71 protein-coding genes, 2 tRNA genes, 5 pseudogenes and 1 CRISPR repeat array are annotated in these 82,939 nt (G+C 41.7%); of the genes and pseudogenes, 44 read left to right on the top strand and 34 right to left on the bottom strand.

Going from position 1 to position 82,939, the window contains the following annotated elements:
* Together ACM0OW_RS19995 and ACM0OW_RS19990 are read left to right on the top strand one after the other, a co-directional pair.
* Positions 1–724 (top strand): WD40 repeat domain-containing protein (locus ACM0OW_RS19995; RefSeq protein WP_414551894.1); only part of this gene is annotated, 724 nt, incomplete at its 5' end.
* A gap of 38 nt (positions 725–762) precedes the next feature.
* Positions 763–1,506, top strand: coding sequence for a hypothetical protein (locus tag ACM0OW_RS19990; protein ID WP_414551893.1), 744 nt, complete (start codon positions 763–765; stop codon positions 1,504–1,506).
* A 282-nt stretch (positions 1,507–1,788) separates the two neighbouring features.
* Here the strand turns inward: ACM0OW_RS19990 and ACM0OW_RS19985 are convergent, their stop codons facing one another.
* Positions 1,789–2,346: a DUF4231 domain-containing protein gene (locus tag ACM0OW_RS19985; protein ID WP_414551892.1), complete on the bottom strand. Its 558-nt coding sequence runs from the start codon at positions 2,344–2,346 to the stop codon at positions 1,789–1,791.
* Positions 2,347–2,693: 347 nt separating this feature from the next.
* Between ACM0OW_RS19985 and ACM0OW_RS19980 the strand changes: the two genes are divergently transcribed.
* The gene (locus ACM0OW_RS19980; RefSeq protein WP_414551891.1) at positions 2,694–3,716 is read left to right on the top strand and encodes a YihY/virulence factor BrkB family protein; all 1,023 of its coding nucleotides are present in this window, start codon (positions 2,694–2,696) and stop codon (positions 3,714–3,716) included.
* A gap of 74 nt (positions 3,717–3,790) precedes the next feature.
* Positions 3,791–5,086, top strand: a complete 1,296-nt coding sequence (gene purB / locus ACM0OW_RS19975; RefSeq protein ID WP_006196290.1) for an adenylosuccinate lyase — start codon at positions 3,791–3,793, stop codon at positions 5,084–5,086.
* A 286-nt stretch (positions 5,087–5,372) separates the two neighbouring features.
* Here purB and ACM0OW_RS19970 read toward each other — a convergent pair whose 3' ends face one another.
* The 4 genes from ACM0OW_RS19970 to ACM0OW_RS19955 all read right to left on the bottom strand — a co-directional run bounded on the left by ACM0OW_RS19970 (position 5,373) and on the right by ACM0OW_RS19955 (position 8,933).
* Entirely contained in the window at positions 5,373–5,840 is a 468-nt protein-coding gene (locus ACM0OW_RS19970) for a DUF2808 domain-containing protein (protein WP_414551890.1), read from the bottom strand.
* 246 nt (positions 5,841–6,086) lie between these two features.
* Positions 6,087–7,253 (bottom strand): ferrochelatase, encoded by a 1,167-nt coding sequence (hemH, locus tag ACM0OW_RS19965; RefSeq protein WP_414551889.1) that lies wholly within the window; start codon positions 7,251–7,253, stop codon positions 6,087–6,089.
* Positions 7,254–7,538: 285 nt separating this feature from the next.
* Positions 7,539–8,438, bottom strand: a complete 900-nt coding sequence (locus ACM0OW_RS19960) for an alpha/beta fold hydrolase (RefSeq protein ID WP_414551888.1) — start codon at positions 8,436–8,438, stop codon at positions 7,539–7,541.
* A 3-nt stretch (positions 8,439–8,441) separates the two neighbouring features.
* Complete coding sequence (locus ACM0OW_RS19955) at positions 8,442–8,933, bottom strand: HugZ family protein (protein ID WP_414551887.1); 492 nt, start codon at positions 8,931–8,933, stop codon at positions 8,442–8,444.
* A 501-nt stretch (positions 8,934–9,434) separates the two neighbouring features.
* Between ACM0OW_RS19955 and ACM0OW_RS19950 the strand changes: the two genes are divergently transcribed.
* Together ACM0OW_RS19950 and ACM0OW_RS19945 are read left to right on the top strand one after the other, a co-directional pair.
* Entirely contained in the window at positions 9,435–10,934 is a 1,500-nt protein-coding gene (locus ACM0OW_RS19950) for a CIA30 family protein (RefSeq protein ID WP_414551886.1), read from the top strand.
* A 273-nt stretch (positions 10,935–11,207) separates the two neighbouring features.
* Complete coding sequence (locus tag ACM0OW_RS19945; protein ID WP_414551885.1) at positions 11,208–11,549, top strand: hypothetical protein; 342 nt, start codon at positions 11,208–11,210, stop codon at positions 11,547–11,549.
* 203 nt (positions 11,550–11,752) lie between these two features.
* Here the strand turns inward: ACM0OW_RS19945 and petE are convergent, their stop codons facing one another.
* Both petE and psbV read right to left on the bottom strand, forming a co-directional pair.
* Positions 11,753–12,172, bottom strand: coding sequence for a plastocyanin (gene petE, locus ACM0OW_RS19940; protein WP_414551884.1), 420 nt, complete (start codon positions 12,170–12,172; stop codon positions 11,753–11,755).
* A gap of 502 nt (positions 12,173–12,674) precedes the next feature.
* A complete protein-coding gene (gene psbV / locus ACM0OW_RS19935) occupies positions 12,675–13,166 on the bottom strand; it encodes a photosystem II cytochrome c-550 (protein WP_414551883.1) in 492 nt (163 codons plus the stop codon).
* 200 nt (positions 13,167–13,366) lie between these two features.
* Between psbV and ACM0OW_RS19930 the strand changes: the two genes are divergently transcribed.
* Complete coding sequence (locus ACM0OW_RS19930; protein ID WP_414551882.1) at positions 13,367–13,534, top strand: hypothetical protein; 168 nt, start codon at positions 13,367–13,369, stop codon at positions 13,532–13,534.
* Between the two features lie 200 nt (positions 13,535–13,734).
* Here the strand turns inward: ACM0OW_RS19930 and ACM0OW_RS19925 are convergent, their stop codons facing one another.
* The gene (locus ACM0OW_RS19925) at positions 13,735–14,571 is read right to left on the bottom strand and encodes a carbohydrate ABC transporter permease (protein WP_414551881.1); all 837 of its coding nucleotides are present in this window, start codon (positions 14,569–14,571) and stop codon (positions 13,735–13,737) included.
* Entirely contained in the window at positions 14,568–15,479 is a 912-nt protein-coding gene (locus ACM0OW_RS19920) for a carbohydrate ABC transporter permease (protein ID WP_414551880.1), read from the bottom strand. Before ACM0OW_RS19920 ends, ACM0OW_RS19925 begins: the two co-directional genes overlap by 4 nt.
* Positions 15,480–15,969: 490 nt before the next feature.
* Positions 15,970–22,266: a CRISPR direct-repeat array (repeat unit 37 nt; unit sequence GTTAAAATCACAAATAATCCCTATCAGGGATTGAAAC).
* A 131-nt stretch (positions 22,267–22,397) separates the two neighbouring features.
* On the opposite strand from ACM0OW_RS19920, the gene ACM0OW_RS19915 reads away from it, so the two are divergent.
* Positions 22,398–23,036 carry a Uma2 family endonuclease gene (locus ACM0OW_RS19915; RefSeq protein WP_414551879.1) on the top strand — a complete coding sequence of 213 codons (639 nt, stop codon included), beginning with the start codon at positions 22,398–22,400 and terminating at the stop codon, positions 23,034–23,036.
* Positions 23,037–23,349: 313 nt separating this feature from the next.
* On the opposite strand, the gene ACM0OW_RS19910 is transcribed toward ACM0OW_RS19915, so the two are convergent.
* Complete coding sequence (locus tag ACM0OW_RS19910) at positions 23,350–24,603, bottom strand: ABC transporter substrate-binding protein (protein WP_414551878.1); 1,254 nt, start codon at positions 24,601–24,603, stop codon at positions 23,350–23,352.
* 198 nt (positions 24,604–24,801) lie between these two features.
* Between ACM0OW_RS19910 and ACM0OW_RS19905 the strand changes: the two genes are divergently transcribed.
* Positions 24,802–26,211 (top strand): MFS transporter, encoded by a 1,410-nt coding sequence (locus ACM0OW_RS19905; protein ID WP_414551877.1) that lies wholly within the window; start codon positions 24,802–24,804, stop codon positions 26,209–26,211.
* Positions 26,212–26,357: 146 nt separating this feature from the next.
* On the opposite strand, the gene accD is transcribed toward ACM0OW_RS19905, so the two are convergent.
* From accD to ACM0OW_RS19880, 5 genes are all read right to left on the bottom strand, one after another.
* On the bottom strand, positions 26,358–27,308 hold the full coding sequence (accD, locus tag ACM0OW_RS19900; protein WP_414551876.1) for an acetyl-CoA carboxylase, carboxyltransferase subunit beta: 951 nt from the start codon (positions 27,306–27,308) through the stop codon (positions 26,358–26,360).
* A 484-nt stretch (positions 27,309–27,792) separates the two neighbouring features.
* Positions 27,793–28,617 (bottom strand): prepilin peptidase, encoded by an 825-nt coding sequence (locus ACM0OW_RS19895; protein WP_414551896.1) that lies wholly within the window; start codon positions 28,615–28,617, stop codon positions 27,793–27,795.
* A gap of 219 nt (positions 28,618–28,836) precedes the next feature.
* A complete protein-coding gene (locus tag ACM0OW_RS19890; RefSeq protein WP_414551875.1) occupies positions 28,837–29,097 on the bottom strand; it encodes a hypothetical protein in 261 nt (86 codons plus the stop codon).
* 104 nt (positions 29,098–29,201) lie between these two features.
* The gene (gene leuB / locus ACM0OW_RS19885) at positions 29,202–30,287 is read right to left on the bottom strand and encodes a 3-isopropylmalate dehydrogenase (RefSeq protein WP_414551874.1); all 1,086 of its coding nucleotides are present in this window, start codon (positions 30,285–30,287) and stop codon (positions 29,202–29,204) included.
* Between the two features lie 267 nt (positions 30,288–30,554).
* Entirely contained in the window at positions 30,555–31,535 is a 981-nt protein-coding gene (locus ACM0OW_RS19880) for an aldo/keto reductase (RefSeq protein ID WP_414551895.1), read from the bottom strand.
* A 616-nt stretch (positions 31,536–32,151) separates the two neighbouring features.
* Between ACM0OW_RS19880 and ACM0OW_RS19875 the strand changes: the two genes are divergently transcribed.
* On the top strand, positions 32,152–32,409 hold the full coding sequence (locus ACM0OW_RS19875; RefSeq protein WP_414551873.1) for a hypothetical protein: 258 nt from the start codon (positions 32,152–32,154) through the stop codon (positions 32,407–32,409).
* 97 nt (positions 32,410–32,506) lie between these two features.
* Here the strand turns inward: ACM0OW_RS19875 and ggt are convergent, their stop codons facing one another.
* Positions 32,507–34,327, bottom strand: coding sequence for a gamma-glutamyltransferase (gene ggt, locus ACM0OW_RS19870; RefSeq protein ID WP_414551872.1), 1,821 nt, complete (start codon positions 34,325–34,327; stop codon positions 32,507–32,509).
* A gap of 239 nt (positions 34,328–34,566) precedes the next feature.
* On the opposite strand from ggt, the pseudogene ACM0OW_RS19865 reads away from it, so the two are divergent.
* The 3 genes and pseudogenes from ACM0OW_RS19865 to ACM0OW_RS19855 all read left to right on the top strand — a co-directional run.
* Positions 34,567–34,956 (top strand): annotated as a pseudogene (locus ACM0OW_RS19865) (DUF4351 domain-containing protein); the annotation flags it as partial.
* 220 nt (positions 34,957–35,176) lie between these two features.
* The gene (locus ACM0OW_RS19860) at positions 35,177–35,668 is read left to right on the top strand and encodes a hypothetical protein (RefSeq protein ID WP_414551871.1); all 492 of its coding nucleotides are present in this window, start codon (positions 35,177–35,179) and stop codon (positions 35,666–35,668) included.
* 3 nt (positions 35,669–35,671) lie between these two features.
* Positions 35,672–36,772 carry a GUN4 domain-containing protein gene (locus ACM0OW_RS19855; protein WP_414551870.1) on the top strand — a complete coding sequence of 367 codons (1,101 nt, stop codon included), beginning with the start codon at positions 35,672–35,674 and terminating at the stop codon, positions 36,770–36,772.
* A gap of 66 nt (positions 36,773–36,838) precedes the next feature.
* Here the strand turns inward: ACM0OW_RS19855 and ACM0OW_RS19850 are convergent, their stop codons facing one another.
* The 4 genes from ACM0OW_RS19850 to ACM0OW_RS19835 all read right to left on the bottom strand — a co-directional run bounded on the left by ACM0OW_RS19850 (position 36,839) and on the right by ACM0OW_RS19835 (position 40,890).
* A complete protein-coding gene (locus tag ACM0OW_RS19850) occupies positions 36,839–37,069 on the bottom strand; it encodes a hypothetical protein (protein WP_414551869.1) in 231 nt (76 codons plus the stop codon).
* Positions 37,070–37,211: 142 nt separating this feature from the next.
* On the bottom strand, positions 37,212–39,011 hold the full coding sequence (gene glf, locus ACM0OW_RS19845; protein WP_414551868.1) for a UDP-galactopyranose mutase: 1,800 nt from the start codon (positions 39,009–39,011) through the stop codon (positions 37,212–37,214).
* Positions 39,012–39,342: 331 nt separating this feature from the next.
* On the bottom strand, positions 39,343–40,170 hold the full coding sequence (locus ACM0OW_RS19840; RefSeq protein ID WP_414551867.1) for a glycosyltransferase family 2 protein: 828 nt from the start codon (positions 40,168–40,170) through the stop codon (positions 39,343–39,345).
* Positions 40,171–40,674: 504 nt separating this feature from the next.
* Positions 40,675–40,890, bottom strand: coding sequence for a hypothetical protein (locus tag ACM0OW_RS19835; protein WP_414551866.1), 216 nt, complete (start codon positions 40,888–40,890; stop codon positions 40,675–40,677).
* Between the two features lie 254 nt (positions 40,891–41,144).
* Here ACM0OW_RS19835 and ACM0OW_RS19830 point away from each other — a divergent pair, with 254 nt between their 5' ends.
* From ACM0OW_RS19830 to ACM0OW_RS19810, 5 genes are all read left to right on the top strand, one after another.
* The gene (locus tag ACM0OW_RS19830; protein WP_414551865.1) at positions 41,145–41,681 is read left to right on the top strand and encodes a hypothetical protein; all 537 of its coding nucleotides are present in this window, start codon (positions 41,145–41,147) and stop codon (positions 41,679–41,681) included.
* 26 nt (positions 41,682–41,707) lie between these two features.
* Entirely contained in the window at positions 41,708–42,673 is a 966-nt protein-coding gene (locus ACM0OW_RS19825) for a GUN4 domain-containing protein (RefSeq protein WP_414551864.1), read from the top strand.
* Positions 42,674–43,194: 521 nt separating this feature from the next.
* On the top strand, positions 43,195–43,920 hold the full coding sequence (locus tag ACM0OW_RS19820) for a Uma2 family endonuclease (protein ID WP_414551863.1): 726 nt from the start codon (positions 43,195–43,197) through the stop codon (positions 43,918–43,920).
* 142 nt (positions 43,921–44,062) lie between these two features.
* The gene (gene uvsE, locus ACM0OW_RS19815) at positions 44,063–45,010 is read left to right on the top strand and encodes a UV DNA damage repair endonuclease UvsE (RefSeq protein ID WP_414551862.1); all 948 of its coding nucleotides are present in this window, start codon (positions 44,063–44,065) and stop codon (positions 45,008–45,010) included.
* A gap of 79 nt (positions 45,011–45,089) precedes the next feature.
* On the top strand, positions 45,090–46,685 hold the full coding sequence (locus tag ACM0OW_RS19810; protein WP_414551861.1) for an Hsp70 family protein: 1,596 nt from the start codon (positions 45,090–45,092) through the stop codon (positions 46,683–46,685).
* A gap of 75 nt (positions 46,686–46,760) precedes the next feature.
* Here the strand turns inward: ACM0OW_RS19810 and ACM0OW_RS19805 are convergent, their stop codons facing one another.
* Positions 46,761–47,690, bottom strand: a complete 930-nt coding sequence (locus tag ACM0OW_RS19805) for a S66 peptidase family protein (RefSeq protein WP_414551860.1) — start codon at positions 47,688–47,690, stop codon at positions 46,761–46,763.
* A 422-nt stretch (positions 47,691–48,112) separates the two neighbouring features.
* Here ACM0OW_RS19805 and ACM0OW_RS19800 point away from each other — a divergent pair, with 422 nt between their 5' ends.
* Both ACM0OW_RS19800 and ACM0OW_RS19795 read left to right on the top strand, forming a co-directional pair.
* The gene (locus ACM0OW_RS19800) at positions 48,113–49,474 is read left to right on the top strand and encodes a sensor histidine kinase (protein WP_414551859.1); all 1,362 of its coding nucleotides are present in this window, start codon (positions 48,113–48,115) and stop codon (positions 49,472–49,474) included.
* A 166-nt stretch (positions 49,475–49,640) separates the two neighbouring features.
* A complete protein-coding gene (locus ACM0OW_RS19795; protein ID WP_414551858.1) occupies positions 49,641–50,096 on the top strand; it encodes a DUF2141 domain-containing protein in 456 nt (151 codons plus the stop codon).
* Between the two features lie 8 nt (positions 50,097–50,104).
* Here the strand turns inward: ACM0OW_RS19795 and ACM0OW_RS19790 are convergent, their stop codons facing one another.
* Positions 50,105–51,265, bottom strand: a complete 1,161-nt coding sequence (locus ACM0OW_RS19790; RefSeq protein WP_414551857.1) for a peptidoglycan-binding protein — start codon at positions 51,263–51,265, stop codon at positions 50,105–50,107.
* A gap of 71 nt (positions 51,266–51,336) precedes the next feature.
* Complete coding sequence (locus tag ACM0OW_RS19785; protein WP_414551856.1) at positions 51,337–52,353, bottom strand: DMT family transporter; 1,017 nt, start codon at positions 52,351–52,353, stop codon at positions 51,337–51,339.
* 369 nt (positions 52,354–52,722) lie between these two features.
* Here ACM0OW_RS19785 and ACM0OW_RS19780 point away from each other — a divergent pair, with 369 nt between their 5' ends.
* From ACM0OW_RS19780 to ACM0OW_RS19765, 4 genes are all read left to right on the top strand, one after another.
* The gene (locus ACM0OW_RS19780; RefSeq protein WP_414551855.1) at positions 52,723–53,100 is read left to right on the top strand and encodes a hypothetical protein; all 378 of its coding nucleotides are present in this window, start codon (positions 52,723–52,725) and stop codon (positions 53,098–53,100) included.
* 486 nt (positions 53,101–53,586) lie between these two features.
* Positions 53,587–53,961 (top strand): hypothetical protein, encoded by a 375-nt coding sequence (locus ACM0OW_RS19775; RefSeq protein WP_414551854.1) that lies wholly within the window; start codon positions 53,587–53,589, stop codon positions 53,959–53,961.
* 381 nt (positions 53,962–54,342) lie between these two features.
* Positions 54,343–54,780, top strand: a complete 438-nt coding sequence (locus ACM0OW_RS19770; protein ID WP_414551853.1) for a hypothetical protein — start codon at positions 54,343–54,345, stop codon at positions 54,778–54,780.
* A gap of 221 nt (positions 54,781–55,001) precedes the next feature.
* A complete protein-coding gene (locus ACM0OW_RS19765) occupies positions 55,002–55,484 on the top strand; it encodes a hypothetical protein (protein WP_414551852.1) in 483 nt (160 codons plus the stop codon).
* 255 nt (positions 55,485–55,739) lie between these two features.
* Here ACM0OW_RS19765 and ACM0OW_RS19760 read toward each other — a convergent pair whose 3' ends face one another.
* Positions 55,740–57,389 carry a Ppx/GppA phosphatase family protein gene (locus ACM0OW_RS19760; protein ID WP_414551851.1) on the bottom strand — a complete coding sequence of 550 codons (1,650 nt, stop codon included), beginning with the start codon at positions 57,387–57,389 and terminating at the stop codon, positions 55,740–55,742.
* 323 nt (positions 57,390–57,712) lie between these two features.
* On the opposite strand from ACM0OW_RS19760, the gene ACM0OW_RS19755 reads away from it, so the two are divergent.
* Positions 57,713–58,600: a 4-hydroxybenzoate solanesyltransferase gene (locus tag ACM0OW_RS19755; RefSeq protein ID WP_414551850.1), complete on the top strand. Its 888-nt coding sequence runs from the start codon at positions 57,713–57,715 to the stop codon at positions 58,598–58,600.
* 355 nt (positions 58,601–58,955) lie between these two features.
* The gene (locus ACM0OW_RS19750; RefSeq protein WP_414551849.1) at positions 58,956–59,534 is read left to right on the top strand and encodes a hypothetical protein; all 579 of its coding nucleotides are present in this window, start codon (positions 58,956–58,958) and stop codon (positions 59,532–59,534) included.
* A gap of 144 nt (positions 59,535–59,678) precedes the next feature.
* Here ACM0OW_RS19750 and ACM0OW_RS19745 read toward each other — a convergent pair whose 3' ends face one another.
* Positions 59,679–61,067, bottom strand: coding sequence for a cytochrome P450 (locus ACM0OW_RS19745; RefSeq protein WP_414551848.1), 1,389 nt, complete (start codon positions 61,065–61,067; stop codon positions 59,679–59,681).
* Positions 61,068–61,098: 31 nt separating this feature from the next.
* Positions 61,099–61,743 (bottom strand): Coq4 family protein, encoded by a 645-nt coding sequence (locus ACM0OW_RS19740; RefSeq protein ID WP_414551847.1) that lies wholly within the window; start codon positions 61,741–61,743, stop codon positions 61,099–61,101.
* A 144-nt stretch (positions 61,744–61,887) separates the two neighbouring features.
* On the opposite strand from ACM0OW_RS19740, the gene ACM0OW_RS19735 reads away from it, so the two are divergent.
* The 9 genes from ACM0OW_RS19735 (at position 61,888) to ACM0OW_RS19695 (ending at position 68,780) form a co-directional block, all read left to right on the top strand.
* Positions 61,888–62,022, top strand: coding sequence for a hypothetical protein (locus ACM0OW_RS19735; RefSeq protein ID WP_414551846.1), 135 nt, complete (start codon positions 61,888–61,890; stop codon positions 62,020–62,022).
* Between the two features lie 122 nt (positions 62,023–62,144).
* Positions 62,145–62,351: a hypothetical protein gene (locus ACM0OW_RS19730; RefSeq protein WP_414551845.1), complete on the top strand. Its 207-nt coding sequence runs from the start codon at positions 62,145–62,147 to the stop codon at positions 62,349–62,351.
* Positions 62,352–62,575: 224 nt separating this feature from the next.
* On the top strand, positions 62,576–63,832 hold the full coding sequence (locus ACM0OW_RS19725) for an N-acetyltransferase family protein (RefSeq protein WP_414551844.1): 1,257 nt from the start codon (positions 62,576–62,578) through the stop codon (positions 63,830–63,832).
* Between the two features lies 1 nt (position 63,833).
* A complete protein-coding gene (gene ruvX / locus ACM0OW_RS19720) occupies positions 63,834–64,310 on the top strand; it encodes a Holliday junction resolvase RuvX (RefSeq protein WP_414551843.1) in 477 nt (158 codons plus the stop codon).
* 147 nt (positions 64,311–64,457) lie between these two features.
* Positions 64,458–65,030 (top strand): DUF3727 domain-containing protein, encoded by a 573-nt coding sequence (locus ACM0OW_RS19715; RefSeq protein WP_414551842.1) that lies wholly within the window; start codon positions 64,458–64,460, stop codon positions 65,028–65,030.
* Between the two features lie 13 nt (positions 65,031–65,043).
* A complete protein-coding gene (locus ACM0OW_RS19710; RefSeq protein ID WP_414551841.1) occupies positions 65,044–65,583 on the top strand; it encodes a YqeG family HAD IIIA-type phosphatase in 540 nt (179 codons plus the stop codon).
* Between the two features lie 516 nt (positions 65,584–66,099).
* Positions 66,100–67,209 carry a glutamate 5-kinase gene (proB, locus tag ACM0OW_RS19705; RefSeq protein ID WP_414551840.1) on the top strand — a complete coding sequence of 370 codons (1,110 nt, stop codon included), beginning with the start codon at positions 66,100–66,102 and terminating at the stop codon, positions 67,207–67,209.
* A 134-nt stretch (positions 67,210–67,343) separates the two neighbouring features.
* Positions 67,344–67,428: transfer RNA gene (locus ACM0OW_RS19700), tRNA-Ser, on the top strand.
* 170 nt (positions 67,429–67,598) lie between these two features.
* Complete coding sequence (locus tag ACM0OW_RS19695) at positions 67,599–68,780, top strand: CapA family protein (protein ID WP_414551839.1); 1,182 nt, start codon at positions 67,599–67,601, stop codon at positions 68,778–68,780.
* Between the two features lie 16 nt (positions 68,781–68,796).
* Here ACM0OW_RS19695 and ACM0OW_RS19690 read toward each other — a convergent pair whose 3' ends face one another.
* A complete protein-coding gene (locus tag ACM0OW_RS19690) occupies positions 68,797–69,345 on the bottom strand; it encodes a PadR family transcriptional regulator (RefSeq protein ID WP_414551838.1) in 549 nt (182 codons plus the stop codon).
* Positions 69,346–69,458: 113 nt separating this feature from the next.
* On the opposite strand from ACM0OW_RS19690, the gene ACM0OW_RS19685 reads away from it, so the two are divergent.
* Complete coding sequence (locus tag ACM0OW_RS19685; RefSeq protein ID WP_414551837.1) at positions 69,459–70,796, top strand: efflux RND transporter periplasmic adaptor subunit; 1,338 nt, start codon at positions 69,459–69,461, stop codon at positions 70,794–70,796.
* Between the two features lie 167 nt (positions 70,797–70,963).
* Positions 70,964–74,095 (top strand): efflux RND transporter permease subunit, encoded by a 3,132-nt coding sequence (locus ACM0OW_RS19680; protein WP_414551836.1) that lies wholly within the window; start codon positions 70,964–70,966, stop codon positions 74,093–74,095.
* Between the two features lie 54 nt (positions 74,096–74,149).
* Here ACM0OW_RS19680 and leuD read toward each other — a convergent pair whose 3' ends face one another.
* The 3 genes from leuD to ACM0OW_RS19665 all read right to left on the bottom strand — a co-directional run bounded on the left by leuD (position 74,150) and on the right by ACM0OW_RS19665 (position 76,905).
* Positions 74,150–74,761, bottom strand: coding sequence for a 3-isopropylmalate dehydratase small subunit (gene leuD / locus ACM0OW_RS19675; protein WP_414551835.1), 612 nt, complete (start codon positions 74,759–74,761; stop codon positions 74,150–74,152).
* Between the two features lie 132 nt (positions 74,762–74,893).
* On the bottom strand, positions 74,894–76,297 hold the full coding sequence (gene leuC / locus ACM0OW_RS19670) for a 3-isopropylmalate dehydratase large subunit (protein WP_414551834.1): 1,404 nt from the start codon (positions 76,295–76,297) through the stop codon (positions 74,894–74,896).
* A gap of 350 nt (positions 76,298–76,647) precedes the next feature.
* Positions 76,648–76,905 (bottom strand): hypothetical protein, encoded by a 258-nt coding sequence (locus tag ACM0OW_RS19665; protein ID WP_414551833.1) that lies wholly within the window; start codon positions 76,903–76,905, stop codon positions 76,648–76,650.
* A gap of 102 nt (positions 76,906–77,007) precedes the next feature.
* Here ACM0OW_RS19665 and ACM0OW_RS19660 point away from each other — a divergent pair, with 102 nt between their 5' ends.
* Positions 77,008–77,232, top strand: coding sequence for a CopG family transcriptional regulator (locus tag ACM0OW_RS19660; protein WP_414551832.1), 225 nt, complete (start codon positions 77,008–77,010; stop codon positions 77,230–77,232).
* Positions 77,233–77,235: 3 nt separating this feature from the next.
* Here ACM0OW_RS19660 and ACM0OW_RS19655 read toward each other — a convergent pair whose 3' ends face one another.
* Both ACM0OW_RS19655 and ACM0OW_RS19650 read right to left on the bottom strand, forming a co-directional pair.
* Positions 77,236–77,697 (bottom strand): DUF29 domain-containing protein, encoded by a 462-nt coding sequence (locus ACM0OW_RS19655; protein WP_414551831.1) that lies wholly within the window; start codon positions 77,695–77,697, stop codon positions 77,236–77,238.
* A gap of 93 nt (positions 77,698–77,790) precedes the next feature.
* Positions 77,791–77,863, bottom strand: a tRNA-Val gene (locus ACM0OW_RS19650).
* A 124-nt stretch (positions 77,864–77,987) separates the two neighbouring features.
* On the opposite strand from ACM0OW_RS19650, the gene ACM0OW_RS19645 reads away from it, so the two are divergent.
* Positions 77,988–78,569, top strand: a complete 582-nt coding sequence (locus ACM0OW_RS19645; RefSeq protein ID WP_414551830.1) for a metal-binding protein — start codon at positions 77,988–77,990, stop codon at positions 78,567–78,569.
* 26 nt (positions 78,570–78,595) lie between these two features.
* Positions 78,596–79,402, top strand: a complete 807-nt coding sequence (mazG, locus tag ACM0OW_RS19640; RefSeq protein WP_414551829.1) for a nucleoside triphosphate pyrophosphohydrolase — start codon at positions 78,596–78,598, stop codon at positions 79,400–79,402.
* A gap of 1 nt (position 79,403) precedes the next feature.
* Here the strand turns inward: mazG and ACM0OW_RS19635 are convergent, their stop codons facing one another.
* Positions 79,404–79,754 carry an aldehyde dehydrogenase family protein gene (locus ACM0OW_RS19635; protein WP_414551828.1) on the bottom strand — a complete coding sequence of 117 codons (351 nt, stop codon included), beginning with the start codon at positions 79,752–79,754 and terminating at the stop codon, positions 79,404–79,406.
* On the bottom strand, positions 79,726–80,034 hold the full coding sequence (locus ACM0OW_RS19630) for an aldehyde dehydrogenase family protein (protein WP_414551827.1): 309 nt from the start codon (positions 80,032–80,034) through the stop codon (positions 79,726–79,728). The genes ACM0OW_RS19635 and ACM0OW_RS19630 overlap by 29 nt, the downstream gene beginning before the upstream one ends.
* Positions 80,035–80,038: 4 nt before the next feature.
* On the opposite strand from ACM0OW_RS19630, the pseudogene ACM0OW_RS19625 reads away from it, so the two are divergent.
* The 4 pseudogenes from ACM0OW_RS19625 to ACM0OW_RS19610 form a co-directional block, all read left to right on the top strand.
* Positions 80,039–80,725 (top strand): annotated as a pseudogene (locus tag ACM0OW_RS19625) (BMP family protein); the annotation flags it as partial.
* A gap of 242 nt (positions 80,726–80,967) precedes the next feature.
* Positions 80,968–81,981: pseudogene (locus ACM0OW_RS19620) on the top strand (transposase).
* An 86-nt stretch (positions 81,982–82,067) separates the two neighbouring features.
* Positions 82,068–82,484, top strand: a pseudogene (locus ACM0OW_RS19615) (ABC transporter permease subunit); the annotation flags it as partial.
* A 54-nt stretch (positions 82,485–82,538) separates the two neighbouring features.
* Positions 82,539–82,898, top strand: a pseudogene (locus ACM0OW_RS19610) (ABC transporter permease subunit); the annotation flags it as partial.
* Between the last annotated feature and the right edge of the window lie 41 nt (positions 82,899–82,939).

Below are 82,939 nucleotides of genomic sequence, written 5' to 3'. Positions count from 1 at the left end.
CGAGGTCAATAGCGTCAGTTTTAGCCCCGACGGCAAGACTTTGGCTTCTGGTAGTGAGGACAACACTATTAAATGGTGGAATCTAGTAGACACAGGTAAAGAAATTCGCACCTTCTACGGGCATACTAACACTGTCTTCAGCGTCAGTTTTAGCCCCGACGGCAAGACTTTAGTTTCTGGTAGTGCCGACAACACTATTAAACTGTGGAATCTAGACACAGGCAAGAAAATTCGCACCCTCTCCGGGCATACGAACTCTGTCATCAGCGTCAGTTTTAGCCCCGACAGCAAGACTTTAGTTTCTGGTAGTGCCGACAACACTATTAAACTGTGGAATCTAGACACAGGCAAGGAAATTCGCACCCTCTCCGGGCATACTAACGAGGTCAATAGCGTCAGTTTTAGCCCCGACAGCAGGACTTTGGCTTCTGGTAGTGCCGACAACACTATTAAACTGTGGAATCTAGAGACAGGCAAAGAAATTCGCACCCTCTCCGGGCATACTAAATGGGTCACTAGCGTCAGTTTTAGCGCCGACGGCAAGACTTTGGCTTCTGGTAGTGATGACAACACAATCAAACTGTGGAATCGAGATTTCTGGAATCTAAACTTAGACTCTTTAATGGGTCGTAATTGCGATTGGATACGAAACTATCTACAAAATAATCCCACTGTCAGCCCAAGCGATAGACATTTATGCGGCGGCATTGATACTCAAAAGTAAAGAGGTAAAGTAAAGTAGTGGTTTTTATAATTCAATCTATGAAAAAGCCTTTCAATTTTTCCTTCCCAAACGGACAAACAGCAGATGCTGTTCAAGTTGATGACTTTGTAAATTTGTCCGCAGCTCTCCATGATCTCGGCTTTCAAGGTTCGCGGCCTCTGCTAGTGTTAGTAGGTGGTGCAAGTAAGGTGAGTGAAGCTGACCTAGCCCGTCTCCGCCTGTTGTTTGTAGAAGTCATAGCCCCCCTAGTGGAAGAGTTGAATGCAGATGTGGTTGACGGCGGTACTGATGCTGGCGTAATGAAGATGATGGGTCAGGCTCGGAGCGAAATCAATGCTACATTTTCTTTAATTGGTGTCGCCCCAGTGGGGACAATTACATTACCTCATGCAGTCCTCACATCATCTAATACAGAAGCCTTAGAACCTCACCATACTCATTTTGTCTTAGTTCCTGGTTCTAAATGGGGTGATGAATCGCCTTGGCAGGCCAGAGTAGCAAGTTTACTCGCTAACGAAGCACCATCAGTAACTCTACTAATCAATGGTGGCGAGATTGCTTTAGTAGATGTGACGGAAAATTTAAAAGTTGGTCGGACAATAGTTGTAGTTGCTGGTAGCGGTAGGCTTGCAGATGAAATTGCTTTTGCCAGAAACCATCCAGGGTCTGAAGTGCGGGAACAGGTAGCAGAGGTTGTGGGGCAAAGTAATCTGTTATTATTTGACCTATCAGAGCCAATGTCAGAGTTAGCCAAGTTATTGAGACAGCAGTTAACAGGGTGATTAAGACATTAATCAATGATGAAACTCATACCAATTCTGTGTAAAGTGCGCCAAATAAATACCTTAGAGAAATTGCATTTAACATCTCTACTCATATCTTGCACCATTTAAAATCAGCTACAAAACCCGCTCGAAAATCAATTTCCGAGCTAATAGCTAAAGTCCATTCAAATGGACTGAAATCTTTCCCCAGTCGTCTTTAGACGACTTTCTCTATCAGACAGGGGTTTGAACCCCCGGCGGGTTATAACGACAGCTGCAAGATGTGAGTCTACATCCTGACTACTGCGGTACTTTCGAGGTTTTATCCTGTTCTGGCTTTTTACTTTCCTGAGTGACATTAGTGACATAGACTTCCACATCACTCTGAATTATGGTTTCCACATTTCCTGCAAAATTGCTAAAAGCTTCCTCATGGGTTTTATAACCTGCATAGGAACCACTTAATTCAAACAATTCCCAACCTTGTACTTTCAGAATTTCCGTTGTCCGCCGATAGTGCCGCCAACGTTCTCCATAATGAAAAAATTCTTCAATAGAGGAACTGATAGCTACCATTCCTGATAAGGCGATGGTAAAGCCCTTAAGATATGAATCCACGGCTTTATTATTAATATTTAAACTTATTAAAATGGGAACAATCACACCCCCAATAATTGTTGCTAATCGCAGTTGATAATAGCGTTGACGGGCATGATTAGCTCGTCCTTCCATCCACAAAATCTGGTCTAGCCATCGAGATTTTAGATAATGCTTTTGTCTATCGTTAAGTTCTAGAATTTCAAATAAGGTAATAAAATCTTTTTTTAATGATTCGGAATAGGAATCTTTTTGTGCCACAACTTACTCCTGAAAGGATGGTTGAAAAATTGGATAGGGTGCAGAAAAAAAGCTCAGTGTATAACCTGTAAATACAGTAGATATTGCACCAGAGAGCCATGACTAAAGTATACTATATTACCATGAATTTCAAACAGTTGGAACTGATTGCAACTTGAATTCCCGCAAATGTTGGGTTTCACTTCGTTCTACCCAACCTACAATTTTATTACCTAAACCGTATTGGGATATAAATTCCGCCTCAAGAATATTACACAAACACCTTTAGGAAGATGTAGCCAACTGATAAACCAGTATCAAATATAGCAGGAGGGTAGCAACTTCCTAGTATAAGGAGAACTGATTTCATGAAGTTACAGGCGATTTGGACGCTATTTCCAGAAACTTTTAAACAATGGAGTGAAGATAAAGCCTCACGGTTAGCCGCAGCATTAGCTTATTACACGATATTTTCTATTGCACCATTACTAATTATTGTAATTGCGATCGCGGGAGCAGTATTTGGAGAAGAAGCCGCCAGGGGTGAAATTGTTCGTCAAATTGGGGATTTGGTGGGCAGAGATGGCGCAAAATTCCTGGAAATAGCCATTAAAAATGCTAGCAGACCCCAAGCCGGTGCGATCGCCTCTATTCTGAGTATTGTAGTTTTGCTCGTAGGTGCTACTGGTGTATTTGCGGAGTTACAAGATTCCCTTAACACCATTTGGGATGTCAAAGCTAAACCTGGACGTGGCATCATGACCATCATTCGCCAACGCTTCTTATCATTCGCCATGATTTTAGGCATTGGCTTTTTACTTCTCGTTTCCCTAGTCATTAGTGCCGGATTATCAGCACTGACAACTTACTTTAGCAACGCCTTACCAGAGATTGATTCCATCTGGCAGATGCTCAATTTTCTGCTTTCTTTCGCCATTACTACAGTTATTTTTGCACTAATTTTTAAAGTTTTACCAGATGTCAGAATTACTTGGAGTGATGTTTTAATTGGTGCATTGCTGACCTCGCTCTTATTTTCCATTGGTAAGTTTTTATTAGGACAGTATATCGGTAGAAGCACTTTGGGTTCAGCTTATGGCGCTGCTGGTTCACTGGTGGTAATCATCGCTTGGGTTTACTATGCTGCTCAGATTCTGTTTTTTGGTGCGGAATTTACCCAAGTTTATGCGAGGCGATACGGTACTGACATCACCCCAACTAAAAACGCTATCCCACGCACTGCTAAAACTGCTGTCGAGGGAAGGGTAATAAATAATCATCCGCAAAATACTCAGAAAAAAAAGCAATCCTCTCGCTTAATTAATCGTGTTCTCCGCTATTTTAGGCATCCCAAGCGCTTAAAACGCCGCCGCAGAAATCGCCGCTATTGAATTTATGCCTAACTGATAGTTATGGATGGGTTAATTAAACTGTAGAATATGACAGTTGTATTCTGCCGCGAACGTTGATTGAGCGTTATACTCTGCCCGAAATGGGCAACCTGTGGACTGAGACTTACAAATTAAAAACCTGGCTTCAGGTGGAAATTGCAGTTTGTGAAGCCCAAGCTGAACTGGGTTATATTCCTTCTCAGGCAGTTGAAGAAATTAAAGCTAAGGCGAATTTTGACCCGAAGCGAGTCTTAGAAATTGAAGCTGAAGTCCGTCATGATGTCATTGCCTTTTTAACCAATGTCAATGAATATGTGGGTGATGCTGGGCGTTATATTCATCTGGGTTTAACTAGCTCGGATGTACTAGATACGGCTTTAGGACTACAATTAGTTGCTAGTCTGGATCTCATATCCCAACACCTGGAAGAGTTGATTCAGGTAATTCGCCTCAAAGCGCGAGAACATCGTTATACAGTGATGACTGGCCGTTCACACGGTATTCACGCTGAACCGATGACTTTTGGATTTAAGTTAGCTGGATGGTTAGCTGAGGTATTGCGCCATCAAGAAAGGCTGAAAGTTCTCCGGGAAACCATCGCTGTGGGGAAAATTTCCGGTGCTGTGGGAACCTATGCCAATATTGAACCACGAGTGGAAGCGATCGCTTGTGAAAAATTGGGACTCAAACCTGATACGGCCTCGACTCAAGTTATTTCGCGCGATCGCCATGCCGACTACGTGCAACAATTAGCCTTAGTCGCCGCATCCATTGAACGCTTTGCTGTAGAAATTCGGAATCTCCAAAGAACAGACGTTTTAGAAGTAGAGGAATTTTTCGCCAAAGGTCAAAAAGGCTCTTCAGCCATGCCCCACAAGCGCAACCCCATCCGTTCGGAACGATTAACGGGAATGGCTAGGTTGGTGAGAAGTCATGCCGGTGCAGCCCTGGAAAACGTGGCTTTGTGGCATGAACGGGATATTTCCCACAGTTCTGTAGAACGGGTAATTTTGCCAGATGCTTGCATTTTAACTCATTTTATGCTGGTAGAAATTACCGGATTGGTGAAAAACTTGCTGGTGTACCCCGAAAACATGGCGCGGAACCTGAACTGTTATGGCGGTGTAGTGTTTAGCCAAAAAGTTCTCCTGGCTTTAATAGACAAGGGAATGAACCGAGAAGAAGCTTATGCCATTGTCCAAGAAAGCGCTCATACTGCTTGGAACAAGCCAGAAGGAGACTTCCACGCGTTAATTACTCAAAACCCGCGTGTAACTCAAAATCTGTCCCCAGCAGAAATTGAAGCCTGTTTTGACCCACAGCAACATCTGCGTCATTTAGATCAAGTTTACCAACGACTAGGTATTTAGGCAGGGAGAAGAGGCAGGGGAGCAGGCTTGCCCTGAGCGCAGTCGTTTGCGTAGCATCCCGAAGGGTAGGGGAGCAGGGAGCAGGGGAGAAGACGTTGGGCTTGTACCAAAATTTTTCTTCCTCATCTCCCCTTTGGACTAATATCAAGTCCAGTTGAATACTTACGAAACGCGAAAACCAGCCAAACCTTGGCTTTATCTCCCCTCCTCGCCTGCGGGGAGGGGTTGGGGGTGGGGTGACATGATTGTGGTAATCGTAACTAAATTAAACGGACATGATATAAAATCAAAATACCTGAACTCGTGCTAAACCATAGGGAATTTCTCGCATCAAGCCTACATGATTACCATAGACTTGATAGTGAAAAACTTGACCAGCCGGCATTGGAGGCGCAAATTCTACATCCATCATGGCAATTTCTAGGGTAGTTCCAGAAGCGACTGGTTGAGCAAAACTGATTTTAACTCTGTCCTCTTCTTGAGAAACCTCTGCTTCAATGGTTTCACCTGCTTCATCGGTGACTCGAATGTTTTCACCAAGCTCCATAAAGTCTGAGGGACGAATTGTAATGCTAGATAAAGGCTGTTCCCCAGTATACAGTCTGATGTAATGCCGATTAGGTAAACCAGTTGTGCTGCTAATGCGAGGGGCGCTTTTATCATACTGGATTTGTTGACCCTGAGCTATAGCAGGAAGACCCATTGTGGCGATCGCTAAACTTAAAGTTGATAAGCAAATCAATTTTTTCATCATAAATGGATTTGGGTAATAAGTAATCTGAAAACCTCTTGAATTTCACGTTACAAAGGTTAAAAATAGATTACGTCTTACTAATGGGATATTTAATATAAATCTTGTAGTGAGGGCATCCTGCCCGCCCTTGTGTACCTAATTCAGATGAAATATGCCATATCATCTCAAAGGATGATTTTATTAATAAAATAGGGGCGCAAAGTCTCGCGTCCCCACCAATTTGATAATTACTATTGAATTGTGAATTTACTGCAAAAGACCAATCATGTGCAGAAAACCATGACCAGTAACTATCTCAATCACTAAAGCAATAAAGCCCAGCATCGCAATGCGACCGTTCCAAACTTCAGCGCTAGTCGTCATCCCCCATTCCCAGTTCTCTTGGGGGTACATTTTCACCCTTTTTTTCATTTGAGCAGCTTGGGAAAGCTTGAAACTGGGTTTATTTAGGGCATCAATTACTAGGTCTGCCAATGCTTTAATAAATACTGGATGAGTATTGGGAGCAGCAGCGCGACGGAAGTTATGAATTCCTGACTCTTCGGCTATTTCTCGATATTCAATATCAATTTCTTGTAAAGTCTCGATGTGTTCGGAGACAAAACTGATAGGTACAACAACTAAATCTTTTACACCTTGTGCGCCGAGTTGTTGCAGCGCATCTTCAGTATAAGGCTGTAGCCATTCTACGGGTCCGACACGACTTTGATAAGCTAGGGTGTAAAGATTGGGTCGGTTGAGAGTCTGCATAATTAATGCAGTACATTCTTCAATTTCTTGCTCATAGGGGTCTCCGGCTTCTTCAACGTAGCTTTTAGGAACGCCGTGAGCGCTGAAAAATATATGAGCTTCATCAGGGTTGGGACATTGGTCGAGTTCTTGGGCTATGAGTTCCGCCATAGCTTGCAGATAGCTTGGTTCTTTGTACCAAGAAGGAATCACAGTATAGTCAATGGGCTGAAGTTCTGGCTTTTCTCGCCAAAGTTTGTCTAACAGCCGAAAGCTAGAACCACTAGTACTAATGGAAAACTGTGGGTACAGTGGTAAAATTACCAGGTGTTCAATATTATCAGCAGCAATTTGTGCGATCGCCTCTTCTGTGTAAGGATGCCAATAACGCATTCCTACGTAGATATCCACTTCTTGACCCAAATCACCCAAATGTTGTTTCAGGGCTTGTCCTTGTTCCTCAGTGATTCGCCGTAGTGGAGAACCGCCGCCAATTTGCTTATAATTCGCTTGAGATGTTGTAGTTCGCCGTGTAGCAATAAACCAAGCTAGAGGTTTTTGCAGCCAGCGAAACGGTAGGCGAATAATTTCTGGGTCGGAAAATAGGTTATACAAAAAAGGCCCGACATCCTCTAGCTTATCGGGGCCACCGAGATTGAGTAATAAAACGCCTACACGACTCATAGCACTTATTTTCCCCCAATCTTTTCAGGTTTTTTACTAATGTTAACAATATATTATCTTTATTAAATATAAAGCTTTATAGTCAGCAAACACGAAATGTCAACAATCTTAAGAGATTGGTGTTACCAGTTCCTAGTTGCGCTTTAGCGCTACCTAGTTCAGCAATTGCCGTTACAATGCTGATAATTTAATTAATCTTGCTCAATTTTAGACTATTTTTGTAGCAGTTATCAAGATATGTAATTTTCAACATTTCATTCACAAAATGTAATATATTGCTATGTTTTATGACAAACAAGCTGTGAAATAGGGTTGTAGTAGACCAATGATAACTTCTGGGGTTTCGAGATGGGGTAAAATTCCTGTATCTGCGATCGCATAAAAATCGCGAATTGCGCCTATATTCAGATTGGCTAAACGTCGCCCTAACTTGATGCTGGTAAATTGTGCCTTCTCGCCCCAAAACATCACCGTGGGAATTTTCAGTTGCTGAATGTACAAACTCAAATCACAATACAAGTCTCCCCGCAAAAATGCCAAAGCGGAAAACTTAGCATTGGGCTGTTGTGCAGAAATTAAATAAGCATCGACGATTTCTTGAGAAACCCGTTGTGCTTGAACAAACAGGAAGTTTTGCAGAAAATTTCTCACAGCAAATTCATTTTCAGCGCCTAGAGTGTAAATTAAATTATCCACTAGCGGCGAATTAATAATTGGCAATGGTATTCTGCGTCCAGCCCCTTGGCCAAAGTCATCAAACCCAGAGGGACAGACTAAAAACAAACTGTGAAATAAATCAGGATGGTTAATAGCCAGACGAATAGTAAAAGCTGCTGTTAAAGAAGAAGCTACTACCGTTACTGGTTGGCGGCAAGTTTGAGTGATAAACTCCTGAATAGTATTCAGATAATCCCTAATTTGATAGTCTCGCACTGGATGAGCAGATTCTCCCCAACCAATTAAATCTGGTGCTAAAATTCGGTGCGTAGCTGCAAAAGCTGGGTAAACCTTAGACCATTCAAACGCAGAAGCCCCACCGCCAAAGTTATGGAGAAATAATAGCGGAGGTAAATCTTCCGTCTCAGCATTTAACCAAGGCGCAGTGGTTTGGGTATAGTAAACCATCGTCCCTAGAGATGTATGAATAACTTTATGCCCAAAGCCGGGAGGTTGAAACTGAAGCATAAATTATTTTCCTGTAATATGAACCAGTTTATCGAGTTGTTCACCACTAATCTCATAAGCTGTCCCGAAACCAATCACAAAACGACCAGCGCTAGGAGTTAAGCGAAAAATCCGAAAGTCTGGTAAACCCCGAAAAACTTCAATCAGTTCGCCAAAACGCTCTTTAAATTGAGCAACAATTTGATTCCAAGTCTCAGTTTCTCGCTCTATCAAAGTGGCTGTACAATCAAAACTCAACCGACGACGGGCAAAAATTTGCTCACTTTTAGATTCATCCTCAATAAATAAAACACTCACACGAGGATTGACATGAAGATTCTGAGTATGGGTTGCCAAACCACTAACGTAGATATAGATATTTTTAGCATCATCCATCACGAAAGGAGTGTAACCAGTATTGGGTATGCCTGCTTGATTAACTGTGCTAATGATTACACTCTCAACTGCTTGGGGAAAAGTTTCATACTCAGCTTGAGCTTGTTCAATTTTGCTCATAATAGTTTTATTAGCAACTTTTTCTTGAGTATCCTAACGCGATTGAGCTGGGGGATGGAATATTCGGTTTTGTAATTGGGTAGGTTTTAGGAAATAACGTTCGCGTAGCGTGCGCGTAGCGCATACCACAGAGGCGCAGAGTACACGGAGTGAAGAGAGTTTGAGGGGTTTTTTGCGTAAGTCCTATAAATCCAGTCCCCCTCCTCGCTTGCCTACGGTGTACACACAAGTGATCTGATCCCCCTAAATCCCCCTTAAAAAGGGGGACTTTAAGAAAATTTCCCCCCTTCTCAAGGGGGGTTAGGGGGGATCGAAACGCTGTTAGGCAACTTGATAAGACTTGTGTGTACACGGTAGCCTCGCTTGCGGGGAGGGGCTAGAGGTGGGGTCTTATGACCAACGCGCACACAGTGGTTCCTTAGCAAGAAGAGGGGTTGGGGGTGAGGTTCTAAGGTTTCGTTATCATATATGTAACAGCAAAAAAATTGTGAGGACGCGATTGTGGCTGACAAAAATCGTTCTCAATGGGACTTAGGTAGGTTTATCGATACCTTAACCTATTTCGAGGTATTTCCTTTGCTTAACTGGGTACAGCAGTTAATTCAAGGTCGTCCCAACGATAATCAAAATCTACCCAATGGAGGCAGAAATGTGGGTGTAATATTGGTAGCAGGTGCGACGGGTGGCGTAGGGAAACGAGTTGTGCGGCGACTTGTGGAACGAGGTGAGAAAGTTCGCGCCCTTGTGCGAGATATTGATAAAGCCCGGTCAATTCTTGGTGATGATGTTGATTTAGTAGCTGGGGATATCACTAAACCAGAAACTTTAAATTCTATGGTGATGGCTAATATCCAAGCTGTTGTTTGTTGCACCTCAGTTCGTGTCCAACCAGTGGAAGGCGACACACCAGATAGGGCTAAATACAATCAAGGTGTAAAATTTTATCTGCCGGAAATTGTCGGTGATACTCCTGAAAATGTGGAATATCAAGGTGTGAAAAACTTGGTGGAAGCTGCGGCTAAATATCTCCCTCCAGCTAATGAAAAACTGATATTTGATTTTACTAATCCCTCGGCGGAATTAAGAAATGTTTGGGGTGCGGTGGATGATGTGGTGATGGGTGGTGTTAGTGCCAGTAATATGCAATTATTAGAAAATACTGCTGTGTTTGCTGGTAATGTTTCCACGGCTAACTCCGGTGGCTTTGCTTCGGTGAGAACGAAGAATTTTGAACCTCCCTTTAACTTATCCGGTTACGAAGGTGTAGAACTGCGGGTTAAAGGTGACGGTCAACGTTATAAACTATTTTTACGGACAGATCAGAAATGGGATGGCGTGGGTTACAGTTATTCTTTTGACACTGTAGATAATACTTGGATAACTGTTCGAGTTCCTTTTAAAGATTTGGTTCCCGTATTTCGTGCTAAAGTTTTGCAAGATTCTCCGCCGATTTATGCTGGTAAGGTGGCATCATTTCAACTGATGTTGAGTAAGTTTGAATATGATGGGGCTTTAAATCCTAAGTTTTCAGCCGGTAATTTTGCTCTACAGATGGAATCCATCAAGGCTTATGGTGGGGAGAGTTTTCCGCAGTTTGTCCTTATTAGTTCAGCCGGGGTAACTCGTCCGGGAAGACCGGAGATTAATTTAGATGAAGAACCGCCAGCAGTGAGATTAAATGACCAGTTGGGAGGAATCTTAACTTGGAAGTTGAAAGGTGAAGATAGCTTAAGAGCCAGTGGGATTCCTTATACAATTATTAGACCTTGTGCTTTAACTGAGGAACCCGGTGGGAAGGAATTAATCTTTGAGCAAGGTGATAATATTAGGGGCAAAATTAGCCGTGATGATGTAGCTGAACTGTGTGTGCGATCGCTCCAACAATCCAATGCTCATAATATCACCTTAGAAGTCAAATCAGGTGAAAATAACGCTAATTATATCAATTGGCAGCAGCTATTTTCTAACTTACAGCCAGATAAATCAGGGACTTTAAAATAAAAAAATCTCTATGTAGGGTGGGTTAGGACGTTAGTCCGTAACCCACCATAAATTTAAGGGGAATGGTGAGTTACGCTGTCGCTAATTCCATAGAGGGGAATGGTGAGTTACGCTGTCGCTAATTCCCTAGAGGGTAATGGTGAATAATGGTGGGTTACGCTGTCGCTAACCCACCCTACAATTTTTAGCAAAACTGGGGAAACGGAGACAGGGAAAATACCAAAAACAGAAAGTCGTTTCCCACCTCCCACCTCCACCGCAGGAGTTGATGAAATGTTTCGCAGATTAATTTTAGCTGGATTTGTGGTAATTATCGTTTGGTTGGGATTATTGTCTGGGCCAGTCTCATCACAGCAAATAGAGTCTCGGTTTAACAATTTACAAGCTGATTTTAATCGTGTAGAGTCACGCTTAAGGCGAGTAGAGTCTCAGTTGAATCAAATGGGTAAAACTCCATCACCCAGAACATCACTTACCCGACCGCAGTCAACTGATGCTGAACGTGATTTATCGCCGCAAGAGCAGAAGTTTGAGCGCTTGGCTACCTTAGTAGTGGAATTAAAGCAGCAAGTTAATGAATTAGAGAAGAGAGTTTCTAAATTAGAATCACCTTAAGCACTGAGGGTCAGATTTGAATCAAGGACTAAAGTCCTGACTATGAACAAAACAATTAGCGGTAACAAGTTTATTTCTCTATCACCAAAAACTTTCAACGTTCTCGCTGGGAATAAAACTCATTACCGCTATTCGTGCATCCCTTTTTATGGGTATGGCTTGCTAGTTGGTGCTAATTTGCAAAAAACTAGAAAAAGCTACTTCTAACCTGCAACAGTTAATTTACCAACCATACCAGCACCACGGTGAGGCTCACAATAGAAGGTGTATTCACCAGCAGGTGCGTCTGCGGGAATGGTTGTGGTTTGGGTTTGACCAGGACTCATCAGCAATTGCTTATGAGACAGACTTTTTGCCAAATCAGCGCTCTTAGCAGGGTTTAGGGCTGCATCAAACACAACGTTATGGGGAGGAACTTTGTTGTTAACCCACTCAATTGTGTCACCTGGTTTAACTGTCAATTTTGAAGGTTCAAAAGCCAGCAGTCCTTTGTCGCTACCCAGTTTTACCTGGAAGGTTTCAGCTGAAGCGCTGGGTGTGAAAACGACAAAGCTACTAACAACTAAAAGAACTGTCAATACCGATAGAGTCAAACGTCGCCAGCTTGCAGCAAACAATTTCATGGCTTTCTCCTAACTATAGTTTCTATTTCACCTTTACCATTTTAAATACAATCAACGCCAAAATATGACAATCTGTCGTAGATAAAATTTTTTTTTTATGATTTGGGCTAAATCATCAGTTTTTCTTGTGTAATGGACGATGATTACTAGGCTGTATTACACCCAAGAGTTTATGGGTAAAATGTCAAATTTTCAGAGGAGGCTATAAAAATTGTGAAATAGGGACAATTAATGAATTATCCCTACTATAAACCCCACGGTAAACCTTGTTCCTATAAACCGCTAGGGTATACACACCAGACCAAAAAGTTTTATTTGGGTAGGGTGCGTTATGGACGCTAGTCCTCACGCACCGACGAAAATCAAGGATGGTGCGTTGCGCTACGCGACAACACACCCTACAACAGTTGTGTGTACACGGTAGCTTTTGACTTGACGATGGTACTAGTTCCTAGCTACTTATTTACACTCATTACCCAGGAATGAGTTATCTGTCTAGAGTTTAGTAATAAATTTTACCGCCACCCCACTTGTCACCAACAATTTTTGGCTGGAGAAGAATATGACCAGCCACAGCTTCTAAGTCCTCGTCGGTGAAAATTCTCATTTCTGTGAAAATATCTGCACTCTTAATGCTGGGGTGTAACTCGGAAATTTCCACTTCACCGTCATAGGTAGTAGGATTTTTCATGTAGTCCACCAATCCTTCAATATTATTGCGGCTTGGTGTTGCCAGTGCCAGAGATTCTGGTTCTAGTCCCACGTTTTGGTTAGTTTTGGTAACACCGCCAGCATGACACTGGGCGCAAGCATATTGAAATAAGCGTTTACCTTCTTTTACTTGTTTAAGGCTGAGTACAACAGTATCACCCTGGTCATTTAATGGCACTGTTCTGATTGCTTCGTCCAGTTCTACTGCTGTCGCGCTACCGACAACCAACTGAAATGTCAGCAAAATGGTAGCAACAACAACGCCAATTAGTCTTCTAAACATGATTCCCCTTAAAATTTTTAACGCTCAACACAGCTAATAAAGCGATGCTCAATCTCCATGTTGCTAATGACATCTCTGGTTTTTGCCATTAGCTTAACTTAGGCCTCACTCTGCGAGTTCTTAGTACAGGTTGGCGGAAATAGGTATACTATTTCCAAAAGCTCAAAATTCTAAAATAAAAGCCTTTTGACTTTTGACTTTTGACTTTTGACGAACGCCGTACTGTACTAGTGACCTTTGGGGATATTTCCCACAATATGTGGGAAATAATTGCCTTTGCATCTTTACCAAATCGGTATTTTGGCGTTTTTTGGCAATTTTGCTGTTGGTTACACCGAGAAAGCCATCTTTCCACAGGAATACTGTAGTCTGCTGCTATCTCTGCGCTCAGTAGGTTTGCAAAACCCATAATAGTGATTAACTGACAGATAGAGATTGAGTCACTGTAATACCAATATCATGTTCAGAGTGCAATTTGTCGCCCAAAATATGGTGATAGTTGAAGTGGGGATCAATGGCTAATACGTCAATATAGACTTAATATGATGTAATATTTGGATGAAACAATTCAACCTTTACCTCCTGTAAATGTCGCCCCTTGAATAAAGTAGCGGTTAAAAAAGGCATAAATCCCTAAAGCTGGCAAGGTAAACATCATGGAAGCAGCCATAATATAATTCCAATAGCTGATATATTGACCTTTGAAGCTGTTCAGCCCCAAGGGTAGGGTAAACATTTCTGGGTCGAAGAGAATGACGATGGGGAGTAGAAAATTATTCCAACTACTCATGAAGACAAAAACCGCTTGTGCTGCTAGGGCGGGTTTGGCTAGAGGTAAGACAATATGCCGAAAAATTCCCAAGGTATCTAAACCATCTAATTGACCCGCTTCTTCTAATTCTTTAGGAAAATTTACAAAAAACTGCCGCATCATAAAGATGAAGGTGGCGTTAACCATAGCAGGAACAATCATGCCTTGGTAGGAATTTAGCCAGCCAATGGCTTTTAAAATCAAGAATGTGGGAATGAGGGTGATTTGTGTCGGGACTGCTAGCAATGCCAAAATTAAGAAGAACCAGAAGCCTTTACCAACGAAACTCAGCCTAGCTAAAGCATACCCGCCCATTGAATTAAATAGCAAATTTAAGAGGGTGACACTAACGGCGATGAAGACACTGTTAAAAAACCATCGCCAAAATAATGGTTCCTGCACAAATATCTGTCTGTAATTATCAAGGGTAAAATTCTGAGGGAAAAAATTTAATTCTCCACTGATAATTTCTGATAAGGGTTTAAAGGATGCGGACAGCGCCCACAGGAAAGGAATTAAGGTGATGACTGCATATAGGGTGAGGACAAGATATAACAGGACTTTTAGCCAAGGGAACCGGGAAATATTAGTCATGTTTTTTCGCCTCCAAAGATACGCTGCTGAATCAAGGTGACAGCAATGATGATGACTGCCAATAAAAAGGCGATCGCCGCCGCATATCCCATCTGTAAATTACGAAATACAGCCTGGTAAATTAGTAGTACCATAGTCAAAGTGGCGTTGTTCGGCCCACCTGTACCACCAGAAAAAATGTAAGACTGATCGAAAAGTTGAAATGTCCCAATAATTCCGATAGCCACGACAAAAAAAGTCACGGGTTTGAGCAGGGGAATGGTAATATAGATAAACTGTTGCCACCAATTTGCCCCATCAAGTTCCGCCGCTTCGTACAGTTTTTGGGGGATGTCTTGCAAAGCTGCCAAGTAAATCACCATATAAAATGGTGCAGTTGACCAAATATTCATAATCATAATGCCTTTGAGTGCCACGGCTGGATCACCTAACCAGTTATAGGTAGGCAAACCCAGAAAAGCCAGAACATGATTTAATAGTCCATCGGTGTTATAAATCCACATGAATATCAGCGTCAGTACGGCTGAGGATGTGACTGTGGGTAAAAAGAATAATATCCGCCAGGAGTTTTTTCCCCGAATGCCAGAATTGAGAGTTACTGCCAGCAATAAAGCTAAAATGGTTTGAGTTGGGACAACAATGGCGACATATTCGGCTGTATTTCTCAAAGCAATTCCCACGCGTTCATCTTCAACTAAGCGGGTAAAATTGCGAAAGCCGATGAAGTCGTAGTCAATACCGCCGAGAAGTTGGACTTTGTGCAGGGAGAGAAAAACGGCGTAGACTATGGGTAGAATTACAAAACATCCTAAAACCAAGATGGTGGGCATCATAAAGATATACCCAGCTAAGGTTTCGGTAATATTCCATCTGGGGTAAATTCGCCGTCTCCGGATTGGCAGCACCATTGAACCTCCCTGTAGTTTAGTCTCAAACTGGTGGTGGCGATCGCGCTTTACTAGATTTTGACAAATCCGCAGACTTACGTTAACTGTAGTTTAGTGTCAAACTGGTGGTGGCGATCGCGCCAGCGCTGACTTGTCATTTCACTTGTGGATAGTCTTCGATGGTAGCTTGAGTCAGAAGTACAGAAATATATCTAAATGCTGTTTTTGCTATGGTTGGAAGTAGGGATTTTTGGTTAATTCCGCGTCAACCAGTAGGTGTTTTTTTGAACATTGAAAATTTTACGCCTGAAATCCTTACCTCATCTGGTTTTGAACCCTCTCACACTTAAATTGAGGTTGACGCAAACTCCGAAACCCTTGCTATCAAAGCTTTTGAGCTATTTTTGAAATGTATCTCTTGACAACGCGATCGCTGAAAAGCTATATTCACTTTAGGTTGACGAAACAGAACCTTGAAAACCAAATATATCAATGCTTCCAGATGCGGGCGGTTAAAATCACAAATAATCCCTATCAGGGATTGAAACATTGTTTATTTATTAGGGCGAAAGCTTTAATCCAGGTTAAAATCACAAATAATCCCTATCAGGGATTGAAACATAACCAGCAACTCAACAGAGTGCTTTTCTCCGAGGTTAAAATCACAAATAATCCCTATCAGGGATTGAAACATAGTATTAGCGACATCCCACTGGTAAGCTACTCGCGTTAAAATCACAAATAATCCCTATCAGGGATTGAAACAGTACACCATTCACTTCTACTAATTGCCCATATTGGTTAAAATCACAAATAATCCCTATCAGGGATTGAAACCTATGCAGTGCATATATGGGAACTTTTTTACCTTGAAGTTAAAATCACAAATAATCCCTATCAGGGATTGAAACAGACCCTACCAGTCAAAGCCGGGGTGGGCAAGCTCGAGTTAAAATCACAAATAATCCCTATCAGGGATTGAAACGTGTACTTGTTTTTTGTTCCGCCGGGGGACTTGAGTTAAAATCACAAATAATCCCTATCAGGGATTGAAACAAATCTATTCTGAGATACAGCATCTAGTATTCTCGTTAAAATCACAAATAATCCCTATCAGGGATTGAAACAAATGAGCCGAGAAGAGGCTAGAGAGCTTTTACAGAAAGTTAAAATCACAAATAATCCCTATCAGGGATTGAAACCCATGTATCTGACTGAGGCTGATGATGAGTTTTGGTCGTTAAAATCACAAATAATCCCTATCAGGGATTGAAACCAAATCCGGCATCCTTAAACACTGCCATAGCTTGTTAAAATCACAAATAATCCCTATCAGGGATTGAAACTAGGAAAATTTAAATGCCATTTACAGAAGAACAGCGTGTTAAAATCACAAATAATCCCTATCAGGGATTGAAACGCCACTAACCACGAAGAACCCGCACAATCTGAAGAGTTAAAATCACAAATAATCCCTATCAGGGATTGAAACGCGACAATCACTTAGATCAATCTGGGCTGATAAGGTTAAAATCACAAATAATCCCTATCAGGGATTGAAACAAAGAACCAGATATGTTCGCGGCTTTGGGTGGTGAGTTAAAATCACAAATAATCCCTATCAGGGATTGAAACATAAGCTTTAAATCGTGCCTCTCTAGCATCATTAGGGTTAAAATCACAAATAATCCCTATCAGGGATTGAAACGAATTTCTAGCAAATCGCTTATATCATCAGAAGTAAGGTTAAAATCACAAATAATCCCTATCAGGGATTGAAACTTATCCTTGCCATGTTTGCGTACTAGTTCTTCCTGTTAAAATCACAAATAATCCCTATCAGGGATTGAAACAAGATTGGGCATTGTTCTTCAGTAAAATTACTCTAGTTAAAATCACAAATAATCCCTATCAGGGATTGAAACATCTGCGGATATATTTGCCTCCTGGCACGATTATGTTAAAATCACAAATAATCCCTATCAGGGATTGAAACTAGATTCTGGAACACCCTGTTTGAGAAAACAGAAGTTAAAATCACAAATAATCCCTATCAGGGATTGAAACAATTGCATACATTGCGGGATGCCTTTTTGGATGTGTTCCAATTACGTTAAAATCACAAATAATCCCTATCAGGGATTGAAACAGTGCTGATGATAACGGCAACTTGACTGGCTGGGGTTAAAATCACAAATAATCCCTATCAGGGATTGAAACGATTTTTTCGCCTTCCAGAAATTGAGTATTTAGGTTAAAATCACAAATAATCCCTATCAGGGATTGAAACAGACCCTCCCCCCCAGCAGGCATTGAAACACCAGTAAGTTAAAATCACAAATAATCCCTATCAGGGATTGAAACGGGGAAGACAATTCAGAATTCTTTGCTATCAATAAAGTTAAAATCACAAATAATCCCTATCAGGGATTGAAACTTATTTCTGGATGAGCTTGAAAAAGCTTTTGCCGGGGTAGGTTAAAATCACAAATAATCCCTATCAGGGATTGAAACTTCTCCTTCACTTAAAGTTCCATATCCGGGTTTATCAGTTAAAATCACAAATAATCCCTATCAGGGATTGAAACAACCCTTTCCACCTATGCTGTCCATCGTTGAACAATAGTTAAAATCACAAATAATCCCTATCAGGGATTGAAACTCAGGATTTGAGGCCTGAAAACATCATCAGGATCATGAATTACGTTAAAATCACAAATAATCCCTATCAGGGATTGAAACTTCTGGACTGTAAATATCTAATTCAGTGCTTGCAAGTTAAAATCACAAATAATCCCTATCAGGGATTGAAACCAGTTAGAGGTAAATTTAATGACGAAGAAACAGCGTTAAAATCACAAATAATCCCTATCAGGGATTGAAACTAGCATCTGTTACTTTCCCACATCAGGCTTTAAGTTAAAATCACAAATAATCCCTATCAGGGATTGAAACTTGATCCATCCCACGGAAGTTCTTCTTCCCCAATGTTAAAATCACAAATAATCCCTATCAGGGATTGAAACCTACTTCACAGGCAATATTCAACCAGTAGCTTAAGAGTTAAAATCACAAATAATCCCTATCAGGGATTGAAACGGCTCTCATTAATTACCAAGAGAGATTATCTTTAATGTTAAAATCACAAATAATCCCTATCAGGGATTGAAACAATGGTCCCGGAAGTGGGACTTCCGACAGAATTCCGTTAAAATCACAAATAATCCCTATCAGGGATTGAAACAGAAGAGGAATATTACAAGGATCGTGCTAGAGTTAAAATCACAAATAATCCCTATCAGGGATTGAAACGAATATGATTTTAATTGCACAAGTTGATCCAACGCCGTTAAAATCACAAATAATCCCTATCAGGGATTGAAACTGTAGAGCAATTTTGTAAGGAAAATTTAGCTTGTTAAAATCACAAATAATCCCTATCAGGGATTGAAACTGATTCTGCCTTCGGCAAAAAGGTGTCCGAGGGTTAAAATCACAAATAATCCCTATCAGGGATTGAAACATTAAAATCTTGTAAGCGATCGGCTATTTCTTGAGTTAAAATCACAAATAATCCCTATCAGGGATTGAAACTGCTATTTCTACAAGTTTCTGATTTAAATAACACTTGTTAAAATCACAAATAATCCCTATCAGGGATTGAAACCACGTATGTGAAATAAAATAAACAATTAGCGATCGCCTGTTAAAATCACAAATAATCCCTATCAGGGATTGAAACACTTTATTTTTAAACCCCGGAATCATTTACATTTGTGTTAAAATCACAAATAATCCCTATCAGGGATTGAAACGTTCAACAGCAGCTGCTTCCAAATCTGCGAACGTGGTTAAAATCACAAATAATCCCTATCAGGGATTGAAACCGCGCACCTGCTAATAAGCAAGAAGCTTTAATAGGTGTTAAAATCACAAATAATCCCTATCAGGGATTGAAACAGCGATCGCTTCCAACTTGGACTCTATGATTTTTGTTAAAATCACAAATAATCCCTATCAGGGATTGAAACACATTAGGTGAGCTTCTTCTATGGACAGACTATAAAGTTAAAATCACAAATAATCCCTATCAGGGATTGAAACATTCTACGACGTAGGCTAAGTAACAATAATGATCGTTAAAATCACAAATAATCCCTATCAGGGATTGAAACGCTGCTTTTCGTGGGGGCGATCGCCTTCGGTTTGTTAAAATCACAAATAATCCCTATCAGGGATTGAAACCAGCCAAACTAGTAACCGGTTCCGCCCAGTATTGCGAGTTAAAATCACAAATAATCCCTATCAGGGATTGAAACGCACTTTTCAATACATTTGCTCGGATTGCTGTTGAGGTTAAAATCACAAATAATCCCTATCAGGGATTGAAACTTACAAGAAGCATCATTGAAATGTGGAAAATCGCGGCAAGTTAAAATCACAAATAATCCCTATCAGGGATTGAAACCGAGCATGAGTACCAGTTTTGCTTTCGAGCTTAGAGTTAAAATCACAAATAATCCCTATCAGGGATTGAAACATGGAAGATGGCGGCTATGCAGCTAGAGTCTCTGCGTTAAAATCACAAATAATCCCTATCAGGGATTGAAACAGATTAATCATGAGATACCTATTTTACTTTACTTAATTTCAGTTAAAATCACAAATAATCCCTATCAGGGATTGAAACTTAACTGAGACTCGGAATATTGTTGTATCATGCTTTTAGTTAAAATCACAAATAATCCCTATCAGGGATTGAAACTGATACTTGTCTCCCCGACATCATCACCGGCTTCCGTTAAAATCACAAATAATCCCTATCAGGGATTGAAACAAATCTGCCATCAACGCTTTTGTAGTTGGCTGCAAGTTAAAATCACAAATAATCCCTATCAGGGATTGAAACGGTAGCTATGCTGAGATAGCGATCGCCTATTGGCTGATGTTAAAATCACAAATAATCCCTATCAGGGATTGAAACGGCGCGACCACCGTTGGAGCCAACCTCTAGCTTTGCGCCGAGTTAAAATCACAAATAATCCCTATCAGGGATTGAAACAACTTTAGTGCCAACGGCAAAAAAGTTTTACCCGAAGTTAAAATCACAAATAATCCCTATCAGGGATTGAAACTGAATTGGAGATGGTTGACTGGACAAGCTTGGAGTTGAGTTAAAATCACAAATAATCCCTATCAGGGATTGAAACCAATTCCCACTCCAGATATTGCAGAGCAGACATCGGTTAAAATCACAAATAATCCCTATCAGGGATTGAAACCGCAAGCGTAGCAAGTCACAGAGCGAGCGATCGCTAGTTAAAATCACAAATAATCCCTATCAGGGATTGAAACCATCTATCCATAGAGATATGGAATGTACAGTAGTTTTCGTTAAAATCACAAATAATCCCTATCAGGGATTGAAACCTGTATTCCAATCAATGCTATCAGCTTGTTCTTCTAGTTAAAATCACAAATAATCCCTATCAGGGATTGAAACGGGGTATATGATGGTTTCACAGGCATACACACATCTGTTAAAATCACAAATAATCCCTATCAGGGATTGAAACTTTCAACCTAAATGTGAAATATCTGGATGAGAGTAAATTAGTTAAAATCACAAATAATCCCTATCAGGGATTGAAACTAAGAGGTGTACCAGGAGTGAAAGGCGTACCAGGGTTAAAATCACAAATAATCCCTATCAGGGATTGAAACTTTTATGGATGAACAGACCGGAAATATAAATTATGTTAAAATCACAAATAATCCCTATCAGGGATTGAAACATCAGCTAGTACCATGATAGTCTCAAAATTACGTTAAAATCACAAATAATCCCTATCAGGGATTGAAACTAAATTCGCTGAGGTCTTGGATGAGCGCTGGCATATGTTAAAATCACAAATAATCCCTATCAGGGATTGAAACTAGGCGTGGGTGCTTGCTCCGGTTTATTGGTGTGTCCTGGTTAAAATCACAAATAATCCCTATCAGGGATTGAAACAGCGTCCCATTTTCCCGCAAGCTTGAACTGAGTACTTGTGTTAAAATCACAAATAATCCCTATCAGGGATTGAAACGTAGTTGCTGGTGATGTCGCAAAACCCCGGCTGGAGTTAAAATCACAAATAATCCCTATCAGGGATTGAAACCCCTTGGTTTGGTTGATGCGACCGGAGTAACTTTGTTAAAATCACAAATAATCCCTATCAGGGATTGAAACTATACAAAAATCATGCCAGTGACTAGAGCCTTTGGTTAAAATCACAAATAATCCCTATCAGGGATTGAAACTTTTTCTGCGGGGTGATCTTTTTTAAAATTTAGGGTTAAAATCACAAATAATCCCTATCAGGGATTGAAACAAAGTAGGTAGAGCCTTTTACCTAACATTCGATGTTAAAATCACAAATAATCCCTATCAGGGATTGAAACATTAATTCAAAATCTTCTACCCCTGCTACTCTGAGTTAAAATCACAAATAATCCCTATCAGGGATTGAAACTACTATCAAATAATTACGCGAGTATTAGTATTCGTTAAAATCACAAATAATCCCTATCAGGGATTGAAACGAAATGGGTTGAGGTCAAGCACGGGCGATTTTACCGTTAAAATCACAAATAATCCCTATCAGGGATTGAAACGAAGGAATAGCCGAGAATGCACAACCTCAGTAGCATTGTTAAAATCACAAATAATCCCTATCAGGGATTGAAACAATTTTAAATGCTTTGCGCAAATTAATAGCTTAGAAGAAGGTTAAAATCACACATAATCCCTATCAGGGATTGAAACGCGACGAATATAAAGGCTAAAAATAGATAATGGTGGGTTACGCTGCGCTAACCCACCCTACTGGCGTGGCATATTACTTCTCGCACAGCGTTTAAAGTAGAAACAGCAATGCAGCTAACACAGAGAAGAGAATGACAGTAACTATACCCATTCAAGCCATAGAATTAGCTCCCGGTAGCCACATCGCCATTCATAACCTCTCCTGGGACGACTTTGAGGGACTTCTCGCAGACTTAGGTGAAAAACGTCACACCCGCATTGCTTACTACCGAGGAACTTTAGAAATCATGTCCCCCCTAGCATTACATGAGCGTCCCCACCGAATTATTGCTTACATCATCACCACAATCTTAGAAATTCAAGGACGCAATTGGGAGGACTTCGGCTCTACAACCTTTAAACGTCCAGATATTGCGGGAATTGAACCAGATACCTGCTTTTACATCCAAAATGCTCACCAAGTCAAAGGATGTACCCAAATGGACTTAAGTATCTATCCTCCCCCTGACTTGTCCATTGAATCTGATGTCACCTCAAAAACTACCCTTGATGCTTACACGGCCCTGGGGGTTCCCGAAGTATGGATATACAGTAACTCTGGGTTAAAAATTTACATCCTTCAAACTGACAGATATTTAGAATCTTCTGTTAGTCCAACCTTTCCCAACTTACCCATCACAGAAATTATTCCCCATCTGGTGCAAAAAGCCATTGATGAGGGAACAAGTCAAATGTTGCGACAACTCAAAACCTTGGTATCAGTTCAGTGAGATCAATTCCGGGTGCAAGGGTTTCAAAGTTTATAGACTCTTTCAACTGTCATTACGAGCGAAGCGAAGTAATCGCATAATCTTATATCTTGCGATTGCTGAGTCGCAAGGCGACACGCTACGCGGTAAGCGTTCGCGTGCCGGAGGCTCTAGCTATGCCGAAGGCTTTACGTCGTTCCTCCTCGCAATGACCTACGCCAACGCAATGACACTAAGGTGTACACACAAGCGAAACAAATCCATATTTTCCTCACAGCAAAAAAACTCAAATTCCTCTGTGCGCCTCTGCGCCTCTGGGTGAGGACAAAAAAACTTATTCCCTAGCACGAATTTGCTGATTAGCGGCATTTTGCGCCCGTAGCATCGCAGACTTTAAAGATTGTTGCCCAAGCAAAGCACTAAGAAACTGATTATCAAAATTATTAGCGATCGCACCGGGATATTTACCCAACTGCCACATAGTAGCATAATCTACACCAGCCACAAGCGGCGATCGCAAAGCATCCCGATCATAACCCAACTTAGCCGCCACCGATTTCCGTGTAGGCAAAGCAAACCCTGTCCCCGTCCATTTTGCCATTCCTTCCTTATCCGTCAGAAAAGAAATTAACTCCCAAGCTGCGGTCTTGTGCTGTGACTGCTTATTCATCACATAGGCGACAGTAAAAACCATAGTACCTTTTTTATCATTAATAGTAGGTACTTCTGCCGTCGCAAACTCCAATTGCGGAAAAGTCGTTTCCAAATAAGGAATAGCCCAATTACCCTCAATCACCATTCCTACCCGACCTTGACCAAACATTTCCGTTCCTGAATTAGTACCAACATCAGTAGCTTGGGCAGAAGTCCTATCGTTTTGATACTGGTCTAGCACCAACTGCAAACCCTGCAAAGCTTCAGGAGTTGCAAAAGCAGCATAACCATTTTCATCAACCACCTTTCCTCCAAAAGCCGCAATTTTGTAAGCTTGATAACTCAACTTTGGGGTAATTCCAAAGCCGTATCTGTTAACCTTCCCCGTCAACTGCTGGGAGTAGCTGCGTAATTCATCCCAAGTCTCAGGAGGACGGCTTAAACCTGCGGCTGCAAAGGCTTTTTTGTTATAAAACAGTGCCAAAGTGGAATAATCTTTCGGCAGACCATAGATATAATTTTCGTTTTTAAAATTATCCAGCAAGCTATCCTCAAAGTCTTCTAGGTCAAATTCGGGGGTAATGTAAGAATTCAACGGTTCTAGGATATTATGACCCATAAACAAAGGAGCTTCTAAGGATTCCAGATAAAACACATCTGGCGCAGCTTCCCCAATCAAGCGAGTAGTGATGACATCCATGTATTGGTCAGAGATTACCTCATATCTCACCTTGATATCGGGATGCTGTGCTTCAAAGTCTTGTAGTAACTGTCTTAATAACTTTTGTTCTACCGGATTCCCAGCCCAACCGCTAAGTTTGATGGTTACAGCACTGGTTGGGTGGGTTGATACTTGAAAACTATGGTAACTGATTACAGCGATCGCGATCGCTATTACCAGGGCGAAAAATTTAATCCAGCTTTTTTTGTTCACAAACAAATACCAGCTCTTTCATTTAACTTATATCGTCTAACTCTGTAAATTTATATTTCAGTAATCTGTATTTTTATTGAGAAATAAGATGTAAAATAACGAATTATTATTACCAAAGAAAAAAGGATACAAGCCCCCGGATTTATCCGTGGGGTATTTAATTTTGAATTTTGAATTTTGAATTCGGAGCGCAGCGACGTGACTTCTGTTAATTTTGAAACAACCGCAACGGTAACTCTGGAAATTCCCCAGATTACCTCACCGCCATCAATACTTTCTCCCAGCCCTCGAATTACCAAAAACGAGATTCGCACCAGTTTAAAAGCCTCAACTCTGGATGCAGTCTTTGCAGCAGTTTTTTCCCTAACTACCGGCGGAATTTTGCTGAGTAATTTCCTGGTAGAGTTAGATGCCAGTCCTGTAGTATTTGGGATGCTATCCTCAATTCCAATGGTGGTAAATCTGATTCAACCCTTGGGCGCTTACATCTCAGAACGAACTACCAGCCGCTTTCAATATTCCCTACAGACTCACGGACTGGGGCGGGTACTGTGGCTAATTTTAGTGTTAGGGATTGCAGGGTGGAAGTGGGGAGGTGTGACTTCCCATCAGCTAGTAGTATTGACGCTATCAATTGTCCTCTTCAGCCATCTTTTGGGGGGACTAGGAAGTGCATCTTGGCTGAGTTGGTTAGCCATGATAGTTCCCCGAAAATTACGCGGTAGGTATTTTGGGATACGTAATAGTGCCGCTAGTCTGACTAATTTACTGTGTTTACCTTTAGCGGGTTTAGCTGTCTCCCATTGGCAAGGCGGGACTTTACAAGGTTATGGGGTTGTATTATTCTTATGTATTATATTTGGCATCGTGAGCTTGGGCTGTCAGTATTTTAAAGCTGATGTGAATCCACAATTACAAAATACTGTTTGCAATTACCCTGTACAAGATGAATTTAGTGGTGAACTAATTTGCTCATCAAACACCATTCCTTCCCAAAACCAGCTATTGAGCAGCATCTGGAAAAACACTAATTTTTTGATATTTTTACTATATTTCAGCTTTTGGATGTTTGCGGTTAATCTCAGCGCTCCTTTTTTCACTCTGTATATGTTAGATACACTGAATCTAGATATCAGTTGGGTATCACTTTATAGCAGTTTACAAGCTGGGGCGAATTTGTTGATGCTGATGCTGTGGGGGAAATTAGCAGATAAAATTGGTAATCGTCCGATTCTACTATTTGTAGGAATTCTGGTTGCAGTTACACCACTTTTGTGGTTTGGGATTAGTAATAATCATCTGGGACTGTGGCTATGGCTACCCCTGTTACATATTTTAACTGGAGGGACTTGGGCAGCTATTGATTTGTGTACGAACAATATGCAGTTAGGTATTGTACCAATTAAAAATCAGTCTATCTACTTTGCGATGCCTACGGCGAGCGCAGCTATCGCAGCTGCTATGGCTGGTGCTGGTGGTGCTTTAGGTACAACTCTCGGCAGTTTGCTCGTGCAGTTTACTAATTGTGGCGGTTTGTTAGGATTATTTGCCCTTTCTGGTTTGTTGCGCTTAGTTGCACTTGTACCCCTGATATTTTTGCAGGAGTGAGGAGATTGGGGCTTGTCGGGGCGGGTTTAGTAATATCTGTGGGGTGGGCATCTTGCCCGCCTTCTTCGTAGAATGATATCTGTGAACCCGCCCCTACAGGGGATTGGGATTGAGAAGTCTTTTTCTCTCCGGTTCCCAAACCGCTTCTATTCAGCGACTGTAGAAGTCAAACTCATGGTTTCCCACATCACCATCGGGTGTGTAGTTGGTAGGGGTTGGTGCAATGCAATTAGCTGGGTAAGGGTATTTTTTAATTGCGTGCGGGATACAATATCATCTACAAAACCATGCTTTAACAAATCTTCTGCGGTTTGGAAATCTTCTGGTAATTTTTCGCGCAGGGTTTGCTCAATCACTCGCCGACCTGCAAAACCAATGGTTGCTTTGGGTTCTGCAATAATAATATCTCCCAACATGGCAAAACTAGCGGTAACGCCGCCTGTGGTGGGATTTGCCAAAATGGGAATATAAAGTAGTTTAGCTTGACGATGGCGTTCTAAGGCTGCGGAGATTTTCGCCATCTGCATTAAAGAAAGCATTCCTTCTTGCATTCTCGCCCCACCAGAGGTACAGACGATGACTACGGGATAACGTCGTTGAGTTGCTTGTTCAATTAAGCGGGTAAGTTTTTCTCCGACGACTGAACCCATACTACCGCCCATGAAGCGGAAATCCATTACACCCAGGGCTATGGGTAAACCGTTGATTTGTCCCAAACCAGTTTTAACTGCGTCCACTAAACCCAGTTTATCTTCCATTTCCCGCAGGCGATCGCTATAGGGTTTGCGATCGCGAAATTGCAGGGGATCTGTGGGGCGCAGATGCTCGTCTATTGGTTGCCAAGTATTAATATCTATCAACTGGCGGATACGCTCATCGCTATCTACCCGATTATGATGTCCACATTCAACGCAGACCATCTGGTTAGCTTTTAGGTCTTTTGTATAGCTCAATACGCCACATTTAGGACACTTATGCCACAGCCCATCAGCAATTTCCCGTTCTTGGCGTTCTAAATTGGTAGCTCCTGATTTCCTACGATTTGCAAACCAATCTACCAGAGACTTTAAACCACGTGATTCTTCGTTGTTTGCCATTTTATCTTTTTTTTAAGTGGGTATGAGGTTGAAAACATATCAAGCCACTATGGGATGTCCAGGTGAAAAAGTTATAAGTCCAGAGCAACTTAGTCGTGACTCTTGACCTCCGCTTTCAAAGTCTCCAGATTTGCTCTTGTACAAATGCAAATAACACCCCATTTTAGCTTTTGACTCTTGACTACATCTCAAACTAAGCTTATAAGCAATTCAGACCTGATTTTTTATCTGTGCTTGCCAGCTTAACGAAAATGCTGATGCCAACACAAGCCTCTCGCTATGCTGAGTAGTTAGTACTGAGTCAAGAAAGTGCTGAGTGCTGAGTGAAGAAAGTGCTAAGAATAAAGTAGCCAATGGTTATTCTTTATAAGAATCGTGATACCGATTACAAGCTGATATTACCAAAAGGTAAAAGGGGTATGGGGTAATGACGGTTACAAACAGGGGGGAAGAGGCAGGGGGCAGGGTGCAGGGGGGAGAATGACTAATAACTAATGACAAAAAATAAGTCCAGGTAGGTGGACAGAATCAGTTCTCCACTAAATACGGTGATTACTGCTCCTAAAGCTAGAAAAGGGCCAAAAGGTATTTTTTGTCCAACCCTTTGCTGTGAAAGTAACATTGCGCCACCACCTATGATTACACCTACTAAACAGGCAATAAAGCTCGCTAGAAGCAAATACTTCCAGCCTAACCAAGCTCCCATCATGGCGGCTAATTTCGCGTCACCTGCACCCATTGCAGTTTTACCCAAGGCCATAGAACCTATGAAAGCGATCGCATCAAACAGCCATAATCCTAATACTGCTCCCACTATGGCTATCATCAGGTGATTGACTAAGCCTATCCAACCCCCTTGGGAAAAGAAGCCCACAGCCATTTGAAAGCAAATCCCTACAACTAAACCCGATTTAGTCAGGATATTAGGTAAGGTCATTGTATCCAAGTCAATGAGAGATAAAGCCAAGAGCCAGCTACAAAAAGCCCAGTAACTTATCGTCATCATTGAAACTTGAAATTCCCAAAATATAATCAAAAAAATTATCCCCGTTATCCCCTCTACCACAGGATAACGGATGGAAATCTTGGTTTTACAATAACGGCATCGCCCTCTTAACCATACCCATCCCAGCACCGGAACATTATCATGAGCTTTGAGCTGGTTTAAGCAACGAGGACAGCGAGAAGGCGGCCACAGAACAGATAACCTAGCAGGTAATCGATAAACTACAACATTAATAAAGCTGCCGATAGATGCACCCAGCGCGAAGACAATGATACTCGCCGGGACGACCATCAAAATGTCCATATAGTCCTTTGTCATTTTGCATACACTACTCTAGCCTGAGTTTCTGTTTTTCAGCACAGAAATGTTAAGACTTTTTCAGAGCGCATACGGATTTTGTCAAAAGTTAAGTAATAACCAATGACAAATGACCAATGATTTACCCTGCTTGCCCTGAGCGTAAGCCGAAGGGAGCGTAGCCGTTCGCGTAGCGTCTCGCAGAGAAGGGCTAATGACCAAGGACTAATACATATGTGATTCAATTTGACTTAAGGGGACAAAACATTCTTGCGGTAAAAGCACTGGTTGCTGAGTGAAAATCACTTTACCGCGATGAGTAACGTGATTAATTGCTACACCTGAAGGTTGTCCAGCTATTTCAGGATGTACTTCACAGTGGATGTAGTAAATCTGCCCTGCTGCTCTGATTAAGGCTGGATCAATCAAAGGAGTCTGGTTTTTAGGGGCAGTAAATTTTGCTTGTTCTTGTCGTAATGCGTACACTATCGACTGTTATATAAAGTGCTAGATTTGTCTTTATTTTATCTGATCCCTTCAGAGAAGGTTGCCAAAATGCCAAATTAAGGCCAAATTAAGGCGTAAATTTATTATTTTGCCATCACCCTAATTAATGATTCCCCCATAGCACGACAACCTAAGAGATTCATCCCAGGGGACATAATATCACCTGTGCGATCGCCTTGGGCTAAAACTTGCAATACAGCTTGTTCCATTTTATCTGCGGCTTGGGGTTGGTCTAAACCGTAGCGTAACATCATAGCTGCACTTAAAACCTGAGCCAGAGGATTGGCTTTATCCTGTCCGGCGATATCGGGGGCGGAACCGTGGACTGGTTCAAAGACACCAGGGCCAGAAGCACCCAAACTAGCAGATGGTAACATTCCAATACTACCTGTCAGCATAGCGGCTGCATCTGAGAGAATATCGCCAAATAAATTGCCTGTGACAATAGTATCAAACTGTTTAGGAGCGCGTACCAGTTGCATGGCGGCGTTATCGACGTAGAGGTGAGATAATTCCACATCGGGATATTCGGAAGCGAGTTTAGTTATGCGATCGCGCCACAACTGCGATACTTCTAATACATTGGCTTTATCTACAGAACAGAGTCTTCCGCCACGTTTGCGGGCTGCTTCAAAGGCGACGCGCCCAATGCGGTCAATTTCTGACTCAGTGTAAACCATTGTATTTACACCCCGTTTTTCTCCGGTGTCAGTAGCGAAAATTCCTTTGGGTTGACCAAAGTAAATCCCACCAGTGAGTTCGCGCACCACCATGATATCTACGCCTTCCACAACTTCCCGTTTTAAAGTGGAAGCGTCAATTAATTGGGGCAAAATCTGGGCTGGGCGAAGATTGGCAAATAGTCCTAATCCCGCACGTAGTCCTAACAAACCTGCTTCTGGGCGTGAGTTAGATGGTAGGGAGTCCCACTTATAACCACCAATAGCAGCGAGTAAAATAGCATCACTATTCCGACAAGTATCTAGGGTAGCGGCTGGTAGGGGTTCGCCTGTAGCGTCAATTGCTGCACCGCCAATCAGGGCTTCTGCAAATTCAAATTGCAGGTCAAATTGCTTACCAATAACTTTCAGCACGTCTACCGCTACGGCCATAATTTCGGGGCCAATGCCATCGCCAGGGAGTAGGGTAATGCGGTAGTTTTGGGACATAGTTAGTTTTTATGGGGTAAATGCTTGTAGATTCAATATCATACTAAATTAGGTTGCTCACAGGAACTAAGGAAACGGAACCTCACCCCCAACCCCTCTCCTTGGTAAGGAGAGGGGAGTTTTTGATTACCAATTCCACATCACAGCACCGAAGTTTAGAATGGTGCGTTGCGCTACGCGACAACACACCCTACAGAAAAAAGATTTGGGGTAATTCAGTCATTTGTGTGTACACAGTAGCCTTAGTAAGGAGAGGGGAGTTTTTGATTACCAATTCCACATCACAGGATTTTCATCGTGATGGTCGGTAACAATGCGCCCAATGGTATCGATTTCTGTGAGTTCGTCTTGAGAAAGTTGAATCTCAGCAGCTTTGGCGTTGTCTTGTGCTTGTTCGGGATAACGCGCCCCGGCGATAGCGAAGCGCTCCGTAGGAATCGCATTTGTTTGGGGTTGGGCTATTAACCAGGCTAATGCTAATTGAGCTAGGCTACAATGATGACGCGTTGCTATGGGACGCAGTTTTTCTAAAGCTTGTTGGGCGCGTTCAAAATTTTCGCCTTGAAACAGTTTATTTTTAGCACGGTTGTCTGTAGGGTCAAATTTATGACCTGGGGCAAATTTCCCAGTTAACAATCCTTGGGCTAGGGGTGAATAAGCCAAAGTAGAAATATTATTTTCTATACAAAAGGGCATAGCATCCTTTTCTACTTGCCGCCAAAATAAAGAATAAGGAGGTTGTAAACTATCAATGCGTCCATGCTGTGCGGCTTCTGCTAATTGGTCACGGTTAAAATTAGATACCCCTATTGACCGAATTTTTCCCTGTTCTTTGAGTTTATTCAATGCTCTCATAGTTTCTTCAATGGGAACTATTTCGGAATTGAAAGACCCGGAAGGCCAATGTATTTGGTAAAGGTCTATGTAGTCAGTTTTAAGATTTTTTAAGGAGCGATCGCAAGCTTCTATGACTAAATCATACTTGAGATGGTTAGCGAAAACTTTTGAGGCATACTCAACGCGATCGCGCACATCAGATAAAGCTGCGGCGATAATTTGCTCAGAATGTCCTTGACCATAGACTTCCGCAGTATCGATGGTGGTAATACCAGCGTCAAAGGCGGCGCGGATAGTTTTAATTGAGTCAGCATCCTCAATTCCTGTCCACATGGCTTTACCCGCTTGCCAAGTCCCCATCAGTATGGGTGTAATGTGGATATCTGATGTCCCTAATCTGCGCTTTTCCATCATGCTTACCTGGTGAATATCTGCGAGTATTTGCTAATTTAACGGTTTTTACGAGAAATTAAATCAGAGTAACGGTAGATTGTGAACAAGTCAAAAGTCAAAAGTAGGGGCGGGTTTATAGATATCATTCAATATCAATGAGGATATTAGTAAACCCGCCCCGACATCAAGGCTTTCAGGAATCAACAATGTCCTAACCTTCTTGGCGGTTGCTATATGTGGAATTAACAGGGGTAGCAAATTTTTTTTGCATCTGTGGAAATGCTGCAAACGCAGGTAATGTCAGCCATCCACCCTAGTGTAGCTATCAAAACAAAGCCTCTAATGTGGAAATATCTGCCTAAATCGTAGTTTTTGCTACATACAATCGCAAAAACCGCAGATAATATGATAAAAATCTTAACCTTATCGTCAGGTAAGAAAGAAATGTTGGTTTATCCTTATTTCCTACAGGAAGCCATTAATTACAACCCATAGCAGTTAAATAATTTTGCCATTCTAGTTAGTACACAAAATCACGAATACTGGGTGAATAAAAATTTATCCCACAAGGCTGAGGCAGGTATTGACAAAATTCTGCCAATATGCAATCAAGCAAAACTTAAAGGAGTTTGCCATGCAACGTCAAATGTGCTGGTTATCTAAGTCTGGTGGCGATGGAGAGAAAATTCTACATCTGCAAGCCTCACCCAATCAACCTTGGCGACCCTATACAGCTTTTCCTCACTTTGCAGTCCCTGACTATCAAATTCCTGGTGGTTCTAAAGGTTGGGCAACTTATCAAAAACTTCTCAAAGCTGGCTGGACTTTAGTACATAGCGCACGGGCAAATGAGTTTACTAGCAGCTATGCAGAATCAATTTTAAGGGAGTAGTACCGCAAGGCGGAAGTCAAAAGTCAAAAAGCTTTTACGTTGGGCTTTTGAACCTTTTGAAAGGGTATCCATATTTACGCCATGCTGTAGTAGGGAATTAGAAACCACTGGGAAAACCTTGACCACGAGGGTCAGCTGCTGCTTCTAAATCTCCATCTGCGGTGACTTCGATCGCGTTAGCATTACCCCAAGAGTTGCTTTCGTTAATTTTGTGTCCGCGACGGCGTAACTCTTGCAGGGTCAGTGTATCTAAACCCCAACGTTCCACAAGTAACTGATCGGGTAGCCACTGGTGATGTATGCGTGGGACAGACACTGCTGCACCTACATCCATTTGGTATTCTAACACGTTGAGGATAATTTGCAGTACCTGAGTAATGATGGTGCTACCACCAGGAGTCCCCACCGCCATTCTGAGACGGCCATTCTCGGTGATAATTGTGGGAGTCATGCTAGATAAGGGAGTTTTGCGAGGTGCGATCGCATTAGCTTCATTACCTACTAAGCCAAAAGCATTGGGTACTCCTGGGGCGGCGGCAAAATCGTCCATCTCGTTGTTAAGAACGATACCTGTTCCCGGTGTGACTACACCTGCGCCAAAGTCTAAGTTAATGGTGAAAGTCAGACTGACGGCGTTATGTTCGTTATCGACTACAGTTAAATGGCTGGTTTCAGTCGATTCTTTTCTCGCTAGGTGGGGAGTGGGTAGGGGCGGGTTTAAACAGTCAGTCTGTGGGGAAACGAAATTCTTCATAAACCCGCCCCTACAGGAAAGGGACGTGGGGAAAGAACGTAAATCAACTGGCTTGATTTGACTTGCAGGTTTAGCCGTTGACATATCAATTTCTAGACGGCGTTTTTTGGCGTATTCTGGGCTGATCAGTTGTTTTACGGGGACTTTGATAAAATCGGGATCACCTAAATATTCTGAGCGATCAGCATAAGCAATTTTGATCGCTTCTATCATTAAATGTAAAGCATCAGGGTGATGCCATCCTAAAGATTGCAAATCAGTTTCACCGATGATGTTTAACATCTGTAATAAATGCACTCCTCCTGATGAAGGTGGTGGCATTGAGCAAATTTTAGCTTGACGGAACTTGCCACAAACGGGATTTCGCCAAATTGGTTTATAAGCTTTGAGGTCTTCTAGAGTAATTAAACCACCATTTTTAGCCATATCAGAAGCGATCGCCCAGGCAATATTTCCGGTATAAAAACTGTGGGGACTGCGGGCAATATCTGTTAAAGTCCGCGCCAAATCGCGCTGTACCAGCCTTTCCCCCGGTTGATAGAAGTCCCCATCACGAGTAAAAATCTCCCGCATTCCGGGGTTATTTAGCATGGTCTGGAGACTTGTACTGTTGACTGTCAAATAACGAGGAGATAATACACGTCTGAGTATAAAACCATCTTGAGCCAGTGCGATCGCAGGTTTAACCACATCTGCCCAAGGTAACTTACCATAACGACGATGTACTTCATACATTCCTGCTACCGTTCCTGGTGTCGCCACAGCTAAATAGCCAGTTACACTTGCATTAGGACGCACCTTACCATCTGCATCCAAGTACATACCTTTTGTAGCTTTCAGGGGGGCGCGTTCCCGAAAATCTAAAGCTTTGATTTCGCCAGTTTTTCCAGAGTGCATTAATAGAAAGCCACCTCCACCAATTCCGGCTGAAAATGGTTCCACTACAGAAATTGCAAAAGTTGTGGCTACAGCCGCATCAACGGCGTTACCACCTTGGCGTAACATCGTAATTCCTGCGTCACTGGCTAGCGGATGGGCTGAAACCACCATTCCCTTTTGACTACGTAGGGGTGATGTAATAGTGGCTATAGCGGCTTGGCTGGAAATAATCAGGCTACTAGAAAAGATAGCAATGGCAATCCGTCGGTATACAGTAATACGCATTTTTTATCCTTGTTTTCCCTCTGCTTGCTCAGGCTAAGGGTTGCGAGTTAGGTTCTATATTAGAATAAACTCAAATAAACTCAAATAAATTAAATTTACTGACTATAAATAAATGTGTGCGATCGCGTTGTATTAGTCAAGCTTTATCAGACTATAAAAGGTTTAATTTTTAGCAGAATTTTTTGAACTTATGCGTTGTGACTCAATTTTTTACAAACTATTCCAACAATCTCCTACCCAGGTATTTGTTAACCAAAACCAGTGAAGATGTAACATCGCCATCAAGTCGCGCCATAATAGAGATGATTACGACGATTATGGTGTATAAATTTGAACAATTAAGCAGAAGGGAGGTTGAGTCTATGTTAGGAATAACCCTCAAGGAAACGAGAGTTTACCGAGAAATTAAAGCAGAAGGACGAGAAGAAGGACGAGAGGAAGGACGAAGGGAAGAGGCTGCTAACCTAATTGTTCGACAGTTGACTAAGCGATTTGGGGAATTATCGGAGGAAATGCGCGCTTCGATTTCTGGTTTATCTTTGCCTAGTCTCGAAGATTTGAGCGAAGCATTTTTAGATTTTACGAGTTTAACGGATTTACAATCCTGGTTAAAAGCACTGGGAAGTTAAATCAGTGAACAGTTAACAGTGAACAGTTATCAAGACAACCGCAAAAACGAAGCCGCGCAATATTTTTGGTTGACAAAACCAGCATCAAATTCCCCCCTCTCCTTGATAAGGAGAGGGGATGGGGGTGAGGTTCTTTACTTTATTAAAACAGCACGCCTAATAATTTACATAAAATACTATAATAAACACTTAATTAATTAAATTTACTGACTATTGAAATATGCGCGATCGCGTTGTATTGAAAACTGTATCTGTCAGTCTGCCTTTTGGCATTGGTTCCATGTCTTGGAATACTGACCCCACAGAACGGAAAGCCGCTTGGTCGCTGTATGTGGAATTGGTGACGCGCATTGCTGTACAGCCGTTGGAAGTTGACCAGGGTTTAGTACGGGAAGCTTTGAACTCTCTTTATAGTTTATTTGGCACGACTCGCGAAGTTCTCAAAGCCGCCGGGCCGGATGTGGGTGCTTCTCGTGATTCTGTGGGGGGAATTGCCATTGCTGTGTTGAATAATGGGTTAAGACCGTTTTTGGCTAAATGGCATCCGTTGTTGCAAGCGTGGGAAGCTAGGCGACCTGTGGGGGTGAGTCCCAAGGAACATGAGCAGAGTTGGTCGGAGGAATCCAAGTTGCGAAGTGAGTTGGAAGCTTTGCGCGGTGGGTTGGAAGATTACGCGAAGGCGCTGGCTAAAATTGCTGGTGTGGAGGAGTGATAAATGGAACAGCCTAAGTTTGATGTTTTTCTTGCTCACAATAGTTTAGACAAGCCAGAAGTTATAAAAATTGCTCAATATCTGAAAAAAAATGGTTTAAATCCGTGGTTAGATAAGGAACAAATTTTTGCGGGAGACAATATTCAGAAAGTTGTCTTCCAAGGGATTTCGGAGTCTAAAGTAGGTGCTTTTTTTATTAGTCAAAATGGATTAGGGACTTTTCAGGAGAATCTCGAACTTGGTGGAATAATCCAATTTTTTCTGAAAAAAAACAAAGCAAAAGGTTTTCGCGTGATTCCCATCTTGCTCCCTGGTATTAATGATATTCCAGAGGATTTCTATTATTTGAGTCAATGGGCTTGGATTAAATTCACTAGTTCAAATGATGAAGAAGCATTAGAAAATTTAATACGTGGCATTAGAGGTCGAAGTGCAGGAGTACAAGAGCAACCAGTGATTGCAATTCCGGAGACACCCCAGATAATTCCAACGCCGTCTCAATCTAATAAAAATGCTTTAGACCTTCTAAACTCACATCTCGACGTTCAGCCAAATATCTCAGCAGTTCAGGCTAGAGAGATTCTTAACTCCCATCCTGTTATTCAGCCACCAACTGCTACAGATAACCTGGACTCAGAAAAAGGGATAGACTACACCAGACTGCGCGACTTACTAGCAGCAGAAAACTGGAAAGAAGCCGACAAAGAAACCTATAGGGTGATGATTAAAGCAGTAGGTAAGAAAGGAGGCGACTATTTCAAGCCAGACGAACTCTTAAATTTTCCTTGCACTGATTTACGCACAATTGACCGCTTATGGGTAAAATATAGCAATGGACACTTTGGCTTCAGCGTCCAAAAGGAAATTTACTTGAGCGTAGGCGGTAAAGCTGACGGCAATTATGATGAAAAAGCCTGGGAAAAATTAGGCGATCGCATAGGATGGATAGTGAATAATAGTTGGATAAGATATTCAGATGTAACTTTTGACACCTCTTCCCCTAGAGGACACCTCCCTTTGTTTAGGGGGGGGGTTTTGGGTTTAGGTTATTGTATAGAGAGATTTAGAAGTATTACTTCTCTTCTCTCGCATCGAGACTTGTAAACTGTAACATCTAAGGCTTTCCGATATTTGTAAAGATTTATTACAAGCCCCAAAAGCACGGTAGAATCAACATTTCAGATTTCCGATACCTGGCACTGCGGGGTTATAACAGTTAGCCTGAATAAATTTTTCTGCTACCTCATGCACCTCAGTATCCTCAGTGACTCGTTGATTATCCCACGGTAAACTCATTTGTCCCGGTGACTTCTTCTTACCCTTATTCTTCAAAGAAGGTAAAAAATGACTACCCCAATGAGTCCTTCTTTCTGATTGTAAATTGCGTTTTGGGCGAGGCATTATACTCCTCTTAATCATCCTTTAAAAGTGAAATATATCACAACAGCGAGGTTTTCAGATCCCCGACTTCTTAAAGAAGTCGGGGATCTTTATCACATTTTTGAGACGCGATAAATTGCCGTCTCTACAAGGTGCTTTAAAACTAATTACTATTTACCACTTTCACAGACTTGATTTGCTGATACACATAGAGAGCCTGAGCCACACATTGATCCATATTGTAATATTTATAAGTCGCCAACCGTCCCACAAAATACACCCCTAGCATCGCATCTGCCAACGCCTTGTATTTTTTGTAAATTTCATGATTCTCAGGACGGGGTACAGGATAATAGGGTTCACCTTCCGCCTGGGGAAACTCATAAACGATGCTAGTTTTATGGTGTTTCTGTCCAGTTAAATACTTAAACTCTGTGACACGGGTATATAAATGTTCATTGGGATAGTTAATCACTGGCGCTGGTTGAAACACAGAAGTATTATGTGTCTCATGCTGGAAATGAATAGACCTATAAGGTAATTTGCCATAACGATAATCGAAAAATTCATCAATCGCCCCCGTATAAACCATCTCACGCCAAGGGATTACCTGCTGAATTTCTCGGTAATCGGTATTCAGCATCACCTTAATATTAGGATGGTCTAACATCTTCTCGAACATCCGAGTATAACCGTGCAGAGGTATTGCTTGATAGGTATCGGTAAAATATCGGTTGTCGCGGTTGGTACGGGTGAAAACTTTGGAAATAACTGATTTATCTAACTCTGAAGGGTCGAGTCCCCATTTTTTGCGGGTGTAGCCTTGGTAGAATTTTTTATACAGGTCTTTACCAACTTTGCTGACTATGACATCTTCTGAGGTGCGAAGATATTCTTTCGGTTCAGCAATACATTTGAAGAATTCATCCACCTCAAATGAATTTAGGTTCATTCCATAAAGTTGGTTAATGGTGTCTAAATTGATGGGGAGAGGTAGCATTTGACCATCGACGCTACTCAAAACCCGATGTTCATAAGGTCGCCACTGAGTAAACTGTGACAGGTATTCAAAGACTTCCTGGGAGTCGGTGTGAAAGATATGGGGGCCGTATTTGTGTACGAGAATGCCATCATGATTATAATAGTCGTAAGCATTACCACCAATGTGATTACGCTTGTCCACAACTAGCACCTTTTTACCACACTGACGCGCCAAACGTTCCGCCATGACGCTTCCAGAAAATCCTGCGCCGACAATTAAGTAATCAAATTGCCAATCTGTTTTTAAGGTTTCTGGTGCTTTGTAACCCTGTATTACTTGATGAGAATGGCTTTTGTCTTCATTCTGACGCGCCGCAATGGCAAAATCTATCAGCTTCATCATTGTATGCCAAGTGCGATCGCAATCCCCACTAATAGGAAACGCATAGATATTCGGGTGCTGATGTACCTGAATGGCTTGGCTACTTTGTTCACCGATAATAAACACCAAGTCTGTTATCGAGAACATTTCACTCTCGTATTCCTGGAGCGCTGGCGGTATGCTTTTAATGGTGGGTAACTCATCCATGCAATCGTATATCACTGCCTGGGGTTGCAGGTTCCGGGTAAAGGCGATCGCTTTAGATGTACAATACCAGAAAATGTAATTGTCAAGATGATTTTCCTGAAAAAAAGCATTAAGCAATTTCTGTAAATCTGCGTTTACCTCCTCCTCACTCAGTCGTTTTGGCAGAGATGGAATCACAATCACTAAACCACTTCTATCTTGTCTAACATCTAACCGCCCCATTAGTTGGTCAGTAAAAATCACCTCCTCGATAAAAAATACTCGCCTTTGTGAAGTACAGCGACTTAAAATGTGTTTTAACCTGGGGTGAACAGAATTCCACCGCAAATTAGACAAGCACACTATCTCAGGTGTCTCCGAGGTCAAGGTAGTAAAGCTACAATCAATTGCCATATTTTTCAGAAAATACTTGGTATGTTTGGAAACGTAGAATCAAGCCCAGTTAAAGGCAGATTTCATATCATGTTCAGACCATCACTTATAATTAAAGTAGGTTGGTTTGTAATAGAAGATTAATGTAGTTTGCCGAAGGCATAACCCAACCCCAAAAATTACCAGTTATGGTGAGTTTCACTTTGTTAAACCCAAGCTGAAGAAAGCTTTATTTACAAATAGTCATACGAACTTGATATTACTCTAAACTTGGATAAGTTATCCCTTATTGCTGATTTACAAATCCAAATTATGCAGTTATAGTTCATAGATTTGCTAGTTTTACAATCTATTACAAAAGGTCAGGTCTGTACTTGTGCCAATAATAAAGATTGCATTCATTGTAATAATCAATCCAACTAGATCCCAGATTCTCTGAATTGTGCCAAATAATTGAACTAGGATTAAGAGCAATAATCCAACCAGCTTTTTTTACGCGCAAGCACAAATCTACATCATCAAAGTGAAGACAGAAATTCTTAAATACTCCAATATGCTGCAATACCCGATGGCGCAATAAAAGCGATTTAGATGTACAATGTTCCACTCTAATATAAGGTTTACTTTGGAGTAGTTCCTCATTTAAAATATTCTCTTTTTTGCCACAGCTTATCTTTGATTGTACTTGCTTACCATTAATCAATCCACCAAACTCCTGAATAGTCTTAGGTTCTTTGCGGTAATAAACTTGAGAACCCACTAAGCCTACTTCATCATATTCTTGTAAGGTTGTAATTAGTGTACTGAGAGCCAGAGGGTCTAGATGCACATCATCATCAAGTAGCCAGATATAATCATATTTAAGCTTACTCACAAATTGCAACCCATAATAAAAATTGCTAGAGTCACCTGGCTTTTTGCTTGGTTGGAGAACCTTAATATGAGCAAAATTAAATTTTTGTAAATATCCTTGAATCTTGCTATTTAAATCATTGTCCACAATATAGACATCAATTTTCGTCTGATATAATTTCTGTTTGCCAATATCTTCTAGTACTGAGCATAAAGAATTGAACTTCTGATGAGTTTCAATAATAACTGCAACTTTCGTGATGTGTCTAAGAGAAGAGTGGGTTTGTACCTCTGGTTGAGTTAAAAATCCTGAAAAGTAAGATTTCACTTTTGCAAATCTCCAAAAGGCTTATTTTTATTTTCGATAATTTTCCATCTGCTCATGAGCTTAAAATCTGCATTTTTTCAATGCATAATAAAAGCACACATAGCTCAAAAATGTAACCTGTTGGTTTTTTAAACTCGTCTGCCTAAAGGGTGAACAGTTGCAAGCAATTAATGTATACTAAGTAAAATAAGCTACACAATCATAGTTTTTGGGGATAGTTTGAATAACAAATTTGCTGTCAAATTGCCTACAATACAAGCATTACAGCACTAATCCTGACTAATTTATTTTTAGAAAAATATTTCCACAGTTAGCGGCGCGTTTCAATTTTCCAACATCCGTCTGATAACTGTTCAGTGATTCCCTAACTCTGGAAACCACGCAAATTAAAAATTGGCGTAATTCGTAGTTTTTTTCATAATTACGCCGAATTTAGGCTGTGAGAAAGCATAGACGCACTTTTCGACTGCACTCCCAATTTCAAATTACGTTTTAATCAATTACTTAAACTCTTGCAGGTTTCAAAAATAACCATGCTGTAAAGAAGGTTGCAGCTGTAAATAGTTGCGTCAAATCCAAAGCCGATAGATAGCCATCCGCAAAGGAAGCGATACTACGGTCTGTGATACCAAATACCCAAGATGAAAGGCCGAATAGCCAAATTCCGTTTTTGAGATGACCTACAAATTGCTGAGAGTCTGATTGTTGCTTGTCTTTCATAATCTTTTGCTCCGTGGATACAGAATCTGGTGCTTGATTAGTCAAAACTTTTGGGACTCCTGATTTTGAAGTTACACTTATATATATTAATAAATATTTCAGGTACTTGACTTAACCACCCAAAGGTACATCTGCTTATCTTGACATTCCTCCTTTGGTTCTCTCACCTCCGTTGGAGCGTAGCCTATTGCTCCTCCTTACGTATCATTAATCGCTTATACTCCTATTAGCAGGTTTTACTACACAAGCGATCGATGGCAGAAGACCCAAAAGACCAGAACACACTCCTCAACCTTGAAGGCTTTTGGAAACTCCTAGATTCCAAGCTTGTCAGTTTAGGTATTCCTGGGGCTTTAATTGGTGTTGCACTGGATTTTGCGCGTAAAACCGATTGGAAAAATGCAGGACTTTGTATATTGGCTGCTGGTGGTATCTGGTTAGTCATCAAAGTTGGTAGCAAACTCAGTCCACAGATTGATAAGTTTCTGGATTGGTTACTTGCTACTCAAATTCCCAAATGGTGGACAACACTTACAGATAGATTTGGGGCGGAGTATCTTGCCGGACTAAATAATGGCAAGTGTCTGGTAATGTTAGATGGACTTGATGAAATTGGGGACGATGAGGAGCGACGGAAGGTAAGTAATTGGGTTTCTCAGCAACTCAGAGGGTATAAGCAGAAATTACCGTTCATTTTGACATCGCGCCCACAAGCTTACAATCAAGCTCCTCTGCCAGATACCCCAGCTTATTTTGTGCGTTCATTCACTACTGCACAAAACCAACTGTAGCAACCCTAACCCTCGCTTACGAGTGTTTGCAGAACAAGCTCAGAGTTAGTCGGGAGAAAGAGCAGAAACTACTGGACAAGGTAGAACAGGGTTTGAGGTCAGATGACGTGGAAGTTTTTAAATTAGCAGCATCAGTGCAACTGCAAAAACGGCTATATCACCTGAATGAAGATTGTTTTGTCGGGAGTTCAGAGAACGAAAACCAGCCTACAATTACCACGACAGACGCAGGTAAAAAAATCTGGGCAGTACAATTAGTAGATAACACTGAGATTACTGAGGCAGAATATCGGCTGTTCATCTTAGAGACAACCAACAGCGACTTAACTATTGAAGTCAAACCCAGTGAAATCGGCTTTGCACAAGGAAATGCGTTTTGTGCTTGGTTGAGTAAAAGAACTAGAGAGCGATTTAGCGACGCAGGAATCTGTTATCTATGGGAAACCTTAACAGATACATTCTGCCTAGTTAGGTTTCGCATACCCGAACAGTATCATCAACTCGCCTACTATCTAGCCGCAGGTATGTGGAAAGAGGCTGATGAGGAAACATTAAAAGTGATGCTGGAAGTGGCGGGACGTGAAAAACAAGGTTATCTGGAACTGAAAGACATTGAGCAATTTCCCTGTGAAGACTTGAGAATTATTGACAAACTTTGGGTTGATTATAGTAATGGACACTTTAGATTTAGTGTTCAGAAAGAAATATATCTTGAAGAGGGTGGAATCTTAGAAGGAAATCGAACAAGTTCGCCTTTTAAGAAGGCTCTTGCCCCATTCAGATGGATATATAAACGTTTTGGTGGTAGAGTGAGAGAAGGCGATATAGGACGCTTAGGCCATCGCGTGGGGTGGAGAGAGAAAGAAGAGTGGATAGAAGAGTCACAAGTCATATATGCTACCTTATCCCCGAAGGGACACTTACCGATTCCGATTTTCGTAAATCAGGGTTATATAGTTCTCTTCTCTCGTGTAGAGACTTGTAAAATTTAATATATAAAGCTTTCAGAAGTTTGTAAACATTTATAACAGTCTCCTTTCCCACGCAATAATCAACATTTCATAAATCCGATACCTGGCACGGGCGGCTCATAACAATTTGCGTGAATAAATTTTTCTGCTACCTCATGCACCTCCGTACTTTCAGTTACTTTTTGGTTATTCCAAGGTAAACTCATTTGCCCAGGCGAAGACTTTTTAGCCTTCCCTCTCTTAATCATCGAAGGTAAAAAGCGACTTCCACAGTGATTTCGCTTCTCTGGTTTTGCCTTTGGTTTATATTTGCGACAAAATCGGCGATACCTAGCCGCGCACTCTTCCAACTTCGCGAACAAAAAGATCCCCGACTTCTTGAAGAAGTCGGGGATCTAAACCTAGCGATTTTATACAAAAGACTACTTACATAAATAATCTTCTGTGGGTGGAGAATATTTAAAGTCAAATGCCAGCGTCAAGCCCCTCCTTTCACTGCTAGACTAAATACAACCCTCACTCTACTAAGCAAAGGTAGCTTTATGACCTCTGCAACCAATCCAGCCACTGAAGAACTCACCCCTTTCCCAGACCATACGCAGCTACCAGAGTCTGATGGCACATTTGTGAAGAATTTCCAAGAACATCCCCAAAGCATTCTACTAACTGACTCCATTAAACCAATACTGCAAAAACTCCACCCTGATGGACAGTACTGTATTGGTCAAGATAGCGGTATTTACTGGCGCATGACTGACCCCCCAGAAAAAGGCGCAGAAGCTCCCGACTGGTTTTATGTCCCGAATGTACCGCCCTTACTGGATGGACAAACACGACGCTCTTATGTGCTGTGGCGAGAATTTATTGCCCCGTTGATTGTTTTAGAATTTGTCTCTGGAGATGGTAGCGAGGAGCGAGACAAAACTCCTTGGAAGGGGAAATTTTGGATTTATGAGCAGGTAATTCGCCCTCCCTTCTATGGCATTTATGAAGTGAAAAAAGCCAGTGTAGAAGTTTATCACCTAATTGAAGGACAGTATCAGCCATTACCAGCAAATGAGCGTGGACATTATCCTATACCTCATTTGGGAGTTGAGTTAGGTATATGGCAAGACTCATATCAGAATATGGAATTACCCTGGTTGCGCTGCTGGGATTTGCAAGGTAATTTGTTGTTGACTGGTGAAGAAAGAGCCGAACAGGAACGCCAAAGGGCTGAACGCTTAACAGCACAATTACGTGCTTTGGGTATTGAACCAGAAGCGTGAGCAAGAGTCCAGAAAAAACGTAGGTTGGGTTAAGCGCAGCGCAACCCAACAAATAAATATTTTGGGAATATTAGCTATCTTGGAAATGTTGGGTTTCCTTACGTCAACCCAACCTACAGTAATTATTTATTAATTTCATTTAATGACTGCAATCCAATTTCAAAATAAACCGCATCTAGAACAAGCACAAAAACCATCTCCACCATATTTAGGGCTGGTTTGTATTACTGTATCTAAGCAGGTGCGCTTTCGGGCTATGACACGCACGCGTTACTTAAAACTCTCTCTCAAAGAACGCGAAACTGTTTTAAGAGAACTCTATCAAGATAATTTGCAGCGCTTAGATACAGCATTGTCTTTTTGTCATCAAAATAATATTCGGCTGTATCGCATGACTTCGGCTTTATTTCCCTTGAGTGATATGGAAGACGATATCGGCGCGAATATATTAGAGGAAATGAGCGCGGATTTAAGTAAAATTGGTCAAAAGGCGCAAGCATTAGATATTAGAATGGTGTTGCACCCAGACCAATATGTAGTGCTGAGTTCTGATTCTCCCGAAATCGTCAAAACAAGTATCAAAATTTTAGAACGACACGCCCGGACATTTGACTTGTTAGGCTTACCTCGTTCACCTTGGTCATTGATGAATATTCACGGTGGGAAATCTCAACGCCCAGCCGAACTGATTAAGGTAATCTCAGAATTACCAGACACAATTAAAAATCGTTTAACTCTAGAAAACGATGAATACGCTTATAGTTCTGAAGAAATTTTAGCAGTGTGTGAGCAGACAGGTATACCAATGGTATTCGATGCTCATCACCAAATTTGTCATGAAAAATTAGATAGTTACGATCATCCTAGTGTAGCCGCTATGTTTTACGCAGCACGAGAAACTTGGGATAACCCAGATTGGCAATTAGTTCACATTTCCAATGGTGAAACCGCTTTTAACGACAGAAAGCATAGTAACTTAATCACCGCTATGCCCCAAGTTTATTATGAAGCCCCCTGGATAGAAGTCGAAGCCAAACACAAAGAAGAAGCGATCGCACATTTGCGCTCTTGGTGGCTTATGGGACAATGATCTTAAAAAACACTTTGCGCCTTTGCGCCTAACGTACTTCGTACTTCGCTTCGCTAATGCGTGAGATAATTAGACGAATATGGGTATAGCTATCGATTTTGGTACAAGTAACACAGTCATTGCTCGTTGGAACCCCGTCACCCAGCAGCCCGAAACCCTGACTATACCGGGTTTATCAATTCAGCAAAGCCTCAACCCCCCACTAATTCCCAGCCTAGTGTATATAGAAGAGGCAACACAGGGTAAAGTTTTAGTAGGGCAAGAAGTACGCGATCGCGGTTTTGACCTCAAGAACGACACGCGATTTTTCCGCAGCTTCAAACGGGGAATTGGTGCCGATATTCAAGGTTTCTTACCAGAAATAGATGGCGAGAATATCACCTTTGAGCAAGTAGGGCAATTATTTCTGACTGAAGTAATTGCAAAACTAGCACCTATGCAAGGAGGTTTAGACTCTCTCATATTAACAGTACCCGTAGACAGCTTTGAAGCTTATCGCCACTGGTTAAGCAAAGTTTGCCAAGCTCTCCCGGTGGAAAGAGTACAGATGATAGATGAACCCACAGCCGCCGCTTTGGGTTATGGTTTAGCAGACCAAGAAATTCTCTTAGTGATTGACTTTGGCGGTGGTACTTTGGACTTATCTCTGGTACGCTTAGACCAAAGTGTGCAGAATAAAAATCCTGTGGGATTTCTCCTCAAATGGGGGAATAAATCTTTGGGTGAAAATTCTCGCCAAAAACCCAGAACAGCCCGTGTACTAGCCAAAGCAGGGCAGAATCTCGGCGGTACTGATATTGATGCTTGGTTAGTAGATTACTTTGCTAAAACTCAAGGACTAGCGGTGACACCCTTAACGACAAGATTAGCTGAACGGGTAAAAATTCAGCTATCAACCCAAAACCAAGCTAGTGAAGTTTATTTTGATGATGAGAATTTTGAAAGCTATGAATTGTCACTCAACCGCGAAGATTTAGACAATATCCTCAAAGAACAGGGATTTTTTACCCAATTAGATGAGTCGATGACGAGTCTATTACAGCAAGCACGACGACAGGGGATAGAAGTTGCAGATATTAACGCTGTGTTGTTAGTGGGTGGGACTGTGCAATTACCCGCAGTGCAGACATGGGTAAAACAGTATTTTCAGCCGGAAAAAATTCGCTGTGAACGTCCTTTTGAAGCGATCGCTCAAGGTGCGTTACAGTTAGCCCAAGGCATGGAAATCAAAGATTTTCTCTATCATAGCTACGGTATCCGCTATTGGGATCGCCGCAACCAGCGCCACAATTGGCATTCCATTATTAAAACTGGACAGGCTTACCCGATGAGTGAACCAGTGGAATTAGTTTTAGGCGCATCTTTAGTAAATCAACCCAGCATTGAATTAATTATTGGGGAGTTGGGAGATGAAACCGCTAGTACCGAAGTTTATTTTGATGGCGATCGCCTAATTACTCGTCGCCGAGAATCAGGCGTAACCACTGTGAAACCCCTGAATGATCAAGCCGGTGCGAGAACCATCGCCGAACTGTCACCGCCGGGATTTCCGGGAAGCGATCGCATTAAAATATTGTTTCAAGTGGACGAACAACGTTTTCTACGCATCACAGTTGAGGACTTGTTAACCAATGACACGCTTCTAGAAAATCAACTCGTCGCCCAGTTGAGTTAACGAGTAGGGGCGGGTTCTCAGATATCATTGACTATTAACGAGCATATTAGTAAACCCGCCCCTACAAATCAGATATCATTGACTATTAACGAGCATATTATTCAACCCGCCCCTACAACTCAAAATCCCCTGATCTGCGTCTAATGTTGCTAATACACCAACTGGTAAAGCTGCATTAGGATTGCCGTGACCAAATGGTAAATCTGATACAATGGGAATGCCTAAATCACCCAAGCGATCGCGTAGGACTTCTTCCACACTGAAGCTAGGCACATTTGGCGGTGGTTCGCATTGAGTAAAGCTACCCAAAGCAATACCACTAACTTTTGATAAAACACCACTTAAACGCCACTGCGTCAGCATTCGGTCAATGCGATAAGGGGCTTCTGTCACATCCTCCCATGCCAAAATAATATTATCCAAATGTGGTACTATTGATGTAGCTAAAAGATGAGTTGCCACCGTGAGATTACCTGGAAGTAAAAGACCCGTGGCAATTCCACCGCCCCAACCACAACCCACCAGAGGAGGAATAGGGCGACCTTCTAAAAAATTGAATAATCGCTCAATTGACCAATCTGTTTCATCTGCTAGAGTCGTTAAAACAGGAGCATGAACACTACAAATACCTGCTGTATAAAGACTCCATAACAAAGCTGTAATGTCAGAAAATCCAATCAGCCATTTCGGGGGTGCTGAATTTAGATCCCAAGTCCAGTTTTCTAAAATGCGGGTGCTACCAAATCCGCCCCTGGTGCAGAGAATACCGCGACAATCTGGATCTGACCAGGCTGTGGTTAACTGTTGGCGACGAAATTCATCTTTTTCGGCTAAATATCCCCATTTATCAGCTAACTTTGGCATAATCTCGACTTTATAACCGCGCGATCGCCAAATTTCCACACTCCGTTCAAATGCTTCAAATTCTCGCAACGCCCCACTAGGAGCAATTACTCTTAATAAGTCGCCAGGTTGCAGGGGTGGGGGTAATATCTTCGCTTGCATAAATAATTTACTAGGATTCAAAAGTACAAACAGACCAAGATAAAAATTAATCGTTAGGTGTGAGAAATACAAACCATAACTCATAACTAATATAAATTTTCTGTTAGTATAATATATACTTGACTTTTTTGATGATTTAGTATCTTATTAGCCGGAATAGATATAATTTATTGATGAATCAATTGGCATTTTAGACCAAATTAGGATAAGTTTGATTCGAGAACCTTTTCCCAGGACTTTTATATCCCAAATTGGTAAGATTGAGACGAGAAAATTACTAAATATATTAATTTGTAAACTTAGTTTGGGAATACTGGGTATGGCAATATTGCTAGAAGTAGTAATTTGCTGGACAACGATGAGAATGGTTGTTCTGCTTGAAGAGTCAAACAATGTTACCTAAAGGGCAAAGGATTTCGATTATGCTGGCTATGCGTAGCATGACAAATGCCAATGAGCTAAATCTGCGATTAGAGTCAACTTTACAAGAGTTACCCCTGTGGAAAATTCAGATTGAGCTAGAATGCCCAGTAAATGAACTGACTAAGATTTTTGAGCAAGAACCTCTGCTTCCCGGAATTATTTTGACTAAAAATAATTCCCATGTGGGGATGATTTCGCGACCGAGATTTTTTGAACACATGAGCCGCCCCTTTAGTTTTGGGCTTTTTTCTAAGAGACCTATTCAACATCTCTATAAATTTCTCAGTCCAGAGCTATTTATACTAATGGGGAATATACCAATTGTGGAAGCGATTCAAACAGCATTGAAGCGACAGCCAGACATGGTTTATGAGCCAATTATAGTGGTTGATGCATCTGGCAGTTATGGGTTACTTGATTTCCATCAGTTACTATTAGCTAACTCACAAATTCATGCCTTAACATTGGCTCAGTTACAGCGTGTAGAGGAACAATCAAAAGCAGCCAAGGCAGGATTTCATGATCTTCAGCACAATTATACTAGACTACTACAACATGATAAAATGGCTGCCTTAGGTCAATTAGTTGCTGGTGTTGCCCACGAAATCAACAACCCAGTTAGTTTTATTGATGGTAATCTGGTTCATGCTATCGATTACAGTCAGAAACTACTCAACCTAATCAGCCTGTACCGACAGCATTATCCTGATCCAAAGGCAGAAATTGAAACTGAAATTAATCAAATTGATCTGGAGTTTTTAACAGCAGACCTTCCTAATCTCCTTAATTCTATGGATATTGGGTGCGATCGCATCAAGCAGATCGTGCGCTCGTTAAAAAATTTTTCCCGCCTTGATGAAGCTGATAAAAAAACAGTTGATATCCATGAAGGTCTTGATAGTACACTGGTTATTTTACAAAGTCGCTTCAAAAATTATAAAACTAGCGAAGGCATTACTCTAATCAAAGAATACGGAGATATTCCTTTAGTGGAGTGCTATCCTGGGCTACTAAATCAGGTATTTATGAACATTTTGAATAATGCTATAGATGCTTTAGAAGAGTCAATAGCCAATAGTAAAAAAACTGAAAACCCAGTCATTAAAATTTGCACTCAAGTTATTGGCGGTAACTGCATAGAAATTCAGATTATTGACAATGGAACTGGTATACCAGAGAAAGTAAAAAATCGATTGTTTGATCCATTCTTTACGACTAAACCCGTCGGTAAAGGAACTGGCTTGGGGCTATCTATTAGTTATCAAATTGTGGTGGAAAAACATGGTGGGCAACTACACTGTGTATCTACCCTTGGACAAGGCACTGAGTTTATTATTAAAATACCAATAGCAAAGGACTAACAGCGCTGGCGCGGAAGTCAAAAGTTAAAAGTCTACCCTGAGCAAAGTCGAGGGGTCAAAAGTCAAAAATACGACTCTATCGGCTTTTCATTGATTTCTTATGGTTTTTCTATTTATACTGCGCTGTACGGAAGTCAAAAATTAAAAGTCAAAAGTCAAAAATCTTATGTTTAAAAAATTGGGACTGAGTGTGATCCTACTAGCAGTTATGGGAAATTTGGCTGGGACATTGAGTGCTAGGGCGAATTTTAAGGGAAATCTGAATGTGAAAATTGATGGATTGAGAAATACGGAAGGACAGGTTTGTGTGAGCATCTTTGGTAGTAGTCGAGGATTTCCCAGCAATAGCGATCGCGTCCTCAAAAGGCAGTGTACCCAGATTACAGACACTTCTTTAAACGTTACTTTTACTAACTTACAAGCTGGGAACTATGCTGTAGCCGTGATCCATGATCAAAATCAAGACCAAATCCTGAATCGTAATAACCTCGGTATGCCCATCGAAGGCTTTGGATTTTCTAGAAACCCAGAAGTTCGTACCAGTCCTCCTCCATTCCGGGATGCTGCTTTTCTGTTAGCAGGCCCAAATACAGTGATCCAAATTAAATTGAAATATTTATGAGTTCTTGATCAAGCTTCTTGGTGATGATCTCCAAGCAAACTTTGTTGATTAGTTAAAACCCGGATTTTATCGATCTGAGTGAGAGCATACTTTGCCGTGGTTTGTACATCTATATCCGGGTCTTCCAGTGCGTGGACTAACATTTGGGTCATTTGAATCATCATGTCATAAACGCGACTCAGGTCACGGATAGCATTTTGTCGTACTTGTGGACTTTCATCTTGTAATGAAATTGCCAAAGCCCGGTTCATTGGTGTGAGTGCGCGAGAGTTAATTTCTGCTAAAGCAGCCAAAATTAAACTACGTTGTTGAGAATCGACATGAATCATCAAGTCTACCAGGGGCTGAATTGCGCGAGAGTCGCCTTGCTGACCCAAACCCCAAATAGCCTTGCATCGCTTGGTGCGATCGCTTCCACGTAAGTCATGAATCAATTTTTCAGAAATACTGAGTTTATTCAGATGCGGAATCATTTCCAATGGTATTACTGTGGTGCTAATTGATGCTGTATCTGTTTGTGGACTGATGATAGATACATGATTCTCCTGCGGTTCTGATACTTGTTCTAATTCTGGTAACGCTTGGTTAACCAAATCTTCTTTACCAGGACTCAAAGCTTTGAATGCCGTAGTTGTAGATTCTGGCTGATCTTTAATCTGACGAAACCATTTCACCAGGAACAAAAGTGCGCCAATACTGCCGAGAATTCCCAAACCCAATAGTGACCACCAAATTAGTCCTCGTTGGCTTGATTGCGCTTGTTGTTCTGTTTCTGGGACAGTGGGTGAAGTACAAGGGGCGGTAACGGCCAATGGATTAATTTTTGTCCAAGCTGTTTGCAAACTACGTCTAGTTTCCAGATCAACAACACCATCTGTTTTGGCTAAATTTTGGCTTTTCTGAAACTCACGCACAGCATTTTGCGTATTTGGTCCATATATTCCATCGATCACACCATTGTATAAACCTAATTCCTTTAATTGAATTTGCATTACCTGAACATAAGTTCCTTGACCACCAGGTTCGATCACAGCCTGGACAGGGTTTGTAGAACTTGTTTGGGCAGTTTTTAATGTTATGTTATCAGCCGCAATACTTGCACGATGTGGTAAAAAACCCCAGCAAGTAAAACAGGTAAAAATCAGAATTGAGGAAAAACATCGCCTCATATTTTCAGTTTTAGTCGGAAATTGTGATTAAAGTTATTGAACTCAACAGAAAAAACATGAGACTTGCTCATTTATTTCTGAACTGATGCTTCTAATGCAGGTGTTTGCTGTGTAGTTTTTTCTTCCACACTCACTGTTTGATTCTTTTGCGCCAAGTTATCACGCTGGTTAATCAAATAGATGCTGATTAACGTCATACCTACTCCCACCCACTGCAAGGGACTGAGAACTTCAGAAAGAAAGATATAGCCAAATAATAGGGCAAAAACGGGAGTTAAAAAGGTCAGAGAACTAAGACTGGTGAGACTACCGCTAGAAGCAAAATAAAAGAATAATCCATAGGCGATCGCACTGCCAAAAATTGTGGCATAACCCAAAGCAATCCATTCGGATGTTACCAGATTCTGCCACTGTTGAGATTCTCTGACAGAGGAAATTCCCCACAATGGTAATCCACCCAAAATCATGTGCCATCCCGTAGCCGTTACCGGATCGGCATATCTACAGACAAACCGAATCATGACTGTTCCCACAGCCATTGAGAGGGCGGCTAACAGCATTAACCATTCACCACTAGCAAACAAATCTTGCCAATTACCCATAGTCGCATTGACGTTGGCATCAAAAAACTGAAAAATCCACTCATCAGGTAAGCCAATTAAACTAATGCCGATCACTCCCAGGCCTAATCCCAGCCAACCCCAGAAACCAATATGTTCTTGGAATAGCCACAACGACAACAAAGCCACCGCTAAAGGTTGAGAGTCAATCATCACAGATCCTAGCCCTGCACTAGTTCTGACTAAACCTTCTGCCAAAAAACCTTGAAATAAGGCCCCATCTATCAAGGCAAATAAAATAATCCACAGCCAGGCTGACCAACCCTTGGGCTGGGGTTTATCCATCAATACTGCTGCAATCAAAATTAACACCCCAGCTGGTAGCAATCGCATACCTGCCATAAATAGGGGTGTCGTGTGGGGTATGACTCCTTTCATCGCCACCATTGCCGTTCCCCACAGGAAAAACGGGGCGATTAACAGTAAAGGAGCGAAGGGAAATTTAGATGCACTGAGTTTCAGTTGCATGGGTTTGCTGATGCCTTTGTTTAACAAATGCAAAAATTAGTTTACCCAATTCTACCGAATTATGTACTTTTGTGTTTACTAAGGGTATTGGTGAAAAGGAAAGAAAATACGCTCATACTCTCAATAATAGTTAGTATTAAGCTAAATTCTTCCCTACGACAGATGACATTTTTAGATAAATTATCAAATTTAATCAAAATGTATATATTTGAACAAAAATCGGAGCAGGTTTTGTGCTTAGTAAGCAGATCAATGCTGACAATGCTCTTATGGTTATTGATAGCTGAGACACGAGGCTAGCGAACCCAACTGCTTAAAGCTCATCAGAGCTTGTGGGTAGATTAACCATTCAAAACTGTAGAGTTTTCCATGAATAAATTTATCATCGGTATACTGACTGTAAGTGCGATCGCTCTTGCTTCTACTCCTGCTAATGCTCGACCTCAACAGAGGCATCCTCAACAAGGGCAAGGCCATGTTGATAACGCTCAAATCATCAATCAGCGGAGTGTTACCACTGGCGAACACAACACCAGTGTCAATAATGCTCAACAAAATCATCTAAATATCCGCAAAAATGGCGGTCGTGGTAATAGTGCCAACGGTCAAGTCATTGGTCAAGAGTGTGATACCTTTGGCAATAATAATTTCTGTGGCAATAGCGCTTCTCAAAACAACCAACAAATTAATCAAGGGCGGGGAGCTTCACCACGCGGGGTTATAAGTCATCCTCAAAGAAGACACTAAGAGTTATTTAATGATGTCTAAAGAGTTAGTTTAATTGAAATTTGACTGCTAAAATTAATAGGGTAAAGCCGATACGTATAGCGTAACTTTACCCTAGACTTTTACGTTAACTTGATGGGGATTTCCCATGCATATTTACAAGTTTGCTGCACTTCTAATTTTTGTAAGTTTATTTCTACCTATTGGTACTCAAGCAAGTGAAATAGATATGCAAGCAGGGAGTGTGAGAATTAATCAAGATTCCCACGGAAATATTCACGTAGACACTGAAAATACAAAGCTAACTGTTCCTTCCAGAAGAAGCTACATAAATAGAACTCGCCCGCTTAATCATTCCAACATTTTCTGGAGAAATACCTGTAGAAAATCAGGTAGTGTTGTTAGACAAGAAACGACACAAGTTACTAGAAATAGTAGACACAGCACTCAAAGTAGTAAAGTTTCTGTGTCTTGTTATTAACGTCAGAATATGGGGGAGCAATTTAGATGAAACATAAAGATTTATATCTGAGTTTCTTATCTGTTGGGATTTGTTTAACAGTTACTGCTATTGCCACTAGACCTGTATTAGCACAATGCGTTATGTCCCATGTTGGTGTTCAGTTGAATATATCTAACACACCAGCAAGACAAACTTCTAATGTGGAAATGCATAGTCCAAAATCCTGTACAGGAAATACCAGTTCTTCTACAGCAGTACAAGTAAATACTAGTAATAATGGGCGGGTTAGACAGCATCAAGAGGTGCGTCACGAAATTAGGAATAATGGGCGTAATAGTACTGGTGTGAATGGAAGGACTATTAAAAGTAATATAGTTGTTCCCGTTAATGTCAAAACACCAAAAAATTTTCATCCCTAAAAATTAGTACATTAAATCTTTATTCAGTAAGGGTTTACTATTGCTAAACCCCTACGATTTTATTTTGTAAAACATATATAGGACTACTATAGGAATCCGATTTGATTATTGAAAAAATATAAGTATATGTAGGGTGTGTTATGGCTTTAGCCTAACGCACCGTCTTCCAAGTCTTGCTGCCGTACTCTCCTCTACAACACACCCTACGTGTATTTCATAAATATTGTAGGTTGGGTTGACGTAACCAAACCCAACATTATTGGTAGCGTTGGGTTGCGCTACGTTTAATGCACTATTTTAGGCTTGTCAATCCAATACTTGATTTTTTTCATAAATCAAACCGGATTCCTATAATATAAAAAAGAATAGGTGAAAATAAATATGAATTTTAAGCAAATATTAACGGCAATTTGCTATTCGGGTGTTCTAGCTATAAGTATGTATATCGGAGTACAAAATTGGGCTTTAGCTGATCCAACTCAACTAAATGTAACAACACAAACAACAATTATTAATTTAAGTAGTGATGAACTCAAGGAAAGCTATTTACTAAAAATTAGTATTTCTAGACACAATAGCCAGTTGACAGGAAATATTAAACTTAATGGGATGATAATTACCAATCTTACAGATAATAGCACTCAGATTAATCTTTCGCCTCTTTTGAATAAAGGTAAAAATACTATAGATATTAGCGGGAATTATACTCCAATTACATCTGCTTTTAAGGTGGAACTAATTGGAGTCAATACACAAGTTACCCAGGAAAATACAGGTAATGGTAATATCGAAAATACCTTAATTGTTTATGTTGAGTAAACGAATAATGTCTTAATTGATGAAAATGAATATTTTTTATTTTTATGTGTAATTATTAAATAGAATAAATTGGCAAATTAAGCAAAAAAGTCCACAAATGATCTAAAACTACGATATCAGTAATCTAATTTACAAAAAAAATAACCTACTTTCCTTAATATAGGTCGGTAGAAAAATTTGATTAGCTATCCTCTTGTCAGACTAGTAAATGTAAACAAATCATGTTACGAAAATTAACGATTTTATTGCCTACTGCCATTTTAAATTTCTTTATCGCTGAAACACTGGTAAATCAACCAGCTTTTTCACAACAAACTACTAACAGTGATTCTACAGTCGATGGAAATTTTAATAATGTTTTTCAAACTCCAAACCAAAATAATGCCGAGAATATTACTGAGTTGAATGTTCCCGCCATTCGTCCATTAGATCATCCCATTACTACTCCAGTGAATACAGAGAATGACTTTGGTTTAAATATGTCAGTGGGAATGAATACTCTTGATGCTAATAATCTCACTGTTTATATGGGGTTAGTTTTTCAACCAGGACGTACTAATTCACATAAAATTAGAATGAATCGTATTAATAAAGAAACTGAATTATTAGAAGTACAAAAGCAAATAGCCGAGGCGAGACTTTATCTGATCCAAAAGCAAATCAGTGAAGCAGAATTGAAATTACAGGGACTACACCAGCCATGATTAATAAGTGCTGAGTGCTGAGTGCTGAGTGAGGGGTATAAAGCGAGTTACTTTAAGACTTTGAGCTATCAACACTGTTCTGACTCTTATGAAAACCGCTATATAGCATTTCTTAGTCTAATCAAGTACACAATTATCTGCGTTTGTCTGCGTCCATCTGCGTTTAATTATTACTGCTTGTACCTCACTTGAATGGGAATTGCTATATAGTAGGTGCGTTATACTTGGTTAACGCACCAAAAAGTCTTGTTTAAGCTATATTCTGGCAAAAGGAGACTGTTTTAACTGAACCCCCAGTTTGGCTTTAAATTCATCTTCAAACACTGGTTTTTTATAATCTAAACTCCAAAGTTCTAACGCACAATCATCATCAGGTTTAGAGGGAAAAATTAACATTTTAAATTCCTGGCTATCAGGATTGTATTCACATTCTACGCGAGCGATCGCCCCAATTTGTCGTCTATCTAATGCCACTGCCAATCTTAACAGCGCACTCAACTGGCTGACTATTTGGCGGTGTTGTTTACTCAGCAAATTCCGGTAATTTTCATGTTTTTTCTTGGGCTGTGACTTGCGGTGATAACGGGCTAAATTAGCAATGATTTCAATCTCGGTTTCGGTGTAGCCAAGTAATTCACTATTACGAACTAGATAGTAGGAATGCTTGTGATGAGACGAATGGCTAATATAATGCCCACAATTATGTAATATCGCCGCCGCCCATAGCAGTTGTCGTTCGTTGACTCCCCAGTTATGTAATTTCCCTTGGGTTTGGTCAAATAAACTCAAAGCAAATAAGGCCACGCGATCGCTATGTTCTAAATTGAGATGATATTTATCAGCCTGTTTCAACACACTGCGTTCACGCACTGAACCTTGATAGCGCAGTCGATCTTCAATCAAACCGTGGGCTAACATCCAGTCCACAATTACACCTTCCCGCAGGGCGCGCCCGCACACTGTCACTGACTCCACACCTAACAAACTCATGGCTTCCTGTAAGACCACAGCCCCAGCCAAGATCACTTCTGAGCGCTTCTCTGGCATACCAGGTATATTAGAAATCTCCGAATTAGTCATTTTACGCAAGCGATAGACCCAATTCTCCAAGTCCTTCAAGCTAAACTCGTAACCATTCAGAGTTGAAGGAACAGTATCTAAGTTTTCCCGTGCATGAATCATCGCCAAGGTTTCAATTGTACCGGAGGTTCCCACTAAACGAGGAGATTCCCCCGGCTGGATATTTGCTAGCACATCCTCCACAGAACGTTCTAACATTCCCCGTGTGTAGGCTTGCAAATACTGAAACTCAGCATCGCTGATGGGGTCAGTGGTGATGAACTCGCTAGTAAGTCTAACTGCGCCAACTTTTGTACTAGTGAGACTGCGGGCTTCTTGACTATCGCCTAAAATTAACTCTGTGGAACCACCACCAATATCAACTACGATATGGGGTTGGTTGTCAAATTCCATTCCCGACAGTACACCTAAATAGATGCGTCGGGCTTCTTCTTGACCAGAAATTAAGTCAACGCTTAAACCTAACTCCTCTTCTACTCTATGCAGAAAATCTTTACCATTAGGGGCTTCTCGCACGGCGCTAGTTGCTACAGCGATGATGGTTTCAGCATTGGCCATTTTGGCAACTTCTTGAAAGCGTCTGAGGGCGGTAATCGCCTTGTCAATGATTTCTGGTTTCAGTTCTCCAGTGGCGATGTCACGATTACCCAGTCTGACTGTTTCTTTTTCTTTGGCAATAATCCGAAACGATGGTAAGGTCGGGTCAATCTTTACCACTACCATGTGTAGGGAATTAGTTCCCATGTCAATAGCAGCAATAATCCTGTTTTGCTTAACTGGTTGAGTGCTAACACTTTCCCAGCTAGCTGAAACTAAATTCAGCATCTAGTGTTCTCTCATAAAAAGGTGGTCTATCGGGATGTTTAGCACTTTTGTGGATGCTCAATAAATATATTCTTAGTCTGACTAGTGCAAAGATTAGTAATCTCAGAATAGTTACTTACTACCGATACATTCAGCGCATCACTGAAAAAATACTGACTTCTGAGTAATAATACTAACTTGTATCACAACTATCAGGACAACTTTTTAAGTTTTGTAACTGAGGATGCCAGTTAAAGGTGGCACTATTACAAATATCAAATAACGTTATTCTATAGATGTAAAGATGTGTGAATTCATCTATCTAAAGTTATTACTTGATTTCTATGCTGAATCCTCAAGAACTCAAACAGGAACCAGTCTGGCTGACTATTATCCGGCTTTTGCGGTGGCATAAACCAGAAGGACGGTTAATTTTAATGATTCCTGCCCTTTGGGCTGTATTTTTAGCAGCCTCTGGAAAACCACCTTTACCTTTAGTAGGCGTAATTGTTTTAGGGACTCTGGCTACAAGTGCGGCTGGTTGTGTAGTTAACGATTTGTGGGATCGGAACATTGACCCGGAAGTAGAGAGAACACGCGATCGCCCTCTAGCTTCTCGCGCCCTGTCTATCAAAGTCGGTATTGCGGTCGCTATTGTTTCCTTAGTATGTGCAGCAGCACTCGCTTTATATCTTAACTCCTTAAGTTTCTGGTTATCTGTGGCTGCTGTACCAGTGATTGTGCTTTATCCTGGTGCAAAGCGAGTATTTCCCGTACCGCAGCTAATACTTTCCATTGCTTGGGGTTTTGCTGTGTTGATTAGCTGGAGTGCAGTCACACAAAACCTTTCTCAACCCACTTGGCTATTGTGGGGTGCAACAATTCTCTGGACATTGGGATTTGATACCGTTTATGCTATGAGCGATCGCGAAGATGATCAACGCATTGGTGTGAATTCCAGTGCTTTATTTTTTGGCAATTACGCCCCTCTAGCTATTGGCATTTTCTTTGCTAGTACGGTTATTTTACTAGCTTGGTTAGGTATATTGATTAACTTAAACTTGACATTTTGGGTTAGCTTAGTAATTGCTACTATTGGCTGGATTTGCCAGTGTTTACAGTTAAGAAAGCAAGACTTACCCAATTCTGTCTATGGTGAAATGTTTCGCCAAAATGTCTGGATTGGTTTTATTTTACTGGCGGGAATGATTGCCGGATCTATTTTCAGTTAGTAGCCCCAACAAAACAATCAACCAGAAAAAAGCGACCTAGCCCACTCAGCCAGATCGTTCTCTCCATTTAAAAGTCGTTAATCTACTAAAAATAATACCTTGAAAACTACTAGATGGGTTTGATATTTATTACGTAATTATTATCTATTTTTTAGATATTTTCACGGAACTACACTTCCGCGATATGCAGTGAGCAGGGATTGGGCAACTTATTTGTCCAGTATTTCATATCTTTACAATAATTTGACAATTGCCTTGTAGTTTGCGCGGATTATGCAAAGTTTTGCTCAATAAATCGGTTAGCGGCGTTTAGTAGTTGGGTAGATGACTATGAAATTTAGATGTACCCAACTCAATGAAGCGATCGCATCTTGTCAAAATAGCCATGATAGCTTTACTTTCCCTAGGTAGTTTTGGCATTGTTGGGGGAAGTTTTTTTCTCAAAAAGACTGTTAGCAATAGTAGCAAAGTTCAAGTCATCACTGATACATCTCGCTATCAAGAAATTCGTCAACAACTCTGGACTAATAACGACTATATTCAACATTTTCCTCACGATCTACCTAGTGGGGCTGAAAACGTCCGTGTTGCCTATTCTGATGGACTAGCAACAAAAGAGAGTTTTTTTCAAGTCCGGCTAAAGCAGTCACCAGAAAAAATCCAAGAACTACTTTCACAATATAAAAACATCGCTAAGTATCAGTATAAAGGTGGTAATACCAACGACCACGTTAATTTACACAATGGTGTGCCGACAACGTTTTTTTACACCAGTGATATTTCTCAAGAATCATTTCCCCCCACTTATGAAATATTAGTATTAGATGTCAAGGACAAAGGTACACCCGGTTTCAAATGGAATCATGGACATAGTTACGGTGTAGCTATTGATAGTTCAACCTCAGAAATTGTCTATTGGGCAGAAAAATGGTAAGGAATAATTCGTAGTTCGTAATGCTCCCTTCGGGAGAGCTACGCTAACGTAATTCGTAATTCGGAAGGGAATAGGGCGTGTTTTCACAGTCTAAAAGTAGGTTGGGTTAAGCGCAGCGTAACCCAACGAAGCAAACTGGGGTTTCTATCTGGAAAATTTATCTTTTACCTTTAAATTTACGCCGCCATTGGGTGCAAATGCTATCCCCCGGCGCACAGGTTTAAGGGGAACTGTATCCAGCAATTCTAAGGAGTAATTTGAGAGGATTGTTGCCAAAACTAATTTCATTTCAAATAAAGCAAATGCCGAACCAATACAGCGACGATTTCCACCCCCAAAAGGTAAAAATTCATAAGGAGAAAATTGCCGTTCTAAAAAACGTTCTGGTCGAAAACGCTTAGATTCTGGGTAAATATCGGGACGATGGTGAGTCAAATAAGTACATACAGATAGCATCGTCCCTTTTGGTAAATCGTAACCCATGAATTGCATAGGTGCTTTGAGAATACGCGGCAAACTAAAGAAAACAACTGGGTAAATTCGCAGGGTTTCAGAACAGACAGCATTCAAATATGGTAGTTGAGTAATGACGCTGGGATCTGCATTCGCCACATCAATAGAATTGAGTTCTTGCAGCAATTTTTCTCGCACTTCTGGGATATAATGAATCCAATATAAAGCCCAAGCTAGAGCGATCGCTGTAGTTTCATGACCAGCAAATAACATAGTCATTAACTCATCGCGTAACTCCACATCAGTCATTTCTTCCCCATTCTCATCTCGTGCAGATAATAACAAACTGAGGATATCATCACCCTGAGATTCAGGATGATGACGACGTTCCCGAATTTCTTGGTAAATCAATTCATTTAACTGCTGTCTGCGCCGGATAAATTTTCCCCAAGGACTCCAAGCACCTAAGTCGCGCTGTAATGATTTGAAGAATAAAAAAACAGCACTCAAAGGAGAATTAAAAGTATCCAACATCTGTGTTAAGACTTCCTTGATTTGTTGGTAACGTTCTCCTTCTTTTAATCCAAAAACAGCACGTAAAATCACTTGCAAGGAAATATCTTGCATACTAGAACGAGCGACAAAATTCCCTCCTACAGTCCACTGATTAGTAACTTGCTGAGTAATATCACGGATTATTTGACCGTAAGCCCGCATCCGCTCACCGTGGAAGGGAGGCATTAAAAGTTTACGCTGTTGTAAGTGGCGATCGCCATCAAGTAATATTAAAGAATTAGGTCCTATAAGCGGTTCCACAATTGCGCTTCCTGAACCTGATTCCAGGATTTTAGCATCGGCTGTAAAAAGTGCCTCAATGGCTTGCACATTACTCAAAACTATCTGCGAGGGTAAGCTACTAAAATCCGCTAAATAAATATCTCCATATCGTTTTTGAGATTTTTCTAAAGAAGATACGGGGTTAAGGATTACGTTAATTGTTTGGAGAAATTTATTTCCCCCACTTTTTGGTGGTAGTTTGGCAATAGTTTTATCTGAAGAATTATCTGGTATTGTAATCATGTTTGACTCCGGTTTTTTTTGATAGATATACTCAACTACAAATTGCCGTAATTGTACAATTCTGCAAACTTTCGATTGGCGGTATGGATAAGCATTTTCTTATTTCAGCAATTGATTCTGTCCAATGCTCTTCAAACTGATATCCCAGGAGAAATTCAGCATTTTCACCCAAGTATCTACCTTTGTTCATATTAGTAAAAATTGCTTGAATTTGTTGAGGGGCAAGAATAGGATAGAGTAATTTAGCTATCCATAAACCAATTTTTAGTAATTTGCTATAGTTTTGCTCAACGGCAAAAGCCAAAACCCCGATTTCTCCAGCATAGCTGGTATCAAATCCAAGTAAAACATGAAAAATATCGTGAGTAACCGCATATCGCAAAGCAAATACATTAGATTTAGCAACATCCTCTAACTCAGGACTGACATTGAACGGTTGCAGATGATTTGCTTGCATATGGTCAGCATATTCTCGTCCAAAGGAACCTGGAGGATATTGGCTTAATTTATCCAAATTAATGGGGGGATGATATCCCTCTACTGCTTTTAATTTAGCAGCTACTTGTGGCGAGACTTTAGCACCCAATAACTCAGATTTGAGAATGGCAAAATCACCTAAAGGCTCAGAGTTTTTATAATTCAGAAGCATTTTAATTTGTGCCAATTTCTTGAACATAATCACCCTCCTAGATTTTAGGTGATGCGTAGATACTTGTCATAATTTCTATACCCACGGTTTTTAACTCAATTCTAGGTTAAATATTTGTGGTCGTGCTTCTAAGTGGTTCCGGATGAGTAGTTTGTGGTAAAGCTAAGGGTAATGGTAATTTTGTTGCTGAAGTTATTTCTTGGGGTGGAACTTCCCGTGTTGAGTTTCTCAGGTATGGACGCAGCACAGAAATCGGCATTAAAGAATCTGGGTGCAGTAGAGAGGGAGAAGAGCGATCGCAGCTAAAATTAGATCACAAATGCAACAAAACATTAAACTTCATTGCGAATCCACCAAGCAAAGCAAAACAATGTGATAAGTTCTGATGATGTGAAGACCGAGAACTAAGAAAGGAGAACCCAGTGGCAATGGAATCAAATATTTCAACGGGCGCATCTGTAACAAATGAAGACTTCAGCGAATATGTTGCCCACTTGCAACTTCACATGACTCTACAAGCCCGCAATCTGGTTCCCACCCTGAAACAGGCATTTTCAGTTGCAGATAGCCGAGAGCAACTGCTTCACCAAACTCAAGCCAACTTTGAAAAGCTAATTTCCCGCCAAGGGCTGTAAAAGATAAAAATTTTTATAAATTTCTCATAAAATAGAAGCAGATACTGTTGGCTCAACACCAAGGTTGTGATCATCAGGTCTGCTTTATTTTGGTTTGTTTAATTATCATATTTTAGTATCTAGTCACAAAAATCACCCTTTGGGAGCAAGAAAATAAGGGCGGAAAGCCGTTAAAATTGGTTGATTATTGCAACAGTTCCTCAGACCCAGTAAGTTAAGGCTAAATGGCAGCTCGAATTAAAATGACTTCATTACTTCCTCGAAACCTCAGCGTTGTCATCCGGCCAGCCCAATACCGGGATCTGGACGGAATTGAACAAATAACGCAAGACTCCTTCGCAAGTCTCACTCCCAAAGAGGCGCAACTAGCCATCAACCAGATGCAATGGTTACGCCGTTGGTATGGATTCCTCAAATTTTTAAGTTGGTTTCCTAACCCCCTCAAATATCGTTTCTGTGCCTACGTAGCAGAGCAAGGGCGATCGCTTTTAGGCCTGATTCAAGTGTCACCTTTCAACCGCACGCGTAGTACATGGCGGATTGATCGGGTCATGCTGGCTCCATCTGTGGAGAAGCAAGCAGTTGGCTCACAACTTTTGCGCCATTGCTTTGAGTCGATTTTGGAAGCTCGGACTTGGCTATTAGAAGTTAGTATTAACGATAAAGACGCACTGGCACTGTATCGCCAAAATGGGTTTCAGCGTCTAGCAGAAATGACCTATTGGGAAATTAAACCCGAATTACTGGCTGAATTGGCACAAGCAGAGCCAGACTTACCGAACCTTCTCCCTGTAAGTAATGCCGATGCTCAATTACTTTATCAGTTAGATACAGCATCAATGCCACCTTTGGTGCGCCAAGTTTTTGACCGCAACACGCGCGACTTTAAAACCAGTTTCTTTGGTGCTTTAACTGATGCTGTCAAGCAGTGGGTTACTAAAACCGAAGTAGTTAGTGGCTACGTATTTGAACCCCAACGTAAAGCCGCAATTGGCTATTTCCAAGTCCAACTAGACCGCAAAGGTAAAACTCCTCATGTCGCCACGCTAACAGTTCACCCCGCTTATACGTGGCTGTACCCAGAGTTGCTTTCCCAACTGGCGCGTATTGTCCAAGATTTCCCTCGCCAAGGCTTACAACTAGCATCCTCAGACTACCAAGCAGAGCGAGAAGAGTATTTAGAGCGCATTGGAGCAGAACGCATCGAACATACTCTAGTGATGTCTCGTTCAGTTTGGCATAAACTCCGGGAGTCTAAATTTGTCTCCTTAGAAGGAATTCAATGGACAGGGGTATTGCAAGGTTTACAACCAGCTCGTAAACCAATTCCAGGTGGAATGTCATGGATACAAAAAACGCAGCAACCAACTTCGGACAGACCAGCGCCAACCAAATCAGACCCTGTGACTTTCAAGTGTGAAAATTTGAGTCTAGAAGTATTGCCCATTTCTGAGACAACAGATACAACACAGGAGAACTAGTTTGACACCCCAAGAACAAACACGTCCGTTTATTTCGGCATTGGGTTTAGATTTCGGTCGCAAGCGGATGGGTGTAGCGGGGTGCGATGGTACTGGTTTAATTGCTACAGGACTGACCACTATTGAGCGGACATCTTTTGAACGAGATGTGCAGCAAATCCGCAGCTTAGTGAATGAGCGTCAGGTGCAAGTCCTGGTGATTGGTTTACCTTACTCAATGGATGGGACTCTCGGATTCCAGGCGCGTCAAGTGCAGAAGTTTGGCAAAAAGTTGGGAAAAGCACTCAATTTGCCTGTGGAATATGTAGATGAGCGATTAACTTCTTTTCAGGCAGAACAACTGTTAATAGCTGAAAATCGCTCCCCATCACGCCACAAGGGTTTAATTGACCGGAAGGCAGCAGCGATAATTTTGCAACAATGGCTGGACACCAGGCGAGCCAACTTCCCTAAATCGGTGTTAGCCTTAGAGTATTGATACCTTTTTACATGATATTCTGAAAGCTTAGTAAAGTGCTGATTACTGAGTGCAACCTCAGTTTATTTAAGGAAATTAAGCGATCAGCATTATCCTAATCGATACGGCTACGGCTATATTTATTTTATAAAATTTTACATTTCGGCTATGTTACCCTCTCCATTTCCTGAAGAAAATGATCATGCTCATGCAGGTTCCATCACTCTGACTGATGACACAGGGCGAACCCTGGAATGTTACGTAGAACATTCGCTGTCGGTAGATGGACAAGAATATGTTTTACTGCTTCCTGTAGATTCACCCATAGAAATTTTTGCTTGGCAAGGTGACGAGGAAGAAGAAGAGGCAGTTTTGGTAGATGATGATGATGTCATTAACCAAATTTTTGGCACGGCTCAAGCCGTCTTAGCTGAACAAAATTTGATTGTTAAAAATACTGCTTATGCTCTAACTGTGGCGGGTGATTTACCAGCCGTGGAAGAGTCAGAACTTTTCACCTTAGAAATCGAAGATGAAGAGGCCGATTTGGAGCCTGAACAGTTGCAGCTACTAGCTAGCTTCTATGATACAGATCAAGAATATGCAGTTTATACTCCACTCGATCCTCTGCTATTTTTTGCCCGAATTTCCACCACAGGTAAACCAGAATTACTTTCCCCAGAGGAATTTAAAAAAGTACAACCACTGCTAGAAGAACAACTTTTTAACGAAGTCGAATAAATTAAAAATTCACATGATCTGGAACAAGCTCTTACAGCCTGACTTGATTTTAGAAGGTTCTGTATTAAACCTGACACCTGAAATGATTCAACAATACGGGCTGAAGGGTCTAGTGTTGGATGTGGATGACACCCTAGTCCCGTTTACAGTGGGGCTAGCCTCACCAGAATTACAACAATGGGTAGAGCAAATTCGGATTTGTACAGATTTGTTTTTGGTAAGTAATAATCTCAGTGAATCCCGCATCGGTGGTATCGCGCGATCGCTCGATTTGCCCTACTATTTAGGTGCAGCCAAGCCATCCAGACGGAAAATTAGAGCCGCACTCACAGCGATGAATCTACCCGCAAACCAAGTGGGAATGGTAGGCGATCGCTTGTTTACTGATGTCATCGCGGGTAATCGTTTAGGAATGTTCACCGTTTTAGTAGATCCCATTATCCATCCCGATGCAGCCTTGCGATCGCATCCGATCCGCAATTTTGAAGTTTGGTTATCGGAAATATTGGGAGCGACTATCACTCCTAAAGAAACAAAAATTCACAAGACTTAAGAAATGGTTATTAAACTAAATCTAAAGAAATGGTTAAGAAATGTTTAGAGAATCCAAAAATCTGTGATTATATTTATTGATAATATGGGGTCAGCCAAATAAAGACCCTAGTTCATAATAGATAAAAATAAACTCGTAGAGCGTCGGCCTTCACCTATAGAAGGCTCGGCGCTTTACAAATTTTTACGTTCTGTAAGTCACAATCTAACACCCCACCCCCAGCCCCTCCCCGCAAGCGAGGCTACCGTGTACACACAAGTCTTATCAAGTTGCCTAACAGCGTTTCGATCCCCCCTAACCCCCCTTGAGAAGGGGGGAAAATTTCTTAAAGTCCCCCTTTTTCTACGCCGAAGGCGCATCCCCGAAGGGGTTTAGGGGGATTTAGGGGGATCAGATCACTTGTGTGTACACCGTAGGCAAGCGAGGAGGGGAGACAAGAGACAAAGTATCGAAGTTTCATAAGTCATCCAACGAACATGATATGACTAATGACTAATAACTAATGACTAATGACTAATGACCAAGACAATTGTTGTCAAAATCGGCACTTCTAGCCTTACTCAACCGGAAACCGGACAATTAGCACTTTCCACCATTGCCACTTTAGCAGAAACACTTTGCCATTTAAGGCAGCAAGGGCATCGAGTGATTTTAGTGTCCTCTGGTGCGGTGGGAGTGGGTTGTGCTAGGTTGGGCTTAACTGAACGCCCTAAAGCGATCGCTCTCAAACAAGCAGTAGCAGCAGTGGGGCAGGGTCGGTTAATGCGGATATATGATGATTTATTCACTACCTTAAATCAGCCCATCGCTCAGGTGTTACTGACTCGTAGCGACTTGGTGCAGCGTAGCCGCTATCTCAATGCTTATAACACTTTTCGGGAACTCCTGAGACTGGGTGTAATTCCTGTAGTCAATGAAAATGATACGGTAGCAATTGATGAACTGAAATTTGGCGATAATGACACCCTTTCGGCATTGGTGGCGAGTTTAGTCGAAGCAGATTGGTTATTTATCCTCACCGATGTAGACAAGCTATATTCTGCTGATCCCCGTTCTGTACCCGATGCACAGCCTATCTCTTTGGTAAGTAACCTCAAAGAATTGGCACAATTACAAGTGCAAACCACTTCTCCAGGTTCTCAATGGGGTACTGGTGGGATGTCAACTAAAATTTCCGCCGCCAGAATTGCTATTGCTGCGGGAGTGCGTACTGTAATTACTCAAGGACGATTTCCGCAGAATATTGAGAAAATTATCGCAGGGGAACTTCTGGGGACTCACTTTCAACCACAGCCGGAACCAACTTCGGCGCGGAAACGTTGGATAGCCTATGGTTTAGTCCCGGCGGGAAAATTATACTTGGATACAGGGGCGATCGCAGCGATCGCACAGGCTGGAAAATCTTTATTAGCTGCTGGAATTAAATCAGTTTCAGGAGAGTTTGACGCTCAAGAAGCAGTACAGTTATGCGACCATCACGGAACCGAAATTGCCAGAGGTCTGGTTAATTATAGCAGCGACGAACTGCAAAAGATTCGCGGCTGCCATTCTCAAGAAATTTTCACAATTTTGGGCTATGTAGGTGCTGAAACTGTGATTCATCGAGATAATTTAGTTTTAACTTAACTATGAAATCCTTGGGGATGCTATGATGGTTTATGGTGTTTGCTAAACTTACGGACAAAATATCGGCTATCAATAATGAAACGCTGATAAGTACGGCAAGTCTGATGGCATTTACTTAAATTCAATAAATAATTGGAGAGGTGTCCGAGTGGTTGATGGTGACGCACTCGAAATGCGTTTTGGGGAAACCCAACGGGGGTTCGAATCCCCCCCTCTCCGTTTTAACAGTTATCAGTTATCAGTTATCAGTCAAGAGATATATTTGGCTTTAAACCTGATGATTTAATTTTTTGGTTTTAGTTTCGTTAAATTTGTTCCCATAAATACTAGATATATACGTAAATACTGAGATGTAGGCTAGACTAATGCCATTGTGTGTGGAGTTAACAATGGTGAGTCAAAGAGTGTCGCAATTACTGACGTTTGGTTTTATTAGTGGCTGCTTTTGTCTAGGTATTGGGATGGGAGTTTTTATTCGCTTTGGACAATTCCCATTATCAGGTGCGACAGCCTCATTCACTGAACCTGAGTTATCTCTCGTTGCAGAACCAGAACCAACGCCAACGCCAGAGTCAGAAAAAATTGTTTTAAATACCGTTAGTATCAAAGCAGTTGGGGATATTATTCCGGGAACTAACTTTCCTGATTATAGATTGCCTAAGTCTCCAGATATTTTGTTACCAAAATCTGTGAGAGACTATTTACAAGGATCTAATATCTTGTTGGGTAACTTTGAAAGCACTTTCACTAACCATCCCTATACTTCTAAAGATATCAGTCGGGGACAAGTTTTTGCTTTTCGTTCTCCACCCAGTTACGCAAAATTATTTGCTGATGTGGGGTTTAATGTCTTCCATATAGCAAATAACCATGCACTCGACTTTGGACAGGTGGGTTTTCAAGATACAATGAACAACCTGAAAAATGTTGGTATTGCGACGTTAGGTCATAAAAATCAAATTCTTTATTTAGAAGCAAATAATATGGCGATCGCCATGATTGGCTTTGCTCCCTATAATATGTATAATTCTATTCAAAATCTGACAGCCGCCCAAGCATTGGTAACTGAAGCTAAAAAAAATGCTGATATTGTCATTGTATCTATGCACGCTGGAGCCGAAGGAACCGCAGCACTCCATGTCAGAAATAAAACCGAGTTTTTCTATGGAGAAAACCGAGGTAATTCTATCCAGTTTGCACGAACCGTTATAGATGCGGGAGCAGATTTAGTGCTAGGACATGGCCCTCATGTTCCCAGAGCAATGGAAATGTATAAAGGTAAATTGATAGCTTATTCTTTGGGTAATTTTATCGGATATCGGACTTTATCAACAAAGGCTCAAACTGCATACTCAATGATATTAGAAGTGAAACTAAATTCTCAAGGTGAATTAGTTGCGGGTCAGATTATCCCCATACATTTAAATAGACAGGGAATACCTGAAATTGACCAGTATTTTCGGACTGTGGGATTGCTGCGGAATTTAAATAAAAACGGTCATCTTGTGAGTCCGGTAACAATTAACCAGAAAGGGGAAATTGTTTTGCGCCAGAATAATCCAGATATCTAGTGTTTCCTAGCAAGGATTATTCTTGACTTTCTTGTGGGATTAACAAAGAAGCGATCGCTTCATCGCACCATTCAATCCACATAGTTTCGTAGCGAATCCCGCACCGCAGGGTGAGATAGATATGTCGTTCCGGGCGAGACAAATGATTCAAGTCGCCAAATTCTAGTTCGCGGGAGCGATAATACTCCAATTTTTGCTGATGGAATTGCTTGCGGCGCTCAATTTCACGGATGAGGATATCTTCAGGAACGATAAATCCACTGCGTACTTTTACTAGTAAATTTTCACGGATTGCGGTTGCTTCCGAGGGTTCAGCAATCCAAGAAATTAGTTCTTGTCTACCTACATCGGTAAGGGAATAGATTTTTTTGTCGGGACGAACTGATTGTGGCAATACTTCCACTTCTACCCAGTTTTTCTCCTGCATTCGTGCTAGTTCTCGATAAATCTGCTGGGAAGTGGCTTGCCAGTAGCAACTTACTTTTTCATTAAATTCTTTGCTCAGATCGTAACCTGTGCGAGGAGATTGAAGCAAAATGCTGGCGATCGCATGGGCTAGACTCATAATTCTCTCTTGACATAAACAACTAGTTGCATATACGCTTTAATTTATACAACTAGTTTTATAACAGTTGGTTGAGTATCACAACGCTTCTTTCTTGTCAACGTAGCACAAAAATGAGTGGCCAGACTATGGAAGCCGAAGTTCGGGAAATAGAGGTACAGGTGGGAGAGGAGGCTCTGAAACATCCCAGAAAGACTGGCATGAGGAATCTGCTAATTGCGAGTGGGATGTTTGTGGCGATCGCCTTCGGGGTATATGAACGGTTGTCTACTGGACAGGAAGTGGCTGTTTCTCCCCCATTGGCAGTACAAGTCATCAAGCTTGAGCCAGTACAGTCATACCAGGTGAAGCGATTTTATACAGGTGAAGTAGTGGCCACTCGTCGCAGCGAATTGGGCTTTGAACGAGGAGGCAAAGTCACACAAATCATCTTCAATCGCGGACAAACCGTAGAACAAGGCGCGGTGATTGCCCGGTTAGATACACAAAATCTCCAAGCACAATTGGCACAGTTAGCAGCGCAGCGATCGCGTGCAGTGGCAGAATTACGGGAATTGCAGAATGGTCCACGCAAAGAAACCATTGCCGTGGCTCGTTCTCAAGTGGCAGATTTAGAAAATCGGTTGCGGTTGGAAAATATTCGTCGCGATCGCCGCAGTTCTTTGTACGAAGAAGGGGCGATTTCCCGTGAACAGTTGGATGAGGTGGCATTTAATCGGGATGCCCTCGCCGACCGTCTCGCTGCGGCCCAGAGTGAATTAGAAGCGTTGCAGAACGGTACACGCCAAGAACAAATTGCTGCCCAAGCCGCTACTGTGGCGCAAATTGCAGCCAGTATGGGCGATGTAGAAATCAATATTGAAAAAAGCATTCTCCGCGCTCCTTTTCGTGGTGTAGTTGGGGAACGAAATTTAGATGAAGGCAGTGTGGTGCAAGCCGGACAGGCCATCGTGCGCCTAGTGGAAAATGTCACCCCTGAAGTAGAAATTGGCGTACCGCCCCAAGTCGTGCAGACCTTGAAAGTGGGGAGTCGTCAACAAGTGGAAGTGGGCGAACAAATTTATACTGCCCAAGTGCTGGCTCACAAACCAGAGATTAACCCCCAAACCCGGACTCGGACAGTGGTTTTGCAATTGGTTAGTACAGGTCAAACTATGCCAGTATCAGGAGAAATCGCCCGTCTGCAAGTGGAACAAATGGTATCTACCCAGGGCTTTTGGTTGCCAGTATCCGCCTTAATTAAAGGAGAGCGAGGATTATGGTCTTGTTTTGCTGTTGCGCCAGAGGGAGAAACCTATCGCATCGAACGGCGGGATGTGGAAGTGTTGTATACCGAAGGCGATCGCGTCTTGGTACGTGGCACAATCACCGCCGGAGAAGAGATTGTCAACAGTGGCACTCACCGCTTGGTTTCTGGGCAAATCGTAAAATCAGTGAACAGTGAACAGTGAACAGTTATCACGCCAATTATTTAAAGAAACGTTAGCGTAGCTTGCCAAAGGCTACCGCACCAGACACAGAGACCACAGAGTTAGGAGAGTTTGAGAAATTTTTTGCGTTAGGTGGTTGAGTGTTTTTTTATTTGGAAGTCTCTGATCTTTCTTAACTGATAACTGATATGGCACAGCTATTCTTTCGCAACTTGCGCTTGCTATTGTTGGCGATTTTTCTGATTGTGGCCTGGGGAACTGTCACCTTTCAATCCCTACCCCGACTGGAAGACCCTGAACTCACTTCTCGTTTTGCTCTAGTTACTACTTTTTTGCCAGGAGGAACCGCCGAACGCACTGAATCTCTGGTAACTGATCCCATTGAAGCCAAGATTGCCGAAATTCCGGAAGTCAAAACCTATGAGTCCACATCACGCGCCGGGGTTTCCACTATTTCCGTAGATTTACTCGATAATGTGGGTAAAAATCGTGTACCCTTGGTGTGGTCACGGGTGCGGGATAAATTGCGGGAGGTGCAAGGGGAATTGCCCAGGGAAGCCAGTGAACCAAAATTAGATGAGGGTGAAGTGCGTGCTTATGCTCTCCTCACAGCCCTGACTTGGGAACAGTCGGATGCACCAAATTACGCCATTTTGCAACGACGGGCAGAGGTGTTAAAAAATGCCTTGCGATCGCTCTCTGGCACAGATGAAGTGGAAATTTTTGGCGCACCCCAAGAAGAAATTACGGTGAATGTGAATACAGAAACTCTTGCTAGTTTGGGAATTACCGCCTCAGAATTAGCAGGGCAAATTCAACAGAGCGATGCGAAAACTTCCGCCGGACAGTTTCGCGGTGACAATACTCTGCTCTATGAAGTGCAGGGAGAATTGGATACCCTGAACCGTTTGCAGCAAATACCTGTAAGCTGTGCTAACTGTGCATCTAACCGCGAATTTCGGCTTTTGGCAGACATCGCCACCATTGAAAAAGGAATTGCCACACCGCCCACAGAATTAGCATTTACTGCCGGTAAAGCCGCGATCGCCGTTGGTGTTTATGTCCAGTCCCAATATCGTCTGGATCGCTGGGCTGTAGACGCACAGAAGGCGATTGATAGCTTTCGGGCTGATTTACCCAAAGGGATACAGTTAGAGATTGTCTTTGATCAGAGTCGTTATGTGACGGCGCGATTAAATAATCTCATTGGTAATTTGCTGTCTGGTACTTTGATGCTCTTCCTGATTTGCATTATCATGATGGGCTGGCAACAGGCATTGTCCGTACAAATAGCACTGCCGCTTTCAGTAGCGATCGCCCTGATTGTCATGGGTTTGTTGGGCATTCCCTTACATCAGATGTCGGTGACGGGGCTAATTGTAGCCTTGGGTATTCTGATTGATAATGCGATTATTCTCGTAGATGAGATGAATATCCGCCTCAAAGCGGGAATGACTTTAGAAACTGCCATTACAGAAACCGTGCAGTATCTGCGTGCGCCTTTGCTGGGGGGAACACTCACCACCGTATTCTCCTTTGCACCTATTGCCCTACTTCCCGGTGCAACTGGTGAATTTGTCGGTACGATTGGTTTAAATGTGATTGTGGCAGTGCTGGCTTCCCTGTTGGTAGCATTAACGATTTCGCCAGCGATTACCGCGAAAATTTATCAGTGGAATCATCGCCGCTCGTTCACCGATAAAGGTGTAGTTGGGAAAAGAAGATGGTGGCAAGCCGGATTTTCTCATCCTGGACTGACAGCCTGGTATCGCCGTTCTTTGCAGTGGTCTTTGCGGTATCCCAAACGCGCGATCGCCTTGACGTTGATTTTACCAGTAATGGGGTTTACCCTCATGACCACTTTAAGTTTACAATTCTTTCCTGCTGCTGACCGCGAACAGTTCATAGTGGAGTTAGAATTGCCTCCTGCCAGTTCTTTAGGGCAAATTCAGCAATTGACACAAGAGGTAGAAGCCACCTTACGCAGTCATTCCGAAGTTCAACAAGTGTATTGGTTTTTGGGCAAGAGTGCGCCGAAAGTCTATTACAACCAATTGACTGATCGGGAGAACGAGAGCAGTTTTGCTGGGGCGATTGTGCAGATGAATGGCATTGCTGGCGATCGCTTCATTCGCCAACTGCAAACAGAATTTAACAGCGCCTTCCCTAATGTCCGTGCTTTGGTGCGTCTATTTGAACAGGGACCACCTTTTGAAGCCCCAATTGAGTTAAGAATTTACGGCTCTGATGTTGATCGTCTGCAACAATTGAGTGAGCAACTCCGGGCTGTTTTGGCAGAAGTTCCCACCATTACGCACATTCGGACCCGCCTTAACGATGTGCTTCCCCAACTCTCCCTGGATATTGACGAACCAGAAGCGCGATCGCGAGGTTTAAGCCGTCGAGAAATTGCTCAACAATTGCAAATCATCACCGAAGGGGTAACTGGTGGCACAATTTTAGAAGATACCGAAGAAGTGCCTGTACGGGTGCGTCTGAGTAATAGCGATCGCGCTGACTTGAGCCAATTGCAATCGGTGAATCTGCTAACAAGCAATCGCAATGGCTACATTCCCTTAGAAACCATTGGCAAACTGAGTTTAATCCCCAAAAATGCCGCCATCACTCGCAAAAACGGTCGTAGAGTCAGCACAGTGCAGGGCTATCTCACCGCAGGAACCTTACCTGCTAACGCTCTGGCTGATTTTCGCCAACGTTTGCAAAACTCGTTCTCACTGCCTCAAGGCTATAGTTTGGAATTTGGTGGTGAAGAAGCAGAACGTAACAGTGCCACTGGTGGACTACTCGGCTATGGCATTGTGTTAGGAATTGCCCTGGTGGTAACTCTTGTACTTTCCATGAATTCTTTCGCTCTAGCAGGTTTAATTGGCATCGTGGCGATTCTTGCCATTGGTTTGGGCGGATTATCGGTTTGGCTATTCGGCTATCCCTTTGGTTTTAATCCCATTATTGGTACTGTGGGACTAATTGGGGTGGCGGTGAATGATGCGATTACTGTTCTCACTGCTGTCAAGAGTGATACCCTGGCACAGACAGGCGATCGCCCAGCCATAGTCGAAACCGTCATCCACACTACGCGCCATGTCCTGACAACCACATTCACCACAATGGCAGGTTTTATTCCCCTGATTCTCGGTGGTGGTGGATTTTGGCCTCCTTTAGCAGTGGTAATTGCCGGCGGTGTGGCTGGTGCAACCATTCTCGCTCTTTACTTTATTCCCTGTGCTTATTTATTATTGCCCTCGACGAAGCGATCGCCTCAAGACTCCCGGCTTTCCATAACTACGGTTCACTATTAATGGTGTCTAGAAGCGGAAAATTTGATTCATCAAGACAATTTCGAGTATTTAAACCTATTGACTTGCGGCTAATTTACCCCAACTCACATAAGGCAGTTTAGCCGCCGTTGCCCGAACTTGGTCAGCATTAGCCACTAACTGACCGCAAGCATCCCATGTCCCCGCAATAAAAGTGCTGCGAGTGCCTTCATTCATAGTCACTTTGGCTGTATAGTCACCAATTTGCGCTTCTAAAGTTTCCAAATTCACCGTCACAGCAGCTTGGGCATTAGTAGCTACGAGTTCTTGCAGTTTTTTGACTGTGGCTGCATCGGCTGTCAAGCAAGGTATACCCATTGCGACACAGTTACCAAAAAATATTTCCGCGAAACTTTCACCGATTAAAGCTTGAATTCCCCATTTAGCGATCGCCTGGGGTGCGTGTTCTCGTGATGAACCACAGCCAAAGTTCCGGTTAACGATTAAAACGTTTGCGCCTTGATATTGGGGTTGGTCAAAAGGATGTTCGCCTTTTAACGCTGTGCGGTCATCGATAAATACGCCTTCGCCCAATCCATCAAAGGTGATGGCTTTCAAATAACGGGCGGGAATAATCCTATCTGTATCTATATCATCCCCAATAAGGATTATACCGCGCCCTGAGATTTTTTTAACTTCACTAACCATAACTTTAAATTAATTTTGACTCGATTTTTGACAACAATCTGATTTGAGAAGATTTTGCACCACAGATATAGAAACGAGACAATGGCGGGCAAGATGCCCACCCCACAAGAAGATATATCTGTGGTTTTATTTTTATAGCAACTCGCGCACGTCTGAAACTTCCCCTTGGATAGCCGCAGTCGCCACCATCGCCGGACTCATAAGTAATGTGCGTCCAGAAGAAGAACCTTGTCTACCTTTAAAGTTGCGGTTAGAAGAAGAAGCACTGATTTGTCTGCCTTGGAGTTTGTCAGGGTTCATGGCTAAACACATAGAACATCCCGGTTCACGCCACTCAAAGCCGGCTGCTTCAAAGATTTTATCTAGTCCTTCGGCTTCGGCTTCTTGCTTCACCCGTTCCGAACCAGGAACAACAAAAGCTTTCACACCTTCAGCCACTTTGCGCCCTTGAGCAATTTTTGCTGCTTCTCGCAAGTCGCTGATTCTGCCGTTAGTGCAACTCCCAATAAAACAGACATCAATTTTAGTGCCTTTTATCGGTTGACCGGGAAACAAATCCATGTATTGATAAGCTTCTTCCGCAATAAATCGGTCTTCTTCTAGCAATTCTTCCGGCTTGGGTATAAATTGATTTACGCCGATACCTTGACCGGGTGTGATTCCCCAAGTGACCGTGGGAGAAATATCCGCCGCGTCGAAGACTACCACATCATCATATTCGGCATCAGCATCACTCTTAATGGATTCCCACCAAGTTACAGCTTTTTCCCATTCTGCACCTTTGGGGGCGAAATCTCTACCTTTTAAGTAATCATAAGTGACTTGATCTGGGTTGACATAACCACATCTCGCGCCGCCTTCAATAGCCATGTTGCAAACGGTCATCCGTTCTTCCATGTTCATTTGTTCAAAGGTGGTTCCAGCGTATTCATACGCATAACCTACGCCACCTTTTACACCTAATGTCCGAATGATGTGCAGAATTACATCTTTGGCGTAAACACCAGGGTTTAAAGTTCCGTTAACTTCTATTTTGCGGACTTTCAGTTTAGATAAAGCCAGAGTTTGAGAGGCGAGAACGTCCCGGACTTGACTAGTACCAATGCCAAATGCGATCGCACCGAATGCGCCGTGGCTAGATGTGTGACTATCACCACAAGCGATCGTCATTCCTGGCTGAGTTAATCCTTGTTCTGGGGCGATGACGTGGACTATCCCTTGATTACCAGAACCGATGTTATGAAAGGTAATATTATTTTCTTGACAGTTTTGTTCTAAAGCCTGGATCATATCTTCCGCCATGCGATCGACAAATGGCCGGGCTTGATTTTCAGTCGGGACGATGTGATCAACTGTGGCTATAGTTCGTTCTGGAAACAGCATCTTCAAACCCCTTTCCCGCAACATGGCAAAGGCTTGGGGACTGGTGACTTCGTGAATCAGGTGAAGCCCGATAAATAGTTGCGTCAGCCCTGAAGGAAGTGTTCCAACGGTGTGTAAGTTCCAAACTTTATCAAACAGGGTGCCTTTGCTCATACGAAAATCGTTATTTCACGAGTTAGAGCTACTATCGTATCAAAAAAGTGTCCAGCTTTTGCAGTTTTTCTTTGTCTCTTTGTGCTTTGGGGTTTCTCTCTCTGATGTATGGTGACTTTTCCAAGGTTTAATTATGGCGGTCAAGATGCGATACCCATAAACTAGCCCTGGCGACTAGAAGTCGCGGCTATACAAACCAAACCCGCCTGCGCGGGTTAAAAGGCTTTTTTACATTTATATCTAACTAGGACTTACGCATAATCTACGTTTTCTTGGCGTTCTTGGCGGCTTGGCGGTTCGATAAATCAAGATTTTTGGCAATTCTTGCGTAAGTCCTGCTAACAAATAAATCATTCTATTGTTCCTCGTTCTTCATATTCACCTTGAGGATGTCTAATAATGGGGTCATCTGCTAAACAACCGTAAGTCATATTAATAAAATCATGCCATTCTAGTTTGTTAACTTCTGCCTCTGCTAACAAATCAATGGTTTTCTGAACAGGTTTGACTGTCACTGTTACTTCTAACTCAGTTTCTTGCATATTCACAGGAATATCTAAATGTAATATCCCGTCTTCACCTACATAAGAATTCATTTTAATTTGCATGACTTAATTGTATGCTATTTCATTTAATATAACAAATAACCATAATTGTCACTTTAGGCTAATATAAAACCAGGAAAAATAAAATTACCTTTTGGTAATATCATGCAATCTGAAAAACTTTCTATTTCCTTACCAGCTTCTTTGGTGCAGTTTGTTGATAATTACAAAGTTACTAAAGGATGTAGATCTCGTTCTCAAGTGATTTCGTTAGCAATAGATTTGCTGCGATATCAGGAGTTAGAACAAGATTACCGCGAAGCTGCGGCAGAATTTAACCCAGAATGGGATTTCACCGTCGGGGATGGGCTGAAAAATGAAAGCTGGTGAAATTTACTCAGGCAAAAAATTTTGACGCAAACATTCATCCGCAGTAAAAGGAGAATCCACAGGAAAAGTATCAAGTAACAAACCAGTTTCTAAAGCCGCTTGTTGTCTTGCATCCTGATAACATATCCCAAAATTTTCTTCAAAGTAGTTTTTTAAACTAGGACTCTCTAGCAAAACTTCTTGAAGTCTCCGGCGATGCTCAAATATAGTAGATAGCCAACTATTAGTGCGTTTCTCTGGCTGGTACTTATATTTCAGTAAGTGCATTAAAACAACTATTAAATTACTTTTTAACGCTCTTTTTTCGCTTCTCCCCATGCATTCAATTTCTTCAATGAGATTGACTAAATCAACTTCCGCTAATTTACCTGCTTTGAGTTGTTTAGCTGTTGTCTCTAGCCACAGATAAAAATCTTCATCGTAAAGCTGGGAGTTTGTCAAGACTTTTGGTTGAGGCGCTGTCATCTAATTTTTCAACCTCCCAAGATTTAACCCGTAAATGAGAAACCATCTGCTTCCAATTTTATTCGGACGCAGATGGCAAGGTATTATTAAAAGTGGGTAGTACCAGACTCGAACTGATGACATCCTGCTTGTAAGGCAGGCGCTCTACCAACTGAGCTAACCACCCGTTTTGTCTTACAGTAAACCAATATAGCAAAGTATTTCTAATCGCGCAAGCCCTTTGGGAAAAGTTTTTTTTCACGTACAATAATAACTCAGTAATCCTTTGCCCACAGGCGATTAACTGCATTATGCCCTCTGGTGGAACTCACGATCGCATCACCTTATATACTCTGCCTGTAATCGCCGGTGTGACTTTATGGCAAACTCGCAGCAGCAATTTAACTCTGTTGGTTGCTGGTGGGTTTATGTTTAGCGGTCTGATGTTCGGCCCTGATTTGGATATTTACTCGCGTCAGTTCCAACGCTGGGGCTTTTTGCGCTGTATTTGGCGACCTTATCAAAAAAAGCTGCGTCATCGTTCGGTTTTTTCTCATGGGCCGATTATTGGCACAATTATTCGGGTGATTTATCTGGGCTGTTTCCTGGCGCTGGTGGCTACGGTGTTTTTGGTGATTGGGGAGAAGCTGGGGATTTTGGCTGTGACTTGGCAGGATTTGAGTGTGGCTTTGGGGCGATCGCTTGTGGTTTACACTACGGAATATTTGGCTTTGTTTTTGGGGTTGGAACTTGGGGCGATGAGTCATTCTCTCAGCGATTGGGGGGGTTCGGCTTATAAGCGGGTGCAGAAGCAGGGGGTGCGGAGTTTGTTTGCTGGGAGGAAGGGGAGGCGGAAGAAGGGAGGAGTTAAACGCAGAGGTACGCTAAGGTAAGCGCAGAGGTACGCGGAGGTTTTTTTATGGATGGGAGTTTGGTGGCTTTACGGGAGTTGATTGAGGTGGTGGCTAAGTTGCGATCGCCTGATGGGGGTTGTCCTTGGGATTTGGCACAAACTCCTCAAAGTCTGATTCCTTATGTGATTGAGGAGGCTTATGAGGTGGTTGATGCGATTCGTGAGGGGGATAAGCAGGGGATTCAGGAGGAGTTGGGAGATTTACTTTTACAGGTGGTTTTGCAAGCCCAAATCGCTGGGGAGTCGGGGGATTTTGGTTTGGAAGATGTTGTGAGGGGAATTTCTCAAAAGTTGATTCGTCGTCATCCTCATGTTTTTGGTGATGTGTCGGTGGATGGTGTGGATGAGGTTCGCCAAAATTGGGAGGCGATTAAGGCACAGGAGAAAGGGGAGGTTCCACAGAAGCATCAATTTAGTACTAAACTCGCTCGTTATTATCGGACTCTTCCCCCTCTGATGGCGGCGATGAAGATTTCCCAAAAGGCGGCGGGTGTGGGTTTTGAGTGGGAAAATATTGATGGGGTTTGGGCGAAGTTTCATGAGGAGTTGGGGGAGTTCCAACAGGCTTTGGCGGAGGAAACACCAGAACGTCAACAAGCGGAATTAGGAGATTTATTGTTTGCAGTGATGCAACTGGCGCGTTGGCATGATCTTGACCCTAGTGCAGCGTTACAAGGGACAAATCAGCGTTTTGTGCAGAGATTGCAAAAAATGGAGGCGGTTGTTGATCGCCCCCTTTCTGATTACAGTTTGGATGAGTTAGAGTCTCTATGGCAACAGGCAAAAGCCCAAATTGCCAAAGAGCAATCATAATTTATAGTTTTATTGTAACAGTCTTGACTTCGGTGTATTGTTGCAGTCCGTATTCACCGAGTTCTCGACCCATACCGGACTGTTTGAATCCGCCAAAGGGTGCGGCTGCATCGAATACGTCGTAACAATTTACCCAGACTGTACCCGCCCGGACGTTATTAGCGACTTGTGGCCCCTGTTGGGTATTGCTATCGAAGGGATTACCGACAATGCGCTGCTGGGCTTTGGCTACACTTTTAGCCACAAATTCGTCGTAGCATTTTTCTTCCACAAATACCCGTGAACCTGCACAGCAACACTGACCTTGATTGAAGAATAAGGCATCATGGGAACCTGCCTGCGATCGCCTCATCTAGATCAGCATCTGCAAACACGATATTGGGACTTTTACCACCCAGTTCTAAAGTTACCCGCTTCAGGTTACTTTTAGCAGCAGCTTCCATAATTAGATGCCCTACTTCAGTGGAACCAGTAAAAGCCACTTTGTCAATATCTCTATGACGAGCGATCGCCGCCCCGGCTGTGGGGCCGTATCCTGATAATAGATTCACCACACCAGGGGGAAAACCAGCCTCAATAATTAATTCACCTACCCGCAATGCAGATAAAGGTGTTTGTTCGGCAGTTTTCATCAGCGTAAATCTAGCTAAACAAAAGCTAAATGCAGAAATTGCCTATGTGGAACAAATCGCCCAAGCAGATCAAACAGAAGTATTAACAGACTTTGCCCGCAAGGGTTATAATCTGGTATTCGCCCACGGCGGACAATTTGATGCAGCTATAGAACAAGTCGCCGCCCAATTTCCCAATACATTTTTTGTGGGTGTAAATGGTAATACCAAGGCAGAAAATATTGCTTCTTTGCGAATTGACCACTTGCAAGGTAGTTATTTATGTGGCATAATTGGCGCTGCTGTGACTAAATCTAATAAACTAGCTTATATTGCTGGACAAAAATTTAATGCTACAGAAGAAGAATTACGAGGATTTGAATTAGGGGCAAAATCAGTCAACCCTAATATTCAAATTGTTTCCACATTTACAGGTGATTGCAATGATGTTGCAAAAGCCAAAGAAGCGACACTAGCTTTAATTTCTTCAGGGGCTGATGTCATTTATCAATGGTTAGATAGTGCTGGAACCGCAGTTTTACAAGCAGCCAGTGACCAAGGAGTTTATGCTTTTGGAAATACTAAAGACCAGCTAGATATTGCCCCCAAAGCAGTGTTAACCAGTGCCGTGAAACATTTGGATATAGCCATAGCCTATGTAGCAGAACTGGCAAAACAAAAACAACTCCAAGGACAGATATATATAGGACTTACGCAACTGGCACAGGCGATCGCTAAATTAAAGTACATTTGTATTATATAAGTGATGCAACTGGCACAGGCCAATGCCTAGTTTAGTTGATAGTACAAAGGTATGAATAAAACCGGATTCCGATAGCGTGGCGTTAGCCATAAGCTTTGTTTTCGCAATAGAAAGTTGCTCTCTGGGAAAAATCATGAAAATATTCATGAGAAAATAGGTAGAAGGTGTAAGAGATAATGTTGGTAATGAGCATGAGATTTACAAAGCTTAATTACTGCCAATACTTGTTAAGCAGTCAAATTAATTACACGATTACCAATTTAGCAGAGCATTTAGAGCATATTAGCCATGATGCAATTAATTATTATTTGAAGAGAGAAAAGTTAACACCGAGGTTACTATGGGAAAATGTGAAAGACGTAATTGAACTTGATGCCAATGGTTACATAATATTTGATGATAGCATTTTAGACAAAAGATATTCTCAAGAAATAGAGATGGTGAGGAGACAATATAGTGGAAACGAACATGGAATAATCAAAGGAATTGGTGTAGTCAGTTGTGTATATGTAAATCCTAAAGTGCAAAGATTTTGGGTAATAGATTACCGCATTTTTAATCCTGATCTAGATGGTAAAACCAAGATAGACCATGTGAAAGATATGCTGCAAAACCTTGTGTATCAAAAGCTTTTACCGTTTGATACGGTTTTGATGGACACGTGGTATGCGGTACACAGTTTAATGCTTTATATTGATAGTCTAGAGAAAGTTTATTATTGCCCTTTAAAAAATAATCGGTTAGTTGATGATACATGGGGTAAAGAAAAATATAAACGAATTGAATTGTTAGAATGGAGCGAAGAAGAATTAGAATGTGGTAAAATCATAAAAATTAAAGGATTTCCCGCTCAGAAAAAAGTGAACCTATTCCGGGTTGCTGTTTCTACCAACAGAACGGATTATGTCGCCACTAACGATTTATCTCAAAGTTCCACGAATGTTGTACAAGAGGTGTGTAAAATTCGTTGGAAAATTGAGGAGTTTCACCGAGAGATTAAACAACTAACTGGCATTGAATCTTGTCAATGTCGTAAAGCTAGGCTTCAAAGAAATCATATTGCTTGTGCAATGTTGGTTTGGATTAGATTAAAGAATTTAGCCTATCAAACCGGCCAAACTGTTTATTAAATCAAGCATATTTTGCTGTCTAATTATTTAATTCAACAACTCAAACGCCCAAGTATTCCTATGTGCTTGGTTTAATTTAAATTGTTGCGTGACCGAGCTACGCCCGCTCCCTATTTGTGCCAGTTGCATCACTTGTATAATACAAATGTACTTTAATTTAGCGATCGCCTCTAGGATACCAAATCGCTGCTGTTGGTTTTAACCCCACAGCCGCCCATTATGCCCGCATCTCTGTGAAAAATACGATTATGCTCGTTATGTCGTTAGCCGGTGGTTTAGCGGGGTTAGCGGGTGCATCTGAGGTCATGGGGTTCAAGTTCCGCTTATTTGAACAGGTATCCCCAGGCTATGGATTTGATGCTATTGCGATCGCCTTTTTAAGTCGCGGTAGTATTAACGGTGTAGTGTTAACTTCTTTGTTTTTTGCGGCTTTACGTAGTGGTGCTAATGTTATGCAACGTAGTGCGGGTGTACCTGTAACTGTCGTTTATGCTATTCAAGGATTAACAGTATTATTCATTGCTATCAGTCTCGCCATTGAAAGACAAGTAAAAACGCAGAGTGACGCTAAGGTTTAACGCAGAGGTACGCGGAGATTTCTTGGCGTTCCTTTGCGTTTCAATATAAAAACTATGGATAATCTTAATTTCTTTTCTGACTACTTAATTGCTAGTCTGCGTTTAGCCGTACCTCTAGCTTATGCAGCCCTTGGGGGAATGTACTCTGAACGGTCAGGAGTGCTAAATATTGCCCTTGAAGGAATGTTTCTTACTGGTGCTTTTACTAGTGCTGTCACTACTTTTTACACGAGTAATCCTTGGCTGGGAATTCTCTGTGCTTTAATTGCTGGGGGATTAGTCGGATTACTTCACGCTTTTTTATGCGTAAGTTTATACGTCAATCAATTAGTATCAGGTTTAGCAATTAATCTCGTAGCTTCCGGGGTAACATCGTTTTTAGCACGGTTAGTATTTGATGGGGGAGCAACGCGATTTTGTGAGTTTGGACAAAAAACAAGCGATCGCTAATAATC

The organism is Anabaena sp. CCY 0017 (assembly GCF_963920885.1).
Classification (GTDB): domain Bacteria; phylum Cyanobacteriota; class Cyanobacteriia; order Cyanobacteriales; family Nostocaceae; genus Nodularia.
The sequence above is the reverse complement of the archived record's forward strand: the minus strand, read 5'-3'. Positions and strand labels throughout refer to the sequence as shown.

Coding starts and splice junctions, on each gene's coding strand:
- ACM0OW_RS19990 (WP_414551893.1), top strand. CDS start 763: ATGAAAAAGCCTTTCAATTTTTCCTTCCCAAACGGACAAACAGCAGAT.
- ACM0OW_RS19980 (WP_414551891.1), top strand. CDS start 2,694: ATGAAGTTACAGGCGATTTGGACGCTATTTCCAGAAACTTTTAAACAA.
- ACM0OW_RS19970 (WP_414551890.1), bottom strand. CDS start 5,840: ATGATGAAAAAATTGATTTGCTTATCAACTTTAAGTTTAGCGATCGCC.
- hemH (WP_414551889.1), bottom strand. CDS start 7,253: ATGAGTCGTGTAGGCGTTTTATTACTCAATCTCGGTGGCCCCGATAAG.
- ACM0OW_RS19960 (WP_414551888.1), bottom strand. CDS start 8,438: ATGCTTCAGTTTCAACCTCCCGGCTTTGGGCATAAAGTTATTCATACA.
- ACM0OW_RS19955 (WP_414551887.1), bottom strand. CDS start 8,933: ATGAGCAAAATTGAACAAGCTCAAGCTGAGTATGAAACTTTTCCCCAA.
- ACM0OW_RS19945 (WP_414551885.1), top strand. CDS start 11,208: ATGTTTCGCAGATTAATTTTAGCTGGATTTGTGGTAATTATCGTTTGG.
- petE (WP_414551884.1), bottom strand. CDS start 12,172: ATGAAATTGTTTGCTGCAAGCTGGCGACGTTTGACTCTATCGGTATTG.
- psbV (WP_414551883.1), bottom strand. CDS start 13,166: ATGTTTAGAAGACTAATTGGCGTTGTTGTTGCTACCATTTTGCTGACA.
- ACM0OW_RS19925 (WP_414551881.1), bottom strand. CDS start 14,571: ATGACTAATATTTCCCGGTTCCCTTGGCTAAAAGTCCTGTTATATCTT.
- ACM0OW_RS19920 (WP_414551880.1), bottom strand. CDS start 15,479: ATGGTGCTGCCAATCCGGAGACGGCGAATTTACCCCAGATGGAATATT.
- ACM0OW_RS19915 (WP_414551879.1), top strand. CDS start 22,398: ATGACAGTAACTATACCCATTCAAGCCATAGAATTAGCTCCCGGTAGC.
- accD (WP_414551876.1), bottom strand. CDS start 27,308: ATGGCAAACAACGAAGAATCACGTGGTTTAAAGTCTCTGGTAGATTGG.
- ACM0OW_RS19895 (WP_414551896.1), bottom strand. CDS start 28,617: ATGGACATTTTGATGGTCGTCCCGGCGAGTATCATTGTCTTCGCGCTG.
- leuB (WP_414551874.1), bottom strand. CDS start 30,287: ATGTCCCAAAACTACCGCATTACCCTACTCCCTGGCGATGGCATTGGC.
- ACM0OW_RS19880 (WP_414551895.1), bottom strand. CDS start 31,535: ATGGAAAAGCGCAGATTAGGGACATCAGATATCCACATTACACCCATA.
- ACM0OW_RS19875 (WP_414551873.1), top strand. CDS start 32,152: ATGCAACGTCAAATGTGCTGGTTATCTAAGTCTGGTGGCGATGGAGAG.
- ggt (WP_414551872.1), bottom strand. CDS start 34,327: ATGCGTATTACTGTATACCGACGGATTGCCATTGCTATCTTTTCTAGT.
- ACM0OW_RS19860 (WP_414551871.1), top strand. CDS start 35,177: ATGCGCGATCGCGTTGTATTGAAAACTGTATCTGTCAGTCTGCCTTTT.
- ACM0OW_RS19855 (WP_414551870.1), top strand. CDS start 35,672: ATGGAACAGCCTAAGTTTGATGTTTTTCTTGCTCACAATAGTTTAGAC.
- ACM0OW_RS19850 (WP_414551869.1), bottom strand. CDS start 37,069: ATGCCTCGCCCAAAACGCAATTTACAATCAGAAAGAAGGACTCATTGG.
- glf (WP_414551868.1), bottom strand. CDS start 39,011: ATGGCAATTGATTGTAGCTTTACTACCTTGACCTCGGAGACACCTGAG.
- ACM0OW_RS19835 (WP_414551866.1), bottom strand. CDS start 40,890: ATGAAAGACAAGCAACAATCAGACTCTCAGCAATTTGTAGGTCATCTC.
- ACM0OW_RS19830 (WP_414551865.1), top strand. CDS start 41,145: ATGGCAGAAGACCCAAAAGACCAGAACACACTCCTCAACCTTGAAGGC.
- ACM0OW_RS19820 (WP_414551863.1), top strand. CDS start 43,195: ATGACCTCTGCAACCAATCCAGCCACTGAAGAACTCACCCCTTTCCCA.
- uvsE (WP_414551862.1), top strand. CDS start 44,063: ATGACTGCAATCCAATTTCAAAATAAACCGCATCTAGAACAAGCACAA.
- ACM0OW_RS19810 (WP_414551861.1), top strand. CDS start 45,090: ATGGGTATAGCTATCGATTTTGGTACAAGTAACACAGTCATTGCTCGT.
- ACM0OW_RS19805 (WP_414551860.1), bottom strand. CDS start 47,690: ATGCAAGCGAAGATATTACCCCCACCCCTGCAACCTGGCGACTTATTA.
- ACM0OW_RS19800 (WP_414551859.1), top strand. CDS start 48,113: ATGCTGGCTATGCGTAGCATGACAAATGCCAATGAGCTAAATCTGCGA.
- ACM0OW_RS19795 (WP_414551858.1), top strand. CDS start 49,641: ATGTTTAAAAAATTGGGACTGAGTGTGATCCTACTAGCAGTTATGGGA.
- ACM0OW_RS19790 (WP_414551857.1), bottom strand. CDS start 51,265: ATGAGGCGATGTTTTTCCTCAATTCTGATTTTTACCTGTTTTACTTGC.
- ACM0OW_RS19785 (WP_414551856.1), bottom strand. CDS start 52,353: ATGCAACTGAAACTCAGTGCATCTAAATTTCCCTTCGCTCCTTTACTG.
- ACM0OW_RS19780 (WP_414551855.1), top strand. CDS start 52,723: ATGAATAAATTTATCATCGGTATACTGACTGTAAGTGCGATCGCTCTT.
- ACM0OW_RS19775 (WP_414551854.1), top strand. CDS start 53,587: ATGAAACATAAAGATTTATATCTGAGTTTCTTATCTGTTGGGATTTGT.
- ACM0OW_RS19770 (WP_414551853.1), top strand. CDS start 54,343: ATGAATTTTAAGCAAATATTAACGGCAATTTGCTATTCGGGTGTTCTA.
- ACM0OW_RS19765 (WP_414551852.1), top strand. CDS start 55,002: ATGTTACGAAAATTAACGATTTTATTGCCTACTGCCATTTTAAATTTC.
- ACM0OW_RS19760 (WP_414551851.1), bottom strand. CDS start 57,389: ATGCTGAATTTAGTTTCAGCTAGCTGGGAAAGTGTTAGCACTCAACCA.
- ACM0OW_RS19755 (WP_414551850.1), top strand. CDS start 57,713: ATGCTGAATCCTCAAGAACTCAAACAGGAACCAGTCTGGCTGACTATT.
- ACM0OW_RS19750 (WP_414551849.1), top strand. CDS start 58,956: ATGAAGCGATCGCATCTTGTCAAAATAGCCATGATAGCTTTACTTTCC.
- ACM0OW_RS19745 (WP_414551848.1), bottom strand. CDS start 61,067: ATGATTACAATACCAGATAATTCTTCAGATAAAACTATTGCCAAACTA.
- ACM0OW_RS19740 (WP_414551847.1), bottom strand. CDS start 61,743: ATGTTCAAGAAATTGGCACAAATTAAAATGCTTCTGAATTATAAAAAC.
- ACM0OW_RS19735 (WP_414551846.1), top strand. CDS start 61,888: ATGGTAATTTTGTTGCTGAAGTTATTTCTTGGGGTGGAACTTCCCGTG.
- ACM0OW_RS19730 (WP_414551845.1), top strand. CDS start 62,145: ATGGAATCAAATATTTCAACGGGCGCATCTGTAACAAATGAAGACTTC.
- ACM0OW_RS19725 (WP_414551844.1), top strand. CDS start 62,576: ATGGCAGCTCGAATTAAAATGACTTCATTACTTCCTCGAAACCTCAGC.
- ACM0OW_RS19715 (WP_414551842.1), top strand. CDS start 64,458: ATGTTACCCTCTCCATTTCCTGAAGAAAATGATCATGCTCATGCAGGT.
- ACM0OW_RS19710 (WP_414551841.1), top strand. CDS start 65,044: ATGATCTGGAACAAGCTCTTACAGCCTGACTTGATTTTAGAAGGTTCT.
- proB (WP_414551840.1), top strand. CDS start 66,100: ATGACCAAGACAATTGTTGTCAAAATCGGCACTTCTAGCCTTACTCAA.
- ACM0OW_RS19695 (WP_414551839.1), top strand. CDS start 67,599: ATGGTGAGTCAAAGAGTGTCGCAATTACTGACGTTTGGTTTTATTAGT.
- ACM0OW_RS19690 (WP_414551838.1), bottom strand. CDS start 69,345: ATGAGTCTAGCCCATGCGATCGCCAGCATTTTGCTTCAATCTCCTCGC.
- ACM0OW_RS19685 (WP_414551837.1), top strand. CDS start 69,459: ATGAGTGGCCAGACTATGGAAGCCGAAGTTCGGGAAATAGAGGTACAG.
- ACM0OW_RS19680 (WP_414551836.1), top strand. CDS start 70,964: ATGGCACAGCTATTCTTTCGCAACTTGCGCTTGCTATTGTTGGCGATT.
- leuD (WP_414551835.1), bottom strand. CDS start 74,761: ATGGTTAGTGAAGTTAAAAAAATCTCAGGGCGCGGTATAATCCTTATT.
- leuC (WP_414551834.1), bottom strand. CDS start 76,297: ATGAGCAAAGGCACCCTGTTTGATAAAGTTTGGAACTTACACACCGTT.
- ACM0OW_RS19665 (WP_414551833.1), bottom strand. CDS start 76,905: ATGCAAATTAAAATGAATTCTTATGTAGGTGAAGACGGGATATTACAT.
- ACM0OW_RS19660 (WP_414551832.1), top strand. CDS start 77,008: ATGCAATCTGAAAAACTTTCTATTTCCTTACCAGCTTCTTTGGTGCAG.
- ACM0OW_RS19655 (WP_414551831.1), bottom strand. CDS start 77,697: ATGACAGCGCCTCAACCAAAAGTCTTGACAAACTCCCAGCTTTACGAT.
- ACM0OW_RS19645 (WP_414551830.1), top strand. CDS start 77,988: ATGCCCTCTGGTGGAACTCACGATCGCATCACCTTATATACTCTGCCT.
- mazG (WP_414551829.1), top strand. CDS start 78,596: ATGGATGGGAGTTTGGTGGCTTTACGGGAGTTGATTGAGGTGGTGGCT.
- ACM0OW_RS19635 (WP_414551828.1), bottom strand. CDS start 79,754: ATGAGGCGATCGCAGGCAGGTTCCCATGATGCCTTATTCTTCAATCAA.
- ACM0OW_RS19630 (WP_414551827.1), bottom strand. CDS start 80,034: ATGAAAACTGCCGAACAAACACCTTTATCTGCATTGCGGGTAGGTGAA.